We start from the raw sequence: 115,343 nt of genomic DNA, 5'->3' as shown, positions 1-115,343 counted from the left end.
GCCGAGCTCCTTCTGCAGATCGAGGATCAGCGCCAGAATCTGTGCCTGGATGGTGACGTCGAGCGCGGTGGTCGGCTCGTCCGCGATCAGCAAAGCCGGCCGGCACGCCAGCGCCATCGCGATCATCGCACGCTGGCGCATGCCGCCGGAGAGCTGATGCGGATATTCCCGCGCGCGCCGCACGGGCTCAGGGATGCGCACCAGCCGCAGCATCTCGACCGCGATGGTCTGCGCCTCCTTCGAGGATACGTTCCGGTGCAGCCGCACCGCTTCCACGATCTGGTCGCCGATCCGCATCACCGGATTGAGCGAGGTCATCGGCTCCTGGAAGATCATGGAGATGCGATTGCCCCGGATCTTGCGCATCCCGGCTTCGTTCAGCGCCAGCAGATCGGAGCCTTCGAGCGTGACGCTGCCGCCGACAATGCGCCCGGGCGGATCGGGCACCAGCCGCATCAGGGAGAGCGCGGTGACGCTCTTGCCGCAACCGGATTCGCCTACGATTGCGAGCGTCTCGCCACGGCTCACGGTGAAGGATACGTCGTCGACCGCCTTGAACAGGCCGGAGTTGGTGAAGAACACCGTCTTCAGGTTCTTCACCTCGAGCACGAGATTGGAGGTGTCAGTCATCAGCCGCGCTGCCGGGGATCGAGGATGTCGCGCAGGGCGTCGCCGAACAGATTGGCGCCGAACACGGCGAGGCTGATCGCGATACCCGGGAAGATCACCAGCCACGGCGCGGTGCGGACATATTCGGCGGCGGATTCCGACAGCATGCGGCCCCATGACGGATAAGGCTCGGGAATGCCGAGACCGAGGAAGGAGAGCGAGGCTTCGGTCAAAATGGTTGAGCCGAGCTGGGCGGTCGCGAGCACGATCAGCGGCGCCAGCGTGTTCGGCAGCACGTGGCGAAGCGCGATCCGCGCCTCGCTCATGCCGATCGATTTCGCTGCCTCCACGAACGGTTGCTCGCGCAGCGCCAGCGTGTTGGCGCGGGTGACGCGTGAGACGGTCGGGATCAGCGGAATGGCAATCGCGAGGATGACATTCGGCAGGGATGGGCCGAGTGCCGCCGTCATGATCAGGGCCAGAACCAGCAGCGGCAGCGCCTGCAAGATGTCGGAGACGCGCTGGAACACGAGATCGACCCAGCCGGAGAGATAGCCGGAGGTCAGACCGACGATCACGCCGATCGTGCCGCCGAGCGCGGTCGAGCCGATCCCGACCGCGAGTGAAATCCGCGCGCCATGGATGATGCGGCTGAACACGTCGCGACCGAACGAATCCGTGCCCATCCAGTGGACGAGACTCGGGCGCATCAGCGCGTGGGCGGAATCGACGGTCAGCGGATCATAACGTGCGATGAAGTCGGCAAAGATCGCGGTGAGCACGAACACGATCATGATAGTAAGGCCGGCCGCACCCAGCACATGCCGCTGCGCCAGAAAGAGCACGCGCCGCCAGCCGACGGTCGCATGTGCGCCGGCCCGCCTCAATTCAACGTCAAAATCGATCGCGGCCATGTCGCTACCTGCCCCCTCGCCCCGCTTGCGGGGAGAGGGTTGGGGTGAGGGGGAGTCTCCTCGGGGGTGGTGAGAGATGGACTCGCGGAGAGTCCCCCTCACCCGGATTGCATCTGCGATGCAATCCGACCTCTCCCCGCAGGCGGGGAGAGGTGAGGAGGGCTACGCGCACTCTGCGAGCAAAGATCATCCAATCAATCCGTGTATCTGATACGCGGGTCGAACACCGCGTAGAGCATGTCGACGATGAAATTCGCGCTCACCACCACGACGGCAATCAGCATCACGAGGTTCTGCACGATCGGATAATCCCGCCAGCGGATCGCCTCGACCAGGAAGCGGGCGACGCCTGGAATGTTGAACACCGTCTCTGTGACGATCAGGCCGCCGATCAGGAACGCCGCTTCGATGCCGATCACGGTGATGACAGGCAGAATCGCGTTCTTCAGCGCATGTCGGTAGTTCACCGCGGCGTCGGAGGCGCCCTTGGCGCGGGCGGTGCGGATATAGTCCTGTCGCAGCACCTCCAGCATCGAGGATCGCGTGATGCGCATCGTCAACGCGGCGCTGCGGAAGCCAACGGCGGCCGCGGGCACCGCATAGGTCGCGAAAGCTTCGAGCCACGTGGCCGGATTGGGGTTGAAGATCGGGATCTGGCCGAACATCGCCACCGAGGCGGTGAGGATCAGCAGGCCGAGCCAGAACGAGGGCAGCGACAGTCCGCTCAAGCTCACCACACGTAGCGTGTAGTCGAGCCGAGTGCCTTGCTTGACCGCGCTGATGACGCCAAGCGGAATGCCGATCGAGGCCGAGAACAGCAGCGCGAGGCCAGCGAGCCGCGCGGTGATCGGAATCCGCGGCAGGATCTCCTGAAGCGCCGGCTTCTCCGAGACGTAGGAGTAACCGAAGTCGCCGCGCAGGAAGCCGCCGATCCAGTGCAGATATTGCACTACCAACGGCTGGTCGATGCCGAGCTCCTTCTCCAGATTGGCCTTGTCGGCGGGATCGACGTAGCCGGCCGCCGCGAACAGGATGTCGACGATGTTGCCGGGCACGATGCGCAACAGGAAGAAGATGACGACCGAGATCCCGAACAGGGTCACGAGCATCAGGAACAGGCGCCGCACCAGATAGGCAAACATCACCCGCCTCCGTCGAGCCTGCTAGTCGTTTGCCTGGCTTGCGCTACTTGTCCAGCCACACGTCCTCGTAGCGAAAGCCGTTGTAGGAGCTGTTCGACATGATCGTGACCCCCTTCACATAAGGCTGCCAGCAGGTGCCGGCCCGCGCATGGAAGATGATGGGGCGGGCCACGTCTTCCTGTAGCTTCTTGTCGATGTCCCAGACCAGTTGCTTGCGTTTGTTAACGTCGGTCTCCTGCGACTGCAGGTCGAACAGCTTTTCGATCTCCTTGTTGCAGTAATTGGTATAATTTCGCTCGGAGCCGCAGGAATAGTTCTCGTAGAATGACTGGTCCGGATCGTCGACGGCGTTGCCGGTCAGATTGAGCCCGAGCATGTAATCCTTCCGCGCGACTTTCGGGAACCAGTTCGCGGTCTCCACCACGTCGAGCTCGCCGTCGATATAGATGCTCTTGAGTTGGTCGATCAGGATCACCGCGGGATCGCGATATTCCGCGAGATTGCGCGTCGAAACCTTCACCGCGAGATGCTTGTCGGGGCCGTAGCCCGCCTTCTGCATCAGCTTCTTCGCTTCATCGCGGTTCGCATTCACGTCCGGGCCATAGCCCGGAATGGTTTCAAGCCTGTCCTTGGGCATGCCCCAGATGCCTTGCGGCGGAGGCAGCATAGTGCCACCGATATCGGCCTGGCCTTCGAACAGGATGTTGACGAAGGCCTTGCGATCGAGTGCCAGCGCCATCGCGCGGCGGATGTCAATGTTGTCGAATGGCGGCGCGGTCGAATTGACGATGATGTTGGTCGAAACGTTGGTCGGTTCGACGACGCAAACTGCGTTCGGCGCCTGCGATTTGATATCCTTGAGGAGCGGGATGGTGATATGTGTCGGGAAGGTCATGTCGAACTTTCCGGCGACGAAGGCAAGAATCGCGGTCGAGCGGTTGGTGATGATCGTGTACTCGATGCCGTCGAGATACGGCAGTCCCTTCTTCCAGTAGTCCGGATTTCGAACAAGCTTGATCGATTCATTGGCCTTGAACTCGACGAATTTGAATGGCCCGGTCCCGATCGGATGGGTGCGCATCTCTGCCGGCGAGACATGGCAGGGATAGACCGGCGTGTAGCCGGAGGCGAGCATCGCCAATAGCGAGGGTTGCGGCCGCTTCAGGTCGAAGGACACCTCGAAATCGCCATTGGGCGTGACGTCGTTGACCTCGCTGTACCAGGTCTTCCGTGGATTTTGTCGAAGCTTCTGCTGCGATTTTCCCATGAGCAGATCGAAGGAGCATTTGACGTCAGCCGATGTGAATGGCTTGCCGTCATGCCACTTGACGCTCTGGCGCAGCTTGAACGTCAGCTTCTTGTAGTCGCCGCTCCACGTCCAACTCTCGGCCAGCTCCGGCCTGATGCTGTCAGGACTGTTCTGCGCCATGTGCTGGTCGTAGATGACAAGATTGTTGAACACTCCCATGAACGGCACATTGACCGAATAGGTCGCACCCTCAAGGATGGAGGCGTTCGCCGGGCTGTCGCGGTGGTACATCCGCAAAATGCCGCCCTGCTTGGGCTCGCCGGCGAAGCTCGCGGTCGAAAACGCCAGCAAACATAGCGCCGCCCTCGCGGCGAGCGCCCACACGCTCCGCATCCTCGGTCTCCCTGGACATCGGCCTTTTGTGGCCGTTTGTCAGGACGATAGCGACGCGCGCCGAGCGAGGCAACCGGCAAGGCCGCTTGCTCTCTTGGCAATTCGGATGACGAAAGGCCGCAGGGGTGTTTCTCTCACAAGGTGAGAAAGGTTCCTCCGCTCACATGATCCGTGACGTCTTGTTGCCCCAATACCGGTCCCGCAGCAGCCGCTTGTAGAGTTTCCCCGTCGGCAGGCGCGGCAACTCCTTCTCGAAATCGACTGACCGCGGCACCTTCTGCCGCGACAGCGATGCCGCGCAGAAGGCGATCAACTCCTCGGCGAGCGCCTCGTCGGGCATCACGCCCGGCATCGGCTGCACCACCGCCTTCACCTCCTCGCCGAGATCGGCATTGGGCACGCCGAACACCGCGGCATCCGCGACCTTCGGATGGGTGATCAGCAGATTCTCGCATTCCTGCGGATAGATGTTCACGCCGCCGGAGATGATCATGAAGGTGGCGCGGTCGGTGAGATAGAGGAAGCGATCCTCGTCGACATAGCCGACATCCCCGACCGTGCTCATGCTGCCGTCGGCCGAGCGCGCCTCCCTGGTCTTCTCCGGGTCGTTGAAATACTCAAACGGCGATCCCGTCTTGAACCAGACCTGGCCGGGCGTGCCGGTCGGGCACGGCTGCATGTTCTCGTCGAGAATGTGGAGGTCGCCGAGCAGCACCTTGCCGACGGTGCCGCGGTGGCTAAGCCACTCCTGGCTGTTGCAGGCGGTAAAGCCGAGGCCTTCGGTCGCGCCGTAATATTCGTGGATGATCGGCCCCCACCATTTGATGATGTCGTCCTTCACCAGCGCCGGGCAGGGCGCGGCGGCGTGGATCGCAATCTCGAGCGATGAGAGGTCGTAGCGGCCGCGTACGTCCTCCGGCAGCTTTAGCATCCGCGAGAACATCGTCGGCACCAGCTGGCTGTGGGTGATGCCCCATTGTTGCACGAGCTGGAGGTAACGCTCGGGGTCGAAATTCTCCATGATGACCACGGTGCCGCCCATGCGGATCGTCAGATTGACGGCAGCCTGCGGCGCCGAGTGATAGAGCGGCGCCGGCGACAGATAGACCATGCCCTCGCGGTAGTGCCAAAGTTTGGTGAGGAAGTCGAACAGCGTCAGATTGTGCTTTGGCGGCTCCTCGGGAAGCGGGCGAATAATGCCCTTGGGGCGACCCGTCGTGCCCGACGAATAGAGCATGGAGGTGCCGAGCCACTCATCCGCAATCGGCGTCTTCGGCAGATCGGCGGTGACATCCGCGAGCCCAACGATGCGGTCACTCTCGCCGGGGCCATCGGCGACGATGCAGAGCTTGATGTCGGGGCAGGCCTGGATTGCCTCCCGCGCGATGTCGAGCTTTGCAACGGACGTGATCAGGATCTTGGACTGGCTGTTGACGAGGAGATAGGCGAGCTCGCCAGGCGTCAGGAAGGAGTTGATGCAGGTGTAGTAAAGCCCCGACCGCTCGCCGGCGCCGCAGGCTTCGAGATAGCGGGAATTGTTCTCCATGAAGATCGAGTAGTGATCGAGCCGCCTCAAGCCATGCTTGCGAAGCAGATGCGCGAGGCGATTGCTACGTGCCTCCAGCTCGCGATACGTGACGGCCTCGCCCGTCGCCGCCATGATGAAGGCGGGTTGCAGCGGGCGTAGACGGGCATGCTGACCTGGATACATCAGTCCTCCGGCTTGAAAATCATGCGGCGAGAAGCAGGATTTCGCGCACCTGCGCCGGGCTCTCGATCTTGCGCGGATTGCGCGGGATCCAGTTCGTGCGCATCGCCTGCTCGGCAATGGCGTCGAAATGCTCGGGCGAGACGCGGACGTCGGCGAGGCTGCGCGGCATGCCGAGCGAGCGGATGAAGGCATCGAGCACGTCGGCGGCGTTGTGGCCGGGGAAGCCCATGGCGGCGGCGACGATCATCTGGCGCTCGGCATTGTCGCGCGCATTCCAGCGTATCACCGCCGGCAGCATAATGCAGGAGGTGTAGCCGTGCGGTACGTCGAAGGCGGCACCCAGGACATAACCGATGCCGTGGCTCGCCCCCATCGGCACGCCGGCGGCGAGCGCGCCCATCGACAGCCAGGTGCCGATCTGCGCATCCATCCGCGCGTCGAGATCGGCGGGATCGGCCTTCACCCGCGGCAGCGCATCGGCGAGCATGGCGAGGCCCTTCACCGATTGCGCGTCGGCATAAGGGTGGGTCTCGCGCGAGCAGATTGCCTCGACGCAGTGATCGATGGCGCGGATGCCGGTCGAGAGAAACAACCATTCCGGCGTGTGCACGGTGATGGCGGGATCGAGGATTGTCGCGCGCGGCACGGCGAGCGGATGCCGCAGCATCTGCTTCACATGCGTGCTGCGGTCGGTGACGCCCGCGATCGACGAGAACTCGCCGCCGGCAATCGTGGTCGGCACGCTGATCTGGCGCACGGTCGGCGGCGTCATCTCCGGTGCGACGCCCTTGTGCACGCGGATACGCTCGATGCCGTCGATATCGTCGATGCCATTGGCGAGGCAAAGCTGCACCGCCTTGGCGCCATCGGTGATCGAGCCGCCGCCCACGGTGACGATCAGGTCCGCGCCGGCCTGGCGCGCCGCATTGGTGGCCGCGATCACCGCCTCGCGCGGCGTGTGTGCCGGCATCGCGTCGAACAGCCCGGCGCAGCGGGCGCCTAGCGCCTGGACGATTTTTGCGATCTCGTCGGTCTGCCGGTTCAGCGTGCCCGAGACCATCAGGAAGGCCCGAAGCGTCCCCAGCCGGTCCATCTGCGCGACAACGGCCTCAGCCGCCGGATGGCCGAACACGACCTCCTCGATCGCGCCGTAAACGACACGTCCCTGATGCACGCCTGTCCTCCCCGGACAATTCCGTCTTGTTTTGTAAGGGCTAATCTAGCCGAGCCCGCCGCCCCCGTCATGTGCGAAGATGCTGGTCTCTTTTCTCTCCCTCTCCCCGTTCTTACGGGGAGAGGGTTGGGGTGAGGGGCTGTCTCAACAATCGCGGTGGCAGTCGGACTCGCGGAGGCTCCCCTCACCCGGATCGCGTTCGCGATCCGGCCTCTCCCCGCAGGCGGGGAGAGGCGAAGAAGGACCTGTCAACCCGTCATCCGGCCAGGGCACCGTGCCGAGCATTGCCCGCGCTTTGGTCTTGAAGAGTTCATGATCGCCACCCATCTTGTGGCGCCCGCGGGTCAGCGAGTACCCTGCAATTTCCGCGGCTTTGATGCGAGGACCTGGGATGACTGGACCGGACGGAAGCGAGCAATCTGTCAAAACGCACGATTTCGTTCAGCCCCGGCCTTATGCCATAGCCGGCCTTCTCGCAGCCGCGTTCGCGCTCAGTGGTTGCGGACAACCGGCCTCGCAAGCGGCCGCGCCGACACCTCCGCCGGTGACGGTCGCCCAGCCGGTCAAGCGCACCGTCACCGATTGGGACGAGTACACCGGCCGGTTCGAGGCGGTCGAGGAGGTGCAGGTGCGCCCCCGCGTCGGCGGCTTCGTCAACTCCGTCGAGTTCCAGGACGGCGCGATCGTGCATCAGGGCGACCTGCTCTATGTGATCGACCCGCGCCCGTTCGAGGCGGTGGCCGAGCAGGCGGACGGCCAGCTCTCCGACGCCCGCGCCAAGGTGGAGCTCGCCAAGCGCGAGCTCGATCGCGGCCTGAACCTGGTCCAGACCAGCGCGGTGTCCGAGCAGGTCGTCGACCAGCGCCGCCAGGCCCTGCAGGCCGCGCACGCCGCCGAGACTCAGGCCGAGGGCGCGTTGAAGGCGGCCCGGCTTAACATCGAGTTCACCCATGTGACCGCGCCGCTCACCGGCCGCGTCAGCCGCCATCTCGTCAGCCCCGGCAATCTCGTGCAGGGCAGCGACACTGGCACGTCGACGCTCCTGACCTCGATCGTCTCGCTCGACCCGATCTACATCTATTTCGACATGGATGAGACGACCTTCATCAAATACAGCAGGCTCTGGTTCGAAGGCCGCCGTCCGAGCTCGCGCGACACCGCGAACCCGGTGCAGGTGACGCTGGCCGGTGAGACAAAACCGTCGCATGACGGCGCCATCAACTTCCTCGACAATCGCCTCGATGTCTCCACGGGCACGCTGCGCAGCCGCGCCGTGGTCAAGAACACCGATCTGTCGATCCTGCCCGGCCAGTTCGGCCGCGTCCGCCTGATCGGCAGCGCGCCCTATGAGGCGCTGCTGGTTCCCGACGTCGCGGTCGCGACCGACCAGTCGCGTAAGATCGTGTTCGTGGTGAAGCCCGACGACACCGTCGAGGCGCGGCCCGTGGTGCTGGGGCCGCTCGATGACGGCCTGCGCGTGATCCGCGAAGGGTTAAAGCCGGAGGACCGCGTCATCGTCAACGGCATCCAGCGCGCCCGCGTCGGCGCCAAGGTGGCCCCGTCTGCCGCTCAGGCGCCGGCAGGTGCCAAGGCTGGTGACAAGTCATGAATCTTGGCCGTCTCTCCATCAACCAGCCCATCCTGGCGATGGTGCTGTCGATCGTGCTCCTGATCGTCGGCGCGCTCGCCTACTCCACGCTGCCGGTCTCCGAATATCCGCAAGTGGTGCCGCCGACGGTCGTCGTCACCACGCAATATCCGGGCGCCTCGGCGCAAACCGTGTCCGACACGGTTGCCGCGCCGATCGAGCAGCAGATCAACGGCGTCGAGGACATGCTGTATCTCTACAGCCAGGCGACCTCGAACGGCCAGCTTACCATCACCGTGACCTTCAAGCTGGGCACCGATCTCGACAAGGCGCAGGTGCTGGTGCAGAACCGCGTCGCGATCGCGCAGCCGCAGCTGCCGGACGAGGTGCAGCGCAACGGCGTCGTCACCCGCAAGAACTCGCCTGACATTTTGATGGTCGTGTTCATGCTGTCGCCCGACGACACGTTCGACCAGCTCTACATCTCCAACTACGCGCTGCTCCAGGTCCGCGACCAGCTGCTGCGCATCGACGGTGTCGGCGACATCCAGATCTTTGGCGCACGCGACTATTCGATGCGGCTGTGGCTCGATCCTGATCGCATTGCCAATCTCGGCCTGACTTCGACCGAGGTGCTGGCCGCGATCCGTGCGCAGAACGTGCAGATTGCGGGCGGCCAGATCGCCGAGCCGCCGATCGCCGACCGGGCCTTTCAGCCCAACCTCGTTTTCACCGGACGGTTGAAGGACCAGAGGCAGTTCGAGGACATCCTGATCAAGGCCGGCTCCGATGGCCGCACGGTTCGGCTGCGCGACGTCGCCCGCATCGAGCTCGGCGCGCTGGCCTATTCCACCAACAGCTTCCTGCTGCGCAAATCCGCGGTCGCCATGCTGGTGACGCAGCGGCCGGGATCGAACGCGCTCGCGACGGCAAAGAACATCTCCGACACCATGACGAAGCTCAAGGAGAGCTTTCCGAAGGGGCTCGACTACAATATCGGCTACAATCCGACCGAGTTCATCGCGCAGTCCGTCCATGAGCTGATCAAGACCATCTACGAGGCCATGCTGCTCGTGGTGGTCGTCGTGCTGGTTTTCCTGCAAGGATGGCGGCCTGCGATCATCCCGATCATCGCCATTCCAGTGTCGCTGGTCGGCACCTTCGCGGTGATGGCGGCGCTCGGCTTCTCCATCAACAATCTGACGCTGTTTGGTCTCGTGCTCGCCGTCGGCATCGTCGTCGACGACGCCATCGTCGTGGTCGAGAATGTCGAACGCCATCTCGAGCACGGCTTGAGCCGGCGCGATGCCGCGCTGAAGACGATGGAGGAGGTCGGCGGCGCGCTGGTCTCGATCGCACTGGTGCTCTGCGCGGTGTTCGTGCCGACGGCGTTCCTGGGCGGCATATCCGGGCAGTTCTTCCAGCAATTCGCTGTGACCATCGCGGTTGCGACCGCGATCTCCTGCTTCTGCTCGCTGACGCTGTCGCCGGCGCTGGCCTCGCAGATTTTGACGCCCCATGAGGAGAAGCGGCCCCCCGCCGCCTGGAATCTGGTCGCGCGCGGCTGGAACGCCTTTACGGGAGCCTTCAACCGCGTGTTCGACCGGTTGGCACACGGCTACGCTGGTGTCGCCAATTTCGTGATCCGGCATTCGGTGGTGATGATCCTGATCTATGTCGTTCTGATCGGCAGCGCAGGATGGCTGATCGGGACCACGTCGCAGGGCTTCATCCCCGCGCAGGACCGCGGCTACGTCATCGTCTCCGTGCAATTGCCGGGCGCGGCGTCGCTGGCGCGGACCACCGAGATCGTGCGCGAGATCGAGCGGATCTCGCTGGATACGCCGGGCATCATCCGCGTTGCCGCCTTCGCCGGCTTCTCCGGCGCGACGCGCACGCAGGCCGGCAATGCGGCAGCGCTGTTTCCGGTGTTCGATGAGCCAGAGGCGCGCATCAAGAAAGGGCTGACGGCGAACGCCATCACGGCGGAGTTGCGCAAGCGTCTCGCCGCGATCCAGAGCGCGTTCATCATCGTCATTCCACCGCCGGCCGTGCCCGGCATCGGCACCGGCGGCGGCTTCACCATCCGCATCCAGGATCGCCAGGGTCGCGGGCCCGAGTTGCTGGCGTCAGCAACCGACGAACTCGTCGCCGCCGCGCGCAAATCGCCCTTGCTCCTAGGCCCCACGGTGTTCTCGCCGTTCTCGGCCAATACGCCGCAGCTGTTCGTCGACATCGACCGCACCAAGGCGCAGAAGCTCGGCGTGCCCATCGCCAACATCAACGACACGATCCAGACCTATTTCGGATCGACCTATGTCAACGACTTCAACCTGTTCGGCCGCACCTATCACGTCACCGCGCAGGCTGATTTCCCGTTCCGCAAAGAGCCCGCCGATCTCTCGCGCTTGCGCACGCGAAATGCCTCCGGCGACATGGTGATGCTCGGCAGCGTGGTCGACTTTAAAGACGTTTCGGGCCCCGACCGCGTCGCGCGCTACAATCTCTACGCGGCGTCCGAGCTGCAGGGCGAGCCGGCGCCGGGCACCAGCTCGACCACCGCGCTCAACGCCATCAAGAAGCTCGCCGACGATACCTTGCCGAGCGGCTTCACCTTCGAATGGACCGACCTGTCCTATCAGCAGGTCACCGGCGGCAATGCCGGCCTCTACATCTTCCCGATCTGCGTGCTGTTCGTCTATCTCGTGCTCGCCGCGCAATATGGCAGCTGGACCTTGCCGTTTGCGGTGATCCTGATCGTGCCGATGTGCCTGCTCGCTGCCACCATCGGCGTGCGCATCATGGGCCAGGACGTCAACATCCTCACCCAGATCGGCTTCGTCGTGCTGGTGGGATTGGCGGCGAAAAATGCGATCCTGATTGTCGAGTTCGCACGCGATATCGAGCTCGAAGGCAAGCCGCGGCTGGAGGCGGTGATCGAAGCCTGCCGCCTGCGGCTGCGACCGATCCTGATGACGTCGTTCGCGTTCATCCTCGGCGTGCTGCCGCTGGTGATCTCGTCCGGTTCAGGCTCGGAGATGCGTCAGGCCGTCGGCGTCGCCGTCTTCTTCGGCATGATCGGCGTCACGCTGTTCGGGCTGCTGTTCACGCCGATCTTCTATGTGGTGGTGCGGAACCTGGCGGAAGGGCGGAACGACGGGAAGCCGAAGGTGGAGGCTGCGGGCTGACAAGCGCCGCTCGTTGCCAATGGCGTATCCACATTCTCGCCGTCGTCCCGGCGAAGGCCGGGACCCATAACCACAGGAATAGATTTGGCGAAGACTCGGAGTTATCAGCTTCGTGCCAAACTTCTCCCTGTGGCTATGGGTCCCGGATCTGCGCTCCGCTTCGCTGCGCTTGTCCGGGACGACAGTGCAGAATGTGGCACCCACCTCCATACTAACGACCTACGCAAAATCGATGGGCAGCGGCAGTCTTCTTCATTACACTCCGCGCGATTTCAAAATAGAACACTGCTGGGAGTTAACAGATGAAATCAGCACTTTTGGCTGCTGTCGCAACGTGGGCCCTTTTGCTGGCCGCGCCGGCCTCCGCGCAAGGCGTCAAGATCGGAATCCTTAACGACCAGTCCGGCGTCTACGCCGATTACGGCGGCAAGTACTCGGTCGAAGCGGCCAAGATGGCGATCGAGGATTTTGGTGGCGAGGTGCTCGGCCAGAAGATCGAGATGGTCACCGCCGATCACCAGAACAAGCCCGACCTCGCCACGTCCATCGCGCGGCGCTGGTACGACGTCGAGAATGTCGACATGATTACGGAGCTGACGACCTCCTCGGTCGCGCTCGCGATCCATGAGCTCTCGAAGGATAAGAAGAAGATCGACATCGTTGTGGGCGCCGCGACCTCGCGTCTCACCGGGGATGCCTGCCAGCCCTACGGCTTCCACTGGGCCTACGACACCCGCGCGCTCGCTGTCGGCACCGGCGGCGCGCTGACGAAAGCCGGCGGCGACACCTGGTTCTTCCTCACCGCGGACTACGCCTTCGGCTATGCGCTGGAGAAGGACACCAGCGAGATCGTCACTGCCAATGGCGGCAAGGTGGTCGGCTCGGTCCGCGTGCCGCTCAACTCCTCGGACTTCTCCTCCTTCCTGCTCCAGGCGCAGAGCTCGAAGGCGAAGATCGTTGGCCTTGCCAATGCCGGCCTCGACACCACCAATTCGATCAAGCAGGCGGCCGAGTTCGGCATCGTCTCCGGCGGCCAGAAGCTCGCCGGCCTCTTGATGACGATCAGCGAAGTCAACGGGCTCGGCTTGCAGGCGGCCCAGGGCCTCGTTCTCACCGAAGGCTTCTATTGGGATCATGACGACCAGACCCGCGCCTTCTCCGAACGCTTCTTCAAGCGCACCGGGAGGATGCCGAGCATGATCCACGCCGGCACCTATTCGGCGACGCTGAGCTATCTCAAGGCGGTGAAGGCCGCCGGCACCAAGGACACTGAAGCCGTCGCCAAGAAGCTGAAGGAGTTGCCGGTCGATGACGCCTTCGCCAAGGGCAAGGTGCTCGAGAACGGCCGCATGGTCCACGACATGTATCTGTTCGAGGTCAAGAAGCCGTCGGAATCGAAGAAGCCGTGGGATTACTACAAGGAACTCGCGACCGTCCCCGGCGACAAGGCGTTCTTCACCGCCAAGGAAAGCGGCTGCCCGCTGACGAAGTGAGGGGGCTTGTGTCCCGGACGCGCTGCAACGCGTAGCGTTGCTGCGCAGAGCCGGGACCCATGCTTCTCCAGGTTTTGCAGCCGGATTGGGTCCCGGTTCAGCGGCGCAGCGTTACACGCTGCACCGCGCCCGGGACACGAGCGCGTGTGATGCCGCGCTTTCACGAGACCAACCTTAGCACCACCGCGCCCAGCGCCCCCGCCCACAGCGCGATGGCGGCGGTGCCCTGGATCGCAAAGCCCGGGCCGCGCTTGGCGGCGGCCTGCGAATAGCCGACGAAATAGACGATGCGGCCGATGATCCAGACCGCGCCGATGCCTGCCGCAATCGCGTCGCTGATATAGATCGCGAACAACCAGAGCGACGGCAGGAAAATCGGCATCCATTCCAGCGTGTTCATCTGGATACGGAAAGCGCGCTCGAAATCGGGATGGCCCGACATCGCCGGCACCTTGATGCCCGTCTTGGTGCGCGACCGCGAGACGTTCATGCAAGTGAAGAAGAAAAACAGGATCGCCAGCAGCGTGACGAGGGCGGTGAGGTGATACATCGCAAATCCTTTTGAACAAGTCGCGGTTCAATAGCCGGTCAGCTCGAGATAGCCAACACCGGCATGCGTGCCGGTAAAGCTGATCGGTCCCTCCCAATAGGAGAAGCCGGTCCCCATCCATGCTCGGGGATTGAGCGGCTTACAGGCAATCGAGAAGGATCGTGACGGGATCGCGATCTGCCACTCGACCGGCAGCTTGCGCCCCGCGACATCGACGGTCGCTTTCGGAGTCATCTGGATGTCGCCACCCGCAATCATCTGCGTGCGGCCGTCGGCACCGATCCAGTTGCCGAACGGATAATCCTTGCCGTCCTTCTGGCGCAGCCGGTACAGCATCAGCTTGTCGCCGGAGGAAAGATGCAGCGACAGCCAGTCCCAGCCGGTCTGATCGGTGTCGAGCGGCTGGCTGCTCCATTCCCGGTCCATCCAGGCCTCGCCGGAGACGTCGACCGGCTTGTCGTCGACGCTGAGGGTGCCGCGCGCACGGTAGAACGGCTGGCTGTAATAGTAGGATGCCTGTCCGCGTTCGGACTTGCGGCTATAGCCGCCGTCGCCCTGCAAGACGACCGGGCGATCCGCTTCAAGCGTGAGCGCATAGTTGAAGTCGGTGCCGGATGCCTTCAGCGTCACCGGCGAGAGGCTGCGATCGTCGGTGCGCTCGGATCCCTTCATCTCCCAATCGTCGATCCAGGCCGCGAGCGGCTTTGCCTCGACGCCGGCCTGACCGATGCCGCCGCGCGAAAACAGCTCGTTGAAGCGGTGCGTGTCGGCGCGCGTCACCGCGGCGTGCGCCATCCAGATCTGCTGATTGGCCCAGCCTTCGCCTTGTGGCCCCGGCTTTGCGGCCTGGCGAAACAGCGTCCATTGCAGCCCGCAAGCAGCGCCATTGCTGTCGACCAGATTCGCCGTCAGATACCACCATTCGATGCGAAACGCCGGATGTGGCCCGTGATCGGCGGGGAAGGCGAACACCTTTCCAGGCGTGACCTTCGCAAAGCCGTCGGCGGCCTCGCCGAGCCCGGCATAGCCTTGCGCATGTGCGCGGCGTGCAAGCGCGAGCGCGGCGATGCCGCCGGCAAAGGCGCGCCGCGAGAGTTTGTCAGCGCTCATTGGCGAACACCTTGACGAGGCTTGCCGGCTGCATCCGCGCCAGCCGCAACACCGGCAGCAGCGCGGCCAGCAGCGAGGCGATCAGCGCGACCGTGACCAGCTCGACCAGTTGCAGCGGAAACACATGGAATGGCAGCCGCCAGCCGAACGCCTTCACATTGACGATCGCGATCAGGCACCACGCCACCAGAAGCCCGAGCGGCACGGCCAGCAGCGACGTGAACAGCGCAACCGACAGCGTCTTGGTCAGCTCGATCGCGGCCAGGCGCGGCCGGGTGATGCCGATCGCCCAGAGCGGCGCGAGCTGCGGCAGACGGGAGTTCGCCAGCGTCAGCAGGCTGGTCAACAGCGCGATGCCGGCGACGCCGAGCGTGAAGGCATTCAGCGCCGACGTCACCGCAAAGGTGCGCTTGAAGATGCGGATCGATTCGGCCTTCACCGTCGCCTGGTCGGCCACGGCGCGGTCGTCGAGCGCGAACTGTTTCTGCAGTGCTGCGATCAAGCCGGGAATCCTGTCCCGCGGCACAATAAGCCCGATCCGCGTCTGCGGCGTTTGCGGAAACTGCCGGATCAGCGCCGCGACATTCACCGCGAGCTGTCCCTTGGGATTGCCGTAATCGGCATAGATGCCGACGATGTCGAGCTCCCAGGTCCCGCCCGGCGCCGGCACCTCGATGACATCGCCGACGCGGACGTTCAAGCGGCGGCTCAGCTGCTCGCTGATGAAGGCGGCATTGCCCGGCACCAGTTGCGTCCAGGCGCGCGGCGCGTTCTCCAGCAGCGGCCAGCGCTCGCGATAGAGCGCGTGATCGGGCAGGCCGAGCAGCTCCACCGGCTGTCCCTGAACCTGCGTCTCCGCGCGCCCGCCCGGCAGGATCGCCTGAACCTCGCTGCGGTCCTTCAGCCAGTTGCGGATAGCCGTGCCTTGCGCATTGTCGGCGGCGCTGATGTAGACGTCGGCGGCGAGCCGTCCATCGAGCCAGCCGACAAAGGTGCGGCTGAACGTCTCCACCATGGTGGATACCCCGACGTTGACGGCGAGCGCAAGCAGCAGCGCCATCAGCGCCAGCGACAATCCGGACAGCTGCTGCCGGCTGTCCGCCCAGAACCACAGCGCCAACGGCCCGCGCGCAAAATGCTGGCCGGCGAGCAGGAGTATCTCGAGGAAGGCCGGCAGGATCAGCGCCGCGCCGAACATCAAGGCTGCCAGCACGCCAAAGCCCGCGATCAGCGATTGCCCGTAATGAAGCAGCAACAGCGCGACCGCGAGCACGGCGCAGGCCGCAACGCTTTGCAGGATCAGCCAGCGCCGCTGCCGCTGCTGCCAGGCGTACGGCTGCGCGGTCGCCAGCACCGGCATCCTGACAGCCTTGATCAGGCTGGTCGCGGCCGCCACAAGCGCGCCCGCGACGCTGATGCCGATCCCGGCGAGCCACCATTCAGGCTTTAACGTGAGCTGCCCCGGAATTTGCGCGCCATAGAGCCCGCGCAGTGACGCCGCCACGTCGGGCAGCAGCGCGGCCGCGATGAAGTAGCCGCAGACGAGCCCGATCAGGCCGGCGACCAGCGCCAGCGCCACCAGCTCGACCACCAGCACCGTATTAACCAGCCGCGCCGAGGCGCCGCAGGCCCGCAAGGTCCGCAGCATCGGCAGCCGCTGCTCGAAGGCGAGGCCCACGGCCGAGTTGACGATGAAGAGGCCGACGAAGAACGACAACAGGCCGAAGGCGGTGAGGTTGAGATGGAAGCTGTCGGTCAGCCGTTCCAGCTCGGTCTCCGCGGTTGGCTCGACCCGCTGCAATTGGTCGCCGACGACACTGGCGAGCTGCGCCGGCTTGCCCTTCGCCTCGCCGATCAGCAGGCGCGACAGCTGATCGGGTTTGTTCAGGAGCCGCTGCGCAACGCCGATGTCGACCACCAGCACGTCGGGCACGAGCTGCGGCTGCACGTGTAGTGGCGGCAGCTTTGCGCCGCTGCTGATCGAGGGCGTCGCGCCGTCTTGCTCGTGCAGATCGTTCAGCGTCTCCTGCGCGACCAGCGTCTGGCCGGGCGCGGCAACGAAACTGCTGAGATCCGCCGCCCCGAGGCGCGGCGCGTTGCCGACGTCAGCCGGCAGCGTCACCGGCTCGATGCCGAGCAGCCGCATCGCGCGTCCATTGATTTGAACCCGGCCTTCCAGCACCGGCGAAACCGGCCAGCCCGCGCGCCGGAGTTTTATGAACAGGTCTTGCGGGAAGGTCGCCGCGTTGGACGCGACCAGCGTGGCCGTGCGCACGCCGCCAAACGTCGCGGCCGCGCGGTCATAGGCGCTGCGGGCCTGCTGGTTGATCGCCTGCACGCCGCTCCACAGCGCAGTCGCCGCGATCAGCCCGATCAGAAGCGTCGCAAACTGCATCCTGTGCCGACGCCAATGGCTGAGCAGCACCGCGAGCACCCACAGCGCGCGTCTCATGCGATCCGCCCCGCATGGAGGACGACGTGACGGTCGAGCGTGCCGGCCAGATGCAGGCTGTGCGTCACCATCAGGAAACCGCAGCCGGTGCGCGTGACGAGATCGCGCGTCAGCGCCAGCACGTCGTCGGCGGTGTCTTCATCCAGGTTGCCGGTCGGCTCATCCGCGAGCAGCAGCAGTGGTTTTGTCGCCAGGGCCCGGCCGATCGCAACCCGCTGCTGCTGGCCGCCCGACAATTGCTCGGGATAGCGCTTGAGCAGGCCGCCGAGGCCGAGCCGCTCGACCAGCTCCCTGGTCCAGGCGGCATCATGCCGGCCGGCGATGCGCGCCTGGAAGGCGAGATTGTCTGCGACCGAGAGACTCGGGATCAGATTGTACTGCTGAAAAACCAGGCCGACCTTGTCACGCCGCAAGCCGGCGCGGCCGGCGTCCGACAACTTGGTGACCTCGGTGTCCTCCAGCCGGATCGAGCCGCCATCGGCGGCATCCAGCCCGGCGATCAGGTGCAGCAGCGTGCTCTTGCCGCTGCCGGATTCGCCGGTCAGCGCGACGCGCTCGCCGGCCTTCAGGTCGAGATCGACGCCACGCAGCACATGGACCGGCTCGGCGGCCGAGGCGAAGGTTTTGGAGAGGTTTCGGATGCTCAGCAAGATCAATGCGCCGGACGGAATTAGCTCAATGCTGCGTAGCACACTTGCCGTGGAAATGCCGGGGTTGCGTTGCCGTTCAAGCCGTTGTTAGCTCCAGCAACGGCCAAATCATAAAAGTGCCAAAAGAACATACGGGGAGAACGATGAGCGCTCAGGGAACGCCCATAGCGGCAAGCAAGACCACGGGGACGGCTGCGGAAACGCCAAAGGGCGCCTGGACGGTCACATTCCTCCTGTTTCTGTTCATGCTGGTGAACTTCGCCGACAAGATCGTCGTCGGCCTCGCCGGCGTTCCGATCATGACCGATTTGAAGCTCGAGCCGGAGCAGTTCGGCTTTCTCGGCTCGTCGTTCTTCTTCCTGTTCTCGATCTCGGCCATCGTGGTCGGCTTCATCGTCAACAAGGTGGCGACGCGCTGGGTGCTGCTGACGCTCGCCGTGATCTGGGCGCTGGCGCAGTTTCCGATGGTCGGCACCGTTTCCTTCACCACGCTCTTGATCTGCCGCATCGTGCTCGGCGCCGGCGAAGGTCCGGCGGCTTCGGTGGCGATGCACGCCATCTACAAATGGTTCCCCGACGAGAAGCGCACGCTGCCGACCGCGATCCTGACGCAGGGCTCGGCCTTCGGCGTCATCCTCGCCGTGCCGATGCTGAACTGGATCATTGTCAACCATTCCTGGCACTATGCCTTCGGCGCGCTCGGCGTGGTCGGCCTGATCTGGGTTTGCGCCTGGCTCACCTTCGGCAAGGAAGGTCCGCTCGAGAACACACAGGTCCTCGCGGCCACAGAGACGAAAATTCCCTACGTCCAGCTGCTCACCTCGCGCACTTTCATCGGCTGCGTGGCCGCGACCTTCGGCGCCTATTGGGCGCTGTCGCTGGGTCTCACTTGGTTCACGTCCTTCATCGTCAAGGGGCTTGGCTTCTCGCAATCGGACGCCGGCTGGATCTCGATCCTGCCCTGGGTGTTCGGCGCCACCGTCGTCATCCTGACCGGCTGGATCTCGCAGGTGATGATGGCGCGCGGCTACACGACTCGTGTCTCCCGCGGCGTGCTCGGCTCGGTGCCGCTGATCATCGGCGGCCTGATCCTGGCGGCGATGCCGTACGCCCCGGGTGTGGGGCTGAAGATCGCGATGCTTGTGGTCGGCCCTGGGCTCTGCGGCGCGATCTACGTCGTCTGCCCGCCGATGCTCGGTGAATTTACCCCGGCCTCGCAGCGCGGCGCGATCCTCGCGATCTACGGCGCGCTCTACACGCTCTCGGGCATCATCGCGCCGAACGTGATGGGCACCGTGATCCAGCGCGCCGGCAGCATGGTCGACGGCTACATGACCGGCTTCACCATCAACGCCGTGATCATGGTCGGCTCCGGCCTGCTCGGCTTGCTCTTGCTCTGGCCGAACACGGAGCGCGCGAGGCTGACGCGCGGTGCGACTCCGCAGGCCGCTGAACCGAAGGGCGTGGTGTCGCTGACGTAAGGGGGCAGTTAGAAGCCGGCCAGAACAAGACCGTCGCCGGGACGACGACGGAATTCGTAGCGATAGCGCCCCTCAATTTGACGCAGCTTTCGCCTTCCGCTCCGTGAACGGCGACAGCACCACCGTTGCGACCATGAAGATCACCGACGCACCGAACACCCAGTGCGGCGCGCTCTGGTCCATGATCCAGCCGAACAGCAGCGGGCTGACGATCCCGCCGAGATTGAAGCCGGTGGAGACGATGCCGAAGGCGCGACCGGCAGCGCCGGGAGGCGCGGCGTTGCGCACCAGCATGTCTCGCGACGGCGCGATCACGCCGGAGAGGAAACCCGCGGACGCCATCGTGGCGGTCAGGGCCCAGCCCGGCAGCGTAACCATCGCGATCAGCAGCACGATGGCGGCATTTGCGGCAAAGCAGGCGGCGGCGACATAGCCGTGGCGCTCGGTGTGGTCGGCGAGGAAGCCGCCCGCGAGCACGCCCGCGGCGCTGGAGCCGAGGAACGCGGTCAGCGCGACATTGGCGATGGAATAAGTAGCGCCGTAGCCGCTCATCAGCGCCACCACGCCGAAATTGTTGATGCCGGCAACCGACAGGCTGAGCAGCATGAACAGCGCGGTCAGCGTGATCAGCGCTGGCGTGATGACGGCCTGCTTCAGCATGTTCGCGTTGCCCGGCCTGGTCTTGTGCGCGCCGGCATCGGGAATGTTCATGGCGACCAGCAGCAGCGCCACCAGCACGCCGATCGCACCCGAGGCGATGATGGCGCCTGTGCCGCCGGAGACGGTGACGAGCGCCGCGACGATCGCCGGCGCAACGGCGCCACCAAGATAGCCGGCAAAGGTGTGGATCGAGAAGGCGCGACCCATCCGCGCCTCGTCCATGTGCTCGGCCAGGATCGCGTAATCGGCGGGATGATAGACGCTGTTGGCGAGGCCAAGCAGCACGGCGCAGGCGATCAGCGAGGTATAGCTCAGGTGCAGGCCGAGCAGGATCAGCGCGAGCCCGCCGAGCGTCAGTCCGCCCAGCAGGATCTTGCGTGCGCCAAAATGGTCGACGAGATAGCCGGTCGGTGCCTGCGTCAGCCCGGAGACGACGGCCGATACGGTCAGCGCGAACCCGAGCTCGACGTAGCCGACGCCGAGCTGGCTCTTGAGGAACGGGAACAGCATCGGCAGGACCAGCAGATGGAAATGGCTGACCCAATGCGCGATCGAGATCCCGGTCAGCGTGCGCAGCGCGCTGTCCGCCTTGCCTTGTTGCGGTGCGGCGAGAACGTCGACCATCGTAGTCCCGTTTCAGTCCCTGGAGGCGCGCAAACTATCGGGGACAGCGGTTATTTGTCCATGAACGCGGGCGCATGGCAGTAGCGCGGGTGGGGCGGCGGAAAGCGTGGTTAGGGCTCGCGCTCAATAACGGCTCCGTGCGACCTCACAACGGCTCATCATCGTTGCCATAACGATCACGCTTCGGCGTGGCGATGTCGCCGTCTTCGCAATCGTCGTCGGTGTCGAGTGGCGGCCGGGGCTTCTTGGCCTTCTCGTCTGCGGTCTTCGTCTTCGGCGGTTCGCTCGGCTTGCCGGTCTTGGCCATGACTGATCCCGGATGGTGATGCGTCCTGCATCCTACCCGCAAACGCCTTGCGGTTCCTGAGTTATCTCAAGCCCGCGGCGATGAATGTCAGGCGTGCACCACCGGCCCGCCCGCCTTCTTCCAGGCATCGATGCCGCCTGCGATGTGGGCGGTGTTGGACAATCCGGCCTCCTTGGCTGCCGCAACAGCCATCGCCGAGCGTTCGCCGAAGGCGCAGAAGAACACGACGCGGCGGCCCATGGCGGCCGCGACCTCGCGCAGCATGCCGCCGGGCTTGAGGCTTTCCTCGACGCTCGGATAGGGCGTGTGCAGCGCGCCTTCGATCATGCCGTGCTTCATCCGCTCATTGCTCTCGCGCAGATCCACCAGCAGAATATCGGGTCGGCGGAGCGAACGGATCGCCTCGGCGGCGCTGAGTGCACGGCCCTCTTTCTCCAGCTCTTCCTGATGCAAGCCGACCCGCATGTTGGCCGGCACCGCCACATCCATCATCTTCGGATTGGGCAGCTTCAGGTTCGCCATTAGCTCGATATATTCGTCGACCGAGCGCACCTGGAGCCGCGGATTGTAGCGCTTCTCCTCGCCGATGGTGGAGACGGTGTCGCCCTTGTAGTCGTGTGCCGGGAACACCATCGTCTCGTCCGGCAGCTTCAAGAGGCGGTTGAAGATCGATTCGTACTGTGCGCGCGACGAGCCGTTCTGGAAATCAGTGCGGCCGGTGCCGCGGATCAACAGCGTATCGCCGGTGAAGACGCGGTCGCCCATCAGGTAGGAGTAGGAATCGTCGGTGTGGCCGGGCGTGTACATCACGTCGAGCGACAGGCCCTCGATCGTCACCTTGTCGCCATCGGCGACCCGCATCGCCACCACGTCGGCCTTGGTCTGGTCGCCCATCACGGTCATGCAATGCGTGCGGTCGCGCAGCTCGCCGAGGCCGGTGACGTGATCGGCATGCAGATGGGTGTCGACCGCCTTGACCAGCTTGAGGTCGAGCTCGCGCAGCAGCTGGCAATAGCGGTCGACCTTCTCCAGCACGGGATCAAGGATCAGCGCCTCGCCGCCGGGGCGGCTGGCAAGGACGTAGCTGTAGGTGCCCGAAATGCTGTCGAAGAGCTGGCGAAAGATCATGGCAGGACCCGGCGTGGACTGGTTTCGAGGATTCTACTACATCCGGGAGCATAAAGAGAAGTAAGTCACTGCCGAAGCAAGAAAATTTAGAAAATTTTTATTGCGGGTTCAGCGGCCGGCGTTCCGGGCTCACCTGCTCGAGACGCCCCGCTGTCATCGCCCGCGAAGGCGGGCGATCCAGTATTCCAGAGACAGCGAAGCGGATGCAGAGAGGCTGCGGCGTACTGGATTCCCCGCCTCCGCGGGGAATGACAGTGAGTATGTCGCTGCCCCGTGCCACGGCCGAAGCCTCAGGGCCTCACCAACGTGTACCCATTCTCCGCCAGAAGCAGGATCTGCCCGACGCCCACCTGCACCGGCGTCGCCGCCGGAATGAACTCCGGCCGCTTGCCCGTCTCCCGCTCGATCGTGTCGACCGTGTTGAGGCAGATGTCGAACCGCACGCCCTGCGCGATCAGGCTCTCGACCTGCTTGCGGCGCTCGCTGCCGGACAGCAGCAAGTCGATGCCGGGACCGAAGGCGACGATCTCCACGGCGATCTTGTCGGGGTCGTAAGCCTTCAGCAGATTGTTGGCGACACTCAGCACCAGGGCCTGCTTCTTCGCATCGCTATCTGAGAGCTGCAGCACGATCTTGTGCTCGGCGAACGGCTTGTCCTGGAGCGGCACCTGTTGCGCAGAAGCCAGCGTCGGCGCGACCAAGGAGAGCAGCGTCAGCAGCATTGCGCGAAAAATTTGCGACCGCATCATCCTCTATCCTGCAATGCCTGGATTGCCGTCGACGCCCTTCAGCGTGACGCCGGTGCCGAGCCGCTCCTGAAACATCCGGCCCGAGCGCAGATATTTGCCGACGACGTCCCACACCGGTGCGCCCTGCTGGCCATTGACCGAGGCCCAGCCTGCGACCTTGTAGTGCCTGACGGCGCTGAGCGCCTTGCCATTGGCGAGCTTGAGCTCGGCGATGCGGCTGCCGATCGCGTTGGTGGGGCTGCATGTGTAGCTGAGCCCACCGGCGCGCACCATGTCGCCGCCCTGCTGATAATAGGGATCGGCGTTGAAGAGATTGTCGCAGATATCTTCCAGCACGTCCTTGATCTGGGCGCCGGTCATCTCCTGCACATAGGTTTCGGGATAGGTGATCGCGGTCTCCGCGAGCACATCCTCCATAGTCAGCGGCTGGCCCGAGAGCGCGGTGACGCCCCAGCGGAAGCCCGGCGACAGCGCGATCTCGGCATCGAGCTCGGTGCGCAGCGCCGAGCAGATCAGATCGTCCACGGGGCCCGCAAAATTGTCGCGGCGATAGAGCAGCCGGTCCGGCGTTGCGATCTTCTCCAACCAGTCGGTCACGAACGGCGCACGCAGCCGGCCGATCAGCTCGGCCATCGCCGGATCGGGCTTGAGCAGCTCGGAATAGACCGGCAGCAGATGATACTTGACGTCGCCGACCTTGCCCTTGTCGAGCGCGAGATCGAGCACGCCCAAAAACTTCCCGTTGGAGCCGGCATTGGTAACGAGCGTCGTACCGCCAGCGTTCTTCACGGCGATCGGTTGCGGCACGGCATCATGGGTGTGGCCGCCGAGGATGACGTCGATGCCGGTGACGCGGCTTGCGAGCTTGAGGTCGACGTCCATGCCGTTGTGCGACAGCAGGATCACCGCATCGACCTTGTCGCTGCCGCGCAAGCTGTCGACATGCTTCTGGAGCTCTTCCTCGCGAATGCCAAACGTCCAGTCCGGCGTGAAGCGCTTGGGATGCGCGATCGGCACGTAAGGAAAGGCCTGGCCGATGATCGCGACGCGATGACCGCCGATCTCCCTGATGATCGACGGCTTGAACACGCGCCCCGTCGCCTTGTCGAAGGCGGGGGCGTCGTTGAACGCGGCTTCCTCGGTCAGGAAGACGTTCTGCGCCAGGAACTCGCCCTTGAAGTGCTCGAGATTGTCACGCAGCACCTGCTCGCCATAGGTGAACTCCCAATGCCCGGTCATCGCCTCGATGCCCAGCAGATTGGCGACCTCGACCATGTCGCGGCCCTGCATGATGTTGGCGAGCCCGGTGCCCTGCCAGAGATCGCCGCCGTCGACCAGCATGGTGCGCTTCTCGCCGGCATCGCCGCGCAGGCGGTCGATCAGCGTCTTCAGATGGGCGAAGCCGCCGAGCTTGCCGAAGCGGCCGGCGGACTTTTCGAATTCGACGCTAGTGAAGGCATAGGCGTCGGCGCTGTCGGGCCGGATGCCGAAGCGCTCCAGGAAAGCGTGACCGACCAGATGCGGCGGCCGTCCCGCCATCTCGCCGATGCCGATATTGACGCTGGGCTCGCGGAAATAGACCGGGTTGAGCTGCGCATGCGTGTCGGTGAGGTGCAGGATCCGCGCATTGCCGAACCGCTCGATGTCGTAAATGCTCGCGGTCTCGGCGCCGCGCGCCAGTCGCGGCAGGCCGAGCGAGGCGGCAATGCCGGCTGTGCCCTTCAGGAGATCGCGGCGGCGGATGGGCATCTAAATTTCTTCGCGCCTCTCAACGACAGTTCCACAGACGTTAGCCTAGCGGATTTCCATCGCCTTCCAGGCCTCTTTTTCAGACGTCGCCTGGAAGATGGATGCTTTCGCCAGCGCCTCGGCCTCCTTGGCTGCGGCGACGGCGCGGTCGAAATCGCCGCCATCTGCGGCCTTTTTCGCTGCCGCCAGCGTCGAGACGGTGGTGGTCCACTGGTTGCGCAATGCAGCCGCCTCCTTGGATGCGGTCTCCGCAGCAGCGTAGGCCGCCTTGTAGTCCGCTTCATTTGCCGCGCGCGCCATCGGCGCGAAGCTCAGGGCCAGCAACATGGCGACAGGAAGTGACCGCTTCATGGCCGCGCTCCTGGTCCCGAAATCGGCAGGCCGTTGGCGACGTAGGAGAGGAAGTATTCGACGTCGCGATATTCGTCCGCCTGCGGCTCCAGCGGAAGCGCGCGAGTCTGGCTGTTGCAGGTGATGAAACGGCGGCTGGTTGTGCCCATGCCGCTCCATTCGGAGCGGTAGATCGGCAAGGCGTTCAAGATGCCGAGCGCCGGCGCCAGGATCTCGGCGCGGATGCGCTCGCCCGGGCTCTGCACGTGGCAGCTCGCGCAGGAGAAGTTCATCTGGCCGCGGCGGGTGTAGAAATAGCGCTTGCCGTTCTCGAACGCTTCGAGCGCGCGGGGATCGTCGGGAATCCTGATGTCCATCGGCTTGCCGCGCGAGGTGTAGGCCATGTACGCCGTGAGCGAGGCCATCTCGTCCTTGACGTAGGAGTAGGGCGCCTCGCCATTGGCCTCGCGGCAGCGGTTGAGCGCGAGCTCGAGCGTGACGACCTTGCCTTCCTTGGTGTCGAAATAAGGATAGTTCTGGCGAATGCCGATGCCGCCGTTCGGGAAGCAATCAGCATAGGTCTTGCCGTTCTTGAACGGTGTCGCAAACATCTCCTTGCCGGCGTCCAGTGCGAACTCGTAGGGCGGAAACTCTTCCTTCTCCTGCCATTGCCGCTTCATGTCCTCGTTCATGGAATAAGGACCGTTGACGAAATCCTCGTGCTTCACATCAGGAAATTTCTGGAAGAAGAAATTCTGGAACGCCTTGGCATCCGCGACGGGATCGACCTTGTCGGCCGCAATCACGCGCGGAGAGGTGAGTGCGAACGCGACGAGCGCGGCGCTCAACGAGCCAAGCAGGAGGGAGGTGGCGGGCCTCATCACGCGATCTTCGCGGTGGTCTCGTCGGACCCACCCTTGTTGTCGGTCCAGGAGATCTTGAGGTCGTCGCCCTTCTTGGCGCCCTTGAAGCTGAACTTGACGTAGGGGTCCTTGGAGACCGCGGTGCCCCAATTGGCAACGAACACGTCCTTGCCGTTACACGCGAACTTCAGCTGCTGGATGTAGTGCGCGGGAATCAGCTCGCCCTTGGCGTCCTTCACCAGGCCGGTGTCCATGGGGTGCTGGATCAGTGTCTGCACCTCGGTGATGTCGCCGTTGGATGTTGCGCGGACGCGAATGCTGGATGTCATCTGGATTCTCCTAGCCGCCGCAGCCGCCGACGGTGACCTTCACTTCCTTGGTCGCGCTGTAGAGCTTGCCGTCGGCTTCCACGATCGCGGTCACGTTGCTGGTCTTGGCCATCTTCAGGCGGTTGGCGACAGCAGGCATCGTGCCCTCAGCAATCTTGTAGCTTGCTGCGAGCGCGTTCGGGTTCTCGGCGACAAAGAGCGAGATCGAGGTGACCTTGTCGAGCGTCGTCGTCACCGAGATCGGCACCACGCCGCCATTCTCGGCGATCTCGGGCGCATCGAGCCTGACCTTGTCGGAGGGCTCGGCGGTCTTGCCGTAGAGTGCCTTGATGGCGTCGGCCTCGTTCTTCAGCTTGAACACCTCTTCCGGATATTTGTCGTTGGCCGCGGCGCGCACAGGCGCAAACGGCAGATTGCCGAGGCCGATCAGCGCGACCGAAGCAGCGCCCTGAAGGATCAGGCGCCGCGTCGGATGAGGGCCGGTATGTGCAGTCATCTCAGGTCTCCTGGGCCTGCCGTTACAGCGTCTGCAGGAAATCAACGATCGCGCTGATCTCCTGGTCGGTCAAAAGCCGGTTGCGGCCGAACGGCGGCATCATGGTCTGCGGATTGCGCTTGGTCTCGTCGAACAGGATCGCAACCAGCTCGTTGCGGTCGGGGTATTTTGCCTTGATGTCCTTCAGCTCGGGCCCGATGGTGCCTGGCAAGTCGCCGCCCTTGATGACGTGACAGGTCAGGCAATTGCCCTTGCCGCGGTCGAAGGCGAGCTTTTGGCCCTCGGCGATGGCGGACTGCGCCCACGCCGGGCGCGCGGCGAGGCCCGTGAGGACGACCAGCGCGAGGAGCAGGGCGGGCTTGCGAGGAAAGGCGGTCAAGGCGTCGTTCCGAGGCTTATGATGTCTGCAAAAGATAATGTTCAAAAGCACAAAGGGCATGCCCTGACAATCAAGACTATGCAGGGCACAAAATGGCGTTAATATCTTCCGCATTGCAACTGAAGAGATAGATCGTTCATCAAGCCGGCTTCAACCGGCACGCGTTCGGGGCGTTTTGCCCCTGTTGCGTTTTGGTCTGCTTTTCTCGTTTTCCGGGGACATGAATTGGCTGAATATGTCGTTGAATTTGGCAGGGATGGTGGGCGGGTCGAATCCGACGGCCGTCTCGATGCGCCGGCGTTCCATCGCAATCATGAGCCGCTCTGGACAGCGCTCGGAAAGCATCTCATTGGGCGGTCGGGCGACGTGGTCGAGGTCGGCAGTGGAACCGGCCAGCATGTGGTCCATTTCGCCCGTCACACGCCCGATCTGGTCTGGTGGCCGAGCGACCTCAACCAGCGCCATGTGAAGAGCATCGAGGCCTGGCGCGTGCATTCGGGGTTGAAGAACGTCCGCTCGCCGTTGCGGATCGATCTGTCCGATCCCGACTGGTGCCCGGAGATGAAGAGCGGGCAGGGGCCGAACAATCTTGCGGCCGTGTTCTGCGCCAATGTCATCCACATTGCGCCCTGGACGGTGGCCGAGGGCCTGTTCGCCGGTGCCGGCCGGTACTTGCGGTCTGACGGCCAGCTGATCCTCTACGGCCCGTTCAAGCGCGACGGCAAGCACACCGCACTCAGCAACGCCGTGTTCGATACGTCCTTGCGCGAAGGCAATCCCGACTGGGGCGTGCGCGATCTCGGCGATGTCGAGACGCTGGCGCGCGGTGCGGGTCTTCGTCTCGTCGATACCATCGAGATGCCCGCGAACAATCTGACGCTGGTATTTGCGCGGGGTTAATTCGGGACGTCGTCATGCCCGGGCTTGTCCCGGGCATCCACGTTCTTTGCTCCGCAAGCTAAGACGTGGATGGCCGGGACAAGCCCGGCCATGACGATGTGGAAGCGTCAGCGCGCCAAACGCTAGCATTCATCCCGCCAACCAATCTTCTCCTTCAAGAACTGGAATCCGAGCACCTGGAAGCCGGCGCGCTCCTTGTTGTCCTTGCCGTAGCCGTGGCCGCCGGCGGCCGGCTCGTAGAACCAGGCCTCGTAACCCATCGCCTGCAGCTTCGCCGCCATCTTGCGCGCGTGGCCGGGATGGACGCGGTCGTCGCGTCGTGTCGTAGCGATCAGGATCGGCGGATAGGGCTGACCGGGTTTTGCATTGTGATAGGCGGAGTAGGTCTTCAGCCACTCCCATTCCTCGGGCTTGTCGGGATCGCCATATTCCGCGATCCAGCTCGCGCCCGCGAGCAGCTTGGTGTAGCGGCGCATGTCGATCAGCGGGATGGTGCAGAACAGCGCGCCGAAACGCTCGGGGTATCGCACCAGCATGTTGGTGATGAGGATGCCGCCGTTCGATCCGCCCTGCGCGGCGATGCGCTTTGGCTGCGTCACGCCGCGGCGGACGAGATCGGCGGCAACTGCTGCGAAATCGTCATGCGACAGCCTCTTGCCGGCGAAACGGCCGGCATCGTGCCAGCGCGTGCCGAACTCGCCGCCGCCGCGCAGATTCGCCTGCACAACGGTGCCGCCGCGCTCCAGCCACAGCTTGCCGAGCGACGAATCGTAGTGTGGCTTCACAGCGAGACCGAAGCCGCCATAGGCGCTCATATAGACCGGCGCATCGCCGGTCTCGCCCGCCGGGCCGGTCTGCACATAGGGAATGCGCTCGCCGTCGACCGAGATCGCCTCGTGCTGCGACACCATGAGGCCGTCGGCGTTGAACGTTCTCGGCGCCTGCTTCAAGACCGTCGGACTTTCGACGCCGCGCTCGATCAGCAAGAGCGACGGCGACGTCAGCGGGTCCTGCACATTGGCGAGCAGGTCGCCATTGCTCTCGGACGAATGGCGATCGAGCGGCCAGACATCGACGACGCCGATCTCGGGAAGACCGCCGAGCGTCTCGCGGCTCCAGCCCGCGGCGGATGGCGTGCGGATCTCGAATCGCGGCTTCAGCTCGTCGAGGATCGACAGCACCAGCTTGCCCGCGGCCCAGAAAAAACCCTGTAGCGCTCGCCGCGGTCCGGGCTCGAACAGAGAAGTGAAGTCGCGGCTGCCGGCGAGGAACGATGAGAGCGAGATGCCGAGCAGGGCGTCGGCGGCATAGGTTCGTCCTTCGACCGACCAGTCCGTGCGCAGCTTCATCGCGAACCAGTCGCCATGCGCCTGCATCCAGATGCCGGTCGGCAGGTCGAGCTTCGTCGTGGTGCCGGCTTCGTCGCGCAGCCAGATGCCGTAATTGAAAAAGTCGATCTGGTCGATGATCCAGGCGCGCGGCTTCGCGCCGGTATCGTCCACGCTGCCGAAGATCCCCATATGATCGGCCGCGGTATCGAGGATGATCTGCGCTTGATCGACGCTCTCGCCACGCCGCCACAGGCGAACGGTCCTCGCATATCCGGAGCTCGTCACCATGTCATCGCCATAGGCGCTGGACAGCAGCAGCGTGTCCGGATCGAGCCAATCGACGCCGCCCTTGGCTTCCGGCAGCGTAAAGCCGTCAGCAACAAAGCTGCTCGTATCCGCATCGAATTCCCGCAAGGTGACGGCGTCGCTGCCGCCGCGCGACAGGCTCAAGATGACCCGCGAGTGTCCCGGCTGCGAGCTGATCGAGCTCAGCAACCAGTCCTCGCCCTCGCTCGCGGCGAGCTTGTCGATGTCCAGCACGGTCTCCCACGCCGGATTGGGTTTGCGAAACTCCGCCAGCGTGGTCCGCCGCCACAGCCCGCGTGGGTTGGCGGCATCCTTCCAGACATTGTGCAGATGCGCCCCGCGCCGGCCGACATAGGGAATGTTGTCCGGACGGTCATAGATTGCCGCAAGCGTGTCGCGGTCTCGTTCGAACGCCGCGCCGCCGAATCTATCCAGCGTCAGGCGGTTCTGCTTCTCGACGAAATCGAGCGCGCGGGCGCCTTCGATCTCCTCTAGCCAGAGCCAGGGATCGTCGTCGGGAGCGCTGGGCGTAGGCCTGTTATCGACGGACATGAACGAAACTCCCTGAGATCGCGCGGCGGATAGGATTTGATCGCGCGCAAGCCGTCAAGAGCGCGGTCCGGTATGGTCCATCCGATTGCGTCAGAGGCATGGCCTGCGCCCGTTTGCGCCGGTTGCCCGCCCTTCCGCGCCCCGCCATAGTGCCGGGAATCACCAAGCCTTTTACTTACAAGCCTTTTACTTAAAGGACCCTGCGGGCGGAAATGCCGATGCTAGATGTGACTTCAGCCAATGAGATTGCCGATGACGTCCGCGTGCGCGGCAACGTCGTACGCCTCGCCGCAGCCCAAGCACTGACCGGCGCCAACTCGGCGGTGATCTTCGCCACCGGCTCGATCGTCGGCGCCACGCTCGCGCCTGACATGTCGCTCGCGACCGTGCCGCTGTCGATGTACGTGGTTGGGCTTGCGGCCGGCACGCTGCCGACCGGCGCGATCTCGCGCCGCTTCGGCCGCCGATGGGCTTTTGTCATCGGCACCGGCCTTGGCGCGCTCACCGGTGTCATCGGGTCGTTCGCGATCCTGCACGCCTCGTTCGCGCTGTTTTGTCTCGCGACCTTCCTCGGCGGCCTCTACGGCTCGGTGGCGCAATCCTATCGCTTCGCGGCCGCCGACGGTGCCAGCGCGGCCTACCGGCCCAAGGCCGTATCGTGGGTGATGGCGGGTGGCGTGTTCGCCGGTGTGCTCGGTCCGCAGCTGGTGCAATGGACCATGGACATCTGGTCGCCCTATCTGTTCGCCTTCAGCTTCCTGGTGCAGGCGGCGGTCGCGCTGGTCGCGATGGGCATCGTCGCCGGCGTCGATATGCCGAAGCCGGCTCCGGCCGATCTGCACGGCGGCCGGCCGCTGCTCACCATCGTGACCCAGCCGCGCTTCATCGCGGCCGCACTGTGCGGCGTCATCTCCTATCCCATGATGAATCTGGTGATGACCTCGGCGCCGCTCGCCATGAAGATGTGTGGCCTCAGTCTATCCGATTCCAATTTCGGCATTCAATGGCACATCGTCGCGATGTACGGACCGAGCTTCTTCACCGGTGCGCTGATCGCCCGCTTCGGTGCACCCAGAATCGTCGCCGCCGGTTTGCTATTGGAAGCGAGCGCCGCCGGCATCGGTCTCTCCGGCGTCACCGCGATGCATTTCTGGGCGACGCTGATCGTGCTCGGCATCGGCTGGAGTTTCTCCTTCATCGGTGCCTCCGCGCTGGTGCTGGAGACGCACCGCCCGCAGGAACGCAACAAGGTGCAGGCCTTCAACGATTTCCTGGTGTTCGGCATGATGGCGGTCGGCTCGTTCTCGTCGGGGCAGCTGCTCGCCAATTATGGCTGGTCGGCCGTGAACATGGTCGTGTTTCCGCCGGTTGTGCTTGGCCTCGTCGCGCTTTCGCTGGCGTCCTGGGCGCGCCGCCGCAGGGCGCGGCTGGAGGTCGCGATGGGCCAGTTCCCGGACGCGATCTGAGTTGGCAGGAGGCTGTCAGCAACGTTGACGCTTCGATCGCTGTCGAAGGGATTTTCGGGTACGAGTTATTAGTTGATGCGTCATGGCCGGGCTTGTCCCGGCCATCCACGTCTTGGACGCGCAGATCGAAGAACGTGGATGCCCGGGACGAGCCCGGGCATGACGGAGTAGGCAGCATGCTCGACAATCCTCAACACCCCGCGGCCGACGAATCCTCGCTCCGCTATGAAGGCTGGCGCATCGTCGCGGTCTGCTTCCTGCTTGCGACCTTCGGCTGGGGGCTCGGCTTCTACGGCCAGAGCGTTTATGTCGCCGAGCTGCAGCGCGCGCGGGGCTGGCCGGCCTCGCTGATCTCGTCGGGCACCACGTTCTTCTATCTGTTCGGTGCGTTGCTGGTCGTCTTCGTCGGTGAAGCCGTCCGGAAACATGGCCCCCGGATTTGCCTGATCGCCGGCACGGTGGCGATGGCGGCCGCTGCGGTCGCGATCGGCGCGGTGCGCGAGCCCTGGCAGCTCTATCTGGCGGATGCCGTGCTCGCCTTCGGCTGGGCCGGCACCAGTCTCGCCATGATCACCAACACGATCAGCCTGTGGTTCGACCACAAGCGTGGCATGGCGATCAGCCTGGCGCTGAACGGCGCCAGCTTTGGCGGCATCGTCGGCGTGCCGCTGCTGGTGACGATGATCAGCCATATCGGCTTCGGAAACGCGATGTTCGCCACCTCCGGCGCCATGCTGGTGTTGCTGCTGCCGGTGATTTTGCTGGTCGTCGGCCGGCCGCCCGATCTCCATGGCTGGCACGCGGCGACGCGAGCGAGGCCGCAATCATCAACGCAAATCCGCGCATGGGCGCTGCGCGATGTCGGCTTCCTCACGGTGACGATCGCCTTCGCCTTGGTGCTGTTCGCGCAGGTCGGCTTCATCGTGCACCTGATCTCGTTTCTCGATCCCGTGATTGGGCGCGAGCGTGCGGCCATGGCGGTCGCTGTGCTCACTGCGATGGCGGTGATCGGCCGTGTCCTGTTCTCGATGGTGATCGACCGCCTCAACCAGCGGCTGGCGTCGGCGCTGTCGTTCCTGAGCCAGGCCGCCGCGCTGTGCGTCGTGATCAATCTGCACAACGATTATATGCTGATCGCGGCCTGCGCGGTGTTCGGCTTCTCGGTCGGCAATCTCATCACGCTGCCGTCGCTGATCGTGCAGCAGGAGTTCGACTCCGCCTCGTTCGGCGTGCTGATCAGCCTCAACACCGCGATCAACCAGGTGACCTACGCGTTCGGCCCCGGCGTCGTCGGCATCCTGCGCGATTGGTCCGGCGGCTATTCGCTACCGTTCTATCTCTGCATCGCGCTGGAGCTGACGGCGGCCGCACTGATCATGGTGCGGGGGAGGCCGCGAGCAAGGCTTTCATAGAGGCGCGACGGCGCCTCAACAAACTCCGTCATTGCGAGGAGCCCTCGCGACGAAGCAATCCAGACTGCATCCGCGGAAAGATTCTGGATTGCTTCGCTCCGCTCGCAATGACGGGGTGAGAGCGGAGATCACCCCTCCCGCTGCTTCAGCAAGCCCTCGACATCCAGCCGCTTCGTGAACATCGCGAGCTTGCCATCCGGCCCGAACGGCCATTGCTCCCGCGGCTTGTCCCAATACAGCTCCACGCCATTCTCGTCGGGATCGCGCAGATACAGCGCCTCGGACACGCCGTGGTCGCTGGCGCCGTCCAGCGCAATGCCGGCCGAGAGCACGCGGTGCAGCGCGTCCGCCAGCGCCGGCCGCGTCGGATAGAGGATCGCGGTGTGAAACAGCCCGGTCGTGCCCCGCGGCGGTGGTGAGCCGCCCTTGCTCTCCCAGGTGTTGAGCCCGATGTGGTGGTGATAACCGCCGGCCGAGATGAAAGCCGCACTGGTGCCCATGCGCTGCATCAGCTCGAAGCCGAGCACGCCGCAATAGAAGCCGAGCGCGCGATCGAGATCGGCGACCTTGAGATGGACGTGGCCAATCCTGGTGCCGGCGGCGACGGCTTGGTTTTCCGACATGGTGGTGCTCCGTTGATGAACTCCACATAAGCCGAGCTTCGGGACAGCGCTACGGCCATATCCCGAAACCCAGTGTTTCCGGATGCGCAATTGCGCGTCCGGATACGAAGCTATGACAGCTCCAACACCTCGCCCTCGGGCAGCCCGAACTCAAACGTGTTCAGCGTCATCGACACCATCGTGTAATAGCCGCACAGCCCGATCACCTCGACCACGCCGCGTTCGCCGAGCAGCTGCACCGCCTTATCGTAGAGGCCCTTCTCGACGCCGTGGCCCTCATGCAGCGACTTCGCGAGATCGTAGATCATCCTGGCCTTGGGATCGTCGAACTCGGGCGTGCGTCGATCGCGGATCGCGTCGATGATTTCAGGATCCATACCACCGGCAAGCGCGAGGCCCTTATGCGCATACCATTCGTAATGCGCGGTCCAGTGCCGTGCCGTCACCAGGATCGCGATCTCCGAGAGCTTCGCCGGGAAGATCGTGTCGTAGCGCAGGACCTCGCCGAGCCGCGTGGCGTGACGGGCCATGTCCGGGCTGTTGAGCCAGGCCATCATCGGCGCAGGCGGCTTGCCGCGCTTGCCGGCAATCGACTCGTCATAGGTCTGCCGCTGGCTCTCGTTCATTTCGCCAGGCGAAAGAAGTTTCAGGCGCATTCGCGTTTCCTCTTTGTTTTCAAGCACCGCCGTGGCGCGACTATAGCGGAGGACGGGCCGCGGAAGTGGTTGAATTCCGCAGTGCGATGGCCCAGAGTCGCGCCCAACAAGCCGATAGTGATTGATGGAAACGACCATGAGCGAAACAGAGACGGCTGATCTCGAACAATTCCGCAACGAGACGCGCGCCTGGCTCGAAGCCAGCTGCCCGCCGGAGATGCGCAAGCCCGCGACGTCGGACACCGACGTGTTTTGGGGCGGACGCAACGCAAAATTCTCGTCCGAGCCGCAACGCATCTGGTTCGAGCGCATGCGCGACAAGGGCTGGACCGTGCCTGACTGGCCGAAGGAGTATGGCGGCGGTGGCCTCAGTGCCGCCGAGCACAAGGTGCTGCGCACGGAGATGGGAAGAATCGGCGCCCGTCCGCCGCTGTCGAGTTTTGGCATCTGGATGCTCGGGCCGGCGCTGCTGAAGTACGGCAACGACGCGCAGAAGAAGGAGCATCTGCCCAAGATCGCGGCGGGCCTGATCCGCTGGTGCCAGGGCTATTCCGAGCCGAACGCGGGCTCCGATCTCGCCTCGCTCCAGACCCGCGCCGAGAGCGACGGCGACGATTTCGTCATCACGGGGTCGAAGATCTGGACCTCCTACGCCAACTACGCCGACTGGATCTTCTGCCTGGTGCGCACTGACTCGGCTGCAAAGAAGCACGACGGCATCAGCTTCATCCTGTTCGACATGACGTCGAAGGGCGTCACCACCAAGCCGATTCTCTTGATCTCCGGCTATTCGCCGTTCTGCGAGACTTTCTTCGACGGCGTCCGCGTGCCGAAGTCGCACGTGGTCGGCACCGTCAACCGCGGCTGGGACGTCGCAAAATATCTGCTCCAGCACGAGCGCGCGATGATCTCGGGCATGGGCGAGCGCGGCGTCGGCCGGCCGCTCGGGCAGATCGCGGCGGACTCCGTCGGGTCAGATGCGCAAGGCAAGCTCGACGATGCGATGCTGCGCGGCAAGATCGCCAGCTTCGACGTCGATGAAGCAGCCCTTGCGGCCTGTGCCGAACGTGCCGTCGATCTCGCCAAGGCCGGTCAGGCGCATCCGGCGTTCTCCTCGGCGATGAAATATTACGGCACCGAGCTCAACAAGCGCCGCTACGAGATCCTGATGTCGGCCGGCGGCGTCGACGCGCTGGAATGGGAGAGCGAGCGCTCGCGGCAAGGCGCCCGTCCGCGCGCCTGGCTGCGCACCAAGGCCAACTCGATCGAAGGCGGCACGACGGAGGTGATGCTCGGCATCGTCGCCAAGCGCATCCTGGATCTGCCGGGGGCGTGAGGCTTCTGTCATTCCGGGGCGCGCAACGCGCGAACCCGGAATCCATTCATCCACCAACTCCGTCGCCCAATGGATTCCGGGTCTGGCCCTCCGGGCCATCCCGGAATGACAGCGGCAAATAGATTTCGAATCGGAAACACGCACATGGCCCTCGTCCTCACCGAAGAACAATCAATGCTCCGCGATAGCGCGCGCGGGCTGATCAGCGACAAGGCGCCGGTGTCGCACCTGCGATCTCTGCGCGATTCCAAGGACCCCACCGGCTTCTCCAGGGAGCTGTGGCACTCCTTCGCCGAGATGGGTTTTGCCGGCTTGCTGGTGCCGGAAGAATTCGGCGGCAGTGGCCTCGGCTTCATGGAAGCCGGAATCGTCATGGAAGAGATCGGCCGCACCTTGATGCCGTCGCCCTTCCTCGCCACCAGCGTAGTCGCGGCCTCGGCGCTGAACCGCGGCGGCAATGCCGCGCAGAAGTCGGAGTTCCTGCCGAAGATTTCCAACGGCTCGCTGCTGGCGACGCTCGCGATCGACGAGGGCGCAAAGCATCGCCCGCTGCAGACCAACTTGCAGGCCGTGCGCGCCGGCAACGGCTTCAAGCTCTCTGGCGCCAAGGCGCTGGTCGTTGACGGCCACGTCGCCGATCTCTTCATCGTCGCCGCGCGCACCGCAGGCTCCGCCGGCGAGCGCGACGGCCTGACGCTGTTCCTGGTCAACCCCAAGGCCAGGGGCGTCGCGATCGAGCGCACCATCATGGTCGACGCGCATAATGCGGCGCGGATTGAACTCGCCAATGTCGAGGTCAACGCCGACGGCGTGCTCGGCGAGGTCGATCAGGGCGCTGCCCTGCTCGATGGCGTGCTCGATATCGGCCGCGGCGCGGTCGCCGCCGAAATGGTGGGCCTCAGCGAGGAGGTCTTCAACCGCACCGTCGAGTATCTCAAGAACAGAAAGCAGTTCGGCAGGCTGATCGGCGAATTCCAGGCGCTGCAGCACCGCGCCGCCGAGCTCTATGTCGACATCGAGATCACGCGCGCCGCCACGATGAAGGCGCTTCAGGCGCTGGACGCGGACGTCGCCAAGGCCGCCTCGGCCGTCGCCGTGGCAAAAGCCCGCGCCGGCACCACCGCCACCCGCGCGGTGCAGGAAGGCGTGCAGATGCATGGCGGCATGGGCATGACCGACCAGTTCGACATCGGCTTCTTCATGAAGCGCGCACGGGTGTGCGAGGAACTGTTCGGCGATGCGAATTACCACACCGAGCAGCTGGCGCGGGCGCGGGGGTATTAAGCTCGTAGCCCGGATGCAGCGTAGCGAAATCCGGGTTCTGTCCGCGCGGTGAGACGGCCCCGAGAGAGTGAAAGCTCTCGCCCCAAGCTCGTCATTGCGAGGAGCACTTGCGACGAAGCAATCCAGTCTGTCACCGCGGAACGACTCTGGATTGCTTCGCTACGCTCGCAATGACGGCGGAGAGAGCCGTTCTTACCGCATCGGCGGCGCGTACTGCACGCCACCCGCGTTCCACAGCTGGTTCATGCCGCGCGGGATCTTCAGCTGCGACTTCTCGCCGATGTTGCGCTCATACATCTCGCCGTAATTGCCGACGCGGCGGATGATGCGCACGGCCCAGTCCTTGGTGAGGCCGAGCTGCTCGCCGTAATTGCCCTCGGTGCCGACCAGCCGCATCACTTCCGGCTTCTTCGACTTCAAGGCATCGTCGATGTTCTCCGAGGTGACGCCGAGCTCTTCCGCGTTGATCATCGCGTAGAGGGTCCACTTCACGATCATCATCCAGTCGTCGTCGCGCTGGCGCACGACGGGGGCGAGCGGCTCCTTGGAGATCATGTCGGGCAGGATCATGTGATCGCCGGGCTTGGCCATGTTCAGCCGCAGCGCGTAGAGCTGCGAGACGTCGGCGGTCAGCGTGTCGCACTTGCCGGTGTCGTAGGCTTTCACCACGTCTTCCAGCTTGTCGAACTTCACCAGCTCGTATTTCATGTTGTTGGCACGGAAATAGTCGGCGAGGTTGAGCAGCGTGGTGGTGCCTGATTGCACGCAGACCTTGCTGTCGGCGAGGTCCAGCGACGTCTCCTTGCCGCGCGAGCGCGGCACCATGAAGCCTTCGCCGTCATAATAGGCCACGGCCGGGAAGTAGAGATCGTAGTCGAGCTCACGCGACATGCTCCAGGTCGAGTTGCGCGAGAGGATGTCGACTTTCCGGCTCTGCAATTCCTTGAAGCGCTCGCTGGCATCGAGCGGCACGAACCTGGCCTTGCCCGGATCGTCGAAGACCGCGGCCGCCACTGCGCGGCAGAAATCGACGTCAAAACCAGTCCAGTTGCCCTTGTCGTCGGGGATCGAGAAGCCCGGCAGGCCCTTGTTGACGCCGCACAGCACCTCGCCGCGGCGCACGGTGCGCTTCAGCGTGCGGGTGTCGTAGAATTCGTAGGTGATGGCCAAGGCGGCGACCAGCACGGCAACCGCAAGCCCGATCAGCAGGCCGCCTCGAAATGTGCGCATCATGTTGCTCTCTCGAATTAATCGGGAAAAGGAATTCTGGACGAGGCGGGATATTTAGAGCTCAGGCTTCTGCCGGATGACCACCTTGGTGCCAACAGGGACGCGATCGTAGAGGTCGGCGACGTCATTGTTGACGAGACGGAAGCAGCCCGAGGATACCTTGGTGCCGATCGTATCGGGACGGTTGGTGCCGTGGATGCGGTAGACGGTGGTGCCCAGATACATGGCGCGGGCGCCGAGCGGATTGCCGGGGCCGCCGGCCATGAAGCGCGGCAGATAGGGCTGGCGCTGGATCATCTCCGACGGCGGCGTCCAGTCCGGCCACTCCTTCTTGTTGGTGATGTTCACCAGCCCCTGCCACTGAAAGCCGTCGCGGCCGACGCCGATGCCATAGCGGATCGCGCGCCCGCCGGGCTGCACCAGATAGAGGTGGCGCTCCGTGGTCGAGATGATGATGGTGCCCGGCGCTTCGGTCGTGCGGTAGTACACGACTTGCTTCTGCCATTCCGGATCGAGCTCGTAGCTGTCGTCGGCGACCAAACCGGGCTCGTCGCCGCGGTCGGGCTGCTGGGCGAAGGCGTGCTGCGCCGACAGGATCAGGCTGATCGCAGCCACAAGCGCCCCGGTCAGGCGACGAAAATCCGACATTTCAAGCTCTCCCCGCTGCCACAGCGCAAATCGTCACGAACCATCTGAACTCAGGGGCAGCTTCGTGGCAAGTTCAAGGCGCGCCCAGCTGGTATGTCACGAGAATGCTTTGGTTTTTTGACGAGGCCCGGCAATGCCATGAACGGGGGATGGCGCGAAAAGCCGTGGCCACGGTTTCGCCTGTCGGTTGAGGCGTCCTAGATCTGACTGGCCGCTGGCCCAATCCCGAGCCGCCGGACGATTTCGGCGCCCACGGCGCGGGCCTCGTTGCGCGAGCCGATGCGGGGGCTGCGAAACCGTCGTCCGGACTGCAATCGGATCGCCACGATGCAGTGCTCATCCTCGGACCGGCCGCGGCGCTCGATCGTGATCGCTTTCACGTCCTGCCCTTCGATATGGTCGGCGCGCATCTCGCCATTGCCCCAGAGGCGCTCGACGCGGATATCGCCCGCACGAATGATCCAGAAGGCGCCGGTCACGAGATTGGCGAACCTGTAGACCGCGAACGCTGCGATCACGCCAAGCGGCAGCGGCATGATGTCGATCAGATTGGGCGGCAAGCCGCGCCAGAGCCGGTAGGCATAGGGTGCGCCACTCAGCGCGACGACGATCAGGGCCGCGATCCGGATGTCTCTCTGCGAAAACGGCTCGACGGGGTCGCCAAGACGCATCTCGGGATTGCTGGCATCGAGCGGATTGACGGGGGCTTCGACGTCGGGAACGTCGAATTGCGCGGCGATCCGGGCCACGGTGTCACGCACATGCGTGACGTCGGAGAGGGGCGGGGACGTCAGGCGCTCGCCCGAGACCAGCGTGAAGGCCAGCTGGAAGCGGGCTTTTGCGGTTTTGCTGCCGGGAACCTGTAATCCGAGGATGTCGTCTTTCGTGACGATCCTGGTCTGGAGCTTCCCGAACGGTCGCTGCCGTCCGATCAGGATCTCATCCGGCGTGATGATCCACACCACTGCCGGCGCCAGCATGATGACGCTGACAAACGCGGCGCCCGCCAGCAGCGCGACCACGGAGATGATCACTTCGAGGATGTCGTGCGTGAACAGCCCTGGCGTGAAACACAGCGCAACGGCCGCCGCAGAGCCGGCCACGACCAGCCGCTGCGCGATCGAGGCGCCTTCGCGAAGGCGGATATCGTTGCTGGTGGTCGCGTCGTCCATTGCGGCGGCTGATGTCGGGGCCGCGAAACTCCACGGACGAGTCCGTGGAGTCAAGCGGCAACGCAACGCTGCCGCGGGCGGCGTCAGCTGCTGGCATTCAGCAATTTTGCCACGGTGCGGTCGATCTCGTCATAGCGGCCTTCGCCTTCGTGCTGGAACACGATCTTGCCGCTCTGGTCGATGATATATTGCGCCGGCCAGTATTGGTTGCGGTAGGCGTTCCAGGTCCTGGAATCATTGTCCTGCGCCACCGGATAATTGATGCCGTGGCGCTTCAGCGCGGCCTGGACGTTGGACGCCGAACGCTCGAACGGGAATTCGGGTGTGTGCACGCCGACCACGACCAGGCCCTTGTCTTTGTACTTGGCGTAGAGGTCGGTGACGTGCGGCAGGGTGTTGACGCAGTTGACGCAGCCATACGTCCAGAAGTCGACCAGCACGACCTTGCCGCGCAGATCGGCGATGCTGAGCGGCTTCGAGTTGAACCAGTTGCTGATGCCGGCGAAGTCGGGCGCGGTCGCCGCCTGGCTGGCGGCCGCGACCTTGACCGGCGCCGCGGGCGTGGCCTCGCCGCAGATGCCGGGAATGACGGCGCCGGTGACGGCGAAGCCGATCAGCGCGGCCGAGACGGCGAGCAATTTGAAAGTCATGGAAGCGTCCTCCGGTGAAGATGAGAGATGATCACAGGCCGATCTGGCCGGTGGGGTAGAAGCCGGTGAGCCACGCCACGATCAGCGTGTCGTATTGGAAGTAGGCGGCGAGCGCGAAGGCGATCACGACCACGCCAAAGCCCTGCTGCAGCCGCGGCGAGATGCGCGCGAGGCTGCGCACGCGCGTGGTCGCGGCCTGTCCGCCGTAGGCGATCGCCAGCATCGGGATCGCGGCGCCAATCGCGTAGGCAATGAGCAGCGTGCCGGCCCAGGCCAGATTCCTCGAGGTCGCGACCAGCGTCAGGATCGAGCCGAGCACGGGGCCGGCGCAGGGCGTCCAGACCAGGCCCAGCGTTGTCCCGAGCACGAGGCCGCCGAGCGCGCCCTCGCGCTGCGCGTCGCCGCCAGCGCCGAGATCGAGCCAGCCATTGAGCCGGATCGACAGCCATTCGAACGGCGCCGGCCACAGCATCAGCAGGCCGAAGCCGAGCAGCAGGACCGAAGCCCCCTCGCGCAGCACATTCGGATCGAAATCGAATGCCTGCGTCAGCGCGCCGAGCAGCAGCGCGACCGCGGAGAAGGAGACGACGAAGCCGAGCGCGATCATTGCGGGGCGCAGATGCGAGGAGCGCCCGATCGAGGCGCCGAGCAGGATCGGCAACATCGGCAGCGTGCAGGGGGCCGCAATGGTGAGGATGCCGGCGAGGATGGCGAAGAGGAGCTCGAGCATGGGGCACTCGTGATGGAGGTCACGAGGGCAGTTCGGGATGGAGGTGGGGATCGTTACGTGGTGTCACGCGCTCGTGACGGGGAGAGGCGGGACCCGCGGCGACAGCCCAAATACAAAACGACCCGGAGGGGGGCATCCCGTCCGGGTCGTTGGAGGTCTTGGGAGGTTTAACGAAACCGTATGCGATCTTTATAGGGACGAAGTTTTTCCGCCTGATGTTGTGGTTTGTTTCATTTGTTTCGTCGGCGGTAACGCTTCCGTGTCCCGGGACGGGGCCGGAAATCCGGTCCTATCCCATTGAAATCCTTGACCTCAGGCGGCGAAACGGTCGACGCCGCAAGTCTTAAGCAGATCGGCGAGCTGCTTGCGGGCGTAGAACATCCGGGTCTTCACCGTGCTCTGCGGGATGCCGATGATCTGCCCGACCTCCTCCACCGACTTCTCATGGTAGTAGACGAGGGTGATGATCTCGCGATGCGCGGGTGACAGCTTTTGCACGCAGGCGCGCAGGATGGCGCTGGTGTCGCTGCGGTCGAGCGAGGTCTCGGGCGTGTCGCAATTGTCAGGGATCTGGCGCACATCTTCCTGATCGATGTCCTCGAAGCGGCGCTGGCGCAGTGCGGTCAGCGCCTTGAAGCGGGCGATCGAGAGCAGCCAGGTCGAGACCTGCGAGCGGCCCTGGAATTGTCCGGCGGTGCGCCACACGTCCAGGAACACCTGGCTGACCAGGTCTTCCGCCGTGGTCGCGTCGCGCACGATGCGCAGGATGAAGCGGTAAACCCGCACGTTATGACGGCAATAAAGGATGTGCATGGACGTCCGGTTGCCGTCGGCAATGCTCTCGAGGAGCATGTCGTCCGAGGTCGCCTGAGCGGCAATGATGCTCTGGCTGGCTTGGGCGTTGATGGCGATGACGTTCGGCATTGACTTGGCTCCCCGGTGCGCCGCAACCGAGCGGCGTTTCCTTGGACCAAAGTGTTAATGAGCCAACGTTTCGGGACGTCTGCACGAAAAGCGGAAAATGGTTTCGTGCGCCGCCAAATTGTTTCGTCGGTTCAATCGCGACGAAACATTCAGGGCAAAAAAGCGTGGAATTTCAATGTGTGGAAAATACGGTACCGCGGAATTGGACCGGGAGGAACGAGTTTCGAAGCTTCGCGTTTGCGGGCGCCACACCTACCGCTGTCGTCCCGGACAAATGTAGATCCTGGACGACGCCGTGGATGGTGCGTGGTGTCTACGCCTTCTCGCCGGCGGGCGAGAACAGATAGCCGCCGCCGCGGATGGTGCGGATCACGGCGGGTTTTGTCGGGTCGGGCTCGATCTTGCGGCGGATGCGCATGATGCGGAGATCGACGGCGCGGTCGAAAGCTTCGGCGTCGCGCGCATTGGCCAATTCCAGCAGTCGCTCGCGCGACAGCACGCGCTTCGGGTTGGCCGCGAACACCTTGAGCAGCCCGAACTCGGACGCGGTCAGCGGATGCTCGTTGCCTTCGTCGTCGCGCAGGGCCTGGGCTTCGAGGTCGAGCCATTTGGTGCCGAAGCGCACCAATTGATCCTTGTCCGATTTCGCGGGCGCCGCGCCGGCGCTAGCGGCTTTCGCCGGCGTGCTCCGCCGCAGCACCGAGCGGATGCGTGCCATCAGCTCGCGCAGCTCGCAGGGTTTTGCGACGTAATCGTCGGCGCCGAGCTCGAGGCCGACGACGCGGTCGATCGGGCTCGCGGTTGCGGTCAACATGATGACCGGCACGTTGATGCGGCTCTTGAGGTCGCGGATGATCGAGAGGCCGTCTTCCTCGGGCATGTTGAGGTCGAGCACGACGAGGTCGGGCATGCTGCCGTCGATCGCGGTGCGCAAGCTCTTGCCGCCGTCGCACAGCGTCACGGTGAAGCCGTGCATCTTGAGGTAATCGCCGACCATCTCCCGGGCCGGGGCCTCGTCGTCGACGATCATGATGTGCTGGCTTTGTGTCATGTCACTCAGATCCCGGTATTCAGAATCTCGGTACTCAAATCACGGTGTCTCGGTCGCAGGCAGGGTGATGGTGAAGGTCGAGCCCTTGCCCGGGCCGTCGCTGTTGGCGGTGACCTCGCCGCCATGCATGTCGATAATACGCTTGACGATGGACAACCCAAGCCCCGTCGAGCTCTCACCTGCGGTCGGTTTTGCCGATAGCCGCTGGAACCGGCCGAACAGGCGGCCGAGATCCTCCGGCGACAGGCCGGCGCCCTCGTCGCTGACGCGGATGATGGTGTCGTTGGCCTCATGGGTGACTGCGACGGCGATCTTGCCGGCGATCGGCGAATATTTGATGGCGTTGCTGATGAGATTGTCGATCGCCTCGCGGATGCGGTCGGTGTCGCACATGGTGACGATGTTGACCGGCGCGGTGACGTGGATGGCCTGCTGCTTGTTGACGGCGAGCGGCTGGTTGGCCTCGGCGACCTCCTTCACCAGTGCCGCGACGTCGACCGGCTCGCGGCGGATGGTGATGTCGAAGGCATCCGCCATCGCATCCGAGATCAGGTGATCGACCATTGAGGTCAGCCGCTTGGTCGCATCGCGGATGTGGTCGACCTGGGCGCCCACGCCGCTCGCGGACGCGCCGGTCGAGATCAGCTCCTTCAGCATCTCGGTGCGGCCGAGGATGACGCCGAGCGGGTTCTTCAGATCGTGCGCGACGGTGCCCAGAATCTCGTTCTTGAAGCCGTTGGCGCGTTGCAGCCGCAGCCATTGCGCCGAGAGCCGGCGGTTGGCCTGCATCAGCGCGCGGGTGCGCTGGGCGACGCGGTCTTCCAGCTGCGTATTGGCGTCCTGGAGCTGCTGATAGAGGATGACGTTGTCGAACGCGATCGAGAGCCGACTGGAGAAGATCTCGACCAGCGAGCGGTCGGTCTCGGACAGGTCACGCTCGGCCTGCAGCAGCACCACGACCTCGCGGCCAGATCCGGTGCGTAGATAAATCACGCTGCGGTGGTCGGCGAATTCGTTCTTGCGGCGCTGGAACGCAGCCTCGACCATCTCACGCAAATCAGGGTCGAGCGCCTTCGACGTCGTGGTGCCGATGAAGCGGCTGTAGCAGCCGCTGCCGGCGAGCACCGAGAGCTCGGGATCGACGCCGCCATTGTCGCGCAAGACCAGTATACCGGCGCAGTCGACATTGAGCAACGAGGCGAGCTGGGTCAGCACGCCCTCGGCGAGCCGCTGCATCGACTTGAAGTCGTACAGCGTCGAGGCGGCATCGATGATGATCTCGAGCCCGCGCCTGGTCTGCACCATGCGCTCGAGCTGCTGGTAGGAGCGCAGCGCCGCGGTCAGCGAGGTGAACAGCTTGTCGGCGGTGAGCTCGGTCTTGGCCTTGTAGTCGTTGATGTCGTACTGCACGATCACGCGCCGCTCCGGCGCCTGGCCGGGCTGTCCGGTGCGCAGGATGATGCGCACGGTCTCGTTCTTGAGCTCGCTGCGGATATATTCGACCAGCTCGAGGCCGGCGACGTCGGTCTCCATGATGACGTCGAGCAGCACCGCGGCGATGTCGTTGTGCTCCGCCATCAGCTTGCGGCCTTCCGCCGCGGAATGGGCGGAGAGGATCTCGAGGCCCTGGCCGTTCAAGCTGTAGTCCGAGAGAGCAAAACGCGTGCCGTCATGCACGGCCGGATCGTCGTCGATGACGGCGATCTTCCATTTCCGGGCGTCCATATCCTCCGACGCGGTGCCGGTGTCGTCGATCAGGTGGAGGACATCGTCCTGTTCGGCCATTGCGAAGTCCCGTCACTTTCTGTGCCTTGCGCGCCGCCCTTGGCGATCCGCGGCATGATAATCCGAAAAGTAGTGCCTTGTCCCAGCTTGGATTCCAGCATCATCCGCCCGCCCAGCTGCTGGGTGACGAGGTTATAGACGATATGAAGCCCGAGTCCCGTGCCACCTTCATTGCGCCGGGTGGTAAAGAATGGGTCAAAGGCTTGGCGCTGCACGTCGGGGGTCATGCCGGCCCCGTCATCGGCGAAGATGATCTCGATATCGTCGGTGGCGCGCGGCCGCGCCGAGATGGTGATGGTGCCAGCGCGCCCGTCCGCGAAGGCGTGGTTGGCGGCGTTGAGGAACAGGTTGGTCAGGATCTGGCCATAGGAGCCGGGATAACCGTCGAGCAGCAGCCCCTCGGGCACGTCGACCAGCAGCGTGATCGGCGAGCGCTTCAGCACGGGCCTAAGGCTCGCGATGATCTGGTCGGTGGCTTCGCTGAGTGAGAACTGACGCCGCTCGGCATGGGACCGGTCGACCGCGACCTGCTTGAACGACTGGATCAGCTCGCCGGCGCGGGTGAGGTTGGCGACCAGCTGCTGCGAGGCGTCGCGCGAGGACTGCACGAATTCTTCCAGCTGCGAGCGGCGCAGGCCGCCGTCGCCCCTGAGCTGGGCCTCGAAGATCTCGCTGCGCCTCGCAAAACTCGAGGCCACCGTCAGGCTGATGCCGATGGGGTTGTTGACCTCATGCGCGACGCCGGCGACGAGGCTGCCGAGCGCTGCGAGCCGCTCGGCGTCGATCAGGTTCTGCTGCGCGGCGTTGAGCTCGAGCAGCGCGCTCTCCGCCTTTTCCTTCGATGCCCGCAGCTCGTCCTCGGTCTCGCGCTTGGCGATCGCATTCTCGCGGAACACCTCCACCGCGCGCGCCATCGCGCCGACCTCGTCTCGCGCGCGCGTGCCTTGCACCTCGCGGCCGAGATCGCCGAGTGTGATCGCGCGCATCGACGCCATGATCTGCTGCAGCGGCAACCGGATCGACAGCGCGATCAAGACGCCGGCGCTAAGGATGATGCCGAGGAAGATCACCGCGATCGACAGCACCCGCCGCGAGATGTTCGCCAGCGTGCGGTCAAACGTCTCCTGCGCCTTCTGCTCGCGCCGGCGCATCTTTGTCGAAAGGTCGTCGATGGCGCCGATCGCCTCGGCCTGGCTGGCGTCGATCGTGTTGCGCAGCAGCTCGGTGCGGCTCGTGAGCTGCTCGGACAGCTTTGCAAAACCCTCGCGCAGCGCCGTGGTACGGGCGCCGAGCTTCTGCAGCGCCATGCGCTGCAGATCGTTGTCGGCGAGATCGATCATGACCGGAATGGTCTTCTCGATCGTCTCGGTGTTGCGGCGCGCATCGTCGGCGGCACCCGGCGACAGCGACAGATAGTACGAATTGGCCGCGACCAGCATCGCCGTGAAGGCCTCGCGCGACTTGCCGAGCGAGGGCCAGATCAGTGCGTCGCGATGGCCGGTGGCGCCCTCGATGATGGAGTAGAGGCCCGCCATGTCCTTGGCCGGGCCCTGCACCTGCTCCTCGTAGGTCCTGGCGATGGTCGCCTGCACGCTGCGCAGCTCGCCAAAGCCGTTGAGGAAGCGGTCGGTGGTGCGCTCCAGCTCCTCGACCGAGCCCGACAGCATCGGATCCTTGGCGGCGCGGTCGGTCAGCGTGCCGAGCACGGCCTCGCGCAGCAGCAGGATCTCGGCGAACAGGTCCGGGCTCGGCTGGTTGATGTAGCGGTGGATCAGGTTCTGCAGGCGCCCGGTCTCGCTTTCGAGCAGCGCCAGGACCCGGTCGGATTCGCGCACCTGGCGGACGTCGTCCCAGGCCGAGCCCAGCACCTGCGCGCCGTTCCAGATCATCGCCACCAGCACGATCACGACGGCGGAGTTCAGCGCCGCGATCGATAGGATGCGCCAGCGGATCGGCACCGCCCGCAGCGCGCCGACGAGCCGCGCACGCATCCGCCCGATCGGACCGGACGGCCGCTCTGCGAGCTCGCTATGTCCGGGCGCGGCCAGTCGTGTCACTCCACCTTGCGAATGCGTTCGATCAGCGCGGCCGCGGCGGGATTCTGCGCGGCCTTGGCGTAGATCGGCGCCATCGCGTCCTCGAACGGCTTGCGGTCGATGTCCTTGATCACGATGATGCCGGCGGCCTCCGCCTTGCGCTGCGACTGCTCCTCGAGGTCGCGCCACTTCTCGCGCATGAACTGGCTGGAGCGTTGCGCGGCCTCCCTGAAGATGGTCTGGTCGTCGGCCGACAGGCTGCGCCAGGCCTTGAGCGAGATCACCAGCACCTCCGGGCTCATCGTGTGCCCGGTCAGGGTATAGTAGCCGGCATATTTGTAATGGTCTGTCGTCACGAAGGATGGCCAGTTGTTTTCGGCGCCGTCGATCAGATGGGTTGCGAGCCCCGTGAGCACCTGCCCATAGGGCAATTCGACCGGCTCGGCGCCGAGCGAGCGGATCATCTCGCTCATCAACTCCGACTGCTGCACCCGGATCCGCAATCCCTTGAGATCGGCGATGCTCTTCAGCGGGCGGACGGCATTGTAGATCGAGCGTGCCCCGGAATCGTAGAAGGCTAGCCCGACGAAGCCGTAGGGCTCGAAGCTGCCCAAGATCTCATTGCCGATCGGCCCGTCCAGCACCTTCTGCATGTGCTCGATGGACCGGAACAGGAACGGCATGGCGAGCACGTTCATCGCCGGGACGAAATTGCCGATCAGGGCCACGTTGGTCCGGTTGAGGTCGATCGCGCCGGCGCGGGTCTGCTCGATCGTCTCCTTCTCCTCGCCGAGCTGGCGGGAGTGAAACACCTTGATCTCGTGCCGCCCGCCGGTGCGCTCGGCGATCAGCGCGCCCATGTAGCGCAGCGCCTGGACGGTCGGGTAATCCTCGGTCTGGGTGTCGGCGGCGCGGAATTCGCGCGCAGCAGCGTCCGTCGCGCAGATGGCGAGCAGAAGCGCGACGAAGATCACCCCGGCCCGCGAGAGTTCGGCACGGTTCAGCACTGGCACACTCAACCCCTCGGAGATGGAGTCTATGGCAGGACCAAAAGGTTCAATGCAATCTAGCAGATGGTCGAGGGAAGGCCATCCCGCGCCGCTCCCCCCGGCGCGATTGTGCGGCGCGACCGGCCTTTATTCCTGGTTGAAACCGCAGGTACCGCGCCTTAAGCAGGGTACGCTCGCCTTTTGCCGCTTGATCCGGGAAGCGCCATCGTGACTTCAGCAATGCGCCTTTTGCAGGTCGCCGCCGCCACCTTGGCCCTCGCCTTGAGCTGCGAGGCGCGCGCCGCCACCGACATCGCGTGGTGGCACGCCATGTCGGGCGAGCTCGGCAAGCAGCTCGAAAAGCTCGCCTCCGATTTCAACGCCTCGCAGTCCGACTACCGCGTCGTGCCTGCTTACAAGGGCAATTACACCGAGACGGTGACGGCCGCGATCTTCGCCTTCCGCTCGCGCAGCCAGCCCGCGATCGTCCAGGTCAACGAAGTTGCAACGGCAACCATGACCGCGGCCAAGGGCGCGATCTATCCGGTGTACAGCATGATGCGCGACATGGGCGAGCCGTTCTCGCTCAACGACTATCTTCCGGCGGTCTCCGGTTATTACACCGACGCCGCCGGCAATCTGCTGTCGTTCCCGTTCAACTCGTCGACACCGATCCTCTACTACAACAAGACCATGTTCCGCGACGCCGGCCTCGATCCCGAGACGCCGCCGAAGACATGGCCCGAGCTCGGCGCCGCTGCAAAGCGGCTGCGCGATCGCGGCGCCGTCTGCGGCTTCACCACGTCCTGGCCGTCCTGGATCCATGTCGAGAATTTTTCGGCGTTCCACAATCTGCCGCTGGCCACGCGCGCGAACGGTTTTGCCGGTCTCGATGCGGAATTGACCATCAACAATCCGGTCGTGGTCAAGCACGTCGCCCAGCTCGCCGAGTGGCAGAAGACAAAGTTGTTCGACTATAGCGGCCGCGGCCAGTCGGCCGAGCCGCGCTTCCAGAACGGCGAATGCGGCATCTTCATCGGCTCCTCGGCGACGCGCGCCGACATCAAGGCGAATTCGAAGTTCGAGATCGGCTACGGCATGATGCCGTACTGGCCCGACGTGAAAGGCGCGCCGCAGAATTCCATCATCGGCGGCGCCACGCTGTGGGTGCTGCGCGACCGGCCGCGCGACGAATACAAGGGCGTGGCGCGGTTCTTCGCCTATCTGTCGCAGCCCGGCGTGCAGGCCGCCTGGCATCAGAACACCGGCTACCTGCCGATCACCCGTGCCGCCTTCGAGCTGACGCGCGCGCAAGGATTCTACGAGCGCAATCCGGGCTCGGCGATCTCGTTCGAGGAGATCACGCTGCATCCGCCGACCGAGAATTCGAAAGGCATAAGGCTCGGCTCCTTCAACCTGATCCGCGGCACGATCGAGGAGGAGCTTGAGCACGCCTTCGCCGGCCAGAAGAGCGCGCAGGCCGCGCTGGACGCCGCCGTCGAGCGCGGCAACAAGCTGCTGCGCCAGTTCGAGCGCGCCAGCCCGGATAGGTAGCGGCGGGATGGAAGCTTGCCGATTGGAGCGCGAGACCCTCCACGTCGTCGTGCCCGGGCTTGTCCCGGCCATCCACGCCTGCCCCCCAGCACGAAAAGCGTGGATGCCCGGGACAAGCCCGGGCACGACGAACTCGAGTGCACAAAGGCGCGATGTCGATGACACTACCCCACTTCGCTGATGCGGTGAGCTTCCGCGCCTTTCGCTCCGCTTCCTCGCAATGGCTGCCGATCGTGCTCGATATCGCGCGCGGCCACGGCATCGACACCAGCTCGCCGCATATATTTTCGACCGGCACCAATCTCGTGGTCGGGCTTGGCGAGAAGCTGATCCTGAAAATCTTCCCGCCGGTTGCCGGAAGCGCAGAAGGAGCGCGTGCTGCGCCAGATCGGCGAGACCATTGCCGCCGTGCAGCGCGCGCCGCTCGGCCCGCTGGCGCAAATCGAGCCGCGCTGGGATGCGTTCATGCGCACGCAGATGCAGGGCTGCCGTAACAGGCACACGCATCTCGGCCTCGCGCCAAAATTCCTAGCTGGCCTCGATGATCTCCTGCACGACGCCGCAACGCTGATTCCGGTCGACGCACCGCCGGTGATCCTGATCGGCGAATACATTCCGGAAAATTTTCTGCTCGCCTGCCACGACGGCGACTGGTCGCTCGCCGGCCTGTTCGACTTCGGCGACGTGAAGGCTGGATGGCGCGATTACGATCTGCTCGGCCCGAGCGCCTTCATGGCGGCGGGCCGGCCGGGGAGGGTGCGCAGCCTGCTCGAAGGGTTTGGCTACGAGAAGCTGGACTACGCGCTGAAGCGCCGCCTGATGGCGCTGATGCTGCTGCACCACGCCAGCGACCTCAACAGCCACATCTGCATCGCGGGCTGGCAGGACAAGGTGGACGATCTGATCGCGCTGCAGGAGTTGATCTGGGCGGGGTGAGCGCCTCCCGCTCCGTCATTCCGGGGCGCCGCATAGCGGCGAGCCCGGAATCCATCTTCCCTCGCGTTCCGTGGCCCGATGGATTCCGGGCTCGATGCTTCGCATCGCCCCGGAATGACGGGCAACGCTCATTAAGCGGGCTCTGGCTTCGATGCGCCTATAAAATAGGCAATTATGCGTCTCTGTATGCAATGATCCTGAGAACCCTTTGAGGCCGAAATCTGAAATGCCTTATTCTTTCAGGCTGTTGGGCCGGCGTGCGTTGCTTCCAAGCCTTGGCACGAACCTTGCGAATCCAGTTCCAACCAGAAACTTTTTGAGTTGGAGCATTTTTATGAAGCGCCGCGATTTTCTCAAGTCCGTCTCCGGATTGGCCGCCGGCGCGACGCTTCCGGTCATTCCGTCCGTGGTCTCCTCGGCCTATGCCGACGCGCGCTCGGAGACGCTGCTGATCGTCTCGGAAGGCGGCCCCAACAATCTCGACATCCACGGCGTCGGCACCAATGTGCCCGGCTATGAAGTGTCCTGGAATTGCTACGACCGGCTGATCAGCCACGAGATGAAGACCGGCCCCGGCGGCGTGCCCTATTACGACCGCGACAAGTTCAAAGGTGAGCTCGCCGAGGAGTTCAAGATCGACGACATGTCGGTCACCTTCAAGCTGCGCAAGAACGCCAAATTCCACGACGGCACGCCCGTCACCGCCAAGGACGTGAAATGGTCGCTCGATCGTGCGGTCAGCGTCGGCGGTTTCCCGACCTTCCAGATGAGCGCGGGCTCGCTGACCAAGCCGGAGCAGTTCGTCGTCATCGACGACCACACCGTGCGCGTCGACTTCCTGAAGAAGGACAGGCTGACGGTCCCCGATCTCGCGGTAATCGTGCCCTGCATCGTCAACTCCGAGCTTGTGAAGAAGAACGCCAACGAGAAGGATCCCTGGGGACTCGAATTCACCAAGCAGCAGACCGCGGGCTCCGGCGCCTACAAGGTGACGAAGTGGACGGCCGGCACCGAAGTGATCATGGAGCGCAACGAGGATTGGGTCTGCGGTCCGCTGCCGAAGATCAAGCGCGTGATCTGGCGCATGGTGCCGCAGGCCGGCAACCGCCGCGCGCTGCTGGAGCGTGGCGACGCCGACATCTCCTACGAGCTCCCGAACAAGGATTTCCAGGAGATGAAGGCCAGCGGCAAGCTCAACGTGGTGTCGCTGCCGTTCTCCAACGGCATCCAGTATATCGGCATGAACGTCACCAAGCCGCCGTTCGATAATCCCAGGGTACGTCAGGCGGTGGCCTACGCGCTGCCCTACCAGAAGATCATGGATGCCGTGATGTTCGGCCTCGCGAACCCCATGTTCGGCGCCGCGAAGGACAAGCCGACCGAAGTCGCCTGGCCGCAACCGCACAAATACAACACCGACATCGAGAAGGCGAAGGCGCTGATGGCGGAAGCCGGCCTCGCCAGCGGCTTCGAGACCACGATCTCGTTCGATCTCAACTTCGCCGGCGTCAACGAGCCGCTCTGCGTGCTGGTGCAGGAAAGCCTCGCCCAGATCGGCATCAGGACCACCATCAACAAGGTGCCCGGCGCCAACTGGCGCACCGAGTTGAACAAGAAGGAGATGCCGCTCTTCACCAACGTGTTCTCGGGCTGGCTCGATTACCCCGAGTACTTCTTCTACTGGTGCTATCACGGCAACAATTCCGTCTTCAACACCATGAGCTACAAATCGGCGGAGATGGACAAGCTGATCGACGGCGCGCGCACCGCGGCCGCCACCGGCGACATGACCACCTACGACACCGACGTGAAAGGCTTCGTCGATCTCGCCTACGCCGACATCCCGCGCATCCCCCTGTACCAGCCCTTCGTCAACGTCGCGATGCAGAAGAACATCTCGGGCTACCAATACTGGTTCCACCGCCGCCTCGATTATCGCGCGCTGGCGAAGGGGTGATGCGTCATGAGCGCGCGCGACATGGCCGCGACGCTGGCTGGCCTGCTGAGTGAGGCGGGCACTGTCCTCTCATTCCCTCTCCCCTTGTGGGAGAGGGGTAGGGTGAGGGGTAGCCACGAATTCCGACCGCGCTTGGGGCCACCCCTCACCCCAACCCTCTCCCACAAGGGGAGAGGGGGCGCAGCTGAGCGCGCCTGTAGACCGTTCTCACAGGCCATCAACATCAGGAGTCCCACGCCATGCTGACCATGATCGGCAAGCGCCTGATGTTCGCGATTCCCTCACTGATCGGCGTCGTCATCGTCACCTTCCTGCTGACGCGTGCGCTGCCCGGTGATCCGGCGGCGTACTTCGCAGGCCCCGCGGCGACCAAGGAAGCGGTCGAGCAGATCCGCAAGAAGCTCGGCCTCGACAAGCCGCTGATCGAGCAGTTCTTCCGCTACACCAACGATCTCGCGCATGGCGATTTCGGCAACTCGCTCACGACAGGCCAGCCGGTCGCAGCCGAAATTCGCAACCGGCTTCCGGCTTCGGCCGAGCTGACACTGCTCGGCCTGATCGTCTCCATCGTCATCGCCATTCCGCTCGGCGTGCTCGCGGCGACAAGACCAGGATCATGGATCGATCATCTCTGCCGAATAACAACGACAGCGGGCGTCTCGCTCCCCGTGTTCTTCACCGGCCTGGTGCTGGTCTATTTCTTCTATTTCAGGCTCGGCTGGTCGCCGGCGCCGCTCGGGCGTCTCGATGTGTTCTACAGCGCGCCGCCGACGGTCACCGGCTTCTATCTGATCGACACACTGATTGCGCGCGACTTCGAAGCGTTCCGCTCGGCGTTGAGCCAGCTCATCCTGCCCGCGACGACGCTCGCGATCTTCTCGTTGGCGCCGATCGCGCGCATGACGCGCGCCTCGATGCTCGCGGTACTGTCGTCGGAATTCGTCCGCACCGCGCGCGCCAGCGGCCTGTCGCCGACGACAGTCATCGTCACCTATGCGTTTCGCAATGCGATGCTGCCTGTCATCACTACGCTTAGCATGGTGTTCTCGTTCCTGCTCGGCGCCAACGTGCTGGTCGAAAAAGTGTTCGCCTGGCCCGGCATCGGCTCCTACGCGGTGGAAGCGCTGATCTCGTCGGACTTCGCGCCGGTGCAGGGCTTCGTGCTGACCATGGCGGTGATGTACGTGCTCTTGAATCTGGTGATCGACATTCTCTATGGCGTGATCGATCCACGCGTGCGGCTTGAAGGGTAGGGGGACACGCTATGAGCACCGTCGCGCCAGCCGTTGAACCCGGTCCCGCCCGCACCTCGGGACTGGTCGCGATCCTCGAACAGACCCGCTATGTCCTCGGCGAGAACAAGGTCACGGGCTTTTCCTTCGCCCTGCTGATCGTGATCCTCCTTGCGGCGATCTTCGGTCCCTACACGGTGCCGTACGATCCGCTCGCCTCCGACACCGCGGCGGCGTTGAAAGCACCATCGGCGGCGCACTGGTTCGGCACCGATCAGCTTGGGCGCGACATTTTCAGCCGCGTCGTGGTGGCGACGCGGCTCGATACCTTCATCGCGGTCGCCTCCGTCGTGCTGGTGTTCCTGATGGGCGGGCTCGCCGGCATCGCAGCCGGTTACTTTGGTGGCTGGACCGATCGCATCGTCGGCCGTATCGCCGACACCATCATGGCCTTCCCGCTGTTCGTGCTGGCGATGGGCATTGTCGCCGCGCTCGGCAACACCGTGCAGAACATCATTCTGGCCACCGCCATCGTCAACTTCCCGCTCTACGCCCGCGTCGCGCGCGCCGAAGCGAACGTGCGCCGCAATGCCGGCTTCGTGCAGGCGGCGCGTCTCTCCGGCAACGGCGAATTCCGCATCCTGCTGGTGCACATCCTGCCGAACATCATGCCGATCATGATCGTGCAGATGTCGCTGACCATGGGCTACGCCATCCTCAATGCCGCCGGCCTGTCCTTCATCGGCCTCGGCGTCCGCCCGCCGACCGCCGAATGGGGCATCATGGTCGCCGAAGGCGCGGGCTTCATGGTCTCGGGCGAATGGTGGATCGCGCTCTTCCCCGGCCTCGCGCTGATGATCGCCGTGTTCTGTTTCAACCTCCTCGGCGACGGCCTGCGCGACATCGTCGATCCCCAGCGGAGGACGTGATGGCCCCATTTCCGCGAGAATTCTCTAATGATTTCAACGCCGCTCTACTGTGCATGGGGTTGTTTTCGAGCTTTTTGAGTGACGGGAGGCATCCATGACCGCCCAGCCGCTGCTCGAGGTCCAGGACCTCACCGTCGAATTCACCACCCGGCGCGGCATCGTCAAGGCCGTGCAGCACGTCAACATCTCCGTCGCCAGGGGCGAGACGCTCGCCATCGTCGGCGAGTCCGGCTCCGGCAAGTCGGTGACGTCCTACGCGGTGATGCGCATCCTCGATCGCGCCGGGAGGATCGCCGAGGGCTCGGTGATGTTCTCCGGCATCGACGTCAAGGCCGCGACCGAAGGCCAGATGCGCGACCTGCGCGGCCGCGAAGTCTCGATGATCTTCCAGAACCCGCGTGCGGCGCTGAACCCGATCCGGAAAGTGGGCGACCAGATCGAGGACGTGCTGCGCACCCATGTGCAGCAGGCGATGGTTTCGGACCACGGAGAAAAGGCGATCGAGGCACTGGAGCAGGTCAAGATCGCCCGCCCGCGCGAGCGCTATCATGCCTATCCTTTCGAGCTCTCCGGCGGCATGTGCCAGCGCGTCGTCATCGCGCTCGCGCTCGCCTGCAACCCGCAGCTCCTGATCGCTGACGAGCCGACCACCGGCCTCGACGTCACCACCCAGAAAGCGGTGATGGACCTGATTGTCGAGCTGACCAAGCGCAAGGCGATGTCGACCATCCTCATCACCCACGATCTCGGCCTCGCCGCCGCCTATTGCGACCGCGTCGTGGTGATGGAAAAGGGCCGGGTGGTCGAGACCGCCAAGGCCGCGGACATCTTCGCCAACCCGCAGCATCCCTACACCAAGAAGCTGATGCGCGCGACGCCGCGGCTCGGTGTGAGCTTGCGGGATCTGCTGCCGGAGGAGGAGGGAGCCGCGAGCGCGGAGCCTGCCCCGGCCGTCGCCGCAATTGCAGAGGGCCAGCAGCCCCTCCTGCTCATCGAAAAGCTGGTCAAAGAATACCCCCGCCAGGGCGCCACCGCCACGCTCGGAAAACTGTTCGGCCGCAAGCCGCCGGTCGAGCCGGACGTGTTCCGCGCGGTCGACGGCATCAGCTTCTCGATCGGCCATGGCGAGAGCGTCGGCCTGGTTGGCGAATCCGGCTGCGGCAAATCGACCACGTCGATGATGGTGATGCGCCTGCTGGACCAGACCTCCGGCCTGATCCAGTTCGACGGCGAGGACATCGGCGGCATTCAGCCTGCCGCCTTCGCCCGGCTGCCGCAGCGCAGCCGGATCCAGATGGTATTCCAGGACCCGACCGACAGCCTCAACCCTCGTTTTACCGCGGCGCGCGCCATCGTCGATCCGATCATGCAGCTCGGCGATATCAGGGGGCGCGATGCGCTTCGCGCCCGCTGCGAGGAGCTGGCCACCATGGTCGGCCTGCCGCACAATCTGCTCGATCGCTTCCCACACCAGCTCTCCGGCGGGCAGAAGGCCCGCGTCGGCATCGCCCGTGCGATTGCGCTGCATCCAAAGCTCGTCGTCCTCGACGAGCCGACCGCGGCGCTCGACGTCTCGGTGCAGGCAGTCGTGCTGAACCTGCTTCAGGACCTGAAGGCGCGGCTAGGTATGAGTTATCTGTTCGTCTCGCATGATTTGAATGTGGTGCGCTTGTTGTGCGATCGTGTCATTGTGATGCGGACGGGGCGGATCGTCGAGGAAGGCTCTTCCGAGCAGGTCCTGAGCGATCCGCAGGACAGTTACACCAAGGAGCTGCTGACGGCGATCCCGCATCCGCCGTTGCAGATCCACTGAGAGTGCACTGATTGTTTGGGAGCGTGATGGCCGAGCCGCTGGACGACTATATCGACGCCGTATCGAAAGCGCTGGCGCTGCCGGTCGAGGAGGCCTGGCGGCCCGCGGTACGCGCCAATCTCGAAGTCTCGCTGCGGCTTGGTCGCCTCGTCGACGAATTCGCGCTGCCGGACGACACCGAGCCGGCGCCGATCTTCACGGCCTGATGCTGCCATGACCACCAAGCCAGAGATGACGGCCTCCGAGATCGCGAATGCGGTTGCGCGCGGCAAGATGTCCGCGCTCGATGCCACCGAAGCGGCGCTCGCGCGCATCAAGCAGCGCGACACCCTGCTCAATTCCTTCACCGACGTCACCGCCGATCGCGCCCGTGCGAAAGCGCGTGCGATCGATGCCGACATTGCGGCCGGCAAGACCGTCGGCCCGCTCGCCGGCGTGCCCTTCGCGGTGAAGAATCTTTTTGACGTCGCGGGTCTGCCGACGCGGGCCGGCTCGAAGATCAACCGCGACCTCGCGCCATCCCAGCGTGACGCGACCTTGATCGAGCGACTGGAGGCGGCCGGCGCCGTGCTGGTCGGTGCGCTCAACATGGGCGAGTACGCCTACGACTTCACCGGCGAGAACGTCCACGACGGTCCCTCGCGCAATCCGCATGACATCACGCGGATGGCCGGCGGCTCATCAGGCGGCTCCGGCAGCGCCGTCGGCGGCGCGCTCGTGCCGATTGCCCTCGGCTCGGACACCAACGGCTCGATTCGCGTGCCGTCCTCCTTCTGCGGCATCTTTGGCCTGAAGCCGACCTATGGCCGGCTGTCGCGCGCGCGCTCGTTCCCGTTCGTCGCGAGCCTCGATCATCTCGGCCCGTTCGCGCGCTCGGTGACGGATCTCGCGCTCGCCTATGACGCGATGCAGGGCCCGGATGCCGACGACGCAGCCTGCACGACAACACGTGGTCTGGAGCCGACGACGCCGCTGCTCGCAAATCCGGTCTCGGACCTGCGCATCGCGATCGCCGGCGGGCACTTCCAGAAGAACCTGTTTCCAGAAGCCGTCGAGGCCGTCAGCCGTATCGCCAAGGCACTTGGCGCAACGCGAGTGGTCGACGTGCCCGAAGCCTCGCGCGCCCGCGCGGCGGCCTATGTCATCACCACCACTGAAGGCGCATCGCTGCATCTCGATCGCCTGCGCAAGCGTCCGAACGATTTCGATCCCGCCGTGCGCGACCGGCTGATCGCCGGCGCCATGGTGCCGGCGCCTCTGGTAGACCGCGCGCAAAAATTCCGCCGTTGGTATCGCGCGCAACTCGCTGAAATCTTCAAATCCGTCGACGTGCTGATCGCCCCGGCAACGCCCTGCACCGCGCCAAAACTCGGCCAGGTGAATTTCAATCTCGATGGCGTCGAATTTCCGGTGCGCGCCAACATCGGCATCCACACCCAGCCAATCTCGTTCATCGGCTTGCCCGTGGTCGCCGTGCCGGTTCCGCTCGAGCCGTTGCCGATCGGTGTGCAGATTATTGCCGCGCCCTGGCGCGAGGACATCGCGCTGCGCGTTGCGCACGCATTGGAGAAGATGGGCGTGGTCGCCGCGCCGTCACCAAAAGGATTCTGAGATGGAGATCGATCTCCCCGACGTGATCGCGGAAGTCAAAGCCGCGTTCGAGCGCTATGAGCGGGCCCTCGTCGCCAACGACGTCGCCGTGCTCGGCGAGCTGTTTCGCAACGATCCCCGCACGCTGCGCTACGGCATCGGCGAGAACCTCTACGGCTATGGGGCGATCTCGGGTTTTCGGGCCGGCCGCTCGCCGGTCGGCTTGAGCCGCCGCACCGCCAAGACCGTGATCACCAGCTATGGCCGCGATGCGGCTGTCGCCTCCACTCTGTTCTATCGCGACACGGCTCCCGGCAAGGTCGGCCGGCAGATGCAGACCTGGATTCGCTTCCCGGAGGGCTGGCGCGTCGTCGCTGCCCATGTCAGCATCATCGACGAGTCGAAAGAGACCTGACCGTATGACGCTTGACGATTTTCCGCCCGGGACACTGCCGGTGGTGCCGCGTGTCGACCGTCCCTCGCCATCGATGCAGAAGGTCACGCGCGCCGAGGAACTGCGTCTCCAGCTTGCCGACGAGATCGTGCGTGGAACTCTCGCGCCCGGCGCGCCGCTCGACGAGACCGACATCGCGCGACGCTTCAGCGTCTCGCGCACGCCGGTGCGCGAAGCGCTGCGGCAACTGGTCGCGAGCGGCCTGGTCGAGGCACGACCGCATCGCGGCGCGGTCGTTGCGCAGCCGTCGATCGAGCGGCTGACGGGCATGTTCGAGGCGATGGCGGAGCTGGAGGCGCTGTGCGCAGGCCTTGCTGCCGAGCGCATGTCGGCCGCCGAGCGTCACGGTCTCGAAGCGATCCACGAGGAGCTCCGCGTCCTCAGCTACGCCGGCAATCCCGATCGCTTCCACGAGGTCAACGAGCGTTTTCATAACGCGATCTATGCGGGTTCGCAGAACGGTTACATCGCCGAGATCACGCTGGCGACGCGGGTCCGCGTGCAGCCGTTCCGCCGCGCCCAGTTCCGCAACCTCGGCCGTCTCGCAAAGTCGCAAGCCGAGCACGATCGCGTCGTCGTCGCCATCATGCGCGGCGACAAGCATGGCGCCGCCGCCGCGATGCGCGCGCATATCGAGCTGGTGCGCGGGGAGTATGAGATCTACGCGGTGTCGGTGTGATAGAGTAGATCGAGTAGGGTGGGCAAAGGCGCAACGCGCCGTGCCCACCATCGATCCCAACTAACGGTGATGGTGGGCACGCTTCGCTTTGCCCACCCTACGGGACCTATGTTGTCGCGGCTTCCTTCATATACGCGCGCCAGCCGCCATACGCGGTGATATCCCGCGCCGCGCCCAACGCCTCCGGCTCGACGAGAAACCCCTTCACGCTGCGGCCATCCGCAAGCCGGATCGTACCGATCGCCATCGGCGCAGGGATCGCGTTGACGAACTTGCCGAAGGCCGATGACGACAGCGACCAGATCTCCAGCTCGATCGACGCGCCCGTGCCGGCTTCGACGCGCAGCAGGCCCGGCTTCGGCGGCGTGGTCTTCAGCGCATAGAGCTTGTAGTCCGGCGCGGTCCTGGTCGCCTCGATCAACTTTGCGTTCAGCGTCTTCAATTCGCCATTGAGCGCCATGCCGGAAAGATGCGCGCCGACCACGGCGATCGGGATCTCGTCGCCGCTGCTTCTGGCAAGCGCCGCAAGCGGCGCTTGCGCCACGCCCTTCGCACCAAGCGTCAACTTCGTATCGGCATGGAACACGCGCCCGATGCTCGCAAGCATCGCATCGCGGCCGGCGGGCGCCAGCAGCGTGATGCCGAAAGGAGTGCCGTCCGTACGCATCGCCGCCGGCACGGCAAGGCCGCAGAGATCGAGCAGATTGACAAAATTTGTATAGGTGCCGAGCCGGCTGTTGAGCTCGACCGGATTGGCGAGCACCTGTGCGGTCGTATAGGCCGTCGGCGCCGTCGGCAGCACCAGCGCGTCGATATTGGCAAATGTGCGCTCGGCGATCTTGCGCAGGCCCTGCAAGCGGTAGAGTGCCGAGAAGGTTTCGGCTGCTGTGAGCCGCGCACCGGCCGCGGTGATCTCGCGGGTCACCGGATGGATGGAGTCCGGCGCGGACGCCAGCAGATTCTTGATCACGAGATAGCGCTCGGCAACCCAGGGCCCTTCATAGAGCAGTCGCGCCGTCTCGTAGAACGGCTCGAGATCGAACTCGACCAGCTCAGCGCCGAGTGTGGTCCAGCGCTTCAGGGCTTCGCCGTAAGCGGCTTCGGCTTTCTTGTCGCCGAAGAAGATCAGCTGCCCGTTGCGCGGCACGCCCAGGCGCAGATTTGCCGGAAGCGGCGTGATCGCGCCCAGCGGCCGGTCGCGTGAGAACGGATCGGCCTGATCGGGACCCGTCATCACCGACAGCGCGAGCGCAGCATCATCCACCGTCAGCGCAAACACCGAGATGCAGTCGAGCGTGCGACACGCCGGCACAAGGCCTGCGGTCGAGATCATGCCGAGGCTCGGCTTCAGCCCGACGATGTTGTTGAGCAGCGCCGGCACGCGGCCGCTGCCGGCTGTGTCCGTGCCGAGTGACAGCGGCACGAGGCCTGCGCCGACCGCCACAGCGGAGCCCGAGCTCGATCCGCCCGGAATGAGGTCCGCACGGACCGAATTCCTGGGAATGCCATAGGGCGAACGCACGCCCACGAGGCCGGTCGCGAACTGGTCGAGATTGGTCTTGCCGATGATGATCGCGCCTGCCGCGCGCAGCCGTTCGACCGCAGTCGAGTCGTGCGTCGGCGCAAAGGAGAAGGCCGGACAGGCCGCCGTGGTCGGAAAGCCCAGCGCATCGATATTGTCCTTCACGGCAACAGGCACGCCGTAGAGCGGCAGGCTGGCGGCATCCTTCGCGGCAAGCTTCCCGGCCTCCGCGATCGCGTCCTTCTCGTCGCGCAGGCTGATGAAGATCGCGGGATCGTTGTGGTCGCGAATGCGCTGATAGGTCCGCGCGACCGTCTGCGCCGGCGTCATTGTGCCCGCGCGATGCGCGGCCACAATCGCGGCGATCGTTTCAGGCTGCTCAGCCCCCATTTCAGCCTTCATGGCGATAAAACTCCGGCAACTTGTCTTCACCCGGAATGAAGCAAGCGATGTGCCATTGTGTACATTATCCGGGCAGCGCGGTTGCTCCGGATACTATCGAAAAATCAGTAGCTTGTGGAATACCTCGATGATCGATTGCGCTGCCGAGCTAAGGCCCGGTCAAGAGCGTCTGCTCAAACAATGAGCAGTCCGGATCAGGTGAAGCCGGCCAGGATCTGAAGCAGCCGCTCCCGGTTGGCCTTGCCGATCTTCTCCTCGACATGCCGCTCGTGCTCGATGGCGAGCCGCTTGAATTTGGCCAACGCCGTCTCACCTGGGCCGGTGAGATGCAGCGCGTGCGAGCGCCGATCCTGTTTCGACTTGATCCGTTTCACCAGCTTGCGCTGTTCGAGGCTGTCGATCAGATGCACCAGCCGGGCGCGCTCGATGCCGAGGCGCTTTGCCACTGCCATCTGCGAGAGCCCGGGGTTGGCGCCGATCACGGTCAGCACCGAATATTGCGTCGGCCTGATGTCGACGTCGCCGAGCGTCTTGATGAAATCCTGAAAGATCCAGATCTGGAAGCGCCGCACCGCATAGCCGGCGTGGCCGACCAGCGCGTCCAGCCCGATCTCGTCCGCGTCGTTCCACCGCGCCGCGCCATTGCCGGCGCGTTTGCGTGGGGAGGGGCGGGTGTCGGCTCGGGCTGCGCTGGCTGTCACATCGTGTCTCCTGCCGCGCGACCTTAGCGCCTTGGCGGTCCCAACGGAAGATTGTTGTTGACGACAACAATTGTCCCGCCCAACATTATGGCCAAAGCGGCCCGCAACGAGGCTGCGGCCGATTCCGGATATGGGCGAGGGAGGAAACCATGACGTCAGCCACTCGCGGTGACGCTTCGAGCCTGTTCGCAACGCCAAAGACCGTCGCCGAGCATCGCGCCGACGGCAGCATTGTGCTGCGCTCGGGCGAGCCCTTGCGCGATTGCGCGCGCTGCATCGGCGACTGGCTGGAGCATTTTGCGCGGCAGACCCCGGACAAGGTCTTCCTCGCCGAGCGCGGCAGTACCGAATCGCCCTGGACCACCGTCACCTATGCGCAGGCGCTGCAGCAGGTGCGAGGCGCGGCGTCATGGATCCTCGCGAGGGGCCTCAGCGCGGAATGCCCACTCGTCATCCTCTCCGACAACAGCATCGACCATGCGTTGCTGGCGCATGCCGCTCAGCATGTCGGTGTGCCCTCGGCCGCGATCTCGCCGGCCTATTCGCTGATGTCGAAGGATTTTGACAAGCTCAAGAGCATGATCGCGCTGCTGGAGCCGGGCGCGATCTATGTCTCCGCAACAAAGCCGTTTGCGGCGGCGCTCGCCGCGATCAAGCCGCTGCATAAGGCGCAGATCATCAGCGGCAATGCCGATGATGCCGGCGCGCTTGCCTTCCGCGCCATTGCGGCAACAGCTGAGACGCCTGACGTTGCAAAAGCCTTTGCCACGATGACCCCGGACACGATCGCAAAATTCCTGTTCACGTCGGGCTCGACCGGCACGCCCAAGGCAGTCATCAACACCCAGCGCATGCTGACCTCGAGCCAGCAGGCCAAGGCGCAGACCTGGACCTTTCTGGAGCAGGGCCACGGCGATCTCGTCATCCTCGATTGGCTCCCCTGGAGTCACACCTTCGGTGCCAACCACAATTTCAATCTCGTGCTGCGCAACGGCGGCTCGCTCTATATCGACGGCGGCAAGCCTGCACCCGGTCTGTTCGCGACGTCACTGGCCAATCTGAAAAGCGTGATGCCGACGGTCTATTTCAACGTGCCGCGCGGTTTCGACATGCTGATTGCGGCGCTGCGCGGCGATGAGGAACTGCGCCGCCGCTTCTTCGGCGAGGTGAAGTTCGCCTTCTATGCCGGCGCCGCGCTGCCGCAGAATCTCTGGGACGCGCTCGAACAGCTCTCGATCGAGACTGTCGGCCGGCCGCTGCCGATGGTCTCGGCCTGGGGCTCGACCGAGACGTCGCCGCTGGCGACCGACTGCCATTTCCTCGCCGAACGCTCTGGCAACATCGGCGTGCCGATTCCGGGCACCGAATTGAAGCTCGTCACTTGCGGCGACAAGCTCGAGGTGCGCGTGCGCGGCCCCAACGTGACGCCGGGCTACTGGAAAGCGCCCGAGCTGACCAGGCAGGCTTTTGACGAAGAGGGCTTTTATCTGATCGGCGACGCGGTAAAACTTGCCGATGCGGAGCGTCCCGAGCGCGGCCTGTTCTTCGACGGCCGTGTCGCGGAAGATTTCAAGCTCAATTCCGGCACCTGGGTCAGCGTCGGCACGCTGCGCGTCGCCGGCATTACAGCGCTTACGCCGCTGGCGCAGGACATCGTCGTCACGGGTCACGGCGGCGACGAGGTGCGCTTCTTGGTGTTCCCGAACGTCGCAGCCTGCCGCGCTCATGCCGGTCTGCCCGGGACGGCAGATGTGAATGACGTACTGGCGCACGACAAGGTCAGGACCACGTTGGCGCAAGGTCTCGCAAGACTGAAGCAGCAGTGCGCCAACTCCTCCGGTCACGCCACGCGCGCGCTGTTGCTCGCCGAACCGCCATCGGTGGACGGCGGCGAGATCACCGACAAGGGCTACATCAACCAGCGCGCGGTGTTGACACGCCGTGCGGATGCCGTGGGGCGGTTGAATGCTGATGCGTCGGCGGAGTGGGTTGGTCTGTAGCGGTTCACGAACCCAAAGCTCGCCCGGATATGCCAGCCATTCTGCCGCATTATCCGTCGATTATTTTGTTGCCTAAGCAACTAATTCATGCGAATCGTTCCGGACAAGGATGACGGCGGGGGAACCGCTGCGCCTGATCTGGGAGGAAACGATGCTCGGCAGGAACGGCGCCGCGGGTAAATGCCTGCGCATGTCCGAAGGCGGCAATACGACGCGCCTCACGCCCGCCGCGTCAGCTGGTGCTGCCGCCCGTCACCGCGCCGAGGTTTTCGTGCAGCCGGCGCAGCAGGTCGATCAGTACCTCGCGCTCGTCCTTGCTCAGACAGGACAGCAGACGCCGTTCGCGCTCGAACGCCGCAACGATCACCTTGTCATGGGTGGCGCGGCCCTTCGCCGTCAGCGAGATCGAATGGGTGCGGCCGTCGTTCGGATCGGTGCGGATCGACACATGGCCGCGCTTCTCCAGGCCGGCGAGCGTGCGGCTCACCGGGCCCTTGTCGAAGCCGATGACGTGGCAGATGCGCGAGGCGGGAATGCCGGGCTCGATCGCCAGCAGCGACATGATCCGCCACTCCGTGACGTTGACGCCGAACTGCCGCTGATAGAACGCGGTCGCGCCGTTCGAGAGCTTGTTGGCGATGAAGGTGATGAACGCCGGGACGTAACGATCGAGGTCGAGCGTCGGCCCGAATTCAGCGGGCGCAGGCTTTTGGCGGGATCTGGTCGAAGGCGGCATATCGGGAATCTGTCTCGCGGCGTGCCCAGAGACCTAAGGGCAAGCGCCGCCCTTTCACAAGATCAAAATGAGGGAGGATTTTTATGAGCGCACCCGGCTCCGCCGCATCAAGCGTTCCGCATCTCGACGTCGATCCCTTCGACATGAATTTCTTTGCCGATCCTTATCCCACACATGAGCTGCTACGGGAGACGGGCCCGGTGGTCTATCTCGACAAGTGGAAGCTCTATGGCGTGGCGCGCTATGCCGAGGTTCATGCGGTTCTGAACGATCCCACGACGTTCTGCTCCAGCCGCGGCGTCGGCCTGTCCGATTTCAAGAAGGAGGCGCCGTGGCGGCCGCCGAGCCTGATCCTCGAGGCCGATCCTCCCGAGCACACCCGCACCCGCGCCGTGCTGTCGAAGGTGCTGTCGCCGACCGTGATGAAGGGGCTGCGCGACCGTTTTGCCGCGGCGGCGGAAGAGCGCGTGGATGCGCTGCTGGAGCAGCGCAGTTTTGATGCGATCACGGATCTAGCAGAAGCCTACCCGCTCTCGATCTTTCCGGATGCGCTCGGGCTGAAGCCCGAGGGGCGCGATCATCTCATTCCCTATGCGAGCCTGGTGTTCAACGCCTTTGGTCCGCCGAACGAGTTGCGCAAGGAGGCGATCGCGCGTTCGGCGCCGCACCAGGCCTATGTCACCGAGCAGTGCCAGCGCGACAACCTGACGCCGGGCGGCATCGGCGCCTGCATTCATGCCCATGTCGACGAGGGCGGCATAACAGCCACGGAGGCGCCGCTGCTGGTGCGCTCGCTGCTGTCGGCCGGCCTCGATACCACGGTCAACGGTATCGGTGCCGCCGTCTATTGCCTGGCTCGCTTCCCCGATCAGTGGCAGCGCCTGCGTAGCGATCTCACGCTCGCGCGCAACGCTTTCGAAGAGGCCGTGCGCTTCGAGAGCCCGGTGCAGACCTTCTTCCGCACCACGACGCGCGATGTCGAGCTGTCAGGCGCCACCATCGGCGAAGGCGAGAAAGTGCTGATGTTCCTCGCGGCCGCCAACCGCGATCCGCGGCGCTGGGACAAGCCTGACAGTTACGACATCACCCGCCGAACCTCCGGCCATGTCGGCTACGGCTCGGGCATTCACATGTGCGTCGGCCAGCTCGTGGCGCGGCTCGAAGGTGAGACGATGCTCTCAGCCTTGGCCCGCCGCGTTGCCGGCATCGACATCACCGGCGAGCCGAAGCGCCGCTTCAACAACACGCTGCGCGGGCTCGACAGCCTACCGGTGACGATCACGCCGGCTTGACGCTGCCGACGGCGAAACCAATCAAGGGGAGGGACCAATGAAGAACTTGAAGTGGACGCTCGCGCTCGCTGCGAGCCTGATCGGCGGCGCCGCGAGCGCCGAGATATCCGACAATGTCGTTCGCGTCGGCGTGCTCAACGACATCTCCGGCATTTTTCAGGACACCAACGGCATGGGCTCGGTCGAGGCCGCGCGCATGGCGGCCGAGGATTTCAACGGCGGGGCTAAGGGCATCAAGGTCGAGATCGTCTACGCCGATCACCAGAACAAGGCCGATGTCGGCAACGCCATCGCGCGCAAATGGCTCGAGGTCGAAGGCGTCGATGCGATCGTCGACGTGCCGAACTCCGCGGTCGGCCTCTCCATCAACTCGCTCTTGCGCGACAGCCGCATGACGTATCTGGCGTCGTCGACCGCGAGCGCCGATCTCACCGGCAAGGCGTGCTCGCGGAATACCATCCAATGGGTCAACGACACCTGGGCGACCGGCAACACCACGGCAGCGGCAATGATGTCGCGCGGCGGCAAGGACTGGTATTTCTTGACGGTCGACTACGCACTCGGCAAGGGCATCGAGACGGAGGCGCAGAAATACATCGAGGGCCACGGCGGCAAGGTGCTCGGCTCTTCAAGACATCCGCTCGGCACCTCCGACTTCGCCTCGTTCCTGTTGCAGGCGCAGGGCTCGAAAGCGCAGGTGATCGGCCTTGCCAATGCCGGCGGCGACACCATCAACGCCGTGAAACAGGCCGCCGAGTTTGGCATCCAGCAGAGCGGCCAGAAGCTCGTCGCCTTCCTGCTCTTCATCAACGACGTTCACGGCATGGGCATCAAGGTGGCGCAGGGCCTGCAGCTCATGGAAGCCTTTTACTGGGACATGAACGATGACACCCGCGCGTTTGCAAAACGCTTCGCCGCGCGTCCCGGCATGAACGGCAAGATGCCGAGCGGCAACCAGGCCGGCGTTTATGCCTCCACGCTCGCCTATCTCAACGCGGTCGCTGCGACCGGCAGCGACAATGCCAAGGACGTCGTGCCCGAGATGAAGAAATTTAAGGGCAAGGACAGACTGTTCGGCGACACCGCGATCCGCCAGGACGGCCGCGTCGTGCATCCGATGTATCTGTTCGAGGTGAAGAAGCCGGAAGAGTCGAAATATCCCTACGACTATTACAAGCTGGTCTCGACGATTCCCGCGGAGCAGGCGTTTCGCCCGATGGCGGAGGGTGGGTGCGAGCTGGCGAAGTAGATCTCGTGCCCCGGACGCAGTGCAGCGCGTAGCGCTGCGCTGCAGAGCCGGGGCCCATGACTGCTGGGTCCCGGCTCTGCGTCGCGTCATTTCATGCCGCGCCGCGTCCAGGACACGAGAGAAGCACCGCTACACCACCTTGCTGCTCCCCTGCGTGATCAATCGCGCCGCGCGCTGGTCGCGGGCGTAGATCCAGAGCCAGCTCAGCGCTACGCTGAGGCGGTGGCGCAGGCCGATCAGGAAGTAGATGTGGGCGATGCCCCAGATCCACCATGCGATGGTGCCGCGCAGCTTGATCTTGCCGAAATCGATCACCGCGAGTCGCTTGCCGATCTGGGCGAGGCTGCCGGCGTGCTTGTAGCGGAACGCTCCCTTGTTCTCGCCGCGCAGCCGGGCCTTGATGGTCTCGGCGACATGCTTGCCCTGCTGCTTCGCGGCCGGCGCGATGCCGGGCACCGGCTTGCCTTCCCAGGCGTTGATATTGATGGTGTCGCCGATCGCGAAGATCTCGGGATGGCCGGGAATCGTCAGGTCGTCTTCGACCTGCACGCGCCCTGCGCGATCGGCAGGTGCGCCCAGCCATTCCGCGGCGGGCGAGGCCCGCACGCCGGCGGCCCAGATCCGGGTCTTTGCCTCGAGCAGCTTGGCGCCGAACACGACGCCCTCACGATTGATCTCGGTGACGGCCTGTCCGAGCACGACCTCGACGCCGATCTTCTCGAGCGAGGCTTGCGCATAGGCCGAGAGGTCGTCGGGAAAGCCCGCAAGCACGCGCGGGCCGGCCTCGATCAGTACGACGCGCGCCTTGGTGGTATCGATGTTGCGGAAATCGCCGGGCAGCGTGTGGTGCGCCATTTCGGCGATGGTGCCGGCAAGCTCGACGCCGGTGGGACCGGCACCGACGATCACGAAGGTCAGCCGCGCCGCGCGCTTGGCCGGATCGGTCTCGCGCTCGGCGCGCTCGAACGCCACCAGGATGTGACGGCGCAGCGTGGTCGCGTCTTCCAGCGTCTTCAGCCCTGGCGCCCATGTCTCCCACTCGTCATGGCCGAAATAGGCATGCCGCGCGCCGGTCGCGAGCACCAGCGTGTCGTAAGGCACCTCGCTGCCGTCGTCGATCAGCACGCAGCGCCTGGCAGCATCAACGCCGCTGACGGTCGCAAACAGCGTCGTCACTTCGCGCCGGTCGCGCATGAGATGGCGGACCGGCCAGGCAATCTCGCTGGTCGCAAGCGAGGCGGTCGCGACCTGGTAGAGCAGCGGCTGAAACAGATGATGGTTGCGGCGGTCGATCAGCGTGATCTCGACTGGCGCGCCCGCCAGCCGGTAGGTCGTCTCCAGCCCGCCGAAGCCGGCGCCGACGATGACGACGCGATGCGGTGTCGTGGTCATGATGTACCCTCGAATCTCGCTGCTCTATTTCCTCATTTAAGTGCCGATTGGGCGCCGCGGTCCAATAGCTGTCATCAATCACGGAAATAGGCTCGGCATATCGACCGGCCCCCCGCGAAAAAGCGCCGCAGCCTTGGACCGGTCTTGGCCGAAGTAGGTAGAATTATATTTCTTGCCATCGCCGTTTGGGGCGAAATATGGTGCAAGGGAGGGCGCCGAGCCATTGGCGGCCCGACAGATTTTGCGTTCAATAGAGACAGACCCGGGCGGCGATCACCCCGTTCCCGGGATCAATAATAAGGAGGGGAGTGGTTATGAAGATGGCATTCTGGCTGGCGGGCGCGGCGGCGCTGGTGCTGGCAAATCAGGCATTCGCCGGCGACACCATCAAGATCGGTTTCGTCTCGACCTTCAGCGGACCGGGCGCCGTGATCGGCAACGACATGCGCAACTCCTTCGAGCTCGCGCTCGACCACATGGGCCGCAAGATGGACGGCAAGCCAGTCGAGGTGATCTACGAGGATGACGGGCAGAAGCCTGACGTCGGCAAGCAGAAGACCGAGAAGCTGGTGCAATCCGACAAGGTCGATTTCCTCGCCGGCTACATCTGGTCGAACGTGCTCTTGGCCTCGCTCAAGACCGCGGTGGACTCGCAGACCTTCCTGATCTCGGCCAATGCGGGCCCGTCGCAGCTCGCCGGCGATTTGTGCTCGCCCTACGTGTTCTCGACCTCGTGGCAGAACGACCAGACGCCCGCCGCCATGGGCCTCTACATGAACCAGAAGGGCGTCAAGAGCGTGTTTCTGATCGGCCCGAACTACGCGGCCGGCAAGGACATGCTTGCGGGCGTGAAGAGCACGTTCAAGGGTGAGGTCAAGGGCGAGGAATACACGGTCTGGCCGAGCCAGCTCGACTTCTCCGCTGAGCTCTCCAAGGCGCGCGCCTCGGGCGCCGAGTCGATCTTCGTGTTCTATCCCGGTCCGGCCGGCGTGCAGTTCCTCAATCAATATGCGCAGGCGGGCCTCAAGAGCACGATGCCGCTCTACACCGCTTTTACCGTCGACGAGCTGTCGCTGCCGCTCCAGAAGGAGAACGCGCTCGGCGTTCCCGGCGCGCAGGAGTGGGTCAACGACTTGCCCAACGAGCAGAACAAGCGCTTCGTCACCGACTATCGCAAGAAGTACACCGGCCTGCGCCCGACCTATTACGGTGCGCAAGCCTATGACGCGGCCCAGCTGATCAATAGCGCGGTCGTCGCGGTGAAGGGCGACACCAGCAAGAAGGACGCGATGAAGGCCGAGATGGAGAAGGCCAACTTCAAATCGCTGCGCGGCGCCTTCAAATACGGCAACAACCACATCCCGGTGCAGAGCTTCTATCTGCAGGACGTAGTCAAGGACGCCGAAGGCCAGCTCTCGCTGAAGACGGTGGCGACGATCGTTGAGAACGACCAGGATCGCTTCCACGACAAGTGCACGATGAAATAGCCACAGGTGACGTTGTCCCTTCTCCCCTTGTGGGAGAAGGTGGCGCGAAGCGCCGGATGAGGGGTATCTCTCCGCAAATTCAGCATCGCGGTTGAGGTAAGACCCATCTCGCCGCTATGCGGCGAGCCAGTGGGGAGAGGGTAAGACCTATACCCGCGGCATGCTCGCGGGCCGGACCTCTCGGGATTGTGCTGCTAGCCTGATCCCGGCATTTGCCGCACCAAACCCCTGATAATTCTTTCGCTCGACGATCTCGAAGAAGAACCGCTCATCAAAAATGTGCGTGTAGACCTGGAAGAATTCGCCGTCGCCCTCGCGGTCGTAGAGGATGTGGTTGGCGCGGAGCTTTGCCATGACATCGGGCGCGAGATCGTATTTGGCTTCGATGTCGTCGTAATAATTATCCGGAATATCCAGGAAGTCCGCGCCGCGGGCGCGCATCGCGGCGACGGTGGCAAAGATGTCCTCGCACGCGAACGCGACATGCTGCACGCCTGAGCCGAAAAACTCCGAGATGAAACGCGCCGGCAGCGTGCGGTTGGCGGACGAGCCGTTGAGCACGAAGCGCAGGCTCTGGTCGCCGTTGATGACGGCCTGGCTCTGCACCAGGCCGCGGGGGTCGGCGATCTCCATCTGCGGCAGGCGCTTGAGGTCGAGGATGCCGGTGTAGAACAGCAGCCAGGACAGCATCTCGTCATAAGGCATCGACTGCGCGATGTGGTCGATGGCGAGCAGCGCATCCGCGCTCGTATCGCTCGCAATCGGCGCAAAATCCGTGTCCCAGTTCTTGCCGGCCTGGTCGAGGAAATAAAGAAGGCTGCCGCCGACGCCGTGGATCGCGGGGATCTCCAGCTCGCCCGGTCCGACCGGCTGGTAGAAGGTGCGCGCCTTCAGCGTCTCGGCACGCTGCATGGCAAGGCCCGCATTGTCGACGTCGAGCGCGATGGCGCAAACGCCGGGACCGTGCGTGACGTAATGCGAATGCGCAAAGCCGTCGGTCTCGCAATTGATCACGAGCTCGACCTTGCCCTGCGACCAGCGCTCCACCGCCTTGCTGCGATGCTTGCCGCTTCTGCGGAAGCCGAGCTGTGAAAACAGATGCGCGAGCTCGCCGGCCTTGGTCTCGTTGACGGCGAACTCGATGAAGCCCGTGCCGCTGCTCTTGGCCTTCGGCGCCAGGGGCTCGCCGACGAGCTTTGGCCAATCCGGGGCGAGCTGGTCCTGCAACAGGATCAGCGAGCGCAGGCCGTCCACCGCGGTCTGCGCCGCCGAGCCGGCGCGGAACTGGTCGTTGAAGATCTCCAGCGACCACGGCCCGGAATAGCCGGTCGCCGCGATCGCCTGCATGAACTCGCCGACCGGCAGATCGCCCTGACCGGGGAAGGAGCGGAAGTGCCTGCTCCACGACAGGATGTCGAGCTCGAGCTTTGGCGCGTCGGCCAGCTGCACCAGAAAGATCTTGTCGCCGGGGATCGAGGCCATCGCGCGCACCGGGAAGCCCGGCGCCAGCGCGTGAAAGCTGTCGAGGATGACGCCGATCGCGGGATGATCGGCGCGCCGCACGATCTCCCAGGCGTCGCGGTAGTCGTTGACGTGGCGGCCCCAGGCCAGCGCCTCGTAGCCGACGCGCAAAGACCGCTTGGCGGCGCGGTCACCGAGCTCGCGAAAATCATCGGCTGCGCGGTCGATACCGCCGAGCGAGTGAGGGGAGACATTGGAGCAGATCAGCAGCAAATCGGTGCCGAGCTCCTGCATCAGATCGAATTTGCGCTCGGCGCGGGCAAAATTGCGCGAGCGCTGCGGCTCCGGCATGCCCTCGAAATCGCGGAAAGGCTGGAATGCGCAGATATCGAGATTGAGGTCCTTGCAGAGACTTGCGATGTCGCGCGGGCCTGATCCGAACGACAGCAGGTCGTTCTCGAAGATCTCGACCGCCTCGAAGCCGGCGGACGCGATGGCGCGAAGTTTTTCGTCGAGGGCCCCGCTGAGTGAGACTGTTGCAATGGAGCGTTTGTTCATGCCGCACTCTCCTCCATGGCGCCACCCAGGAACAATTGCCCGATGCGCGGATCGTTTAAAATGCGTTCAGCCTTGTCGACCATGCGGGTCTGGCCGAGTTCCAGCACGATGCCGATATCCGAGATCTCCAGCGCCGAGCGCGCGTTCTGCTCGATCATCAGGACGGTGACGCCGCGCTCACGCAGGCTCTTCAGAATATCGAAGGTCTGCTGCACCATCAGCGGCGATAGGCCGATCGAGGGCTCGTCGACCAGCACGAGCTTTGGTTCGAGCAACAGCGAGCGGGCGATCTCAAGCTGCTTCTGCTCGCCGCCGGAGAGCGTCGAGGCCTGCTGTGCCGACTTGCGGCGCAGCGCGGGGAACAGGTCGAGCGCGGCCTCGATGCGCGTCGGCAGGTCGATGTCCTTGCCTGCCGCGACGCCGCCGAGCTCGATATTGTGGCGGACCGACAGTTCCGGAAAGATGTTGCGGCCTTGCGGCACATAGCAGATGCCGGCGTTGAGCAGCGCGCGCTGGCTCAAATTGCTGACATCGCGGCCGGCAAAATTGATCTTGCCTTCGCGCAGCTTGAGCAGGCCAAAGATCGCCTTGAACACGGTGGATTTACCGGCGCCGTTCGGGCCGATGATCGTGGTGATGGTCGCCGGCGGCACCGAAAACGTCGTGCCGTTCAGGATCGTCATCTTGCCGTAGCCGCCGACGAGGTTGTGAACCGAGAGGATCGGATCGCTCATGGCTCGCTTTCCCTAATGTCCGAGATAGGCTTCGATCACGGCGGGGTTCTTCCGGACCTCGTCCGGCCGGCCCATCGCCAGGACCTTGCCTTCCGCCATCACCATGACCCGCGAGCACAGCGACATCACGAACTCCATGTTGTGCTCGATCACGACGAAGGTCGCATTCTTCTCGCGGTTGATCGCGACCAGGCGCTCCTTCAAATCCGACAGCATCGTCGGATTGACGCCGCCGGCGGGCTCGTCGAGCAGCACCAGGCGCGGCCCGCCCATGAAGGCCATGGCAGCGTCGAGCAGCTTCTGCTGGCCGTAGGAGAGACCGCCGGCAGGCTCTGCTGCGAGATGATCGAGCTTGAAGAAGCCGATCATCTGGTCGGCGGTATCAGTCAACCCGGCATCGGAGCGGCCGACGAGGCGCGAGGCCATGTTGCCCTGATGCTCTTGGCCTGCGAGGATCAGGTTCTCGCGCACCGAGAGTTTTGGAAAGACCTGCAGGAGCTGGAAGGTGCGGCTGACGCCGAGCTTGTTGAGCTCGGAGGGGCGCAAGCCCGTGACGACCTTGCCGTCGAGCTTGACCTCGCCGCCTGATGGCGTGAGCTGGCCGAGGATGCAGTTGAACAGGGTGGATTTGCCGCAGCCGTTCGGGCCGATCAGGCCGAGGATCTCGCCCTCGCGAACATCGAACGAGACGCCGTCGACCGCGGTAATGCCGCCAAAGCTCTTCTTGATGTCGGTGACTTCGAGGACCGCACTCATTGCGCCGTCTCCAGGCGGGACTTGGCGACGGCGCGCAGCGCGGAGGCTGCCTTGGTGCGCCGTGCGGCCATAGTGCGGTCGAGAATTCCCAAAATGCCGGTCGGCGACCAGATCAGAAGTCCCATCACTGCGATCGCGTAGAGCATCAGATAATACCCTTCGGTGAAGCGCAGCCATTCCGGCAGCAGCACCGCGATCATCGCGCCGAGGAACGGGCCGAAATAGAAGCCGGCGCCACCGACGATCACCATCATCAGGAGATCGAGCGACAGCGACAGGTTGAACGGCACCGGGTCGATATATTGCGTCAGCGGTGCATAGAGCGCGCCGGCGACGCCGCCGAGCGCCGAGCCGATCGCAAAGGCCATCAGCGTGTAGCGGCGGGTATCGATGCCGAGCGATTGCGCACGCAGCGGATTTTCACGCAGTGCCATGAAGGCGCGGCCCCAGGGCGAACGAATCAGCCACCAGACCGCGACGGACACGATCGCGAGCGAGCTGAGGCAGATATAGTAGAATGGCAGCGGCTTGTTGGTCGCGATGCCGAAGACATGCGGCCGCGGAATGTTGGAGATGCCGTAGATGCCGCCAGTGAGCCAGCTCTCGTTGCGGAACACCAGGAAGGCGAGGGTGGAGAAGGCAAGCGTGACGAAGGCGAGGTAGTGGTGCTGCACGCGCAGCGCGGGATAGCCGAGCACCCAGCCGACCGCGAAGCTTAAGGCGATCGCGACGACAATGGCAGCCGGCAGCGGCCAGCCATGCGTCGTCATGATCGCGGCCGCATAGGCGCCGATGCCGACGAAAGCGCCCTGCGCCAGCGAAACCTGCCCGGCATAGCCGAGCGTGAGGTTGAGGCCCATCGCGGCGATGGTCATCACCGCCCACTGGCTCAGGATGAACAGGCCGTAGCGGTTGAAGTTCATGGGAATGACGATCAGGCCGGCAATGACAATGAGGCCGAGCGCGATCTTCAGGGGTTTGGCGAAGCCGCTCATACCGTGCGCTCCTCGGGGCGGCCGAGCAGTCCTTGCGGCCGGAACAGGATGACCACGATCAGGAAGACCAGCGGCACGGCCGCGCGGTATTGCGTCGAGACGTAGGATGCCGCGAGATTGTCGAGCACGCCGATCAACAGGCCGCCGGCGATCGCACCGCGCACCTGGTTGAAGCCGCCGACGATCGCGGCGATGAAGGCAGCCTGGCCCAACACTTCACCGCTCGAAAACTTTGCCAGATAGATCGGCGTGATCAGCAGCGAAGCCAGCGCGACCAGGAAGGCGTTGATCAGGAAGGTTAGCAGGATCATACGCTCGACCGGCACGCCGATGATGCGCGCAACGGTTGGGTTTTGGGCTGCCGCCTGCATCTGGTGGCCAAGCGAGGTACGGTTGAGCAGCGTGGTCAGGCCGAACACGGCAAGGATGGCGACGACGAGGACGCCGATGCTCTGCAGCGACACGGCGTGGCCGAGGATGGAGATGTCTCCGGTCGGCACGATCGACGGAAAGGGCGAGGCCTCCGCGCTGAAGAACTGCTTGACGGCCTCCTTGATGCCGATCGCCAGCGCCATGGTCGCGATCGCGAGCGGCAGCACGCCATGGCGCATCATCGGATCGACCAGCAGTATCTTGAAGGCCAGCCCAAGCAGGATCATCGACAGGAGGATACCAAGGATGATCGCGAGCCAGAACGGTGCGCCGACATGCATCGCCGCCAGCATCAAGAACGCGGGCAGCATCACGAACTCGCCTTGTGCGAAATTGATGGTCTGCGAGGTCTGCCACAGCAGCGTGAAGCCAACCGCGACCAGCGCGTAGATCGCGCCGGTGGCAAGTCCCGCGACCAGAAGATCGAACAGATTGGACATTATTGCCTCGCGTGTCCCTCGTCCTGCTATGTCGTCTCCGTCTCCCCCGTCTCTCTTTCTTCTCCCTCGCCCCGTTCTTACGGGGAGAGGGTTGGGGTGAGGGGCTGTCTCTGCGAACTCAATTCTCACTGCACCCGCGGAAGCAGCCCCTCACCCCGCCCTCTCCCCGCGAAGGGCGGGGAGAGGGAGACGAAAGATCTCTCCCCGCGAAGAGCGGGGCGAGGGAGAAGAACTCCCCGGGAAGGAGAGAAAAGAAGCACCTCACTTCATCTTCGGCAGCACCTGCTTCACGACCTGCTTGCCTTCGACCACCTCGACCAGAAAACTCTGCCGGTCGATGTCGCCGTTTGCATCGAAGGTGACGTCCATCAAGATGCCCGGCTCGTCCGCGGCCTTAATGGTCAGGCCATGCAGCGCGTCGGCGAAGGCCCTGGAATCGATCTTGCCCATCTTCTCCGTGGTGGCCTTCACCATGTAGACGGCGAGATAGCCCTTCAGGCCGTTATGATCGGGAACGTAATTGTACTTCTTCGAGAAGCGGTCACGGAATCCCTTGATCAGGTCGACCGGGGCATCCGTGGTGAGGCCGACATGGCCGCGCGCGCCGTTGGCGGCATCGCCGGCGAGCTCGATCACCTTCTGACCGATCAGCGTGGTCTCACCCATCAGCGGCGCGGTGACGCCCTGGCGCTTCAGCTCCTTGAGAATACGCGCGCTCTCTTCCTCGTTGAGATAGACGAACACGGCGTCCGGGTTGGCGGCCTTGATCTTGCCGACGTCGGCGGCGAAATCGGCCTGGCCTGCTTCGGTGGAGAGATCGGCGACCACCTTGCAGCCGAGCCGCTCCAGCTCCTTGACCACGACGTCGCGCCCGCCGCGGCCAAAGTCATTGTTGACCCAGACCACCGCGACGGACTTCGCCTTCATCTCGTCGTGGATGTACTTTGCGACCTTCGGCATCGAGGACTGCTGGCCGAACGAGGTGCGGAACAGGAACTTGTTGCCGGCCTGGGTCAGCTCGGCGGCTTCGCCTCCCATGATCTGGGCGATGCCGGCTTCGGCTGCGAGCGGGGCGGTCACCTTTACCGAACCGGAATAGCCGGGTCCGAGCAGCACATAGGGCTCGGCGTCGAGCGCCTTCTGCACCTGCGCGCGCGCCACGCCGGGGTTGGACTGCGAGTCGGCATGGGTGACCTCGAGCTTGCGGCCGAGCACGCCGCCCTTGGCGTTGATCTCCTCGATCGCGAGGTCGATTCCGTTTTTCCAATTGGTGCCGACGGTGGCACCGCCACCTGACAGTTCGGCGACGTCGGCGAGCTTGATTGCCTGCGCGTGGGCACCGGCTGCAGCGGCGAAGGCAAGCAGGGCGCCCGCCAATAGGGTCGATTTCATGGTCTCTCCTCCCATTTATTGATTTTGATGTTGCCCGCGGCCTTGTGTCCGGCCGCTTCGCCTCAAGCTGCCTGATAGGCGGCGCTGCGCGCGGCCATCACGGCGTCAAAAGCCTCTCCCATGACCTCGGTCGATGGCGCAAGGCCCGTAAACAGTTCGAAGGCGTCGGCAGCCTGGTAGATCGCAAGCTCGCGCCCGGTCATGATCCGCGCGCCCTTGGCCTGCGCCGCGGCCAGCAAGGGTGTGATCAGCGGCGAATAGACGGCGTCGGCGACCCACAGGTTTTCACGCAGCAGCGTCGGCGCGACTGGCGTTTCCCGGTTCGGGAGCATGCCGACCGGCGTGCCGTTGACGAGGCCGGTGGCGCCGTCGAGTGCGTCCTCGACGCTCGTGGCTACCCTGGCGCCACCCTGTTTGGCGAGCAGCGCGGCGAGTCTTTCGGCCCGCGCCGGTTCACTGTCGAAGATGCGGATGTCAGCCACCTTCAGGCTCGCCAGCGCAAAGGCGATCGCCTTGCCGACGCCGCCGGTGCCGATCACGGCAACCGCATTTCCGGTGGGCGCCAGCAGCGGCGTGACGGCGTGCGCAAAGCCCGTCGTGTCGGTGTTGTGGCCAATCAGGCGACCGTCCTTGACGACGACGGTGTTGACCGCGCCCATGGCGGCCGCAGCCGGCGCCAGCTCGTCGAGCAGCGGGACCACCGCTTCCTTGTAGGGAAAGGTCACGTTGACGCCGGCAAAGCCGAGCCGCCGCACGCCCTCCAGCATCATGCCGAGCGCGGTCGCGTCAGCGCCGGCGACCTCGATGAGCTGGTAATGGCCGCGCAGGCCGAGGGCCTCGGCAGCGCGCTCATGCATGGCGGGAGAGGCGGAATGCGCGATCGGCGCGCCGATCAGGCCGGTCAGGAGCTTCTTGGAAGCGGCAGGTCCGCGCTTTGACATGATCCACTATCGCCTGGTGAGATGCGTTCATTTCCGGCCATTAGCCGCGAAATTCGCGCAATTCCAAGTGGGACGATAGTCTTTCCTCCGCCTAACACAATTACCCATTTATCTGTTAAACCTAACATAGTGTTATTTCTTCCGTCCACGCCCTGAAGTGGCCTTGCCGTTGCCTCGGGACGGCTCGACCGCGCGCATCTCGGCACGGAGCGACTCGATGAAATACTCGACATGGAGCGACAGCGGTGCGCCGCGCTTGACTGCGATATAGGTGTCGAACCGCGTCGGCTCGGTGATCTTGAGCAGCTCGATCCCGGGATAGCCGCCATGGGCCACCGTGAACTGGTCGATGATGGCAATGCCGAGCCCGGCCTTCACCAGCGCGCAGACCGTGGTGCCGAAGCGCGCACGGATGGTGATGTTGTAGTCGAGGCGGTGGCGCGCAAAGATCTCGGCCATGATCCGGCCGTAGGGATCGTTCGGATCGATGCCGATCAGCGGATAGCGGGTGATCTCGGCGGCGGAGACCTGCTTGCGGCCGGCAAGCTCGTGGCCGGGCGGCACGATGCAATAGAGCTCGCCCGAGGCGAGCGGCATGAAGTCGAGGCCGGAATGCTCCAGCCGGTAGCTCATCGCCACGCATTCGCCGCGGCCGAGCATGAGATAGTCGATCGCTTCCTCGAGCTTGAGGATGTTGATATCGATGCCGAGATCGGGATAGCGGCGGCGGACACGCTCGATCGCGCGCGGCACCATCACCTGCGAGATGCTCGGCACCGAGCCGATCCGCAGTTCCGACAATCCGCCGCGGCCGATCTTGGAGATGATCTCGGAGAGATCGTCGACCTTCTTGTAGACGCCGTTGATCTCCTCGAAAATGTTCTCGGCTTCCGGCGTCGGGAAGTAGCGGCCGTTCTGGCGCTGGAAGAAGCGGATGCCGAGCGAGCGCTCGGTGTATTTGACCAGGCGGCTGATCCCCGGCGCCGACACGTTCAACAGCTTCGCCGCGCCGCCAATGGTGCCCGTCACCATCACGGCACGGATCACTTCAACCTGGCGCAGAGTCATCATGGTCTTGGCATCCGAAAGACGATCGTGGCGGCGATCATCTCACGACAGCGGTGATGTCATCCAGCGGCAAGTGTGACTTTAGTGGGGGCGGAGGAGCACGGGTAACGTCGCAGTCAGGGTGTTTCGACCAAGAGCAGCGCGCTAAAATTGAAAGCATCGTCGCGCGATCGGTTGCATCGGCGCCGTCTGCTGCGACCTGCATGCTAGCCCGCAGGGTTTTCCGGTGAGGCGCTGTCAACGAGCTCGTCGCGCTCGCCTTGCAGCACGTCGCGCGCGAACTCGATGATCTTCTGCTTGTTTGCCGTATCGCGCACGGCGAAAAACACGCGATTCAATTCCAGGCCGAGCACGCTGTTGAGGGCGATGTTCTCGTCTTCCATCGTGGCTTTCCCGCTCTAGACGCCTTAGGTGTAACTTGACGTCACTTCCTCCACAAGTAGATTGAATCTGCAGAGCCAATGGCACACCGGGAAACTACGGAAGCGGCGAATTGAGGCGGCCCCTAAAGACGTGCTATACGGAGCGGCGAGGGTCAGGGAACGCACCGATGTCCGCCGTCGACTATGGCCGGGAAGCGCTGGACTTCATCGAAGGGCTGCAAGCCTATCGTAGGGTTCCGGACGCAATGAATGCGCTCGAAGGGGCCTTCGGACGCTTTGGCTTCGAAACCATTATCGTGACGGGGTTGCCGAATCCCGACCAGCGGTTCGCGCAGATGGTGCTCGCCAAGCGCTGGCCGGCGGCATGGTTCAGCCTGTACACCGAGAACAATTATGACCGCGTTGACCCGGTGGTGCGGATGTGCCGGCAATCGGTCAACCCGTTTGAGTGGTCCGAAGCGCCTTACAATGCCGAGCTCGATCCGGGTGCGGCGGAGGTCATGAACCGCGCCACCGATTTTCGCATGTCGCGCGGCTTCATCGTCCCGATTCACGGGCTGACCGGATATGAGGCGGCCGTCTCGCTTGGCGGCATCCATCTCGATCTCAATGCCCGCAGCAAGCCGGCCCTGCACCTGATGGCGATGTATGGCTTCGATCATATTCGCCGACTGCTCGATCCGGCGCCGCATCAGTTGACGCGCCTCACCCCGCGCGAGCGCGAGGTGATCGTCTGGGCCTCGCAAGGCAAGTCGGCCTGGGAGATCGGCGAGATCCTGCACATTACGCAGCGCACCGCCGAGGAGCATCTTGCAACCGCCGCGCGCAAACTGGGAGCGGTCAACCGTACGCATGCGGTTGCGTTGGCAATCCGCCACAAGATCATCAGTCCCTAAGCGACATACTGGGAAATTTCCCAATACCGAGCCGGCCTCTTTTCGCAGAGGCTGCCCCCCATTGAGGAAAGATGGGGGCTTTCATGATTCATGCAATTACCGCGCTAAATCGCCACCTTTACGAAGACGTTATCGAGCAGCATTTCCGGCTACGTCACGACATCTTTGTCGAAGAGCGGCACTGGGAAACGCTGCGCAAACCGGATTGCCGCGAGATCGACTCCTACGACAACGAGGACACCGTCTATCTGCTTGCGCTCGAGGGGCGCCGCGTCGTTGGCGGCCACCGGCTCTACCCGACGACCAAGCCCTCGATGATGAGCGAGGTCTTCCCGCATCTGGCGGCTATTCGCGGCTGCCCTGCGGATCCGCTGGTCTGGGAATGGTCGCGCTATTTCGTCGTACGCGACCGCCGCGACGGAGCTCTTAATCTGCAACTCATGGCAGCGGTGCAGGAGTTTTGCCTCAGCCAGGGCATCGCGCAGGTCAGCGCGATCATGGAGACGTGGTGGTTGCCGCGCTTCCATGAGGCCGGCTTCGTCGTCACCCCGCTTGGTCTGCCGGAGCTCGTGGAGAAAGCCTGGACCATGGCGGCCACCATCGACGTTCGTCAGGAGACGGTCGATTCCCTGCATGATCGTGTCGGCATGGCTTCGGTCGTGCGTCAGGACGGCCCGCGTCTGGATGCCGTCGCCCACGCCAACCTCTGCGGCCGCACCGCCGCGCAACGAAAGAGCGCCTGAGATGTCGAACATGATGCGAGACAGCCAGATCATGGCGCAAATCAAGGACGAGAATCTCGGCTACATGTCCGACATGGCGCTCGAGCTGGCGCAGATGGCCGAAGACACCGGGTTGGCGACGCTGGCCTATCTGTTCCGGATGGCGGCGCTGGAGGCCTCGACGGCCAACAGCGAGCTCAACGAGCCGGATGATCTCCCCCACCAGATCACGTCGCACTAGACGTATCTCCATTCCGACAAGCGGCACACCCTCTCTCCGGCAACGGCGGGAGGGTGATCGTTTGGGTGCGGCAGGCTGACCCACCCTGCGCGGCAGTCTTCTTGCAGGGCCGGTTTTGCACGGCCTGATTTTGATCGCATGCACCGGCATGCAACAAAGTGCATGTCTGGCGCGGAATCGCTCTTGCCTCGGAACGATACTGCCATTACCCATTTTTCGGCCTTGTAGAGGCAGGGGGAGCTCTTTCACTGATGGCGACTGTGTTCGAACATCGGCGCGCGTCCGTATGCGCCTGAAAGAGTTTTGATGCTGCTCGTCGTCGAACAATTCTTGAACGGATTGCAGTTCGGCCTGCTGCTGTTTCTGCTCGCCGCCGGCCTGACGCTGGTGTTCGGGATCATGGATCTCGTCAACCTCGCGCACGGTTCGCTCTACATGATGGGAGCCTATTTCGCTGCGACCTTCGCGGCGTGGTCCGGCAGCTTCCTGCTCGGCGCGCTGCTGGCGTTAGGCGCGACTCTTGTGCTCGGCATCGTGCTTGAGATAAGTGCGCTGCGGCATCTCTATGGGCGCGATCATCTCGACCACGTGCTCGCGACCTTCGGCCTGATCCTGTTCTTCAATGAAGCCGTGCGGCTGATCTGGGGCCCGGCGGGCCTCGCGCTGCCGCTGCCGGCCTGGCTCACGGTGCCGGTGCCGATCCTGCCCGGCATCCACTATCCGGCGTACCGCCTCGCCATCATCGTCGTCGCGCTGCTGGTGGCGCTGCTGCTCTATCTCGGCGTGATGCGCACCCGCATCGGCATGCTGATCCGTGCCGGCGCCTCCAACCGCGAGATGATCGGCGCGCTCGGCATCAACATCAAGCTGCTCTACACGCTGGTGTTCGGGCTCGGTGCCGCGCTCGCGGGGTTGGCCGGCATGATGCAGGCGCCGATCCTCACCGTGCAGATCGGCATGGGTGAGAACATCCTCATCCTCGCCTTCGTCATCATCGTGATCGGCGGCATCGGCTCGATCCGCGGCGCGTTCCTCGCTGCGATTTTCGTCGGCATGATCGACACGCTCGGCCGCGCCTTCCTACCCAATCTGCTGCGGCAGGTGCTGAGTGGCGCCGCTGCCTCCACCGCCGCGCCCGCGCTGTCGTCCATGCTGATTTACCTGCTGATGGCGATCGTGCTGGTGGTGCGGCCGGAGGGGCTGTTCCCGGCCAACCGTCGATGAAGGCTTTTACTGTGAGCAAGGCCGTCACGGCCCTGATGCTGGCGGGCCTCTTGCTGCTGCCGCTCTATTCGTACCTGTCCGGCAACATCTTCATCATGACGCTGTTCACCCGCATCGTCATCCTGGCGCTAGCGGCGGCAAGCCTCAACCTCATCATGGGGTTTGGCGGCATGATGAGTTTTGGCCACGCTGTCTATCTCGGCATAGGCGGCTACGCCGTCGGCATGCTGGCGCAGGAAGGCACAGGCTCCGGCTTCATCCAGTTTCCGGTCGCGCTCGCGGCGTCTGCGATCTACGCTCTGGTGATCGGCGCGCTGTCTCTGCGTACCCGCGGCGTCTATTTCATCATGATCACGCTCGCCTTCGCGCAGATGGCCTATTACGTCGCCTCGGGCCTCGCACGTTATGGCGGCGACGACGGCTTGACCGTTTACAAGCGCAGCGACTTCTCCGGGCTGATCAACCTGTCGAACCGGACGCAGTTCTATTATCTCTGCCTGGCCTGCCTGTTCGCGGTGATCTTCCTGATCTGGCGCATCGTCAATTCGCGCTTCGGCCTCGTGGTGCAGGGCCTGCGTTCCAACGAGCAGCGCATGCAGGCGATCGGCTTTCCCGCCAAGCGCTACCAGCTCGTCTGCTTCGTCATCTCCGGCACCATGTGCGGGCTCGCCGGCGCGCTGCTCGCCAACAACACCGATTTCGTCAGCCCGGCTATGATGTACTGGACCCGCTCCGGCGATCTCATGGTGATGGTGATCCTGGGCGGCATGGGCACGCTGTTCGGCCCTGTCATGGGCGCTGTGGTCTATCTGCTGCTGGAAGAGTTTCTGTCGCAGATCACCGAATATTGGGCGCTGATCATGGGTCCGCTGCTGCTGCTGATCGTGCTGTTCGGCCGTGGCGGCATCATGGGCCTGCTGGGGAGGCTCAATCGTGGCTGAACCGCTGCTCCGCGTCGAAAAGCTGGTGCGCCGCTTCGGCGGCATCACCGCGACGGATAACGTCTCGCTCGACGTTGCCGCGGGCGAGCTGCACGCCATCATCGGCCCGAACGGCGCCGGCAAGACCACGCTGATCAGCCAGCTCACCGGGCATCTCGAGCCGCATTCCGGCAGCGTCTCGTTGGGCGGCCGCGATATCACCTATCTGCCGGCCTATCGCCGCTGCGCGCTGGGCCTCGCACGTTCGTTCCAGATCACTTCCCTGCTGCTCGACTTCACCGCCGCCGACAATGTCGCGCTGGCGGCGCAGGCGCATGCAGGTCACTCATTCCGTTTCTTCGCCAATGCCCGCAAGGAGAGGGGCCTGCGCGATGCCGCGCATGCCGCGCTCGACCGCGTCGGCCTGTTGCACCGAGCCGACGTCGTGGTGAGCAGGCTCAGCCATGGCGAGCGGCGCCAGATCGAGCTTGCGGTCGCGCTGGCCAGCAAGCCAAAACTGCTGCTGCTCGACGAGCCGATGGCGGGCCTCGGCGTCACCGAATCCCAGCGTATGGTGACGCTGCTCCAGGAGCTGCGCAAAGAGGTCTCGATCGTGCTGGTCGAGCACGACATGCCCGCTGTGTTCGCGCTGGCCGACCGCATCTCGGTGCTGGTCTATGGCCGCGTCATTGCCTCCGGCGACCCGGCCGCGATCCGCGCCAACGAGGACGTCAAGCGCGCCTATCTCGGCGATCAGCATGTGGTGACGCACCATGGCTGAAAAAGGGATGGCTGACGCGCTGCTCGACGTCGACAGCATCGAGACCTGCTACGGCCTCAGCCAGGTGCTGTTCGGCCTGTCCCTGTCGATCAAGCCGGGCGAGATGGTTTCGCTGATGGGCCGCAACGGCATGGGCAAGACCACGACGATCCGCTCCATCATGGGCCTGACGCCGGCACGCGCCGGCAGCATCCGTTTTGCGGGCACGGAAGTCCGGCAGCTACCGTCGTACCGGATCGCCAAGCTCGGCATCGGGCTGGTGCCTGAGGGCCGCCAGATTTTTCCGAACCTCACCGTGCGCGAAAACCTGGTTGCTGCCGCCGCCGACCGCTTCAACAGCGCCAATCCCTGGACGCTCGCTGCGATCTACGTGCTGTTCCCGCGCCTTGCCGAGCGCGCCGCCAACATGGGCAACCAGCTCTCCGGCGGCGAGCAGCAGATGCTCGCCATCGGCCGCGCGCTGATGACCAACCCAAAGCTCCTGATCCTGGATGAAGCGACCGAGGGGCTGGCGCCGCTGATCCGCGGAGAAATCTGGAGCTGCCTGTCGCTCCTGAAGGGCCGCGGCCAGTCGATCCTGGTCGTCGACAAGAACGTCGACCACCTCGCCCGCATCTGCGACCGCCACTTCATCATCGAGCGCGGCAACACCGTGTGGAGCGGCACATCGGACGAGCTGATGGCCGAGCCGGATCTACAGCATAAGTATCTGGGGATTTGAGTTCCCCTCTCTCCCCGTCATTGCGAGCGTAGCGAAGCAATCCAGACTGCCTCCGCGGAAAGATCCTGGAATGCTTCGCTACGCTCGCAATGACGAAGGAGAGGGCTGCGCCCTCACCATCGCCGAAATCAAAACATCTCGAAATATTCGCGTTGCTCCCAGTCGGTCACCTCCGCGAGGAAGCGGTCGATCTCGGCATTTTTGATGTGGGTGTAGTAGTCGATGAACTCCGCACCGAATTTTTCGCGAAAGAACGGATCGTCCTTCAGCGCAGAGACGGCATCGCGCAGGCTCTTCGGCAAGAACGGCGCTTTGGTCTCGTAGGGCGTGTCGGCCGAGGGACCGGGATCGAGCTTGCGATCGACGCCGTCGAGACCCGAGAGGATCTGGGCCGCCATATAGAGATAGGGATTGGCGGCGGGCTCGCCGACGCGGTTTTCCAGGCGCGTGGCAGCATCGCCCGCGCCACCGAGCACGCGGATCATCACGCCGCGATTGTCACGGCCCCAGATCGCGCGGTCCGGCGCCAGCGAATAGGAGCGGTAGCGCTTGTAGCCGTTGATGGTGGGCGTGGTGAACACGGTGGCCGTACGGGCGTGATCGAGCAGCCCGGCGAGATAGGCGCGGCCGAAAGCGCTGAGGGGCTCGCTACCGTCCTTGGCCACGAAAACGTTCTCGCCGCCTGTGCGCGAGACGATCGACTGGTGCAGGTGCCAGCCGCTCGCGAACAAATTCGGCAGTTTCGGCCGGCACATGAAGGTGGCGTGATAGCCGTGCCGGCGCGCGATCTGCTTCACGGCGCTGCGAAACAGCACCATGTTGTCGGCAGGCTCTAGGCCCTTCTTCGGCGCAAAGGTGAATTCGCACTGGCTCGGCCCGAACTCGACCTCGACGGAGCGCAAAGGCAGCCCGAGCGCGACGATGTCGCGCCGCAGGATCTCCAGCACCGGCTCCATCTGATCGAAACGCTGCTCGGTGAGATATTGATAGCCGTGAGAGAGCAGGCTCACCGACGGCGGCGTGCCGGGTTGTCCCGCGTCCTCCGGGCGCATGTGCGGGTCGTCGAGCCTGAAGATGTGGAATTCGACCTCGAGGCCGGCGACGAAATCGTGGCCGCGGCGGCCGAGCTCGTCGAGCACCTTGCGATAAAGCCCGCGCGTCGCGAACGGCACCGGACGGCCGTCGTTGAAATAGAGATCGCACAACACCCAGCCCGTCGCCGGCGCCCATGGCAGCACGCGAAAGGTGGTGGGATCGGCGACCATCAGCACGTCGGCCGCGCCCTCCATCTCCTTCATGCCGAAGCCGCCGCCTGACGTGAACACCGGAAACACCGTGCGGTGCGAGGTGTCCTTGGCGAGCATGGTGGTGGTGATGGCGCAGCCGCTCTCCAGTGAGGCGATCGCCTCGGCGGCGATGATGGTCTTGCCGCGCAAGATGCCGTGCTGGTCGGGGAAGGCGAGGCGGATGACCTCGAGGTTCTTGTCCTCGACGATGCGGCGCATGCGCGTCGCGGCGTCCGTCTGCTCATCCGACCACAGCGCATGACGCGCGACGAAAGTCACTATGGTTGCTCCTCAGTAACCGATGTCCGACGGGTGCAGGACGCCCGCCACATTCTCCGTCATTGCGAGCGCAGCGAAGCAATCCAGAATCCCTCCGCGGAGACAGTCTGGATTGCTTCGCTGCGCTCGCAATGACGGAGGAGAGATTTGCATCGGCCTCACTCCGCCGCCGTCAGCCGATGCACGTTCTCCGCGATCTCCTTCGGCACCGGCGCGGTCCACGGCGCGCCGCGGCGGCGCTTGACGTCGACTTCCATCCAGTAGGTCTCCCAGCCGCGCGTCGGGCCGATGCCGTCCATGGTCGCCGGGCCCTGAATGGAGCGCGCATTGGCCTCGTCGAGGAACAGCATCGGCTTCTCGCCGCCGCCGACCTTCTCGATCTCCTGCCGCAGCAGGCGGCGATACTGCACGATCGCCTTGTCGCTCGAGCCGAGATGCTCCCTGGTGCGATCCTGGATCGCGCCCATCGATTCCACCGCCCATTGGTCGTGGACGTTGATGTCGTTGCCCATGCCGGTATAGGTCGCGGTCTGCTGCTCGTGCGGATCGAAGCCGTAGTCGTTGCTGCGGTTCTTGCGCGACTTGTAGTCGGGCAGCTCGTACAGCTCGAGCCGCTGGTCGCGCATTTTTTTCTTGTCGACCGAGTTCGAGTAGCTGGTGAAGATCGCGTACCAGTAGCAGTTCTCGTCGTCGATCGGCACGTGCCACTGCGTGATCGTCATCTCCGTGCTCATGGGGATGACGAAGCCATGCGGGAACAGCTGGTTGGTGACGCGCACATGCGTCCGCTCCTCGTCGATCTCGCGCAGCGCGATCAGCCGGAGCCCATACTCGGTGTGCTCGACATTGATGATCGGGCGGTCGTATTCGCGCAGGATCTTTGTCATCGGCAGATCCGAGCCGGCCGACGCGCCGCGAAACTGCTTGCCGTAAGCGGTGGACGTGTCCTCGTCCTCGAAGAAGCGATGCAGATAGGAGGCGTGCGCAGGATCGATGCCGACCTCGAGTGCCTGCAGCCAGTTGCAGGCCATGTGGCCCTTGAACGCAAACGTGTGCGTGCCAGGTGCGACAAAGCAGTCGATCTCGGGAAATGCCGGCGGTTCACCCTCGCCGAGGTAGGCCCAGAGGATGCCGCTCTTCTCCACCACGGGATAGGAGCGCTGCCGGATGTTCTGGCAGAGTTTTGAATCCTTCGGCTCGGCCGGCGTTTCGATGCATTGGCCGGTGGCCTCGAACAGCCAGCCGTGGAAGGCGCAGCGCAGGCCGCCATGCTCGAGCCGCCCGAAGGCAAGGTCGGCACCGCGATGGGCGCAATGACGATCGATCAGTCCATAGCGTCCCGTCTCGTCGCGAAACAGCACCAGGTTCTCGCCGAGCAGCCTGACGGGCCGGATCGGCCGCTCGCCCTCGAGCTCGTCGACCAGCGCGGCCGGCTGCCAGTAGCTCCGCATCAGCTTTCCGCACGGGTCGTTCGGTCCGGTGCGGGTGATCAGGTCGTTCTGCTCCTGGCTCATCATGGCGAGTGCATCCTTAGTGGAATGGCGTCTGTTCGCCTATTGAACGAATGGGCGAATTATGACATGCCTTGGATCGGCAGCAAGCACTATTTTGCAGGACATTCCCCACCCCATGCCCAAGCTGAAACGAAGCGAGATCGACGAGCGCGCGACGGATTTCGTCGAAGCGCTCGATCGCGGCCTGCGCCTGTTGCAATGCTTCGGCACCAACTCGGGCCCGATGACCCTGAGCGATCTCGCCCGCGCCGCCGAGCTGCCGCGCGCCACCGCGCGGCGCATGCTATTCACGCTCCAGCGCGGCGGCTTTGTCAGTGGCGACGGAAAACTGTTCTCGCTGACGCCGCATGTGCTGACGCTGGCGGCGTCCTATCTGCGCTCCAACCAGCTCGTCACGGTGCTGCAGCCCGTGCTCGATCGCGTCGCCACCGCGGCCAACGAAATCTCCTCGCTCGCGGTGCTCGATGGTGACGACGTCGTGTTCATCGCGCGCAGCAGCCCGGCGCGGATGTTCTCCGGCGGATTGGAGATCGGGTATCGGCTGCCGGCGTTTTGCACCTCGGTTGGCCGCGCCATGCTCGGCCAGCTCGACGACGCGGATTGTCTCGCGCGCCTGAAGGCGGCGAAGCGCGAGGCGCTGACGCCGCAGACGGTGACCGATCCCAAGACGCTGCTCGGGCGGATCGCCGCCGATCGCGCACAGGGCTATTCACTGGTCGACCGCGAAGCCGAGCCGCATTTCCGCTCGATCTCGGTTCCGGTCCGCCGCTATGACGGCGCGATCGTCGCCGCCATCAACATGGGCGCCCATGTCGATCGCGTGCCGGCGCAGGAGCTGCTCGGCCGCTTCTTGCCGCTGCTGCGAGAGGGCGCCGAAGCAGTGCGCTCGCAATTGCTGTAGCCTCAACCACGGAGCTATAATCTGCTCCACACAAACCAGGGAGCATGCCATGCAACACACCATGGTTCCCAGTGATCGGGTGGAGCACGTCGCCGTCTACGGGCGCGACGGCACTAAGCTCGGCACGATCGAGCGATTGATGCTCGACAAGGTGAGCGGAACAGTCGCCTATGCCGTGATCAAGACCGGCGGGCTGCTCAGTACCCACCACCACTATCCTCTGCAGTGGAGCGCGCTGAAATACGATCGAACACGTCAGGCGTTCCAGGTCGAGCTTACCATGGACGAGTTCAGCAGCGGCCCATGTGAGTTCGACGGCGACGAGTTCGATTGGGGCGACCGCTCGCGGCCCTATCCGCATCCGAATTACTGGTCGGTCTAGCGGCGTCTGATGACTTGCAGGCCGGGTCGGCGAAGCGATACCCGAGGACGCTGCACGTCGGCCTTGATCGACGCGCTCACGGCCGGTTGCGCATCCAGTCGGCGAGACCGGACAATGCACGGTCGAGGTCCTGCCGCACGGCAGCGTCAGTGACCGTCTCCTCCATCGCGCCGCGCATGCACAGCAGCCACGCATCGCGCTCGGCGTCGCCGATGGCAAAGCCGATGTGCCGTTGCGGCAGCCGTGGATGGCCTTTCTCGGGAGAATAGAGCTTCGGGCCACCGGTCCATTCGGTGAGATAGCGCTTCAGCACGTCCCTGATCAGGCCGAGATCGTCCGCATGCATCGCGCGGATGATTTTTGCCTCCGGTAGCGCATCCATGCGGTCGTAGAAGCGGTCGACCAACAGGTCGATCGTGGCACGGCCGCCGATCCGCTCGAACATGGAGGTGGTGACGTCGCTGTCGGTCATTCCTGAAGTCCCGGCCTAAAGCGCCACGCTGCGCAGCCCGAAGCTGCGGGCTTCGTTCTGCAGCACCGGCCGCACCGCATCGATCAGCCTTGCAGCCGCCGCATCGACACTCAGCCCCGCCGTATCCACCACCGCCGTTGCGCGCGCATAGAGCGGCTCGCGGCTGAGCAGGATATTGCGCAGTTCCGCCATCGCAGAGCGATCATCCGCCATTGGGCGCAGATCGCCCTGGCGGCGGACGCGGGCCATGTGCTCTTCCGGCTCGGCCTTCAGCCAGATCGTGTAAAACGACGACAGGATCTGGTCGAAGGTCAGCGGCTCGGACACGATGCCGCCGCCGGTCGCCAGCACCATCAGCTCGTTGCGCGCGAGCAGCTGTTGCAGCGCAGCCTGCTCCATGCGGCGAAAGCCTTCCTGGCCGTAGAGCGCGATGATCTCGGCGACCGAGAGGCCGTTCTGCTGCTCGACCTCCTTGTTGAGCTCGACAAAGCTCCAGCCGATCTTTTTCGCCAGCATCCGCCCGAGCGTAGACTTGCCGGCGCCGCGCAGGCCGATCAGCGCGATGCCGCAGAACGGCGCGCGCCGCGGCGCGGAGGCGGTGCCGCCGGCGAGCAGATCTTTGGCCTGCGCGATCTGCGCCGGCGTCGCCTTGCGCAGCAGATCGCGAAACATCTGCCAGTCCGGCGTTGGATCGGCTGAGGGCAGCAGGTCTTCCAGATGCGCGCCCATCGCGTCGGAGACGCGGCGCAGCAGCACGATCGAGACATTGCCCTTGCCGCTTTCGAGCTGCGCGATGTAGCGCTCCGAAATTCCTGATACCTTGGCGAGCACTTTGCGCGACATGCCGCGCAACGCGCGCATGGTGCGCACGCGCTGGCCGAGCTGTTCGAGAAAGCGGGATTCGGCGTCGGGACTATCGGTCATGAGCCTTCTTTAGCGGATGCTTTCTTCAAAGGAGGTCTTGTTTAAAGAAGGTCTTGCGGCGCGTTTTAATGAAACATAATGCCTGCTGGCATTGACAGCAAGCCGTCACAGTGTCTTTCTATGAATTATAATTCTAAATTCGGGGGAGACGACCGTGAGCGAGGGATCCTACAACGCGGTGACCTGGCTGCTCGACCGTAACGTCGAGGAAGGCCGGGGCAACAAGATCGTCTTCGACGACACCGTCTCGCGGCTGACCTATGGCGAGCTCCAGCGCGAGACCCGCCGCGCCGCCAACATGCTGCGCCGGCTCGGCGTCCGCCGCGAAGAGCGCGTGGCGATGATCATGCTGGATACGGTCGACTTCCCGATCGTGTTCTTGGGCGCGATCCGCGCCGGCATCGTGCCGGTGCCGCTCAACACGCTGCTCACCGCGGACCAATACGCCTATATCCTCGCCGACTGCCGCGCCCGCGTGCTGTTCGTCTCGGAAGCGCTCTATCCCGTCATCAAGGACGTGGTCGGCCGCATGCCGGATCTCGAGCATGTCGTGGTCTCCGGCGCCAAGCAGAATGGCCACAAGCAGCTCGCCGAAGAGATCGCTGATGAGAACGATCAGTTCCCCACGGTTGCCACGCATCCGGACGAGCCGGCATTCTGGCTCTATTCGTCCGGCTCGACCGGCATGCCCAAGGGCGTGCGGCATCTGCATTCGAACTTGCAGGCCACCGCCGACACTTACGCGAGCAAGGTGCTCGGCATTCGTGAGAACGACGTCGGCCTCTCCGCCGCAAAACTGTTCTTCGCCTATGGCCTCGGAAATGCGCTGACCTTCCCGATGTCGGTCGGCGCCACCACGATCCTGAACAGCGAGCGGCCGACACCCGCGCGGATGTTCGATCTGATGAACAGATACAATCCGTCGATCTTCTACGGCGTGCCGACATTGTTCGCGGCGATGCTCAACGACGAAGCGATGAAAAGCGAGCGCGGCGGCAAGAGCTTGCGCATCTGCACCTCGGCCGGCGAGGCGCTGCCGGAATCCGTCGGAAACAGTTGGAAGTCGCGCTTCGGCGTCGACATCCTCGACGGCGTCGGCTCGACCGAGCTCTTGCACATCTTCCTTTCGAACGCGCCCGGCGATATCAAATACGGCTCGTCCGGCAAGCCGGTACCGGGCTATGCGGTGCGGCTCGTCAACGAGGCCGGGCAGGACGTCGCCGACGGCGAGGTCGGTGAACTACTGGTCGATGCGCCCTCGGCCGGCGAGGGCTACTGGAACCAGCGCCACAAGAGCCGTCGCACCTTTGAAGGCCCCTGGACCCGCACCGGCGACAAATACGTCAGGGATGCCGAAGGCCGTTACACCTTCTGCGGCCGCGCCGACGACATGTTCAAGGTCTCCGGCATCTGGGTCTCGCCGTTCGAGGTCGAGAGCGCGCTGATCACGCATCCGGCGGTGCTGGAAGCCGCCGTCGTGCCCGAGGCCGATCCGGAGGGCCTGCTGAAGCCAAAGGCCTTCGTCGTGCTGCGTCCGGGCGTGAAGACGACGGACTTGCAGGAGATGCTGAAGGATCACGTCAAGCAGAAGATCGGCCCGTGGAAATATCCACGCTGGATCGACGTGGTGGACTCGCTGCCGAAGACGGCGACGGGAAAGATCCAGCGATTCAAGCTGCGCGACGGCGCGAATTAGCAACAAGCCGTCATGGCCGGGCTTGTCCCGGCCATCCACGCGCGACCGCGATTGAGGAAAGACGTGGATGCCCGGGTCAAGCCCGGGCATGACGACGGAGAAGGACGGACGAAGAAATGACTCTCGCCCCCACCGGCTTTCTCAGCATCGGCGCGGCCCGTCTCGAATACAAATGGCTCGCGCCGCAACGCGCCGATGCGCCGACGATCGTCATGCTGCACGAAGGCCTCGGCTCCGTCGGCCTGTGGAATGACTTTCCGGAAAAGCTCCAGCAAGCGACCGGCGCCGGCATCTTCGCCTATTCACGGGCGGGCTATGGCCAGTCGAGTAAGGTCGCGCTGCCGCGGCCGCTCGACTACATGCAACGCGAGGCGCTCGACGTGCTGCCGAAGGTGCTCGATGCCATTCCCTTCAAGCGTGGCCTCTTGCTCGGCCATTCCGACGGCGGCTCGATCGCGGCGATCTATGCCGGCGCGCATCAGGATCATCGCCTGCAAGGCATCGCGCTGATCGCGCCGCATTTCATCGTCGAGGACATCTCGGTGGAGTCGATCGCCGCGATCAAGACGACGTACGAAACCACCGATCTCAAGGCAAAGCTCGCGCGCTGGCACGGAGACGTCGACAATGCCTTCTACGGCTGGAACGGCGCCTGGCTCGATCCGAAATTCCGCGATTGGGACATCTCGGAGTATCTGGCCTACATCCGCGTTCCGGTGCTGGTCCTTCAAGGGGTGGACGACCAATACGGAACACTGCGTCAGGCCGAGATCGCGCAGGAGGAATGCTATTGCCCGGTCGATCTGACGATCGTTCCAGGCGCGGGGCATTCCCCTCAGCGTGAAGCGCCCGTGCCAACGCTTGACGCAATCGAGCAATTTGCGAAGGCCGCCCTGCGGGACGACCGAGGTCTCCAAGCCGCATGACGCGTATAGGGCGGCCTACCTGCGCCTCGGACACTCGGATGAAGCAAAGTGCATGTGTGGTCCAGATTCATGCTAGACGCCTCTCAGAATATGCACTATTGTGCATCTAACGGTATAGCGAAAACAAGCTCAAGGGTGGCCCATGGCCGGGGAAGATCGGCGCCTCGCAGGCGGCGCGACATTCATCGATTTCCAGACCGAACCGTCCCGCTACAAGCACTGGAAGCTGGCGGTCGATGGTGACGTCGCGACGCTGACCATGGACGTCGACGAGAATGGCGGCCTGTTCGAGGGCTACCTGCTCAAGCTCAATTCCTACGATCTCGGCGTCGACATCGAGCTTGCCGACGTGGTCCAGCGGCTGCGCTTCGAGCATCCCGAGGTGAAGGTCGTGGTGATGCGCTCGGCCAAGAACCGCGTGTTCTGCGCCGGCGCCAACATCCGCATGCTCGCGGGCTCGACCCACGCCCACAAGGTGAACTTCTGCAAGTTCACCAACGAGACCCGCAACGGCATGGAAGACTCGTCCGAGAATTCCGGCCAGCGCTTCATCACTGTCGTGAACGGCTCGGCTGCCGGCGGCGGCTATGAGCTCGCGCTCGCGACCGACCACATCATTCTCGCCGACGACGGCGCTTCCGCCGTGGCGTTACCCGAAGTGCCGCTGCTCGCGGTGTTGCCCGGCACCGGCGGTCTCACCCGCGTCGTCGACAAGCGCAAAGTGCGCCGCGATCACGCCGACTTCTTCTGCACCATCGAGGAAGGCGTGAAGGGCAAGCGCGCCGTGCAATGGCGCCTCGTCGACGAGATCGCGCCGAACTCCAAGCTGGAGGCCAGGATCGTCGAGCGCGCCAGGGAATTCGCGGCCGCGTCGAAACGCGCCGGCAGCGGCAAGGGCATCGCGCTCTCCCCGCTCAAGCGCACGATCGACGAGACCAGCATCCGCTATGGTTTTGTGACCGTCGATATCGACCGCGCCGCACGCATTGCCACCATCTCGATCAAGGCGCCGGAGGCAGCAGCCCCCACCGACATCGACGGCATGATGGCGCAGGGCGCGTCGTTCTGGCCGTTGCAGGTCGCAAGAGAGCTCGACGACGCCATCCTGCACTTGCGCATCAACGAGCTCGAGATCGCCATGCTGGTGTTCAAGAGCCATGGTGACCGCGCCCATGTGCTCGCCAGCGATGCGTTTCTCGAAGCCAACAAGGCGCACTGGCTGGTCAACGAGATCCGCCACTACTGGAAGCGCGTCTTGAAGCGCATCGACGTCACCTCGCGCACGCTGGTGGCGCTGGTCGAGCCCGGCTCATGCTTTGCCGGCACCTTGGCCGAACTCGTCTTCGCTGCCGACCGTTCCTACATGCTGATCGGCACGCGCCAGGGTGACAACCAGCCGCCGCCCTCGATCGAACTCTCCGCCATGAATTTCGGCCCGTATCCGATGAGCCACGGCCTGACGCGGTTGGAGTCGCGCTTCCAGGCCGATCCGGCCGACGTGGAGCGTGCCGAAGCTACGCTCGGCACAGCGCTCGATGCCGAGCAGGCCGAAGAACTCGGCCTCGTCACCTTCGCGCTCGACGACATCGACTGGGACGACGAGGTCCGCGTCTTCCTGGAGGAGCGCGCGAGCTTCTCGCCGGATAGTCTCACCGGCATGGAAGCGAGCCTGCGCTTTGTCGGCCCCGAGACGATGGAATCGAAAATCTTTTCACGGCTGACCGCGTGGCAGAACTGGATCTTCCAGCGCCCCAATGCCGTGGGCGAGGAAGGCGCGCTGCGCCGCTACGGCAGCGGCCAGAAGCCGAAATTCGATATGACACGGGTGTAACGACTGCCGTGTCCCGGGCGCGGCGCAGCGCGAAGCGATGCGACGCAGAACCGGGACCCAGGCGAACCAGACATAGGTCCCGGCTCAGCAGTGCAGCACTTCGCGCCGCACTGCGTCCGGGACACGAGACCGACCAAGGAGCACGGCCATGAACATCATGAACGTCGACTACTCGACCAAGATTCCGAACAACGTAAATCTCGCCGAAGACCGCCAGGTGCTGAAGGCGCTTGAAGGCTGGCATCCCGGCTATATGGACTGGTGGAGCGACATGGGGCCGGAAGGCTTTCAGGAGTCGCTGGTTTACTTGCGCACCGCTTACTCCGTCGATCCGCGCGGCTGGGCCAAGTTCGACTATGTCCGCATGCCCGACTATCGCTGGGGCATCCTGCTTGCGCCGCAGGAAGAGAACCGCGTCGTTCCCTTCGGCGAGCACTTGGGCGAGCCTGCCTGGCAGGAAGTCCCGGGCGAATATCGCGCCATGCTGCGCCGGCTGATCGTGATCCAGGGCGACACCGAGCCGGCCTCGGTCGAGCAGCAGCGCCATCTCGGCAAGACTGCGCCCTCGCTATATGACATGCGCAATCTGTTCCAGGTGAACGTCGAGGAAGGTCGCCACCTCTGGGCGATGGTCTACCTGCTGCAGAAGTACTTTGGCCGCGACGGCCGCGAGGAAGCCGATGATTTGCTGCGCCGCCGATCCGGCGATGCCGACGCACCGCGCATGCTGGGCGCTTTCAACGAGGCGACGCCGGACTGGCTGTCGTTCTTCATGTTCACCTACTTCACCGATCGCGACGGCAAGATGCAGCTGCACAGCCTCGCGCAGTCGGGCTTCGATCCCTTGTCGCGCACCTGCCGCTTCATGCTGACCGAGGAAGCGCACCACATGTTCGTCGGCGAGACCGGCATCACCCGCGTGGTGCAGCGCACCTGCGATGCGATGCGCGAAGCCGGCATCGCCGATCCCACGGAAATCGCCAAAGTCCGCGCGCTCGGCGTGATCGATCTTCCGACCATCCAGAAGAAGCTGAACCTGCACTACACGCTGTCGCTCGATCTGTTCGGCTCGGAAGTCTCGACCAACGCGGCCAATGCCTTCAACACCGGCATCAAGGGCCGCTATCACGAGACCCAGATCGACGACGATCACCAGCTCAAGAACGCCACCTATCCGGTGCTCAAGTTCATCGACGGCGAGATCAAGCTGGTCGACGAGCCGGCGCTGACCGCGCTCAACATGCGCCTGCGCGACGACTACAGCCAGGATTGCGTCAAGGGCATGTTGCGCTGGAACAAGGTGATCTCGACCGCCGGCTACGATTTCAAGCTGACGCTGCCCAACGTTGCCTTCCACCGCCATATCGGCGAGTTCAAGGACGTGCACGCGACGCCCGACGGCATCTTGATCGACGATGCCACCTGGGCGAAGCGCAAGGATGACTGGCTGCCTTCGACCGCCGACGGCGACTTCATCACCTCGCTGATGCAGCCCGTCACCGAAACCGGCAAGTTCGCGTCGTGGATTTCGCCGCCGAAGGTCGGCATCGACAACAAGCCGGGTGATTTTGAGTATGTGAGGATCGAGTCGTAGGCGTTAGGGGCGAACGCTCGCGTCATGCAAATGGTGTCATCACCCGCCTTGTGCGCACTTGCGCACTGGAGCGGGTGATCCAGTATTCCAGAGGCGGCTGTGCTCCAGCCGAGAAGCTGCGGCGTACTGGATGCCCCGCCTTCGCGGGGCATGACAGCAGAGGGTGTCGCGCTATCCCTCGCCAACTACCCCGCGATCTCCAGCCCCGCATTCGCGTACACCACACCGCCATCGACCGCGATGGTGTTGCCGACGACGTAGTCGCCCGCACGCGAAGCGAGGTAGATCGCAACGCCTGCCATGTCCTCGTCGGTGCCGATGCGCCGCGCGGGAATACGTTTTGCGACGTCGTCTGAATGATCGCGCGCGGCGCGGTTCATGTCGGACTTGAAGGCGCCCGGTGCGATCGCGGTGACATTGATGTTGTCCTTGATCAGTTTCGTCGCCATGCGCCGCGTCAGATGGATTACGGCAGCCTTGCTCGCGGCGTAGGAATAGGTCTCGCCCGGATTGACGAAGATGCCGTCGACGGAGGCGATGTTGATGACCTTGGCGGGCCGCTCGTGCGACGCCGCCGCGCGCAGCGGCTTTGCCAAAGCCTTGGTCAGGAAGAACAGCGATTTGACGTTGAGGTCCATCACCTTGTCCCAGCCGCTTTCGGGGAATTCGTCGAACTCGGCACCCCATGCCGCACCGGCGTTGTTGACGAGGATGTCGAGCTTCGGCTCGAGCTTGATGAGTTCGCCAGCCAGCTTGTCGCAGCCTTCGACGGTCGAGATGTCGATCGGCAGCGCGATGCACTCGCCGTCATATTGCGCCGAAAGCTCTTTCGCAGTGGCTTCGCAAGGGCCCGCCTTGCGCGCGGTGATGTAGACCTTCGCCGCACCTGCTCCGAGGAATCCGGCCGCGATCATCTTGCCGATGCCGCGCGAGCCGCCGGTCACGAGTGCGATGCGGCCTTTGAGCGAAAACAGATCGTTGGACATGGTGCCTCCCTTGGGTTGGCGCCGTTTTGAGCGCCGAGGGGAGGGGTGTCAACTCGGTGTTGTCCCGGCGAAGGCCGGGACAACAGTCAAGCCGCGGCAAACCGGCGAAAGCCGTTCCACATCGCGGTCGCGGCGCCCGAGGTCAGCACCGGCAGAATGCGCGCGTCCTGGTAGTTGCCGTTGAGCGAGACGCGCGGCAGCGCGGTCATGTGGCCGGCGTTCCCTGCGAACAGCATGCCGGGCCGTGTCGTCACCGCGGTCTTGAAGCCGGCGGATGCGGCGAGCGCGAATTCGCGCATCCCGGCTGCCTCGCGGTCGCCATAGGGATAGGCGAGATGCAGCACCGGACGCTCCAGCGCGTTCTCGATCCGCACCCGGCTGACTGCCATCTCCTGCGCGGCGATCTCCTCGCTCTGCTTGGCGAGATTGCAATGGCTGACGGTGTGAGCGCCGATCGTGACCAGTGGATCGGCCGCGAGCCGCTTCACCTCGTCCCAGGACAGGCAGAGGCTGCGGCACAGCGCTTCCATGTCGATACCGTGGGCGGCGCACAGCGCCTCGATCTCGCGCTTCAGATCGTGCTCGCCCGGAAGAGCGCGGAGCCAGTCATGCAGGCGGTCGAACGCCGCCTGCTTCGCGGCAGGCGTGCTCGCATCGAGCCGCAACGCGGAATGGCCGATCCGCACGTCGACCTGCTCGGCCTTGGCGATGACGGCCTCGAGCGCGGTCCACCACAGCCGTCCGGTGCCCTCAGCGAAGTCGCTGGCAACATAGATGGTCGCGGGCGCGTCAAATTCGCGCAGCACCGGAAGAGCGTGCTCCCAGTTGTCGCGATAGCCGTCGTCGAGGGTGAAGGCGGCGATGCGGCGGTCGAAGCGGCCTTGCACCAGCCGTTCGTGCAGCTCGTCCATGCTGACGATGTCGATCTCGCGCGCGCGCAAATGGCGCAGCGTCGCACGCAGGAAGTCGGGGGTGACCTCGAGATGCCGGTTCGGCTGGAATACGCGCTCACGAGCCGGCCGCACATGGTGCAGCATGAAAATGGCGCCGACGCCCGACAGCAGCGGGCGCAGCAGATGGTGCGCCCCGCTGAAATAGAGTGCTCCCAGCCCGGCGCGAATGACGTTGTTACGGAGTTGCTTCATGTCCGGCTGGCCGCCCCTGGGCATTCCGCCCTCAACTTAGGGTGTTACCCTTGAAGAAAAAGTTATTCCAATTCTCCACGTGTGGCCCCCGAAAGGGCCCTATTCCGGTTTGACAGCCCGCCAAGGGTTTGTTTTGTCTCCGGTTCCAGAGTTTGGGTCGTCGAATGCAGATGCTTTTTAGGTGGGCCAGCAAATGGTGGCCGGGGCTGATTCCCCTGGCCGTCATGTGGGGATTTGCGGGCTGGAATAACACCTTGCCGGTCGAGGCCGACCTGTCGGCCCGCAGCTCGGCCGCGCTCAAGGACACCGTCCTGGACAAGACCCGGATCGCGGTGGACGGCCGTGACGTCAGCCTGGCCGCGGACGCCTTCTCCGACGAGGGGCGCCGCGATGCCGTGACCACGGTCGAGATGGTTCCCGGCGTACGGCTGGTCGATGACCAGACCCGCCTTGTTGCCGAAGCAAAGCCCTTCGTCTGGAGTGCCGAGCGGGACGTGGTGCGGGTGACGCTGTCGGGCTCCGCGCCGCTGCCTTCGATGAAGGCGCGCCTGACGGAAGCCGCCCGCAAGGAGGTCAATGGGACCGAGGTCGCCGATCAGATGGGCCTGGCCCGCGGCGCGCCGGCGCGGTTCGAAGCGGCCGCGATGCTGCTGCTCGACCAGATCGGCAAGCTGAAGGACGGCAAGATCACGATCTCCGACACCAAGGTCAATCTGTCGGGCATGGCGCGCGACCTCGGCGGCCGCGAAGCGATCGCGGCTGCGCTCAAGAACCTGCCCGAAGGTTTTTCGATCGCCGCCAACGAGATCAAGGCACCGCCTTATATCTTCCAGGCCTACAAGGATCCGGTCGCCGCCACCGTGACGATGACCGGCTACGTGCCCGACAACAATGTGCACGCCGCGATCGAGACCAGCGCGTCGCGAAAGTTCTTTACCGAGAAAGTCGTCGACAATCTAAAGGCCAGCGTCGGTGCTCCCGGCTCCTTCAACACCGCGGTGGTCGCAGCGCTCGGCGCGCTGTCGCGGCTGTCGACCGGCACGCTCGTGGTGTCGGATCGCGAGGTGAAGCTGTCGGGCGATGCGCTGTACGAAGGTGCGGCCAACGACATCCGCGCCGGCCTCGGCAAGGACTTTCCAAAAATCTGGCAATACAAGCCTGAAATCACGGTGAAGCCCGCGGCGGGGCCGGTCGACGGCACCGTCTGCCAGCAATTGTTCTCGGAGCTGCTGGCCAAGGGCAAGATCCGCTTCGCAACCAAGCGCGCCGACATCGATCCCGACTCCGCCGGCATTCTCGATCATCTGATCGAGACGGCGCTGCGTTGTCCCACCACAAATATCGAGGTCGTGGGTCACACCGATTCCGACGGCGAGGACGCCTTCAACCAGGCGCTGTCCGAGAAACGCGCACAGGCGGTGATCGAATTTCTGGTCAGGGCCGGCCTGCCGGCGGACCGCTTCACCGCGGTCGGCTACGGCAGCACGCAGCCCGTCGCCGGCAACGACACCGACGACGGCAAGGCGCAAAACCGCCGCATCGAATTTCTGGTGAGGTGACGATGCCCTATCTTGTCTCGTTCCATATGGGTTGGCTGATCGGCTCGGTGCTGCTGGGCTTCTGCATGGGCTGGATCTCGGTGGTCCAGCGCGGCAACGGCACCTCGAAGGTGACTGCGCGCTGGCTCGCCGCGCTGGTCGCGGGACTGGTTGCGGCCTCGTTCGCACATGTGGTCCCGGGCCGCTTCGGCTACTGGCTCGACCTCGGCCTGGTCCTATTCGCCTGCTATCTGGTCGGCTGCACCATCGGTGCGTGGCTGCGCTATTGGGTGGTTTCGCGGAGCCAGCCTGTGGCCTGAACCGCGATCCGCTGCCGGACGATCGATTGTCTCAAACTCCGATAACTGACTGATCGGTAAGCTGATTGCCGAGGAGCACGTTTGCGCTTGACATTAATACGTACGTACGTATTATAACGCCCATGCCAAAGCCCTCACTCAAAGATGCCATCCTCGACGCCGGCCTGAAGGTCATGTTCCGGACCGGCTATCACGGCACCAGCGTGCGCGACGTCACCGCCGCGGCGGGCGCGCCGCAGGGGTCCTTCACTAACCATTTCCGCTCCAAGGAGGCATTCGCCTCCGAAGTGCTCGACCGCTATTTCGACGTCACCAGGGGGCTGGTCGCCGAGGCCCTCGACGACATCGCGCTGACGCCGCGGGCGCGGCTCAGGCGCTATCTCGACATCATCACCGGCCGACTCGAGGCCGACGGCTACGGTCGCGGCTGCCTGATCGGCGATCTCAGCCTGGAGGCGAGCGGTAGCAGTGAGCTGTTGCGCGCGCGTCTCGCGGCGATCTTCGCCGAATGGCGCGCACCGTTCGCCGCCTGCATCAGGGATGCCCAGACCAGCGGCGAGATCGCATCCGAGTTCGAGCCTGACGAGCTTGCCGAGTTCCTGCTCGCGTCCTGGCAGGGAGCGATCCTGCGCATGAAGGTCGACCGCAATCCCAAAGCGCTCGATCGTTTCAAGACCATCGCATTCCAAACCGTGTTCAAGGAGACGACATGACCAAGCGAAACGAAATCGAGATTCGTAAAGCGTCCGTCCTGGGAAGCAGCATGGCTTATCGCGAGACAGGCGCGGAAGGTGCGCCGGTCGCGCTGTTCCTGCACGGCAATCCGACCTCGTCGCACATCTGGCGCAACATTTTGCCGCTGGTGTTGCCGGTCGCGCATTGCATCGCGCCTGATCTCATCGGCTTCGGCCAATCCGACAAGCCCGACATCGCCTACGCTTCTTCGACCACGTGCGCTATCTCGATGCCTTCATCGAGCAGCGCGGCATCACGTCGGCCTATCTCGTCGCGCAGGACTGGGGTACCGCGCTCGCATTTCATCTCGCCGCACGCCGGCCAGATCTCGTGCGCGGTCTGGCCTTCATGGAGTTCATCCGCCCGATGCCGACCTGGCAGGACTTTCACCAAGCCGACGCTGCGCGTGAGACCTTCCGGAAATTCAGGGCGCCGGGCGAGGGCGAGGCCATGATCCTGGAGGCAAATGCCTTCGTCGAGCGCGTGCTGCCCGGCGGCATCGTCCGCAAGCTCAGCGATGACGAGATGGCGCCCTATCGCGCGCCGTTCCCGACGCCGGAGAGCCGCCGTCCCATTCTCACCTTTCCGCGCGAATTGCCGGTCGCAGGCGAGCCCGCCGATGTTTATGAGGCGCTCCAATCAGCGCATGCTGCGTTGGCCGCATCGACCTATCCAAAGCTGCTGTTCTCAGGCGAGCCCGGTGCGCTCGTGGCGCCGGAGTTCGCCGAGACGTTTGCGGCGTCGTTGAAGCATTGCGCTCATGTCCGCCTCGGCGCCGGATTGCACTTCCTTCAGGAGGACCATCCTGAGGCGATCGGCCGCTCCGTCGCCGGCTGGATTGCCGGCATCGAAGCGGTGCGTCCGCAACTCGCAGCCTGAGCGGGCGGCTCCCTCCAAACAGCATGCTCGCCGCCGGCCTCGCGCCGGCGGACGGCCGCGCCAGCGCCGGCCTCTGTGATATCGCGGTGCAACCGATTATCAGGACCGGGCCTCGGCCGCGCGATTCGTCGCGCGGCTGTTTGCGCTGCAGCCAGCCGGCGCGGGCCGCCCCTCTTTCAACAGGCGGATGCGGCCCATAGATTGATTTCGACTTAAGGCGTGACGGAACATTGTCCGGTCGAAATCATCAAAACTTCACGGCCCCTGCGCAGGATTGCCATGGAGATTCGCTTCAGCCCTGCCATCGAACTTGCCGCCGAAAGCGCCAAACCGTGCACCTTGAGCCCGCAAACCTGCCTAAAATATTGAAGGCACGCGATTTTGTTCACTTTGGCGAATTCCACTCCGCCTCGAAACGCGCTAGTGGAGGGGCCGGGGGCATGCGCGAGGCCGGAGCCGGCGGCAAGGGTTTGTTGAGCGCTTGTTCGTGGAGTGCTTGTTCGTTGAGTGCCTGTGCGTCGTCCGCCTGTTCGCCGGCCACCCTGGCCGCTGAAGCGTTATTCGAGGTCTAGATGCTGGAAGCCATACGCAGGGCGATGACGTTTCTGCGCCAGAAGCAAATCCTGCATAAGCTTGGAGTTGTGATCAGCGTCGCGGTCATCGGCATCGCTTGCTATGTGCTCTATCACATGCTGCGCGGCATCGATACCAACGAGGTGATCGAGGCGATCAAGAGCACCGAGCCGCGCCAGATTGCGATGGCCGCGCTGTTCGTCGCCGCGGGCTATTTCACGCTGACGTTCTACGATCTGTTTGCGGTGCGCGCGATCGGCCATTCACACGTGCCCTATCGCATCAACGCGCTCGCGGCCTTCACCAGCTATTCGATCGGGCACAATGTCGGCGCCAGCGTCTTCACCGGCGGCGCGGTACGCTACCGCATCTATTCGGCCTATGGGCTGAACGCGATCGACGTCGCAAAAATCTGCTTCCTCGCCGGCCTCACCTTCTGGCTCGGCAATGCCGCCGTGCTCGGTCTCGGTATCTCCTATCATCCGGAGGCGGCCGCCGCGATCGACCAGCTGCCGCCCTGGCTGAACCGGACGTTTGCGATGATGATCCTCGCAGCGCTGGTCGGATATGTGGTCTGGGTCTGGACCCAGCCACGGGTCGTCGGACGCGGCCCCTGGACCGTGGTGCTGCCGGGCGGCCCGCTGACGCTGCTGCAGATCGCCATCGGTATCATCGATCTCGGCTTCTGCGCGCTCGCGATGTACGTGCTGGTCCCCGACGAGCCCAATCTCGGCTTCGTCGTGGTCGCTGTCATCTTCGTCTCGGCGACGCTGCTCGGCTTCGCTAGCCATTCGCCCGGCGGGCTCGGGGTGTTCGACGCCGCCATGCTGGTCGGCCTCTGGCAGATGGACCGCGAGGAGCTGCTCGGCGGCATGCTGCTGTTCCGGGTCCTCTATTATCTGTCGCCCTTCGTCATCTCTGTAATCTTGCTGACGTTTCGCGAGGTTATCATCGGCGCCCGATCCAAGCGGCTGCAACAGGCGGCGCTCAAGCTCGATCCAGGCCCACCGCCTGAAGCCGCTTATGTGAGAAAGCGCAGCGACAGCGGCGCCTGACCGGCGCAAAAGCCAACAAGGAGAAGCCCGCCCCGATGGCGATCGACGCTCCCTCGTCTCCCACGGTGCAGCCCTGGTCCGACCGGCTGCGGCACTCGACCATCATCCTGATTGCGGCCGCGCTGGCGCTGTCGGTGGTGGTCTCGCTCGGCGAATTGTCGGTGCTGCGGGCGGCGACGGTGTTCTTCTGCATCGCTGCTGCTGCGCTGATCCCCTGGCGGCTGCATGATACCGCTGCCTCGCGCGACGACACCCGCCGGGTCAATCCGGTCGAAAGCGCGGCGGTGGCCGCGGTCGTCGCCGGCATGCCGGATCCCGCCGTGCTGCTCGACCGGGCCGGCCGCGTCATCCATCTCAATACCGCCGCCGCCCAGCTCGCGCCGGCGCTACGCAAGAACGAGCTCGCCCAGTTCGCGCTGCGCTCGCCCGAGATCATCACGGCGCTGCGCGAGTCCATTGCGACCACCGAGCCGCGGCGCGCGACCTATCTCGACCATGTCCCGGTCGATCGCTGGATGGAGCTGACCATCACCCCGGTGCCGGTGCCGACCAATTTCGGCGGCGCCGACAAATGCATGCTGATGACCTTCCACGACCAGACGCCACTGCGCCGGGTCGAGGAGATGCGCGCCGACTTCGTCGCCAATGCCAGCCACGAATTGCGCACGCCGCTGGCCGCGCTCTCCGGCTTCATCGACACGCTGCAGGGCCAGGCCAAGGATGATCCCAAGGCGCGCGAGCGCTTCCTCGGCATCATGCACAATCAGGCCACCCGCATGGCGCGCCTGATCGACGATCTCTTGTCGCTGTCGCGGGTGGAGCTGTCGGCCCATGTACGGCCGGATACGCTGGTCGACCTGCTGCCGATCATCTTCCAGGTCGCCGACGGGCTCGAGCCGCTGGCTCGGGAACGCCAGGTCGAGGTCGAGACCCATCTGCCGGAAGCCCCGGTCATGATCGCGGGCGACCGCGAGGAGCTGCTGCGCCTGTTCGAGAATCTGATCGAGAATGCGCTCAAATACGGCGCCTCCGGCGGACGCGTCATCGTGTCGCTGACGGCGACCCCGGCCACTGATGGAGCTCAGGAAATCCGGGTCATGGTGCGCGATTTCGGCCCCGGCATCGCGCCCGAGCACCTGCCGCGCCTGACCGAGCGGTTCTACCGGGTGGACGTCGGCGACAGCCGCTCCCAGGGTGGGACGGGGCTCGGATTATCGCTGGTGAAACATATTCTTAACCGCCATCGCGGCCGGCTTTTGATCGAAAGCGTGCCCAAGCAGGGCGCCACTTTCACCGCCTGTTTCCCCCAGGCCAAGCCTCCGGCCGCGAGCTGAAATTCAAGCTATTTCAGTGGCTTAAGAGTGTCATCCGACTGTCACTAAACCTTCGTAAAAGCACAGCCGACCGCTCCTAAAGGGGCGGCGGGGAGCGCGATCGGGCGCTGATGGCGCTTCGCTCCCCTGTATGGAGACCAGCATGAATTTCATCAAAACGATCGTCGCTGCCGGCTTGGTCGCCGCAACGACGACGGCGGCCTTTGCCGCCGATATCACCGGCGCAGGCGCGACCTTCCCGTTCCCGATCTATTCGAAGTGGGCTGATGCCTACAAGAAGGAGACAGGCAACGGCCTGAACTACCAGTCGATCGGTTCAGGCGGCGGCATCAAGCAGATCCAGGCCAAGACCGTGACCTTCGGCGCCAGCGACGCGCCGCTCAAGGCCGAGCAGCTCGAGAAGGACGGCCTCGCCCAGTGGCCGATGGTGATGGGCGCCATCGTTCCCGTCGTCAACCTCGAGGGCGTCAAGCCGGGCGAGCTGGTGTTCGACGGCGAGACCCTCGCCAACATCTATCTCGGCAAGATCACCAAGTGGGACGACGCCGCGATCAAGAAGCTCAATCCGAACGTGAAGCTGCCGTCGGACGCGATCACCGTGGTCCGCCGCTCGGACGGTTCGGGCACCACCTTCAACTTCACCAACTACCTCTCCAAGGCCAGCGCCGACTGGAAGAGCAAGGTGGGTGAAGGCACCGCCGTCGAGTGGCCGGTTGGCGTCGGCGCCAAGGGCAACGAAGGCGTGTCGGGCAACATCAGCCAGACCAAGAACTCGATCGGCTATGTCGAGTACGCCTATGCCAAGCAGAACAAGCTGACCTACACCGGCCTCATCAACAAGGCTGGCAAGCCGGTGCAGCCGACGGTCGAAGGTTTCCAGGCGGCCGCTTCCAATGCCGACTGGGCCAAGGCTCCCGGCTACTACGTCATCCTGACCGACCAGCCCGGCGACAAGTCCTGGCCGATCACCGCTGCGACCTTCATCCTCATGCACAAGGATGCCACCGACAAGGCGGCCTCGCAGGAAGCCATCAAGTTCTTCCGCTGGGCGTTCAAGAACGGCGGCAAGGCGGCTGAAGACCTCGACTACATCCCGATGCCCGACAGCGTCGTCCAGCTGATCGAGAAGACCTGGGCTGCCGAGATCAAGAGCTAAGCGCTCTCCTCTCGTGTCCCGGACGCGCAGCGGCGTGAAAGCGCTGCTGCGCTGAGCCGGGACCCACAAGAACGAGGCCCCGGATCAGCGTCGCGACGCTTCGCAGCTAGCGCCGCATTCGGGGCACGAGACCAATAAAAATCGTATATTCTTGGTACAGGGGATCGGCGTGGCAGAAATGGCCGTTCAGAGCGATGTAATCGACGACGCCGGACCATATGATCGCGCCAAGGCCTTGAGCGCGTTCAAGCTCGGCGACGTCACCTTCTACTGGATCACGCGGCTCAGCGCGATCTCGGTGCTCCTCATTCTCGGCGGCATCATCCTGTCGCTGATCGTCGGCGCCTTCCCTGCGATGAAGGAATACGGCTTCGCGTTCCTGTGGACGCAGCGTTGGGCGCCGTCGGCCGATCCGCCCGTGCTCGGCGCGCTCGGACCGATGTATGGTACGCTCGTCACCTCCTTTATCGCGATGCTGATCGCCATTCCGGTGGGTCTCGGCATTGCGATCTTCCTCACCGAGCTTTGCCCGCAATGGCTGCGCCGCCCGATCGGCATGGCCATCGAACTGCTCGCCGGCATCCCCTCGATCATCTACGGCATGTGGGGCTTCTTCGTGTTGGGTCCGTTCCTGGCCAATACATTTCAGCCCTTCATGATCAAGATCTTTGACGGCGTCCCCGTGCTGGGTGCGATCTTCGCGGGTCCCCCGTCCTATCTCAGCCTGTTCAATGCCGCGCTGATCCTCGCCATCATGGTGCTGCCCTTCATCACCTCGATCTCGGTCGACGTGTTCAAGACGGTGCCGCCCGTGTTGAAGGAGGCTGCTTACGGCGTCGGCTGCACCACCTGGGAAGTCGTGCGCAGCGTGGTGATCCCCTACACCCGCGTCGGCATCATCGGCGGCGTCATGCTGGCGCTGGGCCGTGCGCTCGGCGAGACCATGGCGGTGAGCTTCATCATCGGCAACTCGTTCCGCATCTCGTCCTCAATCTTCGCGCCGGGCACCACGATCTCGGCGGCGATCGCATCCGAATTCGCCGAGAGCGACGGCCTGCACCAGTCCGGCCTGATCCTGCTCGGCCTGCTGCTGTTCGTGCTGACGTTCTTCGTGCTGGCCGGCGCCCGGCTGATGCTGATGCGGCTGGAAAAGAAGGCGGGGAACTAACATGAACCCGATTTATTCGCGCCGCCGCCGCAAGGATATCCTGATCCGCGGGCTCTGCTTTGGTGCCGCCGCCTTCGGCGTCACCTGGCTCGCACTGATCCTGATTACGCTGTTCTATAACGGCCTGGCGGGGTTGAACCTCGATCTGTTCGTTGCGGACACGCCGCCTCCGGGCTCGACCGAAGGCGGCCTGCGCAACGCCATCGTCGGCTCGCTGATCATGACCGTGATCGGCGTCGGCATCGGCGCGCCGCTCGGCCTGTTTGCCGGCACCTATCTCGCCGAGTACGGCCGCAACGACAAGCTGACCTCGGTGATCCGCTTCATCAACGACATCCTGCTGTCGGCGCCCTCGATCATCATCGGCCTGTTCATCTACGGCGCCGTAGTGGTGCCGATGCGTGGCTTCTCGGCGATCGCAGGCTCGCTCGCGCTCGCCGTCATCGTGATCCCGGTGGTGCTGCGCACGACCGAGGACATGCTGCTACTAGTGCCGAACGCGCTGCGCGAGGCGGCCTCCGCGCTCGGCCTGCCGCGCTCGCTGGTGATCAAGCGGATCGCTTATCGTGCGGCACGATCCGGTCTCATCACCGGCGTGCTGCTCGCGACCGCCCGCGTCGCCGGCGAAACCGCGCCGCTGCTCTTCACCGCGCTGTCGAACCAGTTCTTCAGCCTCGGCCTGAACAAGACCATGGCGAACCTGCCGGTCACCATCAACAACTTCGTCCAGAGCCCCTACGCCTATTGGAAGCAGCTCGCCTGGAGCGGCGCACTGCTCATCACCCTGACCGTTCTTGCCCTGAATATTGGCGCGCGCATTCTCAGCGCCGAGAGGACCGCAAAATGACCGATCTTTCCGTATCGATGAGCGCGGCCGGCGGTCTGCCCCAGGCGCCGATGCTGCCCGAAGCGCCGGCCAAGGTGACGGTGCGCAACCTCAACTTCTATTACGGCGAGCACCACGCGCTGAAGAACATCAACCTGGCGCTCGGCACCAACCGGGTCACCGCCTTCATCGGCCCGTCGGGCTGCGGCAAGTCGACCCTGCTGCGCATCTTCAACCGGATGTACGACCTCTATCCGGGCCAGCGCGTCACCGGTCAGCTGATGCTCGACCAGACCAACATCCTCGACCCCAAGCTCGACCTCAATCTGCTGCGCGCCCGCGTCGGCATGGTGTTCCAGAAGCCGACGCCGTTCCCGATGACGATCTACGAGAACATCGCCTTCGGCATCCGTCTCTATGAGAAGATCTCGAAATCCGAGATGGATGACCGCGTCGAGAAAGCGCTGCGCGGCGGCGCGCTGTGGAACGAGGTCAAGGACAAGCTCAACGCCTCCGGCCTGTCGCTCTCCGGCGGCCAGCAGCAGCGCCTCTGCATCGCCCGCACCGTTGCGGTGCGGCCCGAGGTGATCCTGTTCGACGAGCCCTGCTCGGCGCTCGACCCGATCTCGACCGCCAAGGTCGAGGAGCTGATCCAGGAGCTGTCCGAGAACTACACGATCGCGATCGTGACCCACAACATGCAGCAGGCCGCCCGCGTCTCCGACAAGACCGCCTTCATGTATCTCGGCGAGCTGATAGAGTTCGACGACACCAGCAAGATATTCACATCGCCGACCGACCGGCGCACGCAGGATTACATCACCGGCCGGTTCGGCTGAGGAGACGGCACATGGGTTCTGAACATACCGCAAAGGCCTTCGACACCGACCTCCAGGAGCTCACGCGCCTGGTCGCCGAGATGGGCGGCATCGCCGAGCGCATGATCGTCGATTCCGTCGATGCGCTGATCCGCCGCGACGTCGCGCTCGGCCAGCGCGTCGTCGCCATCGACGCCGAGCTCGACACGCTGCAGAAGAAGATCGAGGAGCGCGCCGTGCTCACGATCGCGCGCCGCCAGCCGATGGCGGTGGATCTGCGCGAGATCGTCGGCGCCATGCGCGTCGCGACCGATCTCGAGCGCATCGGCGACCTCGCCAAGAACATGGGCAAGCGCGTCGCGGCGCTGGAGACGGATTTCCATCCGCTCAAGCTGTTCCGCGGCCTCGAGCACATGACCGACCTCGTGCAGCAGCAGGTCAAGTCGGTGCTGGACGCCTATGCCGCGCACGATCTGCCGGCGGCGATGGCGGTGTGGAAGGGCGACGAGGAAGTCGACGCCATCTGCACCTCGCTGTTCCGTGAGCTCCTCACCTACATGATGGAGGATCCGCGCAACATCTCGTTCTGCATCCATCTGATGTTCTGCGCCAAGAACATCGAGCGGATCGGCGACCATGCCACCAACATTGCCGAGACCGTGTTCTACATGATCGAAGGCCAGGCGATCACCGACAAGCGGCCGAAGGGCGACATGACGACCTTCGCCACCACGGTCCCGAACACCTGATTACGCAAGGAGCGACGACCCGATGGGCGCACGCATTATGGTGGTTGAGGACGAGGAAGCTCTGACCGAGCTTCTCCGCTACAACCTCGAAGGCGACGGCTATGACGTCGAGACGGTAATGCGCGGCGACGACGCCGACACCCGCCTCAAGGAGCACATCCCCGATCTGATCGTGCTTGACTGGATGCTGCCGGGGCTATCAGGCATCGAGCTGTGCCGGCGGTTGCGTGCGCGATCCGACACCAAGCAGCTGCCGATCATCATGCTCACCGCGCGTGGCGAGGAGAGCGAGCGGGTGCGGGGCCTGGCGACCGGCGCCGACGACTACATCGTCAAGCCGTTCTCGGTGCCCGAGCTCCTGGCGCGCGTGAAGGGCCTGCTCCGGCGTGCAAGTCCGGAGCGGCTCGCAACCGTTCTGGCGTTCGGCGACATCGAGCTCGACCGCGAAAAGCGCCGCGTGGCGCGCTCGGGCCGGCCGATCGATCTCGGCCCGACCGAGTATCGCCTGCTGGAGTTCTTCCTGGAGCATCCCGGTCGCGTGTTCTCGCGCGAGCAGTTGCTCGACAGTGTCTGGGGCCGCGACATCTACATCGATGAGCGCACCGTCGATGTGCATATCGGCCGCCTGCGCAAGCTGCTCAATCTCGGCCGCGAGCAGGACCCGATCCGCACCGTCCGCGGCGCGGGCTACGCGCTGGACGATCGGTTCGCGAAGGCCGAGCAGGCCTGAAACGGCCTGAGCAGACCTCGACAAAAAAGCGCGCCAAAGGCGCGCCGATCCTTCTCCCGATCGTTCCGGCCCGTGCGCAATTGCGCACCAGGCCGGGACGACGTCGTTTGGAGCTGAGCTTACCGCGCCGGCTTCGCCGGGGCCCGCCTGCGATCCGCTGCCGGCTGATACGCGACCCGCGAGTGCTGGGCGCAATAGGGCAGGCCGGAGAGCGCTTTGCCGCCGCAGAAGAAGAAATCCGGGCTCGAGGGATCGCCGACCGGCCAGTGGCAGGTCGCCTCGTTCAATTCGAGCAGCGACAGCCGCTGGCTCATCGGTACCACGTTGTCGTAGGTGACCGGTTCAGCCTCGACCTCGACCTCGAAAGCCTGCGCCAGCGCGGTATTGCCGCGTGCGATGGGCCTGCTCACCCGCATCATGTGCGGCGCTGGACGCGCCTTGCGCGGCCGCGGAGCTGCCGAAGACGGGCTCTTGGCGCGGCCCGACAAGCCGAGCCGGTGAACCTTGCCGATCACGGCGTTACGGGTGACATTCCCAAGCTCAGCGGCGATCTGGCTGGCCGAAAGTCCGGCCTCCCAGAGCTTTTTCAGCTGTTCGACGCGATCGTCGGACCAGGTCAAAACCGTCATTGCACCCTTTCCTTCGCCGCGCGCCTGCCATCCTGGGGGCCGCACAACGAATGCCTAAGCCTCGAAAAATCCGTGCCGCCAGAATCCCTTAAGGCTCGCCGGGCGCAATGATACGCCCGAACGTTTACGCCGGTACATGAGGACTTTTGGGATCAGAATCGCTGCACGAGATGTCGTATCTGACAAGCCAGACGCTACAATATGGCGTGACTCACGCGCAAGAGTCCGCCGACTCGCTTCCACATGTTCCGTGGCCAAAACCCGCAAATTCGGCACCGCAAGACTACGGAATCTGGGTTTCGCGGGGCTTTCCGGGCGGCATTGACACCAATGGTGCCAAGCATAAGATAGTGATGCGTGCCGCCCTTAAAAGGCGGCACGTTTCGTTTTCCGGACCAATGATGCGCTGCGCAACGCAGTTTCAGGCCGTCCGAAACATCCAAAGAGACCATCATGGCTAACAGCGCAGCGCCGCACTTGCTCCCCGTTTTCGCCAGAACCGACATCGGTTTTGAGCGCGGTGAAGGCGTCTGGTTGATCGCAACCAATGGCGATCGCTATCTCGATTTCACCTCGGGCGTGGCGGTGAATGCGCTCGGCCATGCCCATCCCGCGCTGGTCAAGGCGCTGCAGGAGCAGGCCACAAAACTCTGGCACATGTCGAACCTGTTCCAGAGCCCGGACGGCGAGAAGCTCGCCGCGCGTCTCTGCAACGAGAGTTTTGCGGACTTCGTGTTCTTCTGCAATTCCGGCGCCGAAGCGCTGGAGGGTGTGATCAAGCTGGTCCGCCATCATCACTTCTCCAAAGGACATCCGGAGCGCTACCGCATCATCACCTTCGAAGGCGCCTTCCACGGACGCACGCTGGCGACGCTGGCTGCGACCGGCTCTGCAAAATATCTCGAAGGTTTCGGTCCGCCGATGGACGGCTTCGACCAGATCCCGCACGGCGACATCGAGGCCGTGAAGAAGGCGATCGGTCCGCAGACCGCAGGCATACTGATCGAGCCGATCCAGGGCGAGGGCGGCGTTCGTTCGGCGACGCCTTCTTTCCTGAGGGCATTGCGCCAGCTCTGCGACGAGAAGGGCCTGCTGCTCGCCTTCGACGAGGTGCAGACTGGCATGGGCCGCACCGGCGATCTCTTCGCCCACCGCCGCACCGGCGTCACGCCTGACGTGATGTCGCTGGCCAAGGCGCTCGGCGGCGGCTTCCCGATCGGCGCGGTGCTGGCGACCACGGATGCGGCCACCGGCATGGGGCCCGGTTCGCACGGCTCGACCTTCGGCGGCAATCCGCTGGCGATCTCGGCCGCGAACGCCGTGCTCGACGTCATGCTCAAGCCCGGCTTCTTCGACCACGTGCAGAAGATGTCGCTGCTGCTCAAGCAGAAGCTCGCCTCCGTGATCGATCGTCACCCCGATGTCGTCAGCGAGGTCCGCGGCGAGGGGCTCCTGATCGGCATCAAGGCCGTGGTGCCCTCCGGCGATCTGGTCGCAGCGCTGCGCAACGAAAAACTGCTCACCGTCGGCGCTGGCGACAATGTCGTGCGCTTCCTGCCGCCCTTGATCGTCACCGAAGCCGAGATCGAGGACAGCGTCGGCCGGCTTGAACGCGCCTGCGCTGCGCTCTCAGGCAACAAGCGGGCGGCCAGCTGATGAGCAAGACGCCAAAGCACTTCCTCGATATCAACGAGCTGCCGCTGTCGGAGCTCAAGAGCATGCTCGCGGCCTCCTCCGCCATGAAGGCGAAGCAGAAGGCGCATCAGCCGGTCAAGCCGCTCGAAGGCAAGACGCTGGCGATGATCTTCGAGCGCCCGTCGACCCGCACGCGCGTGTCGTTCGACGTTGCCATGCGCCAGCTCGGCGGCGAGCCCATCATGCTCACCGGCGCCGAGATGCAGCTTGGCCGCGGCGAGACCATTGCCGACACCGCGCGAGTGCTGTCGCGCTATGTCGACGCCATCATGATCCGCATCCTCAATCACGAGGCCCTGCTCGAGCTCGCGGCGAACGCGACCGTGCCCGTGATCAACGGCCTGACGCGGCGCTCGCATCCGTGCCAGGTGATGGCCGATCTCCTGACTTACGAAGAGCATCGCGGCCCGATCGAAGGTCGCACCGTGGCCTGGACCGGCGACGACAACAACGTGCTGGCGTCCTGGGCCCATGCCGCCGAGCGCTTCAAGTTCAACCTCAATGTCGCAACCCCGCCGGAGCTCGCTCCGAAGAAGGTGATGCGCGACTTCATCAAGGCCACCGGTGCGCCGATCGTGCTCGGCACCGATCCCGAGGCTGCCGTGAAGGACGCCGATTGCGTCATCACCGACACCTGGGTGTCGATGGGCGACAAGGAAGGCGAGCACCGTCACAACGTGCTCAAGCCCTACCAGGTCAATTCCAAGCTGATGTCGCTGGCCAAGCCCGACGCGCTGTTCATGCACTGCCTGCCCGCCCATCGCGGCGAGGAGGTCACCGACGAGGTGATCGACGGCCCGCAATCGGTCGTGTTCGACGAGGCCGAAAACCGCCTGCATGCGCAGAAGGGCATTCTGGCCTGGTGTTTCGACGCGGTGAAGTAACACTGTGGCGGGGCGAGGTGGCTGTGCGAGCGGCCCCATCCTCCGCTGTCGTCCCGGACAAGCGTAAGCGCAGATCCGGGACCCTTAACCACAGGAACCCCTTTTGGCGATGACTCGGAGTTTGTCGTCGACAGCAATAGCGTAATCCTGTGGTTATGGTCCCGGGTTCGCGCTGCGCGCGCCCCCGGACGACACCGAATTCGAGGTCCCCTCGCGCCCCTTCCATTTCCCACCTCCGACCCCAGATAAAGCGCCATGGTTTCCCAATCCCCTGACATGAAAACCGGGCCCGAGGGCCCGGTTCGCGCGCCGTCCGCGGTTCCGATCGATGACGCCGTGCTGCCCTACGAGGTCGACGTGCTCGATGTGCGCGGGCGGCTGGTGCGGCTTGGCCCCGCGCTCGACGAGATCCTGACCAAGCACGATTATCCGGCACCGGTCGGCAAGCTGCTGGGCGAGGCCATCGTGCTGACGACGCTGCTCGGCTCGGCGCTGAAATTCGAGGGCCGCTTCATCCTCCAGGCCCAGACCGATGGGCCGGTGTCATTTCTGGTGGTGGACTATCAGGCACCGGATCGCCTGCGCGCCTATGCGCGCTTTGACGCCGAGCGCCTCGGTGACGCCAAGAATACTGGCTCGCACTCCGGCGCGCTGCTCGGCCGCGGCCATCTCGCCATGACCATCGACCAGGGTCCCGACATGAGCCGCTACCAGGGTCTGGTCGCGCTCGACGGCGGCAGCCTGGAAGACGCCGCTCACGAATATTTCCTGCGCTCCGAGCAGATCCCGACACGCGTGCGCCTCGCGGTCGGCGAGGAGTGGCGCTCGAGCGACGGCGGCAAGCATCGCTGGCGCGCCGGCGGCATGCTGATGCAGTTTTTGCCGAAGGCGCCGGAGCGCGCGCGGCAGGCCGATCTCCATCCCGGCGACGCGCCCGAGGGCGCCGAGGTGCACGCCGTCGCCGAGGACGATGCCTGGGTCGAGGCGCGCTCGCTGATCGAAACCGTCGAGGACGTCGAGCTGATCGATCCCGATCTCTCCGGCGAGCGGCTGCTCTATCGCCTCTTCCACGAACGCGGCGTGCGCGTGTTCAATCCGCTTGTCTTGAAAGCGCAATGCTCCTGCTCACGCGACGCGGTCGCCTCCATGTTGAAGAGCTTCTCGCCGGATGACCGCTCGGCGATGGTCAAGGACGACAAGGTCGTCGTGACCTGCGAGTTCTGCTCATCGGTGTACGAGTTCACGCCGGATGAGGCGGGCGTCGAAGACGCGTAAGCGCCTATCTTTCGTTATCGCGAGCTATCGTAGGGTGGGCACGCTTCGAGACTG

Annotated in this window: 102 protein-coding genes and 2 pseudogenes (1 of these 104 running past the window's edge); 51 read left to right on the top strand and 53 right to left on the bottom strand. The window is 64.4% G+C overall.

Annotation, left to right across the window (positions count from 1 at the left end; all coding sequences use genetic code 11):
- The 6 genes from FXB38_RS11970 to FXB38_RS11945 all read right to left on the bottom strand — a co-directional run.
- Positions 1–630: the 5' portion of an ABC transporter ATP-binding protein gene (locus FXB38_RS11970; RefSeq protein WP_148751057.1), read on the bottom strand. Its footprint begins 378 nt before the window's first position; only the first 630 of its 1,008 coding nucleotides appear in the window; its start codon is at positions 628–630; the stop codon falls past the left edge of the window.
- Complete coding sequence (locus FXB38_RS11965; RefSeq protein WP_187434819.1) at positions 630–1,523, bottom strand: ABC transporter permease; 894 nt, start codon at positions 1,521–1,523, stop codon at positions 630–632. The genes FXB38_RS11970 and FXB38_RS11965 overlap by 1 nt, the downstream gene beginning before the upstream one ends.
- Positions 1,524–1,717: 194 nt before the next feature.
- Positions 1,718–2,665, bottom strand: coding sequence for an ABC transporter permease (locus FXB38_RS11960; RefSeq protein WP_148751055.1), 948 nt, complete (start codon positions 2,663–2,665; stop codon positions 1,718–1,720).
- 43 nt (positions 2,666–2,708) lie between these two features.
- The gene (locus FXB38_RS11955) at positions 2,709–4,307 is read right to left on the bottom strand and encodes an ABC transporter substrate-binding protein (RefSeq protein WP_148751054.1); all 1,599 of its coding nucleotides are present in this window, start codon (positions 4,305–4,307) and stop codon (positions 2,709–2,711) included.
- A 160-nt stretch (positions 4,308–4,467) separates the two neighbouring features.
- Entirely contained in the window at positions 4,468–6,018 is a 1,551-nt protein-coding gene (locus tag FXB38_RS11950) for an AMP-binding protein (protein ID WP_148751053.1), read from the bottom strand.
- 19 nt (positions 6,019–6,037) lie between these two features.
- Positions 6,038–7,192, bottom strand: coding sequence for an iron-containing alcohol dehydrogenase (locus FXB38_RS11945; RefSeq protein ID WP_148751052.1), 1,155 nt, complete (start codon positions 7,190–7,192; stop codon positions 6,038–6,040).
- A 391-nt stretch (positions 7,193–7,583) separates the two neighbouring features.
- On the opposite strand from FXB38_RS11945, the gene FXB38_RS11940 reads away from it, so the two are divergent.
- From FXB38_RS11940 to FXB38_RS11930, 3 genes are all read left to right on the top strand, one after another.
- On the top strand, positions 7,584–8,801 hold the full coding sequence (locus FXB38_RS11940) for an efflux RND transporter periplasmic adaptor subunit (RefSeq protein ID WP_187434818.1): 1,218 nt from the start codon (positions 7,584–7,586) through the stop codon (positions 8,799–8,801).
- Positions 8,798–11,968 carry an efflux RND transporter permease subunit gene (locus FXB38_RS11935; RefSeq protein WP_148751050.1) on the top strand — a complete coding sequence of 1,057 codons (3,171 nt, stop codon included), beginning with the start codon at positions 8,798–8,800 and terminating at the stop codon, positions 11,966–11,968. The genes FXB38_RS11940 and FXB38_RS11935 overlap by 4 nt, the downstream gene beginning before the upstream one ends.
- Before the next feature lie 302 nt (positions 11,969–12,270).
- Positions 12,271–13,461: an ABC transporter substrate-binding protein gene (locus tag FXB38_RS11930; RefSeq protein ID WP_148751049.1), complete on the top strand. Its 1,191-nt coding sequence runs from the start codon at positions 12,271–12,273 to the stop codon at positions 13,459–13,461.
- Positions 13,462–13,621: 160 nt separating this feature from the next.
- Here the strand turns inward: FXB38_RS11930 and FXB38_RS11925 are convergent, their stop codons facing one another.
- From FXB38_RS11925 to FXB38_RS11910, 4 genes are read right to left on the bottom strand one after another with little or no spacing between them, the layout of a single operon-like run.
- Positions 13,622–14,011, bottom strand: coding sequence for an MAPEG family protein (locus tag FXB38_RS11925; RefSeq protein WP_148751048.1), 390 nt, complete (start codon positions 14,009–14,011; stop codon positions 13,622–13,624).
- Between the two features lie 27 nt (positions 14,012–14,038).
- Complete coding sequence (locus FXB38_RS11920; protein WP_148751047.1) at positions 14,039–15,121, bottom strand: lipocalin-like domain-containing protein; 1,083 nt, start codon at positions 15,119–15,121, stop codon at positions 14,039–14,041.
- Positions 15,111–17,573 (bottom strand): FtsX-like permease family protein, encoded by a 2,463-nt coding sequence (locus FXB38_RS11915; RefSeq protein WP_148751046.1) that lies wholly within the window; start codon positions 17,571–17,573, stop codon positions 15,111–15,113. Before FXB38_RS11915 ends, FXB38_RS11920 begins: the two co-directional genes overlap by 11 nt.
- Complete coding sequence (locus tag FXB38_RS11910; protein WP_148751045.1) at positions 17,570–18,223, bottom strand: ABC transporter ATP-binding protein; 654 nt, start codon at positions 18,221–18,223, stop codon at positions 17,570–17,572. Before FXB38_RS11910 ends, FXB38_RS11915 begins: the two co-directional genes overlap by 4 nt.
- Before the next feature lie 143 nt (positions 18,224–18,366).
- On the opposite strand from FXB38_RS11910, the gene FXB38_RS11905 reads away from it, so the two are divergent.
- Positions 18,367–19,704: an MFS transporter gene (locus FXB38_RS11905; protein WP_148751044.1), complete on the top strand. Its 1,338-nt coding sequence runs from the start codon at positions 18,367–18,369 to the stop codon at positions 19,702–19,704.
- Positions 19,705–19,776: 72 nt separating this feature from the next.
- Here FXB38_RS11905 and FXB38_RS11900 read toward each other — a convergent pair whose 3' ends face one another.
- From FXB38_RS11900 to soxX, 10 genes are all read right to left on the bottom strand, one after another.
- On the bottom strand, positions 19,777–20,988 hold the full coding sequence (locus FXB38_RS11900) for an MFS transporter (protein ID WP_148751043.1): 1,212 nt from the start codon (positions 20,986–20,988) through the stop codon (positions 19,777–19,779).
- A gap of 145 nt (positions 20,989–21,133) precedes the next feature.
- A complete protein-coding gene (locus FXB38_RS11895; RefSeq protein ID WP_148751042.1) occupies positions 21,134–21,295 on the bottom strand; it encodes a hypothetical protein in 162 nt (53 codons plus the stop codon).
- A gap of 87 nt (positions 21,296–21,382) precedes the next feature.
- Entirely contained in the window at positions 21,383–22,423 is a 1,041-nt protein-coding gene (locus FXB38_RS11890; protein ID WP_148751041.1) for an MBL fold metallo-hydrolase, read from the bottom strand.
- Between the two features lie 290 nt (positions 22,424–22,713).
- Entirely contained in the window at positions 22,714–23,172 is a 459-nt protein-coding gene (locus tag FXB38_RS11885) for a DsrE family protein (RefSeq protein WP_148751040.1), read from the bottom strand.
- 3 nt (positions 23,173–23,175) lie between these two features.
- Positions 23,176–24,921 (bottom strand): thiosulfohydrolase SoxB, encoded by a 1,746-nt coding sequence (gene soxB / locus FXB38_RS11880; RefSeq protein WP_148751039.1) that lies wholly within the window; start codon positions 24,919–24,921, stop codon positions 23,176–23,178.
- A 45-nt stretch (positions 24,922–24,966) separates the two neighbouring features.
- Entirely contained in the window at positions 24,967–25,272 is a 306-nt protein-coding gene (locus tag FXB38_RS11875) for a hypothetical protein (protein WP_148751038.1), read from the bottom strand.
- Entirely contained in the window at positions 25,269–26,132 is an 864-nt protein-coding gene (soxA, locus tag FXB38_RS11870) for a sulfur oxidation c-type cytochrome SoxA (protein WP_187434817.1), read from the bottom strand. The genes FXB38_RS11875 and soxA overlap by 4 nt, the downstream gene beginning before the upstream one ends.
- A complete protein-coding gene (soxZ, locus tag FXB38_RS11865) occupies positions 26,132–26,443 on the bottom strand; it encodes a thiosulfate oxidation carrier complex protein SoxZ (protein WP_148751036.1) in 312 nt (103 codons plus the stop codon). Before soxZ ends, soxA begins: the two co-directional genes overlap by 1 nt.
- A 10-nt stretch (positions 26,444–26,453) precedes the next feature.
- Positions 26,454–26,939 carry a thiosulfate oxidation carrier protein SoxY gene (gene soxY / locus FXB38_RS11860; RefSeq protein ID WP_148751035.1) on the bottom strand — a complete coding sequence of 162 codons (486 nt, stop codon included), beginning with the start codon at positions 26,937–26,939 and terminating at the stop codon, positions 26,454–26,456.
- 22 nt (positions 26,940–26,961) lie between these two features.
- Complete coding sequence (gene soxX / locus FXB38_RS11855) at positions 26,962–27,318, bottom strand: sulfur oxidation c-type cytochrome SoxX (RefSeq protein ID WP_187434816.1); 357 nt, start codon at positions 27,316–27,318, stop codon at positions 26,962–26,964.
- A gap of 225 nt (positions 27,319–27,543) precedes the next feature.
- On the opposite strand from soxX, the gene FXB38_RS11850 reads away from it, so the two are divergent.
- Positions 27,544–28,218 carry a DUF938 domain-containing protein gene (locus FXB38_RS11850; RefSeq protein ID WP_148751033.1) on the top strand — a complete coding sequence of 225 codons (675 nt, stop codon included), beginning with the start codon at positions 27,544–27,546 and terminating at the stop codon, positions 28,216–28,218.
- Positions 28,219–28,340: 122 nt separating this feature from the next.
- Here the strand turns inward: FXB38_RS11850 and FXB38_RS11845 are convergent, their stop codons facing one another.
- Positions 28,341–30,407: a prolyl oligopeptidase family serine peptidase gene (locus FXB38_RS11845; RefSeq protein WP_148751032.1), complete on the bottom strand. Its 2,067-nt coding sequence runs from the start codon at positions 30,405–30,407 to the stop codon at positions 28,341–28,343.
- A gap of 218 nt (positions 30,408–30,625) precedes the next feature.
- On the opposite strand from FXB38_RS11845, the gene FXB38_RS11840 reads away from it, so the two are divergent.
- The gene (locus FXB38_RS11840; protein ID WP_187434815.1) at positions 30,626–31,873 is read left to right on the top strand and encodes an MFS transporter; all 1,248 of its coding nucleotides are present in this window, start codon (positions 30,626–30,628) and stop codon (positions 31,871–31,873) included.
- Positions 31,874–32,049: 176 nt separating this feature from the next.
- A complete protein-coding gene (locus FXB38_RS11835; protein ID WP_148751030.1) occupies positions 32,050–33,285 on the top strand; it encodes an MFS transporter in 1,236 nt (411 codons plus the stop codon).
- Positions 33,286–33,413: 128 nt separating this feature from the next.
- On the opposite strand, the gene FXB38_RS11830 is transcribed toward FXB38_RS11835, so the two are convergent.
- Together FXB38_RS11830 and FXB38_RS11825 are read right to left on the bottom strand one after the other, a co-directional pair.
- Complete coding sequence (locus FXB38_RS11830) at positions 33,414–33,908, bottom strand: VOC family protein (RefSeq protein WP_148751029.1); 495 nt, start codon at positions 33,906–33,908, stop codon at positions 33,414–33,416.
- 110 nt (positions 33,909–34,018) lie between these two features.
- Positions 34,019–34,564: a carboxymuconolactone decarboxylase family protein gene (locus FXB38_RS11825; protein WP_148751028.1), complete on the bottom strand. Its 546-nt coding sequence runs from the start codon at positions 34,562–34,564 to the stop codon at positions 34,019–34,021.
- Positions 34,565–34,700: 136 nt separating this feature from the next.
- Between FXB38_RS11825 and FXB38_RS11820 the strand changes: the two genes are divergently transcribed.
- Positions 34,701–35,900, top strand: coding sequence for an acyl-CoA dehydrogenase family protein (locus tag FXB38_RS11820; RefSeq protein ID WP_187434814.1), 1,200 nt, complete (start codon positions 34,701–34,703; stop codon positions 35,898–35,900).
- A 144-nt stretch (positions 35,901–36,044) separates the two neighbouring features.
- Entirely contained in the window at positions 36,045–37,184 is a 1,140-nt protein-coding gene (locus tag FXB38_RS11815) for an acyl-CoA dehydrogenase family protein (protein WP_148751026.1), read from the top strand.
- Between the two features lie 192 nt (positions 37,185–37,376).
- On the opposite strand, the gene FXB38_RS11810 is transcribed toward FXB38_RS11815, so the two are convergent.
- From FXB38_RS11810 to FXB38_RS11765, 10 genes are all read right to left on the bottom strand, one after another.
- Positions 37,377–38,414 carry an amino acid ABC transporter substrate-binding protein gene (locus FXB38_RS11810; protein ID WP_148751080.1) on the bottom strand — a complete coding sequence of 346 codons (1,038 nt, stop codon included), beginning with the start codon at positions 38,412–38,414 and terminating at the stop codon, positions 37,377–37,379.
- Positions 38,415–38,468: 54 nt separating this feature from the next.
- Positions 38,469–39,062, bottom strand: coding sequence for a L,D-transpeptidase (locus FXB38_RS11805; RefSeq protein WP_148751025.1), 594 nt, complete (start codon positions 39,060–39,062; stop codon positions 38,469–38,471).
- 197 nt (positions 39,063–39,259) lie between these two features.
- On the bottom strand, positions 39,260–40,234 hold the full coding sequence (locus FXB38_RS11800) for a hypothetical protein (RefSeq protein WP_148751024.1): 975 nt from the start codon (positions 40,232–40,234) through the stop codon (positions 39,260–39,262).
- An 83-nt stretch (positions 40,235–40,317) separates the two neighbouring features.
- Positions 40,318–40,884, bottom strand: coding sequence for a thioredoxin family protein (locus FXB38_RS11795; RefSeq protein ID WP_148751023.1), 567 nt, complete (start codon positions 40,882–40,884; stop codon positions 40,318–40,320).
- A gap of 31 nt (positions 40,885–40,915) precedes the next feature.
- Entirely contained in the window at positions 40,916–41,614 is a 699-nt protein-coding gene (locus FXB38_RS11790) for a cytochrome c biogenesis CcdA family protein (RefSeq protein WP_148751022.1), read from the bottom strand.
- A gap of 312 nt (positions 41,615–41,926) precedes the next feature.
- Positions 41,927–42,538, bottom strand: a complete 612-nt coding sequence (locus FXB38_RS11785; RefSeq protein WP_148751021.1) for a sigma-70 family RNA polymerase sigma factor — start codon at positions 42,536–42,538, stop codon at positions 41,927–41,929.
- A gap of 313 nt (positions 42,539–42,851) precedes the next feature.
- Positions 42,852–43,589 (bottom strand): response regulator, encoded by a 738-nt coding sequence (locus FXB38_RS11780; protein WP_148751020.1) that lies wholly within the window; start codon positions 43,587–43,589, stop codon positions 42,852–42,854.
- 39 nt (positions 43,590–43,628) lie between these two features.
- Entirely contained in the window at positions 43,629–45,374 is a 1,746-nt protein-coding gene (locus FXB38_RS11775) for an ATP-binding response regulator (protein WP_148751019.1), read from the bottom strand.
- Positions 45,344–47,365: a sensor histidine kinase gene (locus tag FXB38_RS11770; RefSeq protein ID WP_187434821.1), complete on the bottom strand. Its 2,022-nt coding sequence runs from the start codon at positions 47,363–47,365 to the stop codon at positions 45,344–45,346. Before FXB38_RS11770 ends, FXB38_RS11775 begins: the two co-directional genes overlap by 31 nt.
- 62 nt (positions 47,366–47,427) lie before the next feature.
- On the bottom strand, positions 47,428–48,423 hold the full coding sequence (locus FXB38_RS11765) for a TRAP transporter substrate-binding protein (protein ID WP_148751018.1): 996 nt from the start codon (positions 48,421–48,423) through the stop codon (positions 47,428–47,430).
- Between the two features lie 216 nt (positions 48,424–48,639).
- Here FXB38_RS11765 and ugpB point away from each other — a divergent pair, with 216 nt between their 5' ends.
- From ugpB to FXB38_RS11710, 10 genes and pseudogenes are all read left to right on the top strand, one after another.
- On the top strand, positions 48,640–49,953 hold the full coding sequence (gene ugpB / locus FXB38_RS11760; protein WP_148751078.1) for a sn-glycerol-3-phosphate ABC transporter substrate-binding protein UgpB: 1,314 nt from the start codon (positions 48,640–48,642) through the stop codon (positions 49,951–49,953).
- Positions 49,954–50,105: 152 nt separating this feature from the next.
- Positions 50,106–50,889 (top strand): annotated as a pseudogene (locus FXB38_RS11755) (aminoglycoside phosphotransferase family protein).
- 334 nt (positions 50,890–51,223) lie between these two features.
- A complete protein-coding gene (locus FXB38_RS11750; RefSeq protein WP_148751017.1) occupies positions 51,224–52,846 on the top strand; it encodes an ABC transporter substrate-binding protein in 1,623 nt (540 codons plus the stop codon).
- A gap of 239 nt (positions 52,847–53,085) precedes the next feature.
- The gene (locus tag FXB38_RS11740; protein WP_148751016.1) at positions 53,086–54,099 is read left to right on the top strand and encodes an ABC transporter permease; all 1,014 of its coding nucleotides are present in this window, start codon (positions 53,086–53,088) and stop codon (positions 54,097–54,099) included.
- Between the two features lie 11 nt (positions 54,100–54,110).
- Entirely contained in the window at positions 54,111–55,007 is an 897-nt protein-coding gene (locus tag FXB38_RS11735; RefSeq protein WP_148751015.1) for an ABC transporter permease, read from the top strand.
- 94 nt (positions 55,008–55,101) lie between these two features.
- A complete protein-coding gene (locus FXB38_RS11730; RefSeq protein ID WP_148751014.1) occupies positions 55,102–56,820 on the top strand; it encodes a dipeptide ABC transporter ATP-binding protein in 1,719 nt (572 codons plus the stop codon).
- 26 nt (positions 56,821–56,846) lie between these two features.
- Positions 56,847–57,026: a DUF4089 domain-containing protein gene (locus FXB38_RS11725; protein ID WP_187434813.1), complete on the top strand. Its 180-nt coding sequence runs from the start codon at positions 56,847–56,849 to the stop codon at positions 57,024–57,026.
- Positions 57,027–57,033: 7 nt separating this feature from the next.
- Positions 57,034–58,431: an AtzE family amidohydrolase gene (locus FXB38_RS11720; RefSeq protein ID WP_187434812.1), complete on the top strand. Its 1,398-nt coding sequence runs from the start codon at positions 57,034–57,036 to the stop codon at positions 58,429–58,431.
- A gap of 1 nt (position 58,432) precedes the next feature.
- Entirely contained in the window at positions 58,433–58,825 is a 393-nt protein-coding gene (gene hpxZ / locus FXB38_RS11715; RefSeq protein ID WP_148751013.1) for an oxalurate catabolism protein HpxZ, read from the top strand.
- A gap of 4 nt (positions 58,826–58,829) precedes the next feature.
- Complete coding sequence (locus FXB38_RS11710; RefSeq protein ID WP_187434811.1) at positions 58,830–59,543, top strand: GntR family transcriptional regulator; 714 nt, start codon at positions 58,830–58,832, stop codon at positions 59,541–59,543.
- A 106-nt stretch (positions 59,544–59,649) separates the two neighbouring features.
- Here FXB38_RS11710 and atzF read toward each other — a convergent pair whose 3' ends face one another.
- Entirely contained in the window at positions 59,650–61,455 is a 1,806-nt protein-coding gene (gene atzF, locus FXB38_RS11705) for an allophanate hydrolase (protein ID WP_148751075.1), read from the bottom strand.
- A 206-nt stretch (positions 61,456–61,661) separates the two neighbouring features.
- The gene (locus tag FXB38_RS11700) at positions 61,662–62,168 is read right to left on the bottom strand and encodes a MarR family winged helix-turn-helix transcriptional regulator (protein ID WP_148751011.1); all 507 of its coding nucleotides are present in this window, start codon (positions 62,166–62,168) and stop codon (positions 61,662–61,664) included.
- Between the two features lie 149 nt (positions 62,169–62,317).
- On the opposite strand from FXB38_RS11700, the gene FXB38_RS11695 reads away from it, so the two are divergent.
- Entirely contained in the window at positions 62,318–64,168 is a 1,851-nt protein-coding gene (locus FXB38_RS11695) for a feruloyl-CoA synthase (protein WP_148751010.1), read from the top strand.
- A gap of 232 nt (positions 64,169–64,400) precedes the next feature.
- On the opposite strand, the gene FXB38_RS11690 is transcribed toward FXB38_RS11695, so the two are convergent.
- Entirely contained in the window at positions 64,401–64,904 is a 504-nt protein-coding gene (locus FXB38_RS11690; RefSeq protein ID WP_148751009.1) for a MarR family winged helix-turn-helix transcriptional regulator, read from the bottom strand.
- An 83-nt stretch (positions 64,905–64,987) separates the two neighbouring features.
- On the opposite strand from FXB38_RS11690, the gene FXB38_RS11685 reads away from it, so the two are divergent.
- Entirely contained in the window at positions 64,988–66,196 is a 1,209-nt protein-coding gene (locus FXB38_RS11685) for a cytochrome P450 (RefSeq protein ID WP_148751008.1), read from the top strand.
- Between the two features lie 37 nt (positions 66,197–66,233).
- Complete coding sequence (locus FXB38_RS11680; protein WP_148751007.1) at positions 66,234–67,445, top strand: ABC transporter substrate-binding protein; 1,212 nt, start codon at positions 66,234–66,236, stop codon at positions 67,443–67,445.
- A gap of 129 nt (positions 67,446–67,574) precedes the next feature.
- Here FXB38_RS11680 and FXB38_RS11675 read toward each other — a convergent pair whose 3' ends face one another.
- Positions 67,575–68,837 (bottom strand): NAD(P)/FAD-dependent oxidoreductase, encoded by a 1,263-nt coding sequence (locus tag FXB38_RS11675; protein WP_148751006.1) that lies wholly within the window; start codon positions 68,835–68,837, stop codon positions 67,575–67,577.
- A gap of 314 nt (positions 68,838–69,151) precedes the next feature.
- On the opposite strand from FXB38_RS11675, the gene FXB38_RS11670 reads away from it, so the two are divergent.
- Positions 69,152–70,324, top strand: a complete 1,173-nt coding sequence (locus FXB38_RS11670) for an ABC transporter substrate-binding protein (protein WP_148751005.1) — start codon at positions 69,152–69,154, stop codon at positions 70,322–70,324.
- Between the two features lie 147 nt (positions 70,325–70,471).
- Here the strand turns inward: FXB38_RS11670 and FXB38_RS11665 are convergent, their stop codons facing one another.
- The 9 genes from FXB38_RS11665 to FXB38_RS11625 all read right to left on the bottom strand — a co-directional run bounded on the left by FXB38_RS11665 (position 70,472) and on the right by FXB38_RS11625 (position 79,484).
- A complete protein-coding gene (locus FXB38_RS11665; protein WP_148751004.1) occupies positions 70,472–72,343 on the bottom strand; it encodes a bifunctional sugar phosphate isomerase/epimerase/4-hydroxyphenylpyruvate dioxygenase family protein in 1,872 nt (623 codons plus the stop codon).
- Positions 72,340–73,077: an ABC transporter ATP-binding protein gene (locus tag FXB38_RS11660; RefSeq protein ID WP_148751003.1), complete on the bottom strand. Its 738-nt coding sequence runs from the start codon at positions 73,075–73,077 to the stop codon at positions 72,340–72,342. The genes FXB38_RS11665 and FXB38_RS11660 overlap by 4 nt, the downstream gene beginning before the upstream one ends.
- 12 nt (positions 73,078–73,089) lie before the next feature.
- Positions 73,090–73,833, bottom strand: a complete 744-nt coding sequence (locus tag FXB38_RS11655) for an ABC transporter ATP-binding protein (protein ID WP_148751002.1) — start codon at positions 73,831–73,833, stop codon at positions 73,090–73,092.
- A complete protein-coding gene (locus FXB38_RS11650) occupies positions 73,830–74,828 on the bottom strand; it encodes a branched-chain amino acid ABC transporter permease (protein ID WP_148751001.1) in 999 nt (332 codons plus the stop codon). Before FXB38_RS11650 ends, FXB38_RS11655 begins: the two co-directional genes overlap by 4 nt.
- Entirely contained in the window at positions 74,825–75,700 is an 876-nt protein-coding gene (locus FXB38_RS11645; protein ID WP_148751000.1) for a branched-chain amino acid ABC transporter permease, read from the bottom strand. The genes FXB38_RS11650 and FXB38_RS11645 overlap by 4 nt, the downstream gene beginning before the upstream one ends.
- A 261-nt stretch (positions 75,701–75,961) precedes the next feature.
- A complete protein-coding gene (locus FXB38_RS11640) occupies positions 75,962–77,092 on the bottom strand; it encodes an ABC transporter substrate-binding protein (protein ID WP_148750999.1) in 1,131 nt (376 codons plus the stop codon).
- Positions 77,093–77,154: 62 nt separating this feature from the next.
- Complete coding sequence (locus FXB38_RS11635) at positions 77,155–78,033, bottom strand: shikimate dehydrogenase (protein WP_148750998.1); 879 nt, start codon at positions 78,031–78,033, stop codon at positions 77,155–77,157.
- Positions 78,034–78,165: 132 nt separating this feature from the next.
- On the bottom strand, positions 78,166–79,104 hold the full coding sequence (locus tag FXB38_RS11630) for a LysR family transcriptional regulator (protein WP_148750997.1): 939 nt from the start codon (positions 79,102–79,104) through the stop codon (positions 78,166–78,168).
- A 203-nt stretch (positions 79,105–79,307) separates the two neighbouring features.
- Complete coding sequence (locus FXB38_RS11625) at positions 79,308–79,484, bottom strand: hypothetical protein (RefSeq protein WP_148750996.1); 177 nt, start codon at positions 79,482–79,484, stop codon at positions 79,308–79,310.
- Between the two features lie 167 nt (positions 79,485–79,651).
- On the opposite strand from FXB38_RS11625, the gene FXB38_RS11620 reads away from it, so the two are divergent.
- From FXB38_RS11620 to FXB38_RS11590, 7 genes are all read left to right on the top strand, one after another.
- Positions 79,652–80,380: a helix-turn-helix transcriptional regulator gene (locus FXB38_RS11620; protein WP_148750995.1), complete on the top strand. Its 729-nt coding sequence runs from the start codon at positions 79,652–79,654 to the stop codon at positions 80,378–80,380.
- Positions 80,381–80,463: 83 nt separating this feature from the next.
- The gene (locus FXB38_RS11615) at positions 80,464–81,123 is read left to right on the top strand and encodes an acyl-homoserine-lactone synthase (RefSeq protein WP_187434809.1); all 660 of its coding nucleotides are present in this window, start codon (positions 80,464–80,466) and stop codon (positions 81,121–81,123) included.
- 1 nt (position 81,124) lies between these two features.
- Entirely contained in the window at positions 81,125–81,343 is a 219-nt protein-coding gene (locus FXB38_RS11610) for a hypothetical protein (protein ID WP_148750993.1), read from the top strand.
- Positions 81,344–81,649: 306 nt separating this feature from the next.
- Positions 81,650–82,567 (top strand): branched-chain amino acid ABC transporter permease, encoded by a 918-nt coding sequence (locus FXB38_RS11605; protein ID WP_148750992.1) that lies wholly within the window; start codon positions 81,650–81,652, stop codon positions 82,565–82,567.
- Positions 82,564–83,508: a branched-chain amino acid ABC transporter permease gene (locus FXB38_RS11600; RefSeq protein WP_148750991.1), complete on the top strand. Its 945-nt coding sequence runs from the start codon at positions 82,564–82,566 to the stop codon at positions 83,506–83,508. The genes FXB38_RS11605 and FXB38_RS11600 overlap by 4 nt, the downstream gene beginning before the upstream one ends.
- Complete coding sequence (locus tag FXB38_RS11595; protein ID WP_148750990.1) at positions 83,501–84,268, top strand: ABC transporter ATP-binding protein; 768 nt, start codon at positions 83,501–83,503, stop codon at positions 84,266–84,268. The genes FXB38_RS11600 and FXB38_RS11595 overlap by 8 nt, the downstream gene beginning before the upstream one ends.
- Positions 84,261–84,989 carry an ABC transporter ATP-binding protein gene (locus FXB38_RS11590; protein WP_246229831.1) on the top strand — a complete coding sequence of 243 codons (729 nt, stop codon included), beginning with the start codon at positions 84,261–84,263 and terminating at the stop codon, positions 84,987–84,989. Before FXB38_RS11595 ends, FXB38_RS11590 begins: the two co-directional genes overlap by 8 nt.
- 128 nt (positions 84,990–85,117) lie before the next feature.
- Here the strand turns inward: FXB38_RS11590 and FXB38_RS11585 are convergent, their stop codons facing one another.
- Both FXB38_RS11585 and FXB38_RS11580 read right to left on the bottom strand, forming a co-directional pair.
- The gene (locus FXB38_RS11585) at positions 85,118–86,554 is read right to left on the bottom strand and encodes a glutamine synthetase family protein (RefSeq protein WP_148750989.1); all 1,437 of its coding nucleotides are present in this window, start codon (positions 86,552–86,554) and stop codon (positions 85,118–85,120) included.
- A gap of 158 nt (positions 86,555–86,712) precedes the next feature.
- Complete coding sequence (locus tag FXB38_RS11580) at positions 86,713–88,071, bottom strand: aromatic ring-hydroxylating dioxygenase subunit alpha (RefSeq protein WP_148750988.1); 1,359 nt, start codon at positions 88,069–88,071, stop codon at positions 86,713–86,715.
- Between the two features lie 112 nt (positions 88,072–88,183).
- Here FXB38_RS11580 and FXB38_RS11575 point away from each other — a divergent pair, with 112 nt between their 5' ends.
- On the top strand, positions 88,184–88,969 hold the full coding sequence (locus FXB38_RS11575; RefSeq protein ID WP_148750987.1) for an IclR family transcriptional regulator domain-containing protein: 786 nt from the start codon (positions 88,184–88,186) through the stop codon (positions 88,967–88,969).
- A gap of 49 nt (positions 88,970–89,018) precedes the next feature.
- Positions 89,019–89,351: a PRC-barrel domain-containing protein gene (locus tag FXB38_RS11570; protein WP_148750986.1), complete on the top strand. Its 333-nt coding sequence runs from the start codon at positions 89,019–89,021 to the stop codon at positions 89,349–89,351.
- 76 nt (positions 89,352–89,427) lie between these two features.
- Here FXB38_RS11570 and FXB38_RS11565 read toward each other — a convergent pair whose 3' ends face one another.
- Both FXB38_RS11565 and FXB38_RS11560 read right to left on the bottom strand, forming a co-directional pair.
- Positions 89,428–89,823, bottom strand: a complete 396-nt coding sequence (locus tag FXB38_RS11565; protein ID WP_148750985.1) for a group II truncated hemoglobin — start codon at positions 89,821–89,823, stop codon at positions 89,428–89,430.
- A gap of 15 nt (positions 89,824–89,838) precedes the next feature.
- Positions 89,839–90,747: a helix-turn-helix transcriptional regulator gene (locus FXB38_RS11560; protein ID WP_148750984.1), complete on the bottom strand. Its 909-nt coding sequence runs from the start codon at positions 90,745–90,747 to the stop codon at positions 89,839–89,841.
- 154 nt (positions 90,748–90,901) lie between these two features.
- On the opposite strand from FXB38_RS11560, the gene FXB38_RS11555 reads away from it, so the two are divergent.
- The 4 genes from FXB38_RS11555 to boxB all read left to right on the top strand — a co-directional run bounded on the left by FXB38_RS11555 (position 90,902) and on the right by boxB (position 96,794).
- Entirely contained in the window at positions 90,902–92,443 is a 1,542-nt protein-coding gene (locus FXB38_RS11555) for a benzoate-CoA ligase family protein (protein ID WP_148750983.1), read from the top strand.
- Positions 92,444–92,559: 116 nt separating this feature from the next.
- On the top strand, positions 92,560–93,369 hold the full coding sequence (locus FXB38_RS11550) for an alpha/beta fold hydrolase (RefSeq protein WP_148750982.1): 810 nt from the start codon (positions 92,560–92,562) through the stop codon (positions 93,367–93,369).
- Positions 93,370–93,511: 142 nt separating this feature from the next.
- On the top strand, positions 93,512–95,200 hold the full coding sequence (gene boxC, locus FXB38_RS11545) for a 2,3-epoxybenzoyl-CoA dihydrolase (RefSeq protein WP_148750981.1): 1,689 nt from the start codon (positions 93,512–93,514) through the stop codon (positions 95,198–95,200).
- Positions 95,201–95,357: 157 nt separating this feature from the next.
- The gene (gene boxB / locus FXB38_RS11540) at positions 95,358–96,794 is read left to right on the top strand and encodes a benzoyl-CoA 2,3-epoxidase subunit BoxB (protein ID WP_148751073.1); all 1,437 of its coding nucleotides are present in this window, start codon (positions 95,358–95,360) and stop codon (positions 96,792–96,794) included.
- A 185-nt stretch (positions 96,795–96,979) separates the two neighbouring features.
- Here boxB and FXB38_RS11535 read toward each other — a convergent pair whose 3' ends face one another.
- Positions 96,980–97,780, bottom strand: coding sequence for an SDR family oxidoreductase (locus FXB38_RS11535; RefSeq protein ID WP_148750980.1), 801 nt, complete (start codon positions 97,778–97,780; stop codon positions 96,980–96,982).
- 86 nt (positions 97,781–97,866) lie between these two features.
- The gene (locus FXB38_RS11530) at positions 97,867–98,925 is read right to left on the bottom strand and encodes a polysaccharide deacetylase family protein (RefSeq protein WP_148751072.1); all 1,059 of its coding nucleotides are present in this window, start codon (positions 98,923–98,925) and stop codon (positions 97,867–97,869) included.
- A 164-nt stretch (positions 98,926–99,089) separates the two neighbouring features.
- Between FXB38_RS11530 and FXB38_RS11525 the strand changes: the two genes are divergently transcribed.
- From FXB38_RS11525 to phoB, 12 genes and pseudogenes are all read left to right on the top strand, one after another.
- A complete protein-coding gene (locus tag FXB38_RS11525; protein ID WP_148750979.1) occupies positions 99,090–100,484 on the top strand; it encodes an OmpA family protein in 1,395 nt (464 codons plus the stop codon).
- A gap of 2 nt (positions 100,485–100,486) precedes the next feature.
- Entirely contained in the window at positions 100,487–100,783 is a 297-nt protein-coding gene (locus FXB38_RS11520) for a hypothetical protein (protein WP_187434808.1), read from the top strand.
- A 122-nt stretch (positions 100,784–100,905) separates the two neighbouring features.
- A complete protein-coding gene (locus FXB38_RS11515; protein ID WP_187434807.1) occupies positions 100,906–101,496 on the top strand; it encodes a TetR/AcrR family transcriptional regulator in 591 nt (196 codons plus the stop codon).
- A pseudogene (locus tag FXB38_RS11510) lies at positions 101,493–102,397 on the top strand (haloalkane dehalogenase). The gene FXB38_RS11515 and the pseudogene FXB38_RS11510 overlap by 4 nt, the downstream one beginning before the upstream one ends.
- 572 nt (positions 102,398–102,969) lie before the next feature.
- Positions 102,970–104,025, top strand: coding sequence for a putative bifunctional lysylphosphatidylglycerol flippase/synthetase (locus FXB38_RS11505; RefSeq protein WP_148750976.1), 1,056 nt, complete (start codon positions 102,970–102,972; stop codon positions 104,023–104,025).
- Between the two features lie 35 nt (positions 104,026–104,060).
- Complete coding sequence (locus tag FXB38_RS11500) at positions 104,061–105,359, top strand: ATP-binding protein (protein ID WP_148750975.1); 1,299 nt, start codon at positions 104,061–104,063, stop codon at positions 105,357–105,359.
- A 142-nt stretch (positions 105,360–105,501) separates the two neighbouring features.
- Positions 105,502–106,515 carry a phosphate ABC transporter substrate-binding protein PstS gene (pstS, locus tag FXB38_RS11495; RefSeq protein ID WP_148750974.1) on the top strand — a complete coding sequence of 338 codons (1,014 nt, stop codon included), beginning with the start codon at positions 105,502–105,504 and terminating at the stop codon, positions 106,513–106,515.
- 178 nt (positions 106,516–106,693) lie between these two features.
- A complete protein-coding gene (gene pstC / locus FXB38_RS11490; protein ID WP_187434806.1) occupies positions 106,694–107,683 on the top strand; it encodes a phosphate ABC transporter permease subunit PstC in 990 nt (329 codons plus the stop codon).
- 1 nt (position 107,684) lies between these two features.
- Positions 107,685–108,530 (top strand): phosphate ABC transporter permease PstA, encoded by an 846-nt coding sequence (gene pstA / locus FXB38_RS11485; RefSeq protein ID WP_148750972.1) that lies wholly within the window; start codon positions 107,685–107,687, stop codon positions 108,528–108,530.
- A complete protein-coding gene (gene pstB, locus FXB38_RS11480) occupies positions 108,527–109,348 on the top strand; it encodes a phosphate ABC transporter ATP-binding protein PstB (RefSeq protein WP_148750971.1) in 822 nt (273 codons plus the stop codon). The genes pstA and pstB overlap by 4 nt, the downstream gene beginning before the upstream one ends.
- A gap of 11 nt (positions 109,349–109,359) precedes the next feature.
- On the top strand, positions 109,360–110,076 hold the full coding sequence (gene phoU, locus FXB38_RS11475) for a phosphate signaling complex protein PhoU (protein WP_148750970.1): 717 nt from the start codon (positions 109,360–109,362) through the stop codon (positions 110,074–110,076).
- Between the two features lie 22 nt (positions 110,077–110,098).
- Entirely contained in the window at positions 110,099–110,806 is a 708-nt protein-coding gene (gene phoB / locus FXB38_RS11470; RefSeq protein ID WP_027533133.1) for a phosphate regulon transcriptional regulator PhoB, read from the top strand.
- Between the two features lie 119 nt (positions 110,807–110,925).
- Here the strand turns inward: phoB and FXB38_RS11465 are convergent, their stop codons facing one another.
- Complete coding sequence (locus FXB38_RS11465) at positions 110,926–111,435, bottom strand: GcrA family cell cycle regulator (protein WP_148750969.1); 510 nt, start codon at positions 111,433–111,435, stop codon at positions 110,926–110,928.
- 453 nt (positions 111,436–111,888) lie between these two features.
- Between FXB38_RS11465 and FXB38_RS11460 the strand changes: the two genes are divergently transcribed.
- The 3 genes from FXB38_RS11460 (at position 111,889) to FXB38_RS11450 (ending at position 115,289) form a co-directional block, all read left to right on the top strand.
- Positions 111,889–113,091, top strand: a complete 1,203-nt coding sequence (locus FXB38_RS11460) for an aspartate aminotransferase family protein (protein ID WP_148750968.1) — start codon at positions 111,889–111,891, stop codon at positions 113,089–113,091.
- Positions 113,091–114,014, top strand: a complete 924-nt coding sequence (gene argF / locus FXB38_RS11455; protein WP_148750967.1) for an ornithine carbamoyltransferase — start codon at positions 113,091–113,093, stop codon at positions 114,012–114,014. Before FXB38_RS11460 ends, argF begins: the two co-directional genes overlap by 1 nt.
- Before the next feature lie 255 nt (positions 114,015–114,269).
- Complete coding sequence (locus FXB38_RS11450) at positions 114,270–115,289, top strand: Hsp33 family molecular chaperone (protein ID WP_148750966.1); 1,020 nt, start codon at positions 114,270–114,272, stop codon at positions 115,287–115,289.
- Positions 115,290–115,343: the final 54 nt, after the last annotated feature.

The organism is Bradyrhizobium cytisi (genome assembly GCF_008123515.1).
GTDB lineage: Bacteria > Pseudomonadota > Alphaproteobacteria > Rhizobiales > Xanthobacteraceae > Bradyrhizobium > Bradyrhizobium cytisi.
This window is presented reverse-complemented; position numbering and strand designations above follow the sequence as displayed.

Coding starts and splice junctions, on each gene's coding strand:
- FXB38_RS11600 (WP_148750991.1), top strand. CDS start 82,564: ATGAAGGCTTTTACTGTGAGCAAGGCCGTCACGGCCCTGATGCTGGCG.
- FXB38_RS11660 (WP_148751003.1), bottom strand. CDS start 73,077: ATGAGCGATCCGATCCTCTCGGTTCACAACCTCGTCGGCGGCTACGGC.
- FXB38_RS11825 (WP_148751028.1), bottom strand. CDS start 34,564: ATGCGCCTGAAACTTCTTTCGCCTGGCGAAATGAACGAGAGCCAGCGG.
- FXB38_RS11460 (WP_148750968.1), top strand. CDS start 111,889: ATGGCTAACAGCGCAGCGCCGCACTTGCTCCCCGTTTTCGCCAGAACC.
- FXB38_RS11775 (WP_148751019.1), bottom strand. CDS start 45,374: ATGGCCGAACAGGACGATGTCCTCCACCTGATCGACGACACCGGCACC.
- soxY (WP_148751035.1), bottom strand. CDS start 26,939: ATGACTGCACATACCGGCCCTCATCCGACGCGGCGCCTGATCCTTCAG.
- FXB38_RS11940 (WP_187434818.1), top strand. CDS start 7,584: ATGACTGGACCGGACGGAAGCGAGCAATCTGTCAAAACGCACGATTTC.
- FXB38_RS11620 (WP_148750995.1), top strand. CDS start 79,652: ATGTCCGCCGTCGACTATGGCCGGGAAGCGCTGGACTTCATCGAAGGG.
- FXB38_RS11610 (WP_148750993.1), top strand. CDS start 81,125: ATGTCGAACATGATGCGAGACAGCCAGATCATGGCGCAAATCAAGGAC.
- FXB38_RS11655 (WP_148751002.1), bottom strand. CDS start 73,833: ATGAGTGCGGTCCTCGAAGTCACCGACATCAAGAAGAGCTTTGGCGGC.
- atzF (WP_148751075.1), bottom strand. CDS start 61,455: ATGGGGGCTGAGCAGCCTGAAACGATCGCCGCGATTGTGGCCGCGCAT.
- FXB38_RS11570 (WP_148750986.1), top strand. CDS start 89,019: ATGCAACACACCATGGTTCCCAGTGATCGGGTGGAGCACGTCGCCGTC.
- FXB38_RS11685 (WP_148751008.1), top strand. CDS start 64,988: ATGAGCGCACCCGGCTCCGCCGCATCAAGCGTTCCGCATCTCGACGTC.
- FXB38_RS11750 (WP_148751017.1), top strand. CDS start 51,224: ATGAAGCGCCGCGATTTTCTCAAGTCCGTCTCCGGATTGGCCGCCGGC.
- FXB38_RS11790 (WP_148751022.1), bottom strand. CDS start 41,614: ATGCTCGAGCTCCTCTTCGCCATCCTCGCCGGCATCCTCACCATTGCG.
- pstB (WP_148750971.1), top strand. CDS start 108,527: ATGACCGATCTTTCCGTATCGATGAGCGCGGCCGGCGGTCTGCCCCAG.
- FXB38_RS11800 (WP_148751024.1), bottom strand. CDS start 40,234: ATGGACGACGCGACCACCAGCAACGATATCCGCCTTCGCGAAGGCGCC.
- FXB38_RS11925 (WP_148751048.1), bottom strand. CDS start 14,011: ATGTATCACCTCACCGCCCTCGTCACGCTGCTGGCGATCCTGTTTTTC.
- FXB38_RS11935 (WP_148751050.1), top strand. CDS start 8,798: ATGAATCTTGGCCGTCTCTCCATCAACCAGCCCATCCTGGCGATGGTG.
- soxZ (WP_148751036.1), bottom strand. CDS start 26,443: ATGACATCCAGCATTCGCGTCCGCGCAACATCCAACGGCGACATCACC.
- FXB38_RS11810 (WP_148751080.1), bottom strand. CDS start 38,414: ATGCGCACATTTCGAGGCGGCCTGCTGATCGGGCTTGCGGTTGCCGTG.
- FXB38_RS11915 (WP_148751046.1), bottom strand. CDS start 17,573: ATGAGACGCGCGCTGTGGGTGCTCGCGGTGCTGCTCAGCCATTGGCGT.
- FXB38_RS11615 (WP_187434809.1), top strand. CDS start 80,464: ATGATTCATGCAATTACCGCGCTAAATCGCCACCTTTACGAAGACGTT.
- FXB38_RS11535 (WP_148750980.1), bottom strand. CDS start 97,780: ATGTCCAACGATCTGTTTTCGCTCAAAGGCCGCATCGCACTCGTGACC.
- FXB38_RS11680 (WP_148751007.1), top strand. CDS start 66,234: ATGAAGAACTTGAAGTGGACGCTCGCGCTCGCTGCGAGCCTGATCGGC.
- FXB38_RS11785 (WP_148751021.1), bottom strand. CDS start 42,538: ATGCCGAACGTCATCGCCATCAACGCCCAAGCCAGCCAGAGCATCATT.
- phoU (WP_148750970.1), top strand. CDS start 109,360: ATGGGTTCTGAACATACCGCAAAGGCCTTCGACACCGACCTCCAGGAG.
- FXB38_RS11845 (WP_148751032.1), bottom strand. CDS start 30,407: ATGTCCGTCGATAACAGGCCTACGCCCAGCGCTCCCGACGACGATCCC.
- ugpB (WP_148751078.1), top strand. CDS start 48,640: ATGCGCCTTTTGCAGGTCGCCGCCGCCACCTTGGCCCTCGCCTTGAGC.
- FXB38_RS11675 (WP_148751006.1), bottom strand. CDS start 68,837: ATGACCACGACACCGCATCGCGTCGTCATCGTCGGCGCCGGCTTCGGC.
- FXB38_RS11725 (WP_187434813.1), top strand. CDS start 56,847: ATGGCCGAGCCGCTGGACGACTATATCGACGCCGTATCGAAAGCGCTG.
- argF (WP_148750967.1), top strand. CDS start 113,091: ATGAGCAAGACGCCAAAGCACTTCCTCGATATCAACGAGCTGCCGCTG.
- FXB38_RS11740 (WP_148751016.1), top strand. CDS start 53,086: ATGCTGACCATGATCGGCAAGCGCCTGATGTTCGCGATTCCCTCACTG.
- FXB38_RS11550 (WP_148750982.1), top strand. CDS start 92,560: ATGACTCTCGCCCCCACCGGCTTTCTCAGCATCGGCGCGGCCCGTCTC.
- soxB (WP_148751039.1), bottom strand. CDS start 24,921: ATGCCCATCCGCCGCCGCGATCTCCTGAAGGGCACAGCCGGCATTGCC.
- boxB (WP_148751073.1), top strand. CDS start 95,358: ATGAACGTCGACTACTCGACCAAGATTCCGAACAACGTAAATCTCGCC.
- FXB38_RS11515 (WP_187434807.1), top strand. CDS start 100,906: ATGCCAAAGCCCTCACTCAAAGATGCCATCCTCGACGCCGGCCTGAAG.
- FXB38_RS11650 (WP_148751001.1), bottom strand. CDS start 74,828: ATGAGCGGCTTCGCCAAACCCCTGAAGATCGCGCTCGGCCTCATTGTC.
- FXB38_RS11820 (WP_187434814.1), top strand. CDS start 34,701: ATGAGCGAAACAGAGACGGCTGATCTCGAACAATTCCGCAACGAGACG.
- FXB38_RS11565 (WP_148750985.1), bottom strand. CDS start 89,823: ATGACCGACAGCGACGTCACCACCTCCATGTTCGAGCGGATCGGCGGC.
- FXB38_RS11890 (WP_148751041.1), bottom strand. CDS start 22,423: ATGATCTTTCGCCAGCTCTTCGACAGCATTTCGGGCACCTACAGCTAC.
- FXB38_RS11895 (WP_148751042.1), bottom strand. CDS start 21,295: ATGGCCAAGACCGGCAAGCCGAGCGAACCGCCGAAGACGAAGACCGCA.
- FXB38_RS11465 (WP_148750969.1), bottom strand. CDS start 111,435: ATGACGGTTTTGACCTGGTCCGACGATCGCGTCGAACAGCTGAAAAAG.
- FXB38_RS11815 (WP_148751026.1), top strand. CDS start 36,045: ATGGCCCTCGTCCTCACCGAAGAACAATCAATGCTCCGCGATAGCGCG.
- FXB38_RS11730 (WP_148751014.1), top strand. CDS start 55,102: ATGACCGCCCAGCCGCTGCTCGAGGTCCAGGACCTCACCGTCGAATTC.
- boxC (WP_148750981.1), top strand. CDS start 93,512: ATGGCCGGGGAAGATCGGCGCCTCGCAGGCGGCGCGACATTCATCGAT.
- FXB38_RS11885 (WP_148751040.1), bottom strand. CDS start 23,172: ATGATGCGGTCGCAAATTTTTCGCGCAATGCTGCTGACGCTGCTCTCC.
- FXB38_RS11805 (WP_148751025.1), bottom strand. CDS start 39,062: ATGTCGGATTTTCGTCGCCTGACCGGGGCGCTTGTGGCTGCGATCAGC.
- FXB38_RS11505 (WP_148750976.1), top strand. CDS start 102,970: ATGCTGGAAGCCATACGCAGGGCGATGACGTTTCTGCGCCAGAAGCAA.
- FXB38_RS11795 (WP_148751023.1), bottom strand. CDS start 40,884: ATGACTTTCAAATTGCTCGCCGTCTCGGCCGCGCTGATCGGCTTCGCC.
- soxA (WP_187434817.1), bottom strand. CDS start 26,132: ATGAGGCCCGCCACCTCCCTCCTGCTTGGCTCGTTGAGCGCCGCGCTC.
- pstA (WP_148750972.1), top strand. CDS start 107,685: ATGAACCCGATTTATTCGCGCCGCCGCCGCAAGGATATCCTGATCCGC.
- FXB38_RS11635 (WP_148750998.1), bottom strand. CDS start 78,033: ATGTCAAAGCGCGGACCTGCCGCTTCCAAGAAGCTCCTGACCGGCCTG.
- FXB38_RS11875 (WP_148751038.1), bottom strand. CDS start 25,272: ATGAAGCGGTCACTTCCTGTCGCCATGTTGCTGGCCCTGAGCTTCGCG.
- FXB38_RS11920 (WP_148751047.1), bottom strand. CDS start 15,121: ATGAGCGCTGACAAACTCTCGCGGCGCGCCTTTGCCGGCGGCATCGCC.
- phoB (WP_027533133.1), top strand. CDS start 110,099: ATGGGCGCACGCATTATGGTGGTTGAGGACGAGGAAGCTCTGACCGAG.
- hpxZ (WP_148751013.1), top strand. CDS start 58,433: ATGGAGATCGATCTCCCCGACGTGATCGCGGAAGTCAAAGCCGCGTTC.
- FXB38_RS11645 (WP_148751000.1), bottom strand. CDS start 75,700: ATGTCCAATCTGTTCGATCTTCTGGTCGCGGGACTTGCCACCGGCGCG.
- FXB38_RS11950 (WP_148751053.1), bottom strand. CDS start 6,018: ATGTATCCAGGTCAGCATGCCCGTCTACGCCCGCTGCAACCCGCCTTC.
- pstC (WP_187434806.1), top strand. CDS start 106,694: ATGGCCGTTCAGAGCGATGTAATCGACGACGCCGGACCATATGATCGC.
- FXB38_RS11640 (WP_148750999.1), bottom strand. CDS start 77,092: ATGAAATCGACCCTATTGGCGGGCGCCCTGCTTGCCTTCGCCGCTGCA.
- FXB38_RS11580 (WP_148750988.1), bottom strand. CDS start 88,071: ATGATGAGCCAGGAGCAGAACGACCTGATCACCCGCACCGGACCGAAC.
- FXB38_RS11500 (WP_148750975.1), top strand. CDS start 104,061: ATGGCGATCGACGCTCCCTCGTCTCCCACGGTGCAGCCCTGGTCCGAC.
- FXB38_RS11965 (WP_187434819.1), bottom strand. CDS start 1,523: ATGGCCGCGATCGATTTTGACGTTGAATTGAGGCGGGCCGGCGCACAT.
- FXB38_RS11710 (WP_187434811.1), top strand. CDS start 58,830: ATGACGCTTGACGATTTTCCGCCCGGGACACTGCCGGTGGTGCCGCGT.
- FXB38_RS11905 (WP_148751044.1), top strand. CDS start 18,367: ATGAGCGCTCAGGGAACGCCCATAGCGGCAAGCAAGACCACGGGGACG.
- FXB38_RS11525 (WP_148750979.1), top strand. CDS start 99,090: ATGCAGATGCTTTTTAGGTGGGCCAGCAAATGGTGGCCGGGGCTGATT.
- FXB38_RS11835 (WP_148751030.1), top strand. CDS start 32,050: ATGCTCGACAATCCTCAACACCCCGCGGCCGACGAATCCTCGCTCCGC.
- FXB38_RS11780 (WP_148751020.1), bottom strand. CDS start 43,589: ATGACACAAAGCCAGCACATCATGATCGTCGACGACGAGGCCCCGGCC.
- FXB38_RS11575 (WP_148750987.1), top strand. CDS start 88,184: ATGCCCAAGCTGAAACGAAGCGAGATCGACGAGCGCGCGACGGATTTC.
- FXB38_RS11520 (WP_187434808.1), top strand. CDS start 100,487: ATGCCCTATCTTGTCTCGTTCCATATGGGTTGGCTGATCGGCTCGGTG.
- FXB38_RS11735 (WP_148751015.1), top strand. CDS start 54,111: ATGAGCACCGTCGCGCCAGCCGTTGAACCCGGTCCCGCCCGCACCTCG.
- FXB38_RS11450 (WP_148750966.1), top strand. CDS start 114,270: ATGGTTTCCCAATCCCCTGACATGAAAACCGGGCCCGAGGGCCCGGTT.
- FXB38_RS11690 (WP_148751009.1), bottom strand. CDS start 64,904: ATGCCGCCTTCGACCAGATCCCGCCAAAAGCCTGCGCCCGCTGAATTC.
- FXB38_RS11830 (WP_148751029.1), bottom strand. CDS start 33,908: ATGTCGGAAAACCAAGCCGTCGCCGCCGGCACCAGGATTGGCCACGTC.
- FXB38_RS11590 (WP_246229831.1), top strand. CDS start 84,261: ATGGCTGAAAAAGGGATGGCTGACGCGCTGCTCGACGTCGACAGCATC.
- FXB38_RS11560 (WP_148750984.1), bottom strand. CDS start 90,747: ATGACCGATAGTCCCGACGCCGAATCCCGCTTTCTCGAACAGCTCGGC.
- FXB38_RS11530 (WP_148751072.1), bottom strand. CDS start 98,925: ATGAAGCAACTCCGTAACAACGTCATTCGCGCCGGGCTGGGAGCACTC.
- FXB38_RS11720 (WP_187434812.1), top strand. CDS start 57,034: ATGACCACCAAGCCAGAGATGACGGCCTCCGAGATCGCGAATGCGGTT.
- FXB38_RS11770 (WP_187434821.1), bottom strand. CDS start 47,365: ATGCGTGCGCGGCTCGTCGGCGCGCTGCGGGCGGTGCCGATCCGCTGG.
- FXB38_RS11695 (WP_148751010.1), top strand. CDS start 62,318: ATGACGTCAGCCACTCGCGGTGACGCTTCGAGCCTGTTCGCAACGCCA.
- FXB38_RS11840 (WP_187434815.1), top strand. CDS start 30,626: ATGCTAGATGTGACTTCAGCCAATGAGATTGCCGATGACGTCCGCGTG.
- FXB38_RS11605 (WP_148750992.1), top strand. CDS start 81,650: ATGCTGCTCGTCGTCGAACAATTCTTGAACGGATTGCAGTTCGGCCTG.
- FXB38_RS11930 (WP_148751049.1), top strand. CDS start 12,271: ATGAAATCAGCACTTTTGGCTGCTGTCGCAACGTGGGCCCTTTTGCTG.
- FXB38_RS11955 (WP_148751054.1), bottom strand. CDS start 4,307: ATGCGGAGCGTGTGGGCGCTCGCCGCGAGGGCGGCGCTATGTTTGCTG.
- FXB38_RS11625 (WP_148750996.1), bottom strand. CDS start 79,484: ATGGAAGACGAGAACATCGCCCTCAACAGCGTGCTCGGCCTGGAATTG.
- FXB38_RS11670 (WP_148751005.1), top strand. CDS start 69,152: ATGAAGATGGCATTCTGGCTGGCGGGCGCGGCGGCGCTGGTGCTGGCA.
- FXB38_RS11665 (WP_148751004.1), bottom strand. CDS start 72,343: ATGAACAAACGCTCCATTGCAACAGTCTCACTCAGCGGGGCCCTCGAC.
- FXB38_RS11900 (WP_148751043.1), bottom strand. CDS start 20,988: ATGGTCGACGTTCTCGCCGCACCGCAACAAGGCAAGGCGGACAGCGCG.
- pstS (WP_148750974.1), top strand. CDS start 105,502: ATGAATTTCATCAAAACGATCGTCGCTGCCGGCTTGGTCGCCGCAACG.
- FXB38_RS11960 (WP_148751055.1), bottom strand. CDS start 2,665: ATGTTTGCCTATCTGGTGCGGCGCCTGTTCCTGATGCTCGTGACCCTG.
- FXB38_RS11630 (WP_148750997.1), bottom strand. CDS start 79,104: ATGATGACTCTGCGCCAGGTTGAAGTGATCCGTGCCGTGATGGTGACG.